Source organism: Pseudomonas sp. 9Ag (genome assembly GCF_902506445.1).
Taxonomy (GTDB): Bacteria; Pseudomonadota; Gammaproteobacteria; order Pseudomonadales; family Pseudomonadaceae; genus Stutzerimonas; species Stutzerimonas stutzeri_AB.
Genome location: NZ_LR733836.1, coordinates 3910236 through 4023138 on the forward strand (window position 1 = coordinate 3910236; position 112903 = coordinate 4023138).

The 112903-nt window shown below is 61.2% G+C and carries 105 protein-coding genes and 5 pseudogenes (2 of these 110 only partly in view); 49 read left to right on the forward strand and 61 right to left on the reverse strand.

The features are described from left to right. The 3 genes in view from ALTERO38_RS17810 to ALTERO38_RS17820 are tightly spaced (at most 5 nt apart) and all read right to left on the reverse strand, a layout consistent with a single transcriptional unit that may run on beyond the window. On the reverse strand, positions 1-312 hold the 5' end (the start) of the coding sequence (locus tag ALTERO38_RS17810) for a TerC family protein (RefSeq protein ID WP_159969188.1). It extends 450 nt beyond the left edge of the window; the window shows 312 of its 762 coding nt (coding positions 1-312); the start codon lies at positions 310-312; its stop codon lies beyond the left edge, outside the window. A gap of 5 nt (positions 313-317) precedes the next feature. Then, positions 318-890, reverse strand: a complete 573-nt coding sequence (locus ALTERO38_RS17815) for a mechanosensitive ion channel family protein (RefSeq protein ID WP_159969189.1) — start codon at positions 888-890, stop codon at positions 318-320. Next, positions 887-2797 carry an ATP-binding cassette domain-containing protein gene (locus ALTERO38_RS17820; protein ID WP_159969190.1) on the reverse strand — a complete coding sequence of 637 codons (1911 nt, stop codon included), beginning with the start codon at positions 2795-2797 and terminating at the stop codon, positions 887-889. The genes ALTERO38_RS17815 and ALTERO38_RS17820 overlap by 4 nt, the downstream gene beginning before the upstream one ends. Positions 2798-2863: 66 nt before the next feature. Here ALTERO38_RS17820 and ALTERO38_RS17825 point away from each other — a divergent pair, with 66 nt between their 5' ends. Further along, positions 2864-3343, forward strand: a complete 480-nt coding sequence (locus ALTERO38_RS17825) for a TIGR02444 family protein (protein WP_159969191.1) — start codon at positions 2864-2866, stop codon at positions 3341-3343. On the opposite strand, the gene ALTERO38_RS17830 is transcribed toward ALTERO38_RS17825, so the two are convergent. The 9 genes from ALTERO38_RS17830 to ALTERO38_RS17870 all read right to left on the reverse strand — a co-directional run bounded on the left by ALTERO38_RS17830 (position 3316) and on the right by ALTERO38_RS17870 (position 11747). Next, positions 3316-4083: an AlgP family protein gene (locus ALTERO38_RS17830; RefSeq protein ID WP_159969192.1), complete on the reverse strand. Its 768-nt coding sequence runs from the start codon at positions 4081-4083 to the stop codon at positions 3316-3318. The two genes, ALTERO38_RS17825 and ALTERO38_RS17830, sit on opposite strands and share 28 nt — an antisense overlap. Before the next feature lie 119 nt (positions 4084-4202). After that, on the reverse strand, positions 4203-4667 hold the full coding sequence (gene rsd, locus ALTERO38_RS17835) for a sigma D regulator (RefSeq protein ID WP_159969193.1): 465 nt from the start codon (positions 4665-4667) through the stop codon (positions 4203-4205). 252 nt (positions 4668-4919) lie between these two features. Continuing rightward, the gene (locus ALTERO38_RS17840; RefSeq protein WP_148923883.1) at positions 4920-5411 is read right to left on the reverse strand and encodes a disulfide bond formation protein B; all 492 of its coding nucleotides are present in this window, start codon (positions 5409-5411) and stop codon (positions 4920-4922) included. 129 nt (positions 5412-5540) lie between these two features. Then, complete coding sequence (locus tag ALTERO38_RS17845) at positions 5541-6779, reverse strand: heme biosynthesis HemY N-terminal domain-containing protein (protein ID WP_159969194.1); 1239 nt, start codon at positions 6777-6779, stop codon at positions 5541-5543. Continuing rightward, the gene (locus tag ALTERO38_RS17850; RefSeq protein WP_159969195.1) at positions 6776-8062 is read right to left on the reverse strand and encodes a uroporphyrinogen-III C-methyltransferase; all 1287 of its coding nucleotides are present in this window, start codon (positions 8060-8062) and stop codon (positions 6776-6778) included. The genes ALTERO38_RS17845 and ALTERO38_RS17850 overlap by 4 nt, the downstream gene beginning before the upstream one ends. Positions 8063-8078: 16 nt before the next feature. Continuing rightward, on the reverse strand, positions 8079-8849 hold the full coding sequence (locus ALTERO38_RS17855; RefSeq protein ID WP_159969196.1) for a uroporphyrinogen-III synthase: 771 nt from the start codon (positions 8847-8849) through the stop codon (positions 8079-8081). After that, positions 8846-9784 (reverse strand): hydroxymethylbilane synthase, encoded by a 939-nt coding sequence (gene hemC, locus ALTERO38_RS17860; RefSeq protein WP_159969197.1) that lies wholly within the window; start codon positions 9782-9784, stop codon positions 8846-8848. Before hemC ends, ALTERO38_RS17855 begins: the two co-directional genes overlap by 4 nt. Before the next feature lie 137 nt (positions 9785-9921). Beyond that, positions 9922-10668, reverse strand: a complete 747-nt coding sequence (locus ALTERO38_RS17865; protein WP_148923888.1) for a LytTR family DNA-binding domain-containing protein — start codon at positions 10666-10668, stop codon at positions 9922-9924. Continuing rightward, the gene (locus ALTERO38_RS17870; protein ID WP_102837286.1) at positions 10665-11747 is read right to left on the reverse strand and encodes a sensor histidine kinase; all 1083 of its coding nucleotides are present in this window, start codon (positions 11745-11747) and stop codon (positions 10665-10667) included. Before ALTERO38_RS17870 ends, ALTERO38_RS17865 begins: the two co-directional genes overlap by 4 nt. A gap of 1042 nt (positions 11748-12789) precedes the next feature. Here ALTERO38_RS17870 and ALTERO38_RS21865 point away from each other — a divergent pair. The 5 genes and pseudogenes from ALTERO38_RS21865 to ALTERO38_RS17890 form a co-directional block, all read left to right on the forward strand. After that, positions 12790-13092: pseudogene (locus ALTERO38_RS21865) on the forward strand (HAMP domain-containing protein); the annotation flags it as partial. Then, positions 13066-13950: a methyl-accepting chemotaxis protein gene (locus ALTERO38_RS21870; protein WP_372239428.1), complete on the forward strand. Its 885-nt coding sequence runs from the start codon at positions 13066-13068 to the stop codon at positions 13948-13950. The pseudogene ALTERO38_RS21865 and the gene ALTERO38_RS21870, both read left to right, overlap by 27 nt. A gap of 98 nt (positions 13951-14048) precedes the next feature. Then, complete coding sequence (gene argH / locus ALTERO38_RS17880) at positions 14049-15443, forward strand: argininosuccinate lyase (RefSeq protein ID WP_159969199.1); 1395 nt, start codon at positions 14049-14051, stop codon at positions 15441-15443. Between the two features lie 55 nt (positions 15444-15498). Then, positions 15499-15981: a GNAT family N-acetyltransferase gene (locus tag ALTERO38_RS17885; RefSeq protein WP_159969200.1), complete on the forward strand. Its 483-nt coding sequence runs from the start codon at positions 15499-15501 to the stop codon at positions 15979-15981. 71 nt (positions 15982-16052) lie between these two features. After that, the gene (locus tag ALTERO38_RS17890) at positions 16053-16580 is read left to right on the forward strand and encodes a hypothetical protein (protein ID WP_159969201.1); all 528 of its coding nucleotides are present in this window, start codon (positions 16053-16055) and stop codon (positions 16578-16580) included. On the opposite strand, the gene ALTERO38_RS17895 is transcribed toward ALTERO38_RS17890, so the two are convergent. Further along, complete coding sequence (locus ALTERO38_RS17895) at positions 16581-17546, reverse strand: magnesium transporter CorA family protein (protein ID WP_102837281.1); 966 nt, start codon at positions 17544-17546, stop codon at positions 16581-16583. It lies immediately after the preceding gene. A 154-nt stretch (positions 17547-17700) separates the two neighbouring features. Here ALTERO38_RS17895 and ALTERO38_RS17900 point away from each other — a divergent pair. The 3 genes and pseudogenes from ALTERO38_RS17900 to ALTERO38_RS17910 form a co-directional block, all read left to right on the forward strand. After that, positions 17701-17958, forward strand: a pseudogene (locus ALTERO38_RS17900) (hypothetical protein); the annotation flags it as partial. A gap of 77 nt (positions 17959-18035) precedes the next feature. Further along, positions 18036-18281, forward strand: a complete 246-nt coding sequence (locus ALTERO38_RS17905) for a TIGR02647 family protein (protein WP_102837279.1) — start codon at positions 18036-18038, stop codon at positions 18279-18281. 172 nt (positions 18282-18453) lie between these two features. After that, complete coding sequence (locus ALTERO38_RS17910) at positions 18454-21285, forward strand: class I adenylate cyclase (protein ID WP_159969202.1); 2832 nt, start codon at positions 18454-18456, stop codon at positions 21283-21285. 33 nt (positions 21286-21318) lie between these two features. On the opposite strand, the gene rnk is transcribed toward ALTERO38_RS17910, so the two are convergent. Continuing rightward, positions 21319-21726: a nucleoside diphosphate kinase regulator gene (rnk, locus tag ALTERO38_RS17915; RefSeq protein ID WP_102837277.1), complete on the reverse strand. Its 408-nt coding sequence runs from the start codon at positions 21724-21726 to the stop codon at positions 21319-21321. Between the two features lie 151 nt (positions 21727-21877). Further along, positions 21878-22210 carry an iron donor protein CyaY gene (gene cyaY / locus ALTERO38_RS17920; RefSeq protein ID WP_159969203.1) on the reverse strand — a complete coding sequence of 111 codons (333 nt, stop codon included), beginning with the start codon at positions 22208-22210 and terminating at the stop codon, positions 21878-21880. A 201-nt stretch (positions 22211-22411) separates the two neighbouring features. On the opposite strand from cyaY, the gene ALTERO38_RS17925 reads away from it, so the two are divergent. The 6 genes from ALTERO38_RS17925 (at position 22412) to ALTERO38_RS17950 (ending at position 27018) form a co-directional block, all read left to right on the forward strand. Further along, complete coding sequence (locus ALTERO38_RS17925) at positions 22412-22552, forward strand: lipoprotein (protein ID WP_019341253.1); 141 nt, start codon at positions 22412-22414, stop codon at positions 22550-22552. 10 nt (positions 22553-22562) lie between these two features. Beyond that, the gene (gene lysA / locus ALTERO38_RS17930; RefSeq protein WP_148923896.1) at positions 22563-23810 is read left to right on the forward strand and encodes a diaminopimelate decarboxylase; all 1248 of its coding nucleotides are present in this window, start codon (positions 22563-22565) and stop codon (positions 23808-23810) included. A gap of 10 nt (positions 23811-23820) precedes the next feature. Continuing rightward, positions 23821-24651: a diaminopimelate epimerase gene (gene dapF / locus ALTERO38_RS17935; protein WP_159969204.1), complete on the forward strand. Its 831-nt coding sequence runs from the start codon at positions 23821-23823 to the stop codon at positions 24649-24651. Further along, complete coding sequence (locus ALTERO38_RS17940) at positions 24648-25343, forward strand: DUF484 family protein (protein ID WP_148923898.1); 696 nt, start codon at positions 24648-24650, stop codon at positions 25341-25343. The genes dapF and ALTERO38_RS17940 overlap by 4 nt, the downstream gene beginning before the upstream one ends. Positions 25344-25426: 83 nt before the next feature. Further along, entirely contained in the window at positions 25427-26326 is a 900-nt protein-coding gene (gene xerC / locus ALTERO38_RS17945; RefSeq protein ID WP_159969205.1) for a tyrosine recombinase XerC, read from the forward strand. Continuing rightward, positions 26323-27018 carry an HAD family hydrolase gene (locus ALTERO38_RS17950; RefSeq protein ID WP_102837271.1) on the forward strand — a complete coding sequence of 232 codons (696 nt, stop codon included), beginning with the start codon at positions 26323-26325 and terminating at the stop codon, positions 27016-27018. The genes xerC and ALTERO38_RS17950 overlap by 4 nt, the downstream gene beginning before the upstream one ends. Before the next feature lie 104 nt (positions 27019-27122). Here ALTERO38_RS17950 and sutA read toward each other — a convergent pair whose 3' ends face one another. From sutA to glnK, 5 genes are all read right to left on the reverse strand, one after another. Beyond that, the gene (sutA, locus tag ALTERO38_RS17955; RefSeq protein WP_159969206.1) at positions 27123-27458 is read right to left on the reverse strand and encodes a transcriptional regulator SutA; all 336 of its coding nucleotides are present in this window, start codon (positions 27456-27458) and stop codon (positions 27123-27125) included. 73 nt (positions 27459-27531) lie between these two features. Next, positions 27532-27957 carry a secondary thiamine-phosphate synthase enzyme YjbQ gene (locus ALTERO38_RS17960; RefSeq protein WP_102837269.1) on the reverse strand — a complete coding sequence of 142 codons (426 nt, stop codon included), beginning with the start codon at positions 27955-27957 and terminating at the stop codon, positions 27532-27534. Between the two features lie 97 nt (positions 27958-28054). Next, positions 28055-29308: an ammonium transporter gene (locus ALTERO38_RS17965; protein WP_102837268.1), complete on the reverse strand. Its 1254-nt coding sequence runs from the start codon at positions 29306-29308 to the stop codon at positions 28055-28057. Between the two features lie 81 nt (positions 29309-29389). Further along, positions 29390-30706 (reverse strand): ammonium transporter, encoded by a 1317-nt coding sequence (locus ALTERO38_RS17970; RefSeq protein WP_159969207.1) that lies wholly within the window; start codon positions 30704-30706, stop codon positions 29390-29392. 123 nt (positions 30707-30829) lie between these two features. Next, positions 30830-31168: a P-II family nitrogen regulator gene (gene glnK / locus ALTERO38_RS17975; protein WP_003096476.1), complete on the reverse strand. Its 339-nt coding sequence runs from the start codon at positions 31166-31168 to the stop codon at positions 30830-30832. 394 nt (positions 31169-31562) lie between these two features. Between glnK and ALTERO38_RS17980 the strand changes: the two genes are divergently transcribed. The 5 genes and pseudogenes from ALTERO38_RS17980 (at position 31563) to ALTERO38_RS18000 (ending at position 35922) form a co-directional block, all read left to right on the forward strand. Further along, the gene (locus tag ALTERO38_RS17980; protein WP_102837406.1) at positions 31563-31826 is read left to right on the forward strand and encodes an accessory factor UbiK family protein; all 264 of its coding nucleotides are present in this window, start codon (positions 31563-31565) and stop codon (positions 31824-31826) included. Between the two features lie 33 nt (positions 31827-31859). Continuing rightward, positions 31860-32504, forward strand: a pseudogene (locus tag ALTERO38_RS17985) (magnesium chelatase domain-containing protein); the annotation flags it as partial. A 144-nt stretch (positions 32505-32648) separates the two neighbouring features. Next, positions 32649-33701, forward strand: coding sequence for a DNA-processing protein DprA (locus ALTERO38_RS17990; protein WP_159969208.1), 1053 nt, complete (start codon positions 32649-32651; stop codon positions 33699-33701). A gap of 22 nt (positions 33702-33723) precedes the next feature. Continuing rightward, positions 33724-34857: a hypothetical protein gene (locus ALTERO38_RS17995; protein ID WP_159969209.1), complete on the forward strand. Its 1134-nt coding sequence runs from the start codon at positions 33724-33726 to the stop codon at positions 34855-34857. A 432-nt stretch (positions 34858-35289) separates the two neighbouring features. Next, positions 35290-35922 (forward strand): inovirus-type Gp2 protein, encoded by a 633-nt coding sequence (locus ALTERO38_RS18000; protein ID WP_159969210.1) that lies wholly within the window; start codon positions 35290-35292, stop codon positions 35920-35922. Between the two features lie 59 nt (positions 35923-35981). Here the strand turns inward: ALTERO38_RS18000 and ALTERO38_RS18005 are convergent, their stop codons facing one another. Both ALTERO38_RS18005 and ALTERO38_RS18010 read right to left on the reverse strand, forming a co-directional pair. After that, the gene (locus tag ALTERO38_RS18005) at positions 35982-36440 is read right to left on the reverse strand and encodes a hypothetical protein (RefSeq protein ID WP_159969211.1); all 459 of its coding nucleotides are present in this window, start codon (positions 36438-36440) and stop codon (positions 35982-35984) included. Positions 36441-36528: 88 nt separating this feature from the next. Further along, positions 36529-37335 (reverse strand): HNH endonuclease, encoded by an 807-nt coding sequence (locus ALTERO38_RS18010; RefSeq protein ID WP_159969212.1) that lies wholly within the window; start codon positions 37333-37335, stop codon positions 36529-36531. 225 nt (positions 37336-37560) lie between these two features. Between ALTERO38_RS18010 and ALTERO38_RS18015 the strand changes: the two genes are divergently transcribed. Continuing rightward, positions 37561-38214 (forward strand): recombinase family protein, encoded by a 654-nt coding sequence (locus tag ALTERO38_RS18015; protein WP_159969213.1) that lies wholly within the window; start codon positions 37561-37563, stop codon positions 38212-38214. Here ALTERO38_RS18015 and ALTERO38_RS18020 read toward each other — a convergent pair. Beyond that, positions 38159-39922: a recombinase family protein gene (locus ALTERO38_RS18020; RefSeq protein ID WP_159969214.1), complete on the reverse strand. Its 1764-nt coding sequence runs from the start codon at positions 39920-39922 to the stop codon at positions 38159-38161. The two genes, ALTERO38_RS18015 and ALTERO38_RS18020, sit on opposite strands and share 56 nt — an antisense overlap. A 35-nt stretch (positions 39923-39957) precedes the next feature. On the opposite strand from ALTERO38_RS18020, the pseudogene ALTERO38_RS18025 reads away from it, so the two are divergent. Next, positions 39958-40824, forward strand: a pseudogene (locus ALTERO38_RS18025) (YifB family Mg chelatase-like AAA ATPase); the annotation flags it as partial. Between the two features lie 225 nt (positions 40825-41049). Continuing rightward, complete coding sequence (locus tag ALTERO38_RS18030; RefSeq protein WP_102837265.1) at positions 41050-43020, forward strand: choline BCCT transporter BetT; 1971 nt, start codon at positions 41050-41052, stop codon at positions 43018-43020. Positions 43021-43054: 34 nt separating this feature from the next. Here the strand turns inward: ALTERO38_RS18030 and ALTERO38_RS18035 are convergent, their stop codons facing one another. Then, positions 43055-44695 carry a bifunctional diguanylate cyclase/phosphodiesterase gene (locus tag ALTERO38_RS18035; protein ID WP_159969730.1) on the reverse strand — a complete coding sequence of 547 codons (1641 nt, stop codon included), beginning with the start codon at positions 44693-44695 and terminating at the stop codon, positions 43055-43057. A gap of 263 nt (positions 44696-44958) precedes the next feature. Here ALTERO38_RS18035 and rep point away from each other — a divergent pair, with 263 nt between their 5' ends. Further along, positions 44959-46968, forward strand: coding sequence for a DNA helicase Rep (gene rep, locus ALTERO38_RS18040; protein WP_159969215.1), 2010 nt, complete (start codon positions 44959-44961; stop codon positions 46966-46968). Positions 46969-47083: 115 nt separating this feature from the next. On the opposite strand, the gene ALTERO38_RS18045 is transcribed toward rep, so the two are convergent. The 5 genes from ALTERO38_RS18045 to gap all read right to left on the reverse strand — a co-directional run bounded on the left by ALTERO38_RS18045 (position 47084) and on the right by gap (position 52793). Beyond that, entirely contained in the window at positions 47084-47848 is a 765-nt protein-coding gene (locus ALTERO38_RS18045; RefSeq protein WP_159969216.1) for an IclR family transcriptional regulator, read from the reverse strand. 265 nt (positions 47849-48113) lie between these two features. Further along, a complete protein-coding gene (locus ALTERO38_RS18050; protein ID WP_159969217.1) occupies positions 48114-49616 on the reverse strand; it encodes a CoA-acylating methylmalonate-semialdehyde dehydrogenase in 1503 nt (500 codons plus the stop codon). 3 nt (positions 49617-49619) lie between these two features. Then, entirely contained in the window at positions 49620-50786 is a 1167-nt protein-coding gene (locus ALTERO38_RS18055; protein ID WP_159969218.1) for an iron-containing alcohol dehydrogenase, read from the reverse strand. A 389-nt stretch (positions 50787-51175) separates the two neighbouring features. Further along, positions 51176-51766 (reverse strand): cyclodeaminase/cyclohydrolase family protein, encoded by a 591-nt coding sequence (locus tag ALTERO38_RS18060; RefSeq protein ID WP_159969219.1) that lies wholly within the window; start codon positions 51764-51766, stop codon positions 51176-51178. Between the two features lie 10 nt (positions 51767-51776). Next, on the reverse strand, positions 51777-52793 hold the full coding sequence (gene gap / locus ALTERO38_RS18065; protein WP_159969220.1) for a type I glyceraldehyde-3-phosphate dehydrogenase: 1017 nt from the start codon (positions 52791-52793) through the stop codon (positions 51777-51779). 176 nt (positions 52794-52969) lie between these two features. On the opposite strand from gap, the gene ALTERO38_RS18070 reads away from it, so the two are divergent. The 4 genes and pseudogenes from ALTERO38_RS18070 to ALTERO38_RS18085 all read left to right on the forward strand — a co-directional run bounded on the left by ALTERO38_RS18070 (position 52970) and on the right by ALTERO38_RS18085 (position 57485). After that, entirely contained in the window at positions 52970-54505 is a 1536-nt protein-coding gene (locus tag ALTERO38_RS18070) for an alpha-amylase family glycosyl hydrolase (protein ID WP_159969221.1), read from the forward strand. 2 nt (positions 54506-54507) lie between these two features. Further along, entirely contained in the window at positions 54508-56127 is a 1620-nt protein-coding gene (locus ALTERO38_RS18075; protein WP_159969222.1) for an alpha-amylase family protein, read from the forward strand. A 4-nt stretch (positions 56128-56131) separates the two neighbouring features. After that, a pseudogene (locus ALTERO38_RS18080) lies at positions 56132-56722 on the forward strand (DUF1080 domain-containing protein). Positions 56723-56912: 190 nt separating this feature from the next. Further along, positions 56913-57485, forward strand: a complete 573-nt coding sequence (locus ALTERO38_RS18085; RefSeq protein WP_159969223.1) for a xanthine phosphoribosyltransferase — start codon at positions 56913-56915, stop codon at positions 57483-57485. A gap of 24 nt (positions 57486-57509) precedes the next feature. On the opposite strand, the gene ALTERO38_RS18090 is transcribed toward ALTERO38_RS18085, so the two are convergent. The 5 genes from ALTERO38_RS18090 to dadA all read right to left on the reverse strand — a co-directional run bounded on the left by ALTERO38_RS18090 (position 57510) and on the right by dadA (position 61047). Next, positions 57510-58028, reverse strand: coding sequence for a cupin domain-containing protein (locus tag ALTERO38_RS18090; protein WP_159969224.1), 519 nt, complete (start codon positions 58026-58028; stop codon positions 57510-57512). Positions 58029-58171: 143 nt separating this feature from the next. Continuing rightward, positions 58172-58594: a cytochrome c5 family protein gene (locus ALTERO38_RS18095; RefSeq protein ID WP_045431069.1), complete on the reverse strand. Its 423-nt coding sequence runs from the start codon at positions 58592-58594 to the stop codon at positions 58172-58174. Between the two features lie 164 nt (positions 58595-58758). Continuing rightward, on the reverse strand, positions 58759-59307 hold the full coding sequence (locus tag ALTERO38_RS18100; RefSeq protein WP_102837724.1) for a cupin domain-containing protein: 549 nt from the start codon (positions 59305-59307) through the stop codon (positions 58759-58761). A gap of 110 nt (positions 59308-59417) precedes the next feature. Then, positions 59418-59774, reverse strand: a complete 357-nt coding sequence (locus ALTERO38_RS18105) for a RidA family protein (RefSeq protein ID WP_148923914.1) — start codon at positions 59772-59774, stop codon at positions 59418-59420. Beyond that, positions 59749-61047 carry a D-amino acid dehydrogenase gene (gene dadA, locus ALTERO38_RS18110; protein WP_159969225.1) on the reverse strand — a complete coding sequence of 433 codons (1299 nt, stop codon included), beginning with the start codon at positions 61045-61047 and terminating at the stop codon, positions 59749-59751. Before dadA ends, ALTERO38_RS18105 begins: the two co-directional genes overlap by 26 nt. 147 nt (positions 61048-61194) lie before the next feature. On the opposite strand from dadA, the gene ALTERO38_RS18115 reads away from it, so the two are divergent. The 4 genes from ALTERO38_RS18115 to ALTERO38_RS18130 all read left to right on the forward strand — a co-directional run bounded on the left by ALTERO38_RS18115 (position 61195) and on the right by ALTERO38_RS18130 (position 65616). Beyond that, complete coding sequence (locus tag ALTERO38_RS18115; protein ID WP_021207170.1) at positions 61195-61683, forward strand: Lrp/AsnC ligand binding domain-containing protein; 489 nt, start codon at positions 61195-61197, stop codon at positions 61681-61683. A 77-nt stretch (positions 61684-61760) separates the two neighbouring features. Beyond that, on the forward strand, positions 61761-63071 hold the full coding sequence (locus ALTERO38_RS18120) for an FAD-binding oxidoreductase (RefSeq protein WP_159969226.1): 1311 nt from the start codon (positions 61761-61763) through the stop codon (positions 63069-63071). A gap of 61 nt (positions 63072-63132) precedes the next feature. Further along, positions 63133-64680: a phospholipase D family protein gene (locus tag ALTERO38_RS18125; RefSeq protein ID WP_159969227.1), complete on the forward strand. Its 1548-nt coding sequence runs from the start codon at positions 63133-63135 to the stop codon at positions 64678-64680. Positions 64681-64866: 186 nt separating this feature from the next. Continuing rightward, positions 64867-65616: a hypothetical protein gene (locus ALTERO38_RS18130; RefSeq protein WP_159969228.1), complete on the forward strand. Its 750-nt coding sequence runs from the start codon at positions 64867-64869 to the stop codon at positions 65614-65616. 11 nt (positions 65617-65627) lie between these two features. On the opposite strand, the gene ALTERO38_RS18135 is transcribed toward ALTERO38_RS18130, so the two are convergent. The 3 genes from ALTERO38_RS18135 to ALTERO38_RS18145 all read right to left on the reverse strand — a co-directional run bounded on the left by ALTERO38_RS18135 (position 65628) and on the right by ALTERO38_RS18145 (position 69566). Continuing rightward, the gene (locus ALTERO38_RS18135; protein WP_159969229.1) at positions 65628-66152 is read right to left on the reverse strand and encodes a DUF962 domain-containing protein; all 525 of its coding nucleotides are present in this window, start codon (positions 66150-66152) and stop codon (positions 65628-65630) included. 117 nt (positions 66153-66269) lie between these two features. Then, the gene (locus ALTERO38_RS18140) at positions 66270-67838 is read right to left on the reverse strand and encodes a methyl-accepting chemotaxis protein (protein ID WP_159969230.1); all 1569 of its coding nucleotides are present in this window, start codon (positions 67836-67838) and stop codon (positions 66270-66272) included. Between the two features lie 210 nt (positions 67839-68048). Further along, a complete protein-coding gene (locus tag ALTERO38_RS18145; RefSeq protein ID WP_159969231.1) occupies positions 68049-69566 on the reverse strand; it encodes a 3-hydroxyacyl-CoA dehydrogenase in 1518 nt (505 codons plus the stop codon). A gap of 143 nt (positions 69567-69709) precedes the next feature. On the opposite strand from ALTERO38_RS18145, the gene ALTERO38_RS18150 reads away from it, so the two are divergent. Together ALTERO38_RS18150 and ALTERO38_RS18155 are read left to right on the forward strand one after the other, a co-directional pair. Continuing rightward, entirely contained in the window at positions 69710-70156 is a 447-nt protein-coding gene (locus ALTERO38_RS18150) for a PaaI family thioesterase (RefSeq protein WP_159969232.1), read from the forward strand. Next, a complete protein-coding gene (locus tag ALTERO38_RS18155; protein WP_159969233.1) occupies positions 70157-71500 on the forward strand; it encodes a hypothetical protein in 1344 nt (447 codons plus the stop codon). A gap of 11 nt (positions 71501-71511) precedes the next feature. Here ALTERO38_RS18155 and radC read toward each other — a convergent pair whose 3' ends face one another. Then, positions 71512-72186 carry a DNA repair protein RadC gene (radC, locus tag ALTERO38_RS18160; protein ID WP_148923922.1) on the reverse strand — a complete coding sequence of 225 codons (675 nt, stop codon included), beginning with the start codon at positions 72184-72186 and terminating at the stop codon, positions 71512-71514. A 121-nt stretch (positions 72187-72307) separates the two neighbouring features. Between radC and coaBC the strand changes: the two genes are divergently transcribed. The 4 genes from coaBC (at position 72308) to argB (ending at position 77530) form a co-directional block, all read left to right on the forward strand. Then, positions 72308-73516, forward strand: a complete 1209-nt coding sequence (coaBC, locus tag ALTERO38_RS18165) for a bifunctional phosphopantothenoylcysteine decarboxylase/phosphopantothenate--cysteine ligase CoaBC (protein ID WP_159969234.1) — start codon at positions 72308-72310, stop codon at positions 73514-73516. A 2-nt stretch (positions 73517-73518) separates the two neighbouring features. Beyond that, positions 73519-73974 carry a dUTP diphosphatase gene (dut, locus tag ALTERO38_RS18170; RefSeq protein ID WP_102837737.1) on the forward strand — a complete coding sequence of 152 codons (456 nt, stop codon included), beginning with the start codon at positions 73519-73521 and terminating at the stop codon, positions 73972-73974. A 1234-nt stretch (positions 73975-75208) separates the two neighbouring features. Beyond that, a complete protein-coding gene (gene algC, locus ALTERO38_RS18175; RefSeq protein WP_218581741.1) occupies positions 75209-76600 on the forward strand; it encodes a phosphomannomutase/phosphoglucomutase in 1392 nt (463 codons plus the stop codon). 15 nt (positions 76601-76615) lie between these two features. Continuing rightward, positions 76616-77530: an acetylglutamate kinase gene (gene argB, locus ALTERO38_RS18180; protein ID WP_159969236.1), complete on the forward strand. Its 915-nt coding sequence runs from the start codon at positions 76616-76618 to the stop codon at positions 77528-77530. A gap of 66 nt (positions 77531-77596) precedes the next feature. Here the strand turns inward: argB and ALTERO38_RS18185 are convergent, their stop codons facing one another. Both ALTERO38_RS18185 and pyrE read right to left on the reverse strand, forming a co-directional pair. Further along, complete coding sequence (locus ALTERO38_RS18185; protein ID WP_178114605.1) at positions 77597-78181, reverse strand: DUF4124 domain-containing protein; 585 nt, start codon at positions 78179-78181, stop codon at positions 77597-77599. Positions 78182-78551: 370 nt separating this feature from the next. Beyond that, on the reverse strand, positions 78552-79193 hold the full coding sequence (gene pyrE / locus ALTERO38_RS18190; protein ID WP_159969237.1) for an orotate phosphoribosyltransferase: 642 nt from the start codon (positions 79191-79193) through the stop codon (positions 78552-78554). An 84-nt stretch (positions 79194-79277) separates the two neighbouring features. Between pyrE and ALTERO38_RS18195 the strand changes: the two genes are divergently transcribed. Then, positions 79278-80057 carry an exodeoxyribonuclease III gene (locus tag ALTERO38_RS18195; protein ID WP_102837741.1) on the forward strand — a complete coding sequence of 260 codons (780 nt, stop codon included), beginning with the start codon at positions 79278-79280 and terminating at the stop codon, positions 80055-80057. 61 nt (positions 80058-80118) lie between these two features. Here the strand turns inward: ALTERO38_RS18195 and ALTERO38_RS18200 are convergent, their stop codons facing one another. Both ALTERO38_RS18200 and rph read right to left on the reverse strand, forming a co-directional pair. Continuing rightward, positions 80119-80487, reverse strand: a complete 369-nt coding sequence (locus ALTERO38_RS18200; RefSeq protein WP_102837742.1) for a DUF4870 domain-containing protein — start codon at positions 80485-80487, stop codon at positions 80119-80121. A 16-nt stretch (positions 80488-80503) separates the two neighbouring features. Further along, positions 80504-81226, reverse strand: a complete 723-nt coding sequence (rph, locus tag ALTERO38_RS18205; protein ID WP_102837743.1) for a ribonuclease PH — start codon at positions 81224-81226, stop codon at positions 80504-80506. 214 nt (positions 81227-81440) lie between these two features. Between rph and ALTERO38_RS18210 the strand changes: the two genes are divergently transcribed. The 6 genes from ALTERO38_RS18210 (at position 81441) to ALTERO38_RS18235 (ending at position 88242) form a co-directional block, all read left to right on the forward strand. Next, positions 81441-82304 carry a YicC/YloC family endoribonuclease gene (locus ALTERO38_RS18210; RefSeq protein WP_159969238.1) on the forward strand — a complete coding sequence of 288 codons (864 nt, stop codon included), beginning with the start codon at positions 81441-81443 and terminating at the stop codon, positions 82302-82304. A gap of 70 nt (positions 82305-82374) precedes the next feature. Next, entirely contained in the window at positions 82375-82995 is a 621-nt protein-coding gene (gmk, locus tag ALTERO38_RS18215) for a guanylate kinase (protein WP_159969239.1), read from the forward strand. 199 nt (positions 82996-83194) lie between these two features. Next, positions 83195-83458 (forward strand): DNA-directed RNA polymerase subunit omega, encoded by a 264-nt coding sequence (gene rpoZ / locus ALTERO38_RS18220; RefSeq protein ID WP_021207191.1) that lies wholly within the window; start codon positions 83195-83197, stop codon positions 83456-83458. A 60-nt stretch (positions 83459-83518) separates the two neighbouring features. Beyond that, entirely contained in the window at positions 83519-85627 is a 2109-nt protein-coding gene (gene spoT / locus ALTERO38_RS18225) for a bifunctional GTP diphosphokinase/guanosine-3',5'-bis pyrophosphate 3'-pyrophosphohydrolase (protein WP_159969240.1), read from the forward strand. Positions 85628-85719: 92 nt separating this feature from the next. After that, positions 85720-86100 carry a RidA family protein gene (locus ALTERO38_RS18230; protein ID WP_102837747.1) on the forward strand — a complete coding sequence of 127 codons (381 nt, stop codon included), beginning with the start codon at positions 85720-85722 and terminating at the stop codon, positions 86098-86100. A gap of 39 nt (positions 86101-86139) precedes the next feature. Then, a complete protein-coding gene (locus ALTERO38_RS18235; RefSeq protein WP_159969241.1) occupies positions 86140-88242 on the forward strand; it encodes a CHASE2 domain-containing protein in 2103 nt (700 codons plus the stop codon). Positions 88243-88247: 5 nt separating this feature from the next. Here the strand turns inward: ALTERO38_RS18235 and ALTERO38_RS18240 are convergent, their stop codons facing one another. Then, entirely contained in the window at positions 88248-88841 is a 594-nt protein-coding gene (locus ALTERO38_RS18240) for an OmpA family protein (protein WP_102837749.1), read from the reverse strand. 5 nt (positions 88842-88846) lie between these two features. Next, the gene (locus ALTERO38_RS18245) at positions 88847-89320 is read right to left on the reverse strand and encodes a FecR domain-containing protein (protein ID WP_234484317.1); all 474 of its coding nucleotides are present in this window, start codon (positions 89318-89320) and stop codon (positions 88847-88849) included. A 116-nt stretch (positions 89321-89436) separates the two neighbouring features. Here ALTERO38_RS18245 and ALTERO38_RS18250 point away from each other — a divergent pair, with 116 nt between their 5' ends. Then, positions 89437-91530 carry an HD family phosphohydrolase gene (locus ALTERO38_RS18250; protein WP_159969242.1) on the forward strand — a complete coding sequence of 698 codons (2094 nt, stop codon included), beginning with the start codon at positions 89437-89439 and terminating at the stop codon, positions 91528-91530. A 17-nt stretch (positions 91531-91547) separates the two neighbouring features. On the opposite strand, the gene ALTERO38_RS18255 is transcribed toward ALTERO38_RS18250, so the two are convergent. Continuing rightward, a complete protein-coding gene (locus tag ALTERO38_RS18255; RefSeq protein ID WP_102837752.1) occupies positions 91548-91745 on the reverse strand; it encodes a hypothetical protein in 198 nt (65 codons plus the stop codon). 558 nt (positions 91746-92303) lie between these two features. Between ALTERO38_RS18255 and ALTERO38_RS18260 the strand changes: the two genes are divergently transcribed. Next, positions 92304-94271: an AAA family ATPase gene (locus tag ALTERO38_RS18260; RefSeq protein WP_159969243.1), complete on the forward strand. Its 1968-nt coding sequence runs from the start codon at positions 92304-92306 to the stop codon at positions 94269-94271. A gap of 66 nt (positions 94272-94337) precedes the next feature. Here ALTERO38_RS18260 and ALTERO38_RS18265 read toward each other — a convergent pair whose 3' ends face one another. Then, positions 94338-95381 (reverse strand): GlxA family transcriptional regulator, encoded by a 1044-nt coding sequence (locus ALTERO38_RS18265; RefSeq protein ID WP_234484316.1) that lies wholly within the window; start codon positions 95379-95381, stop codon positions 94338-94340. 148 nt (positions 95382-95529) lie between these two features. On the opposite strand from ALTERO38_RS18265, the gene ALTERO38_RS18270 reads away from it, so the two are divergent. Continuing rightward, a complete protein-coding gene (locus ALTERO38_RS18270) occupies positions 95530-96807 on the forward strand; it encodes a tetratricopeptide repeat protein (RefSeq protein WP_159969245.1) in 1278 nt (425 codons plus the stop codon). A gap of 37 nt (positions 96808-96844) precedes the next feature. On the opposite strand, the gene ALTERO38_RS18275 is transcribed toward ALTERO38_RS18270, so the two are convergent. The 5 genes from ALTERO38_RS18275 to ALTERO38_RS18295 form a co-directional block, all read right to left on the reverse strand. Next, the gene (locus ALTERO38_RS18275) at positions 96845-97462 is read right to left on the reverse strand and encodes a TPM domain-containing protein (protein WP_159969246.1); all 618 of its coding nucleotides are present in this window, start codon (positions 97460-97462) and stop codon (positions 96845-96847) included. Positions 97463-97548: 86 nt separating this feature from the next. Then, positions 97549-98307, reverse strand: coding sequence for a YgcG family protein (locus tag ALTERO38_RS18280; protein ID WP_178114606.1), 759 nt, complete (start codon positions 98305-98307; stop codon positions 97549-97551). Further along, the gene (locus ALTERO38_RS18285; protein WP_102837756.1) at positions 98304-98912 is read right to left on the reverse strand and encodes a LemA family protein; all 609 of its coding nucleotides are present in this window, start codon (positions 98910-98912) and stop codon (positions 98304-98306) included. Before ALTERO38_RS18285 ends, ALTERO38_RS18280 begins: the two co-directional genes overlap by 4 nt. 78 nt (positions 98913-98990) lie before the next feature. Next, positions 98991-100214 (reverse strand): CaiB/BaiF CoA-transferase family protein, encoded by a 1224-nt coding sequence (locus ALTERO38_RS18290; protein ID WP_159969247.1) that lies wholly within the window; start codon positions 100212-100214, stop codon positions 98991-98993. Between the two features lie 161 nt (positions 100215-100375). Continuing rightward, positions 100376-101557, reverse strand: coding sequence for an acyl-CoA dehydrogenase (locus tag ALTERO38_RS18295; protein ID WP_102837758.1), 1182 nt, complete (start codon positions 101555-101557; stop codon positions 100376-100378). A 183-nt stretch (positions 101558-101740) separates the two neighbouring features. Between ALTERO38_RS18295 and ALTERO38_RS18300 the strand changes: the two genes are divergently transcribed. Beyond that, entirely contained in the window at positions 101741-102652 is a 912-nt protein-coding gene (locus ALTERO38_RS18300) for a LysR family transcriptional regulator (RefSeq protein ID WP_159969248.1), read from the forward strand. A 78-nt stretch (positions 102653-102730) separates the two neighbouring features. On the opposite strand, the gene ALTERO38_RS18305 is transcribed toward ALTERO38_RS18300, so the two are convergent. From ALTERO38_RS18305 to glcD, 10 genes are all read right to left on the reverse strand, one after another. After that, a complete protein-coding gene (locus ALTERO38_RS18305) occupies positions 102731-103117 on the reverse strand; it encodes a helicase (RefSeq protein ID WP_102837760.1) in 387 nt (128 codons plus the stop codon). Between the two features lie 137 nt (positions 103118-103254). After that, entirely contained in the window at positions 103255-103527 is a 273-nt protein-coding gene (locus ALTERO38_RS18310; RefSeq protein ID WP_045431184.1) for an HU family DNA-binding protein, read from the reverse strand. A 152-nt stretch (positions 103528-103679) separates the two neighbouring features. After that, positions 103680-104882: an NAD(P)/FAD-dependent oxidoreductase gene (locus ALTERO38_RS18315; RefSeq protein ID WP_159969249.1), complete on the reverse strand. Its 1203-nt coding sequence runs from the start codon at positions 104880-104882 to the stop codon at positions 103680-103682. Between the two features lies 1 nt (position 104883). Further along, positions 104884-105051 (reverse strand): rubredoxin, encoded by a 168-nt coding sequence (locus ALTERO38_RS18320; protein WP_102837762.1) that lies wholly within the window; start codon positions 105049-105051, stop codon positions 104884-104886. Between the two features lie 156 nt (positions 105052-105207). Further along, positions 105208-106917, reverse strand: coding sequence for an L-lactate permease (locus ALTERO38_RS18325; RefSeq protein WP_102837763.1), 1710 nt, complete (start codon positions 106915-106917; stop codon positions 105208-105210). A 221-nt stretch (positions 106918-107138) separates the two neighbouring features. Continuing rightward, the gene (locus ALTERO38_RS18330; RefSeq protein WP_159969250.1) at positions 107139-109319 is read right to left on the reverse strand and encodes a malate synthase G; all 2181 of its coding nucleotides are present in this window, start codon (positions 109317-109319) and stop codon (positions 107139-107141) included. Between the two features lie 19 nt (positions 109320-109338). Then, on the reverse strand, positions 109339-109743 hold the full coding sequence (locus ALTERO38_RS18335) for a heme-binding protein (protein WP_159969251.1): 405 nt from the start codon (positions 109741-109743) through the stop codon (positions 109339-109341). 53 nt (positions 109744-109796) lie between these two features. Further along, positions 109797-111014 carry a glycolate oxidase subunit GlcF gene (gene glcF, locus ALTERO38_RS18340; RefSeq protein ID WP_159969252.1) on the reverse strand — a complete coding sequence of 406 codons (1218 nt, stop codon included), beginning with the start codon at positions 111012-111014 and terminating at the stop codon, positions 109797-109799. An 8-nt stretch (positions 111015-111022) separates the two neighbouring features. Continuing rightward, complete coding sequence (gene glcE / locus ALTERO38_RS18345; protein WP_148923943.1) at positions 111023-112081, reverse strand: glycolate oxidase subunit GlcE; 1059 nt, start codon at positions 112079-112081, stop codon at positions 111023-111025. Then, a protein-coding gene (glcD, locus tag ALTERO38_RS18350) for a glycolate oxidase subunit GlcD (protein ID WP_148923944.1) crosses the window boundary here: on the reverse strand, positions 112081-112903 show its 3' portion. 677 nt of this gene lie beyond the right edge of the window; only the last 823 of its 1500 coding nucleotides appear in the window; the start codon falls outside the window, past its right edge; its stop codon occupies positions 112081-112083. The genes glcE and glcD overlap by 1 nt, the downstream gene beginning before the upstream one ends.

Sequence of the window (112903 nt, forward strand, 5' to 3'; positions counted from 1 at the left end):
TTCCATCGTGCTCTTGAACAGCAGAAACAGGCCGCCGAAAAACAGGATCAGGTCACGCCCGGACACACCATGCTCGAATACGGTGAACAAGTCATTGGTCAGGCGCATGACCCAGGCGATCGATAGCAACAAGAGAATCCGCGTGCCCATTGCCAGTGCCAGGCCGAAGAAACGCGCCTTGGGTTGCTGCTCTTTTGGCAAGCGTCCAACAAGGATGGAGATGAAGATGATGTTGTCGATACCCAGGACGATTTCCAGGGCGGTCAGGGTCAAGAATGCGACCCATATTTCAGGGCTGCTCAGCCATTCCATGCGTACTACTCGTGTGCGTTGTGATGAGGGGGCTGGATCTCGGTCCCGCGCCAGCGGCGCAATACTTTCTGGAAGAACAAGCTATTGGGCACCTGAACGATGGCACCCGTTCCGCTATCGGCGGACTCCTCCAGCGTGGTGTACAGCAGGTTTATATCGATCACGCGCCCTTTGACGATCGGCTTGTCGAAGCTTTCCACCAGCTCCACCATGTCGCCCAACCGGAACGGGCCAACGGTCATGATCAGCACGGCGCAAAGCAGGTTGGAGAGCACACTCCAGATTGCAAAGAAGGCCACCGCCGCCACGGCCACGAATCCGGAGAAGGCGGTCCAGATAACCGTTGCGGATACACCGAAGCGCTCGAGCACCATGATCAGCGCGCCACCGATGATCATCCAGCGGATGCCACCGCGCAGCGGCAGAAGCAATTCAGGCGGCAGCGGATAGCGACTGCCAAGCCGCCCGAGCCCGCGCACCACCAATCGCTGCAGGAGGTAGGCCGCCAGCAGAATCACCAGCACCTGCAACCCGAGCAACAAGGGATCGCGCCATTCCATCAGAAGTCGCTCGTTCATGCACTGCCCTCGAGCTCACCCTGCAAGGTTTCCAGCGCCTCGAGCGCGCCCAGCCAGGCCTCTTCCAGCTCGCTCTCGCGCACCTTCAGCTCCGCCTGTTTGGCCAGCAGCTCGCGCAGTTCGTCCTTGCGAGCGACCTCGTAGAGGGCTGCATCACCGAGGCGCTGCTCCAGGTCGGCCAGCTTTTCATGCACTCCGATGAGATCCTTTTCGAGCTTGTCAGCCTGACGTTTGAGCGGCGCGAGCTGCTGTCGCAGCGCAGCCGCCGCCTGACGCAAGGCGCGCTTGTCGGTTTTGTCGCCGGCCTGCTCGTTCGTGGTCACCGGCTGTTGCCGCGTGCGGTAGTCCGCTAGCCAGCGGGCATAATCTTCGAGGTCTCCGTCGAAAACCGCGACCCGTCCCTCGGCGACCAGCAAGAACTCGTCGGTCGTGCTCTTGAGCAGGTGGCGATCGTGCGACACGACCAAGACGGCGCCTTCGAAATCCTGCAGCGCAAGCGTCAGCGCCAGGCGCATTTCCAGATCAAGGTGGTTGGTCGGCTCGTCGAGCAGCAACAGATTGGGCTTACCCCAGGCGATCAGCGCCAGCGCCAGCCTGGCCTTTTCACCGCCCGAGAAATTGAGAACCGGCTCATCGCAGCGATTACCGCGAAAGTCGAAACCACCGAGAAAATCACGCAGTACCTGTTCACGTTCGCCAGGAGCGATGCGTTGCAGATGCAACAGCGGACTGGCCTTGGCATCCAGAGCATCGAGTTGATGCTGGGCAAAATAGCCGATAACCAGGTTTTCACCACGCTGCAGACGCCCCGCTAGCGGCTGCAGCTCGTTGGCAAGTGTCTTGATCAGCGTCGACTTGCCCGCGCCGTTGGGCCCGAGCAGGCCAATCCGGGCGCCGGGCACCAGCTGCAGCTTGACCTTGTCCAGCACCTGCTTGTCGCCGTAGCCAAGACGCCCCTCGGCTAGATCCAGCAGCGGGCTTGAGACTCGGTCCGCCTCGCGGAAAGCAAAGTCGAACGGCGAATCGATATGTGCCGGCGCCAATTCCTCGAGCTTTTCCAGCGCCTTGATCCGGCTCTGCGCCTGGCGCGCCTTGCTGGCCTTGGCTTTGAAACGCCGAATGAAGTCTTCCATGTGCTCGCGCTGTGCCTGTTGCTTTTCGAACGCCTGCTGCTGCTGCGCCAGGCGCTCGGCACGGGCCCGCTCGAAGGCCGAGTAGCCCCCGCGATAGAGCGTCAGCTTGCGCTGCTCGACGTGCACAACATGACCGACCACCTCGTCGAGGAAGTCTCGATCATGGGAAATCAGCATCAACGTGCCCGGATAGCTCTTGAGCCAGGCTTCCAGCCAGAGGATGGCGTCAAGGTCGAGGTGGTTGGTGGGCTCGTCGAGCAGCAGCAGATCAGACGGGCACATCAGCGCCTGCGCGAGGTTCAGGCGCATCCGCCAACCGCCGGAGAAGCTGCTGACCGGAAGATCCATCTGCTCGTTGGCAAAGCCCAGGCCGGCCAACAACTTGCGCGCTCGAGCGTCAGCGGTATAGCCGTCAGCATTGTCGAGCTCGGTGTGCAAGCGAGCCAGCGCGCCGCCGTCGTGGACGGTTTCAGCCTCGATCAATGCCGCCTGAACGCGGCGCAACTCGGTATCGCCGTCCAAGACGTAATCGACCGCCAACCGATCGAGCGTGTCGACCTCCTGGCGCATGTGTGCAATGCGCCAGTCCGGTGGCAGCTGACAGTCGCCCCCGTCGGGGGTGAATTCGCCACGCAGCAAGGCAAACAGGCTGGATTTGCCGGCACCATTGGCGCCAACCAGCCCGACCTTCTGGCCAGGATGCAGGGTCAGCTCGGCGCCTTCCAGCAAACGCTGGGGGCCGCGCTGTAGAGTCAGGTTCTGAAGTCGGATCATAATGGCGGCGGAGTCTATCAGGTCGCCCGGAAATCCATCCGGCTGCGCACGAAAAAAACCTTACAGATGAACAACGACGACCTCTGGAATTTTGCCCTCGCCTGCTATGCAGAGCCCGACGTGGAAAAGGCGTGCCTTGAGCTGCAAGCACTAGGGCTGGACGTCTGCCTGTTGCTCACCTGCAGCTGGTTGGAAATCCGGGGCGTCCGTCAAAATGCGCAGCGATTGGAGCAGCTGAAACAGCTCAGCCTGGACTGGCAGCGCGCAGTTGTAGTGCCCCTACGAAATCTGCGCCTGGCGTGGCGTGAGCAGGCACCCACCGACACCGAGCTCGAAGGCCTGCGAAAGCGCGTCAAGCGATTGGAGCTGGATGCCGAACGGGTTCAACTTGATCGCCTTCAACAGGCCACACAGCACTGGCGCACGGAGGACGGATCGGATGACTGGCTGAATCAGCTAAGCACGGGCGTCGACGGCGACGCCAGTGCATTACTGAACGTGCTGCGCCGTGCAGCTACTCAGCTGGACGCTGGCGGGGCGGATTGATCGGCACTACCAGCCTTGGCTGAGGCCGGCTTGCGCGCGGCGGCGGGTTTGGCAGCGCCCGAAGGTTTGGCTGTAGATGCTTTTGGCTTTGCGCGGCTACTGGCGGGCCGAGCAGGACGTTTCGCCGCGCTGGTTGCGGCGGCCTGGCCGCTGGAAGTGTTAGCAGCAGCGGATTTGCCACTCGCAACCTTGGAGGCTGCCGGTCGAGCGCGGGTTGTGGCTGCGGGCTTGCGCGCTGCCGTGCTCGAACTGCTGGAAGATTGTTTGGCTGGCGCTTGCTTGGTTGTCGCTGGCGCGGCCTTGCGTTGCGCGGTAGCCGAACGTGCCGGCGAGGCTTTGCTTCGCGATGCCAGTGCTTGCGCTGCGGCCTCTTCTACCTGAGTGACGCCTCTCGCCAGGCTCAAGCTCTGCTCAGCGTCGCGCTTGAGGTCGGCCAGGTAACTCAAGGTTTCGCTCTGCCGCGCCTGCAGCAAGGCGAGCATGTCATCTAGTTCGGCCAGCCTGGCGCGAGCCTTGCTTTGGGCTTTCGACTTGCCCGCATTGCCGGCCTCATCGAGCTTGGCTCTCGCTTTGATCAGTTTTTCCTGCGTCTTGCCCCGCTGCTTTTCGAGCTTGGCCAGGAGAATCTCTGCGTCCTTCTGTGCATCGGTGCAGGCTTTTTCCAGATGCACGACCAAACTCTTCGATAACTGCTGAAGCAAGTGCAGCGGAGTCGTGACCGCGTTTTTCTTTGCTGGCATGAAAGCGCCTCCTGGCGGGATTGGTGCAGCCATACTAGACGGGCTGCAGTGATCCGCCAACCGACCAGCGAAGCGTGCCGCAAGCAATCCTTCGCTCGCAGCTGACCGGCAGGTGCCGGTCAGGCGGTAGCTGCGGGCTCTTTGTGCGCGGTGTGCAGCACTTCGATCAGGCAATCTTCCAGCTCGAAGCGCTCATGCAGCAACTGACCCAGATGCTTCAGCTCTTCTGAGAGGCCAGGGCTTTCCAGGCAATCGCCCTTGTCGCACCGATCATTAAACGCCACTGCCACTTGGGTTATCGACTCGATACGAGGGTAAATCTGACGTGCCAGATCCAGCCCGCGCTTGTCACCAAAGGCTTCAGCTTCGTTGAGCAATTGCTCGTAGATCTCGAAATGACCCGCCGACACGTAGTCCAGCAGTATTTCGCAGAATTTTTGCAAGGCCGGGCGGGTAGCCGCTTCGGCACCCCCATGCAGCCCATCGAATGCGTTGATCAATGCGTGGCGTTCTTGCAGCCAGCGGTCGATCAGCAGGTGCACACCTCCCCAGCGTTCCTGGGCGTTCCGACAGCTCTCGAGCATGATGACCTCACTTTCCCTAATCGATGATGCCTGTTGCGCCTTCCGAGACGGTTTTTTGTCTTGGGATATCGGCCTTGGGTGAGTGACAGCGAAATTGGCAGAAAACCGACGCCGCCTGGGCAGACTAAGCTGCGCGGAACGAAGCATCAAGCAGCAGGGATGAATTTCATCTGGCCAGACTTGAGCATCAGCGCTTCGTCCTGCTCATTGACCATCAGGCGAGACGATCATTCGCTCGCCTCGTCAAAAAGCCTAGTCGCGACGCAGCAACTGCCAGAAACAGAACACAGCCATTGCAATGAATGCGAGCAATGTCCACTCCGGAATGCTCATACCGAGCAGTGTCCAGCTGACTTCAGCGCATTCGGCCGTGCCATGAAGCACCAGCCGGGCGATCTCCTGGAACGGCAGCGCATCCATCATGTATTCGAGACTGGGCAAGCAGCTCGGCAACTGATCGGCAGGCATGTTCTGCAGCCAGATCTGGCGTATCGCCGTACCCCCACCTGCCACGGCGAACAGGAGTGCCAAAGCTGAATAAACCCGGCGACCGGCCCTGCCCGGGCCGTGCAAGGCAGCGACCAGGCAGACCAGGCCAAAACCGATGACGCAGATGCGTTGAACGATGCACAACGGGCATGGCGCCAGCCCGACAACATGCTCGAGATAGAGGGCAGCGATCATCATCAACGCGCAGCCAATGAAGGCCAGAAGAAACAGCGAACGTGGGCTGGCCAGGTTCATGGCGACTCCGCAGACAGGAAAAGTTCGCTACGGTAGTGCGGCACGCAGCGGGCTGCAAGCCATACGCAAATCGCCGCAGCGGCGCGGGACGGATGTCACGACCCGAGCTGCCACGGCGACTGCTTTTGACTAGCTGCTGCTGGTTGTTTGTATCTGGTTGACGCCGGGGTGAGCAAGGAGCCCCAGGCCTTCCTGAAACAGCCGGTTGCTGCGCTCGTTGTCGCCCAGCTGGGCCAGCAACCGCGCCAGCTCGGCGCAGGTTTCCGGACGGTGCTCGAAACGCAGACTGGCCTCGAGGTAATCGCGCGCCTTGCCCCACAGCGCGTTGCGCATGCTCAGCCGACCAAGCGCGAGCAGCAGCTCCGCGTTCTCCGGATGAGCCTTGAGCCAGCCCTCTGCGTTCGCCAGCTGACGCGCCGCGTCCTGACCGCGGACGCGCCCATAGCGCTCGACCAGACGATCATCGAACTGGCGCTTGAGCGCTGCATAGAGCACTTCTTCGGCCTTGGCGTCCGCACCCAAACGGGACAGTCCGTCAGCGTAGGCACGAACCAGCAGCGACTCACTGCGCAACCCGGAAGGAACGGCCTGCCATTTCTGATTGAGGGCCTGCAGAGCGTCCTCATTGCTGGTCGTTGCGGACTGGCCCGATTGCTCAAGTGCTGCAGTCCAGGCCAGCAGCTCCAGCTCACTCAGGCGAGCCGGCGGCAAAACACGGTGCTTTCGCAGCTCAGGCAGCAAACGGCACAGCGCGGACCAGTCTTGCAGCTGAACGTAGAGCTGCTGGAGCAGGGTCAGCACATAGGCATGACGAGGATGTTCGCTGTGCAGGGCATTGAGCGTTTCCCGCGCCTCGCGGTATTGGCCCCTGGCAATTAGCAGCTGAGCCTGGGTCAAGCCAACCGCAAGCCCTGACTCGGGTTCACGCTCCCTCGCCTTGCGCAGCAACTCGTCGCTCTGCTCGTGCTCGCCCAACTCATTGGCGGCACGCGCCGCGCCGAGATAATGCACAAGCGGTTGGTGATCGTGCTCGGCCGCGGAGCGCAAATGGCCCAACGCGTGACTCCACTGTCCCTCCGCCAGTTCTCGCAAACCGCTTCGTGATGCCTTGCTGACACGCCGTTCGCGGTGGCGACGCGACCACGGATTAACCAGAGCCCCGGATGTATGCAAAAGGCCGAGCACCCAGTGCACCACCATTGCCAGCAACCAGAGGCAAGCGATCAGGCCCAGAAAAATCCAGAAACTCGATTCGTAGCGGAAGCGGTCGTAGCTGATCAGGACATAACCCGGATCCTGTGCGATGGCCCAGCCGAGAAACCCGACGATCGCTATAAGCAGGATCAGGACAAAGGCGAATCGCTTCATGCGCGCTGCCCCTCTTCGGTCGCGGCGCCGTCAGTAGCCGGCTGCTCCGGTTGTGGGCTCGCCTCTTCTGCCGGCTGTTCTGCTGGTTGTTCTGCTGGCTGTTCAGGACTGCTGTCAGCGGACGACTCGGCACCTTCGGACGATTCACGCTTCTGCACATAGATCTGCAACGCGCGGAGCGCCGGCGCCAGATCCGGCAGACTGACCGAGACCTGGCGCTTTTTCAGCTCTTCGATGCGGTCGCGCAGCCCTCGACTCTGACCGTTTTCTTCGCTGAAGAGGTCCTTGATCAACTGCGCCGCCTGATCGAGCGATTGCTGATAGACCTCTTCGTTGCCATTGAGCACGGCCCACTGTGCCTGCTCGATAGCCAGCGACAAGGCCAAGCGCACCTGCGCCAGGCTTTGTCCGGCAAGCAGCGGTTTGACGCTATTGCCGGAATCGAAGTCGATACGTACGTAGCGCGTCAGCTCATTCAACCAACGCTGCCAGCGACTATCAGCCTGTCCGCTATCAGCACCGGGTCCCGCCTCGAATTCCGGAGCCAGGCCGTTGAGCTGGTTGGCCTGACCACGCAACGCGCCAAGCTGGAGAAACAACCCGGTGCGGTCCAGCTCCGGCAGACTGCGCAACGCTTCAAGCCCTTCGAGCAACTTCTGCCGCGCTGCGTAAGCGCCGGGATCGTCCTGCTTGCGCAGGATCAGGTCCGCCTCGGCGAGCAGCGATTCGGCGCTGTTCACGTCCTGCATCGCCGACAGACGCAACATCGCCATGCGCAGCAGATGCTCGGCCTCGGCAAGCCGCCATTGCTCACGGCTAGCCCCGAGAACCTGTTCGACACGCCCCGCCAGCCGCTGCTGATCACTTTGCAGCTCGGAAAGCAAACGGCGACGATCCTCCAGCTGTTCGGCTGAGGGCAGTTGTTCCAGCTTGCCGAGACGGCTGGCCAGTTGCTGGCTGCGCTCACCCAACTGGCGGGTCTGTTCGCTCGTAGCCTGTGCCGACTGCTGCTGTTCCTGCTCCTGATCGGCGAGCTGCTGAGTCTGCCAGACGCTATAGCCCCCCGCAGCCAGACCGGCCAGGCCGACCAGCAGGGCCAGACCGGCCAGCCCCTTGCCGCCGCTACGCGCATCGGGCTTGGCAGCGGACGGCGTGTTTGGTGGCGGTGCCTTGGGCGCTTCTTTCGAATCCTTCTGCGGATCTTTCTTGACCGAATTCTGAGCTGCGACAGAGTCGTTGCCCTTGGGTTGCTGCGGTGCCTTGTCGGAGTCTACTTCGCTCACGTTTCCATCCTTTGCATCAGGAAGCGGGCCCGGGAGTGTCCCGGAGCGCCGCCAGCAAAGCCGCGGTTCCAGCACCGCGGCAGTCCACAATTCTTTTAGCACCCAACGCCGCGGCCATCTCGGCCACACGCGGGCTGGGTACAAACAAGGGTAGTTCACGCAGCGCTGACCAATCGAATCCTGCCAACTCGCGTAACGACTGCAAACCCTGTCCACTGCTGACCACCATGGCATTCAGCCGTTCCGAACGAACCAACTTCATAAGTCGGTCGCAGGGATAGTCAGGCAGGTATCTTCGGTACAGTTCGAGGCTGTCGACGTGCGCGCCGCGGGCGCGTAGCGTGTCGGCGATAAGCTCACGCCCGCCTTCGCCTCGAAGGATCAACACGTTTGGATGAGGCGCGCTTATCGCGTCGGCGAGCCGTGGCAAGGCAAGCAGGGCTTCGCTGTCATCGCCTAGGGCCGGCCAGCTAACCTCTAGTCCGTAATCGGCCAGTATCGCGCCGGTCGCGGCACCAACACTGAACCACGCCTGCCCTGCGGGCTGCTGCGGCCAGTAGCGACGGAGCAGCTCCAAGGCCAACCTGGCAGCCGGCTTGCTGACAACCACCACTGCAGCGTAACGGTCCAGCTCCAGCATGGTCGTGCGCTGCTGAGGTGTTTCGGCGAGCGCCTCGATGGCCAGGAGAGGCAGGCTTGCACTGTGAATTCGCTGCGCCTCCAGCGTGGCGGCCAGCGCCGCACACTCCTCAGCCGGTCGCGTCAGCAATAGACGCCAGCCGCTCACGCCTTGCCGGCCTCGCCATAAATATCCTGGAGGATCTTTCCAGCGCCTTGCTGCAACAACTCTTCAGCGATGCGCACGCCGAGCGCTTCGGCTTCAGCGTTGGGTGCGCGGCCTTCAGCGCGCAGGAGCAAAGCACCGTCGGGCTGTCCGACGAGCCCACGCAACCACAGCTGCTCGCCTTCGAGGACCGCATAACAGGCGATCGGAACCTGACAGCCCCCGTTGAGGTGGCGATTCAGCGCACGCTCGGCCGTGACGCGAAGCGCGGTATGCGGATCGTTCATGCATTGAAGCAGCTCATGCAGCTCGGTGTCGCCGGTTCGGCACTCGATCCCGACCGCGCCCTGCCCGCCCGCGGGCAGGCTGTCTTCGACACTGATGCTGGCGCGGATGCGCTCGCCGAAACCTAGCCGGATCAGGCCGGCCGCCGCGAGGATGATCGCGTCGTACTCGCCTGCATCAAGCTTGGCCAGACGGGTGTTCACATTGCCACGCAGAAACTGAATCTTGAGATCGGGCCGACGCGCCAGCAGTTGAGCCTGGCGCCGCAGGCTGGAAGTGCCTACGACCGCACCGGGGGGCAGCGCATCGAAATTCTCGTAGTGATTGGAGACGAACGCATCGCGCGGATCCTCCCGCTCACAGATGCAGTACAGGCCGAGCCCCTCGGGAAACTCCATCGGCACATCCTTCATGGAGTGCACGGCGATGTCCGCCTCGTTCTCCATCAGGGCCGTTTCCAATTCCTTGACGAAAAGGCCTTTGCCGCCAATTTTCGCCAACGGAGCATCAAGCAATTTGTCGCCCCGACTGACCATCGGCACCAGGCTCACCGTTATGTGCGGATGTGCGGCTTCCAGGCGCGCCTTGACGTATTCGGCCTGCCACAGGGCCAGGGCACTCTTGCGGGTAGCGATGCGAATTTCGCGGGACATGAGCAATTCCAGACAGATTGAACTGCCGGCGATGATAACAGGCCAGGAATGGCGATCGGGTTGGCAGGGATCAAGGAAAGCCGTCCGGTGGACGGTTGAGCTGGAACGCGGCGCCTGTCCCTAGCGCCGATACCGAATCAGATGCTTTGCATCAACTTGCGCACACCAGCGACATGCCGACGACTGACCGTCAGCGGCTCGCCTTCGAGCCCCTTGAGGAAAAGCTGAAAATGTCCAAGGGGCGTGCGCTGCAAGCGCTCGATACGGTCACGGTAGACCAGCGCATTGCGGTGGATGCGGACGAAACGCTCGCCGAACTCATCCTCGAGCGCCTTGAGCGGCTCATCCAGCAGCACCTCGCCACCTTCATGACGGAGAGTGACGTATTTGTGGTCGGCGATGAAGTAGATCACCTGTGGCAACGGGATCAGCTCGATGCCCTTGCGGGTCCGCGCACTGATATGGCTGCGCGGGCCGGTACCGCTCACTGCAGCGGGGCGCGTCAACGCCGCGAGCTGAACCCGGTTGGGCCGCTCGGCTTTCTTCAACGCTTCAGCGAGATGCTCGGGCCGTACCGGCTTGACCAGATAACCGACCGCACTCACCTGGAAAGCATCCAGCGCGAACTCGTCGTGGGCGGTGCAGAAGATCACCGCGGGCGGAGCGTCACGCTCGCACAGTTTGGCTGCGACCTGGAGGCCATCAAGCCCCGGCATACGGATATCCAGCAACACAACATCGGGGCGCAGTTCCTCGATCAGGGACAGCGCCTCTTCGCCATTGGAGGCGGAAGGTTCCAGGACACGATAGCCGTCAAGGTCACCTACCAGTCGGCTGAGGCGCTCGCGGGCTAGAGGTTCGTCATCGACAATCAGCACATTCATACAGTTCTGGCTTCCTGCTTTTGTGTCGCACACGGATAGCGTAGACAGGTGTAGTAACGGGCATTACGCCGCTCCACGCTGAGACTCGCCGCGGGACCGAAAAGTGCCGTTAGTCGTGCGTCTATATTGTGCAGCGCTTGCTGAGTCCCTCTAGATGGGAGCTTTGAAGCCGCTTCGTCAAAGGGGTTACTGACCTGCAAATGGAACACGCCGTCAGCATAATACGCCGCCACGCTGACCACCCCGCCCTCGATTCTTGGCTGGATTCCATGTATCAGCGCGTTCTCCAGCAGCGGCTGCAGCGTGAGCTGGGGAATCGGTAGATCATCCGGCACGGCGTCGACTTGCCATTCGACGCTCAGACGCTCGCCGAGCCGGTACTGTTCGATGGAAAGATACCGGCGTGACAATTCCAGTTCTTCGCGCCAGGGCACCAGAGTGCCGGGGCGGGCCAGGCTGGCGCGGAACAGATCGGACAGATCGAGCACGGCTTGCTCGGCTTTGGCCGGATCGGTGACCACCAGGCTGGCGATGCTGTTCAGGCTGTTGAACAGAAAGTGCGGCCGGATACGCGCCTGCAACGACTCGATGCGCGCGCGCAGCTCGGCCTGTTCCTGCCGCCGCCATTGGCTCTGCAGATAGAAATAGCGCAGCAGCAGGCCCGACATGATCAAACTGATCAGTGCATGACGCAGATAAAGATTCACCTCGCCGACGCGGGTCAGCGGGCCGCCAAGCTGGTAGATATCGGCGACCGCCGTGCACGCCAGCGTCAGCCCGACCACCATGGCACAGCAGGCAAGCCCAGCCAGCCAGGCCGGCAACCTCGCCAGCAGCGGTCGCAACTGACAGGTCAGACCGGCCGACAGCAACATCACCCATTGCACGAACAGGGACGACAACGCCAGGCGCATCCAGTTGAAGCCAGGCTGCATCGGCTCGGCGAGCACCAGCACCAACACCAGCAACTCAGCGAGCAACACCAGGCCAAGCAGGGCATCGGGCTGGCACAGCTCGGGCACGAAGAAGTCATCGACAGGGGCCGCGGGCCGCGTTCGATCGGTTTTTTTTGTTCGCATGCATCGAGTTTCCGCGCGGCGTGAGCGCAAAGCAAGGTGAGCCCGGCAATGCGGCGCCAGCCGTTGCGCAGAGGCAGCCTAGTCTATCGGCTCGGTTTAATCCGAAGGTGACGAGCGGTCGCCACTTCAAAGCTTCGGCAGTCATGAATGTGGCGCTTTCGGCCGATAAAAGGAGTTCTACGAACGCCTCGCTATAGCGCATGATGGCTTAATGATTGCATCACAGCATCAACTTCGCCCTTCGCTATCGCTGCCTCAGGAGTATTGACCCGTGCTGCTGTTTTCCTCTTTGCGTAGCCGCTTGCTACGACCAGTATTCCTGACACTGTGCGGCGCCGTGCTGGTGCAAGTCGTAGTTGCGCTCGCATTGACCCGGAGCACCATCGACGGGCTCGAGCACGACATCGAACGAAGCCTGAGTGAGGACTCCATGCGCCTGCTGCAAGCGCTGCGCACTGCTGATGCCGAGGTTGGCAGCGGGCTTTCCGGCCTGGCCAAACGCATGACGAATGACCTGTCCCAGGGCCTGACGCAGCGCTTGACCGAAGAGCAGGAGCAGCTAAAAGAAGTGCTTGAGCGACACCTCAAGCAGTCCGGCGACGACCTCGCCACGCTGCTCGCCGGCGTTGCGCCAGCAGCGATCTGGGACAACGACGTACCGGCGCTGACTGAATTCGTCAGGATGGCTCACCGCAACCCAGCCGTTGTTTTCGTCGTCTATTTCGATGCCAATGGCAACCAGCTTACCCGCCACCTGAATCGCCAGGATCCCCGAGTCAAGGCACTGCTGGACAAGGGCACGGGACGTACCGCGTTCGACAAGGTGCTGTCGGCCGCCGAGAACGACCCCACGCTCTATCTCGCCAAAACATCGATCAACCCCAAGGGCGCGGACATCGGCCAGGTCATGCTCGGCTTTTCCACCTCTGCGGTGAGCACCGAGCTGGCCGCCTTCGACAACCGCTTCCAGACACTGGTCGCCAGCGGAGCGGAACTGGTGGAAGCTGGACTTGCCACCACCGCCAGCGACAGTTCGAAGATCATGGCGTCAGGTCTGGCCGCTGCGACGGAGGTAGCACAAAGCATCGAGTCCAATAGCCAGAAGGCCGTCGAGCGCTCAGCTTCGGCGCTGTTATGGAAAATTAGCGTCGGCCTTGTTGTCACCGGGGCATTGCTGCTGCTCGCCGTCACGCTGGTCCTTGGGCGCCAGGTGCTGCGCCGGCTGGGCCTGCTCAACACCGCGCTGCGCGGGCTGTCGGCGGGCCACGGCGATCTCACCCAGCGCGTGAAAATCCACAGCGCAGACGAAGTGGGCGAAATGGCTGACGCGGTCAATCTGTTTCTGGCCAAACTTCAGCCAATCGTTCAGGAAGCGCGCGCTATCGCCGTGCAGACCGGAGCGGAAATCGACACCCTGGGCAACCGCAGCCGCTCTGCTGCAGCCGCTGCCGAGCGGCAACGTGACGAAGTCGCCGGAAGCCTCCAGGCACTGGCCGACATGACCCAGCGCGCGCAGGACGAAAGCAGAGCCATGCAAACCGCACTCGATCAGGTCGCCTCGATTCGCAAGGCTGCGGTAGACAACGAGGCGATTTCCGAGCAGGTTGGCCGCACGATCGAGGCGCTTGGCAGTGGCGTACAGACAAGCGCCTCAGTCATCGAGGAACTGGCCAATCAGAGCGAGCAGATCGAGGTGGTACTGACCGTCATCCGGGGCATCGCCGAACAGACGAATCTGCTTGCCTTGAATGCTGCCATCGAAGCCGCACGCGCCGGAGAGAGCGGTCGAGGATTCGCCGTGGTGGCTGACGAAGTACGAGCACTCGCCAGCAAGACTCAGCAATCCACCGGCGATATCCAGGCGCATATCGAAAGCCTGCAACGCGGTGCTCGCGATGCCGTATCGGCAATCAACACTGTCGGCAAGCAAGCTGAAAGCGGCCTGGCTTCCCTCGGCAGCAGCCGCGACCTACAGCGCGCGCTACAGACTGCCGTCGAGCAGGTGCATCAGGTGGTAAGGGAGACAACCAAAGGCGCAGAGCAGCAAGCCAGCGCGGCAACGGCCGTCCGTCAACGGGTCGAGGTCATTCTGACCGAAGCCGAACGCTCCGCCGATGCGGTGACTGCGACCGCAGCCAGCGGCAAGGAACTGGGTGTGCTCGCGCAAAGGCTCGAAGCCAGCCTCGGGCAGTTCAGGGCTTGATAAAGCCGCTCGCTGGGTAGGGCCATCGCAGAAGCCATGGCTAACCCTGTTATCATTCGGGCCCTTCAACTTGCCCATCTGATTCAGCGAGCGCATTCATGAGCACCGACAAGACCAACCAGTCCTGGGGCGGCCGTTTCAGCGAGCCCGTCGACGCCTTCGTCGCCCGATTCACCGCCTCCGTCGAGTTCGACAAGCGTCTCTATCGGCACGACATCATGGGTTCAATCGCCCACGCCACCATGCTGGAAAAGGCCGGGGTACTGACTGCAGACGAGCGCGACCAGATCATCGCCAACCTGAAGGATATTAAGGGCGAGATCGAGGCCGGCAGCTTCGACTGGCGCGTCGATCTGGAAGACGTGCACATGAACATCGAAGCACGGCTGACCGACCGCATCGGCGTCACCGGCAAGAAGCTGCACACCGGCCGCTCGCGCAACGACCAAGTAGCGACCGACATTCGCCTGTGGCTGCGCGATGAGATCGACCTCATCCTCGGCGAAATCACCCGCCTTCAGCAGGGCCTGCTGGGTCTCGCCGAAGCCGAGGCGGACACCATCATGCCCGGCTTCACCCACCTGCAGACCGCGCAGCCGGTGACTTTCGGTCATCACTTGCTGGCCTGGTTCGAAATGCTTTCACGCGACTACGAGCGCCTGGTCGACTGCCGCAAGCGCACCAACCGTATGCCGCTGGGCTCGGCCGCGTTGGCCGGCACTACCTACCCGATCCAGCGCGAAATCACCTGCGAGCTGCTCGGCTTCGAGGCCATCTCCGGCAACTCGCTGGATGGCGTCTCGGATCGCGACTTCGCCATCGAATTCTGCGCTGCTGCCTCGGTAGCCATGATGCATCTGTCGCGTTTCTCCGAAGAGCTGGTGCTCTGGACCAGCGCGCAATTTCAGTTCATCGACCTGCCCGACCGCTTCTGCACTGGCTCCTCGATCATGCCGCAGAAGAAGAACCCGGACGTACCGGAACTGGTACGCGGCAAGACCGGCCGTGTATTCGGCGCCCTGAGCGGCCTGCTGGTGCTGATGAAGGGCCAGCCGCTGGCCTACAACAAGGACAACCAGGAAGACAAGGAGCCGTTGTTCGACGCCGCCGACACGCTGCGCGACTCGCTGCGCGCTTTTGCCGACATGGTCCCGGCCATCAAGCCCAAGCGCGAAATCATGCGCGAAGCGGCGCTGCGTGGTTTCTCCACCGCGACGGATCTTGCCGACTACCTGGTACGCAAGGGCCTGCCGTTCCGCGACTGCCACGAAATCGTCGGCCACGCGGTGAAATACGGCGTGCAGACCGGAAAGGACCTGGCCGAAATGAGCCTGGACGAGCTGCGTCAGTTTAGTGACCAGATCACCGATGACGTATTTGCGGTGCTGACCCTGGAAGGCTCGGTGAATGCTCGCGATCATATTGGCGGCACGGCACCCGCACAGGTCCGCGCCGCCGTTCAGCGCGGCCGCGACTTGCTGACCAGTCGCTAAACCTTGTCACTTGGCAGGCGCGAGGCGGCTCGTGCTTGTCAGACCGGAGAGTTGCATGTCCCTGAACATCCGCCCCGCCAGTCGAGATGATGCCGCGCTGATCCTGCGCTTCGTCACCGAGCTGGCGATCTATGAACGCGCCGAGCATGAAGTAAAAACCGACGCCGCAGGAATTGAAGCCAGCCTGTTCGCCAAAGATGCCAGCGCCAGTGCGCTGATCTGCGAGCGCGACGGCCAACCAATCGGCTATGCGGTGTATTTCTTCAATTACTCGACCTGGCTTGGCCGCAACGGCCTCTATCTCGAAGACCTGTACGTCACCCCCGAGGCCCGCGGAACTGGCGCAGGCAAGGCGCTGCTGAAACACCTCGCACGCCTTGCGGTGTCACGAGGTTGCGGGCGCTTCGAGTGGTCCGTGCTGGACTGGAACGAGCCGGCGATCAGGTTTTACGAGGCGCTGGGAGCACGGCCTCAGGAGGAGTGGACCACTTACCGCCTGGCCGGCGACGCATTGAGGGCGCTGGCGGAGCAAGCCTGAGACAGGAGTGAGCGGGAACTCGACCGGACGGATCGCGCCAAACGCAATGTCGCCCAAGATTGCTCCCGCTTATGACCGACCTCAAAACGATTTTGCTAAATCAGGACACCCAAGGTGCTGAAGTATTCGACTCACCCAAGGAGCGCCTGAACTTCTATCGCTCGGAAATACACTTCGAGTCGACGCTGCTGGCCAGCCGCACCAGTGGCTACCTGTCCTCGCAGTCGTTTCTGATGATCGCCTTCGCCTCTTCCATGGCTAACACCAACCCCGACTGGGGCAGCCTGTTCCGGCTGGTTGTACCGAGCATTCTGGCACTGCTTGGACTGCTCACCTCGCTGCATGCGATTCCCGGTATCCGCGCAAGCTTCGACGTCATAGAGCGCTGGCACCACAAGCAGGCCGACCTGCTGCAAACCGAAGGCAATGTCGGACTGCTACCCAACCATGACTCGGCCTTGTTTGGCGAAGGGAACAGTCCCCCAGGTGGCCAACGCTACAAGCGCACCCTGCTGTTTTCCCTGCGGACGCCGATCATCTTCGGCAGCGTCTGGGCATTGCTGGGCGCGTTCTGCATCGTGCTGTACTTCTTCGGCTGATCAGAGCCAGTCACGAAACTTGAACCAGGCATAGGGAATGATCGCCGACACGATCATCATCGCGAGCGCCATCGGGTAGCCGAACGGCCAGTCAAGCTCAGGCATGTGATCGAAGTTCATGCCGTACACCGTGCCGACCAGCGTTGGCGGCAGGAACAATACCGCCGCGATGGAGAACACTTTGATGATCGCGTTCTGCTCGATATTGATCAGCCCCAGCGTGGCGTCGAGCAGGAATGCGATATCTCCCAACAGCCGCGCCTGATGCTCCCCCAGCGAACGCACGTCGCGCTCCAGCGCCTTCAGCAGCCCCTTGGCCACGCCCTGTCTGGGCTCATTGGCATGCAGTCGATAAAACGCCAACAGGCGGGTTGAGCTGAACAGGCTTTCGCCCAATTGCGACAGGAGCGAGCGATTCTGCCCAAGCTGCTGGATGATCTGCTGCAGGTCCGTTCGCTGTTCTTTACGTTCATCGAAAATGCACTTCGACAAGGTCTGAAGCTCGACCTGAACGCTTTCCAGAACGTCGGCAATCCGATCGACCACGGCATCCGCCAGGGCAAGGAAAATCTGGTGACTGGAGGAAAAGGTCGAAGGCTGCCGGGAACTCTTTGCCTCGAATTGCCGGAATGCACTGAGCTCGGTATAGCGAACGGTCACCAGACAACGCTTGGTCAGGACAAAGGTCACCTGAGCATTTTCCGGTCGCCGGTCCGCAATCCCCATCACCACTGTCGTGGTCATGAAGATGGCTTCATCCTCATCGTAAAAGCGTGAAGAATCCTCAATCTCAGCCAGTTCTTCCCGAGTCGGGATATCCAGCCCCAGGGCCGTTTCGATGAAGCGCTCTTCCTCCGAGTCGGGCGATAGCAGATCGGCCCACAGTACATTCGCTGGAAGCGTCTGCAGATTATCGGCAACACGCCTCACCAGCGCGCCGTTTTCAAGACAGTGAAAAATGATCATTGCTGTAGTCGCGTTCTCGATAAGTCATAGTAAGAATAGAAACCGACCCAAGCGAAGCGTTCAGCCGACCTTTCCGTAAAGGCAAGCTTGCCGGTACTCGCCTCGACACGCCATCCAGATTTCCCTCTACGAGAGTTGCGACATGAACAATGCCACGTCCGATGATGATGAAACCTTTGCCGAGGAAACCCTGATCCAGGCGATCGAAAATCAGCTTGAGGCCGGCGAACCCGCCGCCACCCAGGCTACGCTGAACAAACTGACCCTTGTCGGCTACGAGCGCGACGAGATCCTCAAGCTGATGGCACTCGTGCTGGCTCGGGAGATCCGGCTGATGCTTGAGCAAGACCGTCCCTTCGACATCGATGGATACGAAACGCAGCTGCGCAATCTACCCGACCTAGCCGAATAGTCTTAGACGGAGGCAGGCGCGCGCGCAGCATCTACACTTCGCAAACAGGGCCAAAGCCCATCACCCGAGGAGCAGACATGTCTTACACCCCAGAAGTGGTAGCCGAGCTGGAAATTCTTTGCCTGTTCAATCTCGACAACTCGCTCGAAGGCCTCAAAGTTCATCACGACGCCGGCCACACAGCCATCGCCGCCGCCGAACGCCTGCACAGTAAAGGTCTGACAACCTTGCCCGACGGCGGCTACCTGACGAGCCTTGGCCGCGATGCCGCGGAGCACGCCCAAGTGTTGCTGACAATCCTCTCGGAGACCGTTCCGGCTTAAGCTGAAGGCGCCTAAATCCTAGCCGAGCACGCCATTTGCCGGTTTGAGCACCGCACAGGCGCTCGGCTATACCAGCCGCTTACAGCTGCGCCTTTCGCTGTCCCGTGCTAGTTTTCGCCTTTCGCCTCGATCAACATGTCGGACAACATCGTTTGCCTGAACGAATCACTTCATGACGCGCCGCCAGGAAATCCGTCCAATCCTTGAAGAGGGAATCGATCGCAAGGTGCTTACCGCGCTTCGTGCTCGCTTTCTTTCATTGAATACCGCGCGCCTGGAACGTACACGCCTGGCCATGTCGTCCCGCCAACAAGCCGTGCTCACGCTGTTGCCGCTGCTATTCCATGTAAACCATCCGATGCTGCCCGGATACGTTTCCAGTCTCACGCCAGCGGGACTGGCGGGCTTCGAGCCTGACGCCGAGACGTTGGCCGAAGCCCAGCGCTTGAGCCGGTCGTTCAGCTACAAGCCTCTGCGCGGTAAGCCGCCGCAACCCATTCTCGGCCTGTTTCTGATGGGCAGTCTTGGCACTGTGGCGCAGGACGACCAAAGCGATCTGGACGTCTGGGTTTGCCATGATCCCCATCTCTCGGCAGGGCAACTCAGCGAACTGCAGCGCAAGTGCGAGCTCCTTCAGGGATGGGCAGCAACGCAAGGCAGTGAGGCACATTTTTTTCTGGTCGACCCGCTCCGCTTCACTCAGGGCGAGCGCGAAGCCAAGCTGACCTCCGATGATTGCGGAACCACCCAGCATTACCTGCTGCTCGACGAGTTCTACCGGACGGCGATCTGGCTGGGTGGGCGCACCCCCCTCTGGTGGCTCGTGCCTGATTATGAAGAGCACCGCTACCAGGACTACGTGCGCACCCTGCTGGACAAGCGCTTCGTGCGCAGCGACGAGGTATTGGATCTCGGCAGTCTCGCCAGTATCCCGCCCGGCGAGTATCTCGGCGCGGGCCTCTGGCAGCTGTACAAGGCCATCGAGTCGCCCTACAAGTCGCTGTTCAAGCTACTGCTGGTTGAGGTGTACGCCAGCGAACACCCGCAGGTGCGCTGTCTGAGCCTCGATTTCAAACAGGCGGTATATGCCAATCGACTCGACCTGGACGACCTCGATCCTTACATAGTCGCCTACCGCAGAATCGAGCATTACCTCGCCAGCCGAGGCGATCAGGAACGCCTGGCGTTGCTGCGTCGATGTCTTTACCTGAAGGTCAACAAGCCCCTCAGTCAGCCGCCCAGCGGCCGCAGCAAAAGCTGGAAAAGGCGTTTGATCGAGCGACTGACGGCGGAGTGGCAATGGGATCATCGCCGATTTGCTCAACTCGACGCGCGCAGCCAATGGAAAGTGCGGCGGGTTGTGGAGGAACGTCGAGCACTGGTCAACGAACTGACCTACGGCTACCGATTCCTCAGTGAGTTCGCGCGACGCCTGCAGATCACCAGCAGCATCAACGGGCGGGATTTCGGCGTGCTTGGCAGGCGCCTGCATGCCGCGATCGAACGCAAGGCGGGCAAGGTCGAGGCCATTAACCTGGGCATCGCGCCCGACCTTGCCGAGCATAGCCTGACCCTCATCCAGGGCTATGACGCTGCAGATGACGTCTACTGGGCGCTCTACGAGGGCAACCTGAATGCTCAGCAGCTCAGTAACTTTTCCCCGCTGAAGCGCTCCCGCGAGCTGGTTCCGCTGCTGGCCTGGTGCCATAGAAACGGCATTATCGATACGGCCACGCATGTCGCCTTGCACCCCGGCGACAGCGGCCTGACTGAAGCCGAGCTGTTCGCGCTGCTAACCGATATCCGCCAGGCATTCCCGATGCCGCCCACGGCGCTCGCAGACGAAGCGCTGCTGATCGCGGCCAGTCCCGTGAAGGTCCTGCTGCTGATAAACGTCGGGCTTGATCCATTGAATCCTCAGCAACCATTGTCGTTCGACGAGCTAACCGAATCGCTGCGACATGCCGTTACGCGAGACAACCTGGTGCTCAGCATCGATCAACTGACGCTGAACAGCTGGAGCGAACTGATCGCGACGCGCTATGAAGGCACATCCCCGTTGCCGGACTGCCTGCGTGACTTCTTGCAGGAACTACCCGTTCGTGGCGAGCGGCCGGACCTGCAGATACGCTGCTTCAGTCGAAACGCCGGCATGGCTCTCGCGCGACGTATCAACACTGTCTTTACCGATGCCCAGACGCTGTTGGACGAGCCGGGAGAAAGCCGTTATCTGCTGCAGGTCCGCCAGCACTACCACTTGCTCGATCTGGTGAGTGGGAATGTCCGGCATACCACGTTGAGTGACATGCCGGCCCTGCTGGAACATCTTGGCGAGGCTCACCACAGCGTCCGACCCATTCGCGTGGAGCGACACGCACTCGAAGGAACCGACCTGCCCCTGATCCTTGGTCAGGCCAGAGCGCACTGCATCCAAGTTTTCTACCGTGTTCAAGGAAGCCAGGCGGAGATCACCGTTCTCGATGAATTCAACGCGCTCTGGCGGCAGCAGCAACCCTATCGAGACGAGCAGCGGCTGCTAACGCCCTTGCTGCGCTTTTTGCAATCAGTGAGTTACCGCCGCAACACCCAGCTGCCGTTCGAGGAAAACCGGCTGGCAGCGATGGACATCCTGTTCTACCGACTCATGGCACCGGCAGCCGGCCAGGCACTGGACATCGAGCGCAGACCTTCCCCCCGGGAAAATGTCGGCGATCCTTTCTATGACGTGCAGGCCATTGTCGAACACAGCGAGCGAGGCCGCTCACGGGTGACCCTGTACTGTAACCATCAGGAGTTTTCGAGCCTGGAATACGGCGCCGAGCTGTTCGCCGCCGTCGCGCATTTCATTCTTGCGCAGCGGCGCGGTGCCGAGCGCTACCCCTGTTACATAACCGATCTAGACATGTCGGGCCTGCACGGTACCGGTCGGGCCCAGACGGTTCAGCACCTGCGCTACAAGGCGCATCTGGAAGCAGCACTCAACCAGGCGCTGGAGTCACTCTGAACCGTTGTGCGAACGCGCTTTGTCACAAACTTCTCAGAGATTGACGTCGCCCGCGGCTTCCGGCTGGTACTCGACAGCCAGCAGGGTCAGCTTGAGTACCTTGCCGCTGGGTGTTGGCCAATCGATGTGTTGGCCCACGGTCATGCCCAACAGTGCTGTGCCTACCGGCGCCAGGACCGAAACGGTTCCTTCCTTGCCGGCATCCTGAGGAAACACCAGCGTCAGATGATAATCCTTGCCGACACCCTCATCGCGGCAATGAACGCGGGAGTTCATCGACACCACGCCGGCGGGCAACTCGCTGCGCTCGACCACCTGGGCGCGGGACAACTCCTCTTCGAGCGCCTCGGCGGCCGGACCGTAGTCAGCCAGACCGTCGAGCAAGCGCTCGAGTCGCTGGAGATCGGGTTGAGTGATGATGATGGGCGGTGCGCTGGTCATGGGTGCGGGTCAGCTCCTGAAAAAAGTAAACAGACTAAAAAACAAAACCCCGCCCAAAGGCGGGGTTATTTAACCTGTAACCGACCCTATCACAGCTCATTAAATAAGCAAGGGCACCTGATTCGTGGCTTGGATCAGCTGCGCGCCACCCTCACAGGTCTTCGAACTCAAGCGCCTCGCCACCCTGCTGCTCGGTAACTCGGGACAAGAGTTCGCCGAGACGCTCATCGTTGGCATCAGAGATCCACAGCGAGCTGGACTCGTCGTAGTCGAAATGGAATCCACCGGAACGCGCGGCCACCCACAGCTGGCGCAGCGGGGGCTGACGACTGAAGATCAACTGGGTGCCGTTCTCGAAACGCACGGTCAGCACGCCACCGGAATTCTCCAGATCGACGTCCATACCGCTGTGGTCGAACACGTCCTCGATTTCTTCCTGCGCAGCGTCGACAAGATCGTGAAAGCGGGCTTCGCTCAGGCTCATGAATCCATTTCCTCGGTACGGGTTGCACGGTGGCACCGGGGGCCACCGACGATGCGGGCGAGCTTAGCAGGCCACCGCCGCGTCTAGCGAGCGGCGGTCCGGGCAGGCTTCCGATGTGGGACCGGCGAGCGCGGCCACATAGGCAATCCGACAGGTGCTGGGTATACTCCGGCCCATCGATTTTTCTAGGATTACCCCCCAATGAAGCGTCTGCTGCTTCCACTCATCGCATTGGCGGTTCTCGCTTCCGCGCTTACCGGCTGCGGCCAGAAAGGCCCGCTTTACCTACCGGACGACGAGGCAACTGCCAAAGAACGTTCCAAAGACCGATTCGAACTGTAAGGAGGCATTCATGGAGGCCTTCTCGTACCGCGACGGTCAGCTCTTCGCGGAGGGTGTGGCGTTGCCCGCTCTCGCGCAACGCTTCGGCACCCCCACCTACGTCTACTCTCGAGCACATATCGAGGCACAGTACCGCGCCTATGCCGACGCACTGCAAGGCATGCCGCATCTGGTCTGTTTTGCCGTCAAGGCGAACTCGAACCTTGGCGTACTCAACGTACTGGCCCGCCTTGGCGCCGGCTTCGACATCGTTTCGCGTGGCGAACTCGAGCGCGTCCTGGCGGCCGGCGGGCAGCCTGACCGCATCGTGTTCTCCGGCGTTGGCAAGACGCGCGACGACATGCGCCGCGCGCTGGAAGTCGGCGTGCACTGCTTCAACGTCGAATCGACCGACGAGCTCGAGCGCCTGCAGCAGGTTGCAGCCGAGCTGGGCGCCGTGGCACCGGTTTCGCTGCGGGTCAATCCGGATGTCGATGCCGGAACCCATCCCTACATTTCCACCGGCCTCAAGGAAAACAAGTTCGGCATCGCCATCGCCGACGCCGAAGAGGTCTATGCCCGCGCGCACGAGCTGGGCAACCTGGAAGTTGTCGGCGTCGATTGCCACATCGGCTCGCAACTCACCACGCTGCCACCGTTCCTCGATGCGCTCGACCGGCTGCTGGCCTTGATCGACCGGCTCGCCGTGCGTGGCATCCGCATCAAACATCTGGATCTTGGTGGCGGCCTGGGCGTGCGCTATCGCGAGGAGCAGCCACCGCTTGCCGGCGACTACATCCAGGCCGTGCGTAAGCGCATCGACGGTCGCGCCCTGGCGCTGGTGTTCGAGCCCGGGCGGTCGATCGTGGCCAATGCTGGGCTGCTGCTGACCCGTGTTGAATACCTCAAGCACACCGAGCACAAGGATTTCGCCATCGTCGACGCAGCGATGAATGACCTCATCCGTCCTGCCCTTTATCAGGCCTGGATGGACGTCGTACCGGTGCAGCCGCGTGAAGGCGAGGCGCGCCACTACGACATCGTCGGCCCGATCTGCGAGACCGGTGACTTCCTTGCCAAGGAGCGTCCGCTGGTACTCGCCGAGGGCGATCTGCTGGCCGTTCGTTCCGCGGGTGCCTATGGTTTCGTCATGAGTTCGAACTACAACACCCGCGGCCGTGCTGCCGAGGTGCTGGTGGATGGCGACGAAGCCTACGAAGTGCGCCGCCGCGAAAGCGTGCAGGAGCTATACGCTGGCGAAAGCCTGCTGCCTGCCTGAGGCCACAACGATGCTTTTGCGTTTTACCAAGATGCACGGCCTGGGCAACGATTTTATGGTCATCGACCTGATCAGCCAGCACGCGCACATCCAGCCCAAGCACGCCAAGCAATGGGGTGATCGGCATACCGGCGTGGGTTTCGATCAGCTGCTGCTGGTCGAGCCGCCGCATAATCCCGACGTGGATTTCCGCTATCGCATCTTCAACTCCGATGGTTCGGAGGTGGAGCAATGCGGTAACGGTGCGCGCTGCTTTGCCCGCTTCGTACTGGACAAGCGCCTGACCATGAAGCGGCAGATCCGCGTCGAGACCAAAGGCGGCATTATCGAGCTGAACATCCGTCCTGACGGGCAGATCAGTGTCGACATGGGCCCGCCTCGCCTGACTCCGGCCGAGATCCCTTTCCTGGCTGATATACAGGCCTTGAGTTATCCGCTAGACGTCGATGGCCAGCAGCTGAATATCGCCGCTGTATCCATGGGCAACCCCCACGCCGTGCTCCGTGTGGAGGACGTCGACAACGCTCCGGTGCACGGCCTCGGGCCGAAGATCGAGCATCATTCGCGCTTTCCCCAGCGGGTCAACGCCGGCTTCATCCAAGTGATCGACCGTCAGCACGCCAAGCTGCGAGTCTGGGAGCGCGGCGCAGGCGAAACCCAAGCCTGCGGTACCGGCGCCTGCGCGGCGGCAGTCGCCGCGATTCAGCAAGGCTGGATGGATTCTCCGGTGCAGCTCGATCTGCCGGGCGGCCGTCTGTCCATTGAATGGGCAGGCGCTGGACAGCCCGTTATGATGACCGGCCCCGCCGTTCGCGTATTCGAAGGACAGGTTCGCCTATGACCGAGCAAAACCAGGACAAGCCACAGCTGCCGGACGCAGAAGCCGTCGCGGCTTATCTGCGGGCTCATCCGGAGTTCTTTGTCGATCACGACGAACTGATTTTGGAGCTGCGCATTCCCCATCAGCCCGGCACTGCCGTGTCGCTGGTCGAGCGGCAGGTCAAACTGCTGCGTGAGCGAAACATCGAGGTACGCCATCGTTTGTCGCACCTGATGGATGTAGCGCGCGATAACGACCGGCTGTTCGACAAAACGCGTCGACTGGTGCTGGATCTGCTGGATGCGAACAGCCTGGAAGAGGTCATCGGCGCGGTGGACGAAAGCCTGCGTCACGAGTTCCAGGTGCCATTCGTGAGCCTGATCCTGTTCAGCGAAACGCCGCTGCCAGTGGGGCGCAGCGTCACCAGCGCTGAAGCCCAGCAAGCGATCGGCGGGCTGCTCGGCAGCGGCAAGACTGTCTGCGGCGTGCTTCGTCCGCACGAACTGGCTTACCTCTTCGGCGAACAGGAAAGCCGCAGCATCGGCTCGGCGGCGGTGGTCGCACTGAACCAGCAGCAGGGCATTCTCGCGATTGGCAGCGAAGACCCGCAGCACTACAAGAGCTCACTGGGCACCTTGTTCCTCGGCTACATTGCCGAAGTGCTGACCCGCGTCCTGCCGTCCTACTCCACACCGCTGCGCTCGGTGCGCTGAGCGACCAGCCTCCCGATACGACGGGCTACAGCCTGAGCGTCAGGCGCAGCCCGTAGCTAGCCGGCACTCCCAGGAAGCCGCTCATGCAAACCGACCTCGACGCCTACTTCGAACACTTGCGCAGCGAGCGGCAGATGTCGCCGCATACACTCGACGGCTATCGTCGCGACCTGGCCAAGGTGGTCAGCTTCTGTGACAAGCAGCGGCTGGCCGACTGGCAGCAGCTAAAAAGTCCGCATGTACGCCAGCTCATTGCCGAGCAGCATCGCCAGGGCCAATCCGGACGCAGCCTCGCTCGGTTGCTGTCGTCGATGCGTGGGCTGTATCGCTATCTCAATCAGGAGGGCCGCTGCGCCCACGATCCGGCTGCCGGCATCTCCGCACCCAAAGGTGAACGGCGCCTGCCGCGACTGCTCGACACCGACCGCGCCATGCAATTGCTCGATGGCGGTATCGAGGACGACTTCATCGGCCATCGTGACCAGGCGATGCTGGAGCTGTTCTATTCATCAGGATTACGCTTGGCCGAGCTGGTCGGGCTCAACCTCGACCAGCTGGACCTGCCCGACGGGCTGATTCAGGTTCAAGGCAAGGGCAACAAGGCGCGGGTGCTACCCGTCGGCCGCAAAGCGCGCGAAGCCCTTGAGGCCTGGCTGCCGCTGCGTGCGTTGAGCAACCCGTCGGATGGCGCCGTGTTCGTCAGCCAGCAGGGGCGGCGCCTGGGACCACGGGCAGTGCAGCTACGGGTGCGCCAGGCGGGCGTGCGTGAGCTGGGTCAGCACCTGCACCCGCATATGCTCAGGCACAGCTTTGCCAGCCACATGCTGGAATCCTCCCAGGATTTGCGCTCCGTGCAGGAGCTGCTCGGCCATGCAGACATCGGCACCACTCAGATTTATACCCACCTGGACTTCCAGCATCTGGCCAAGGTCTATGACCAGGCGCACCCACGCGCCAAACGCAAGCAAGGCAGTGAACCATGAGTATTCAACTGATCACCTTTGACCTTGACGACACACTGTGGGACGTCGGCCCGGTCATTCACAGCGCGGAGAACAGCCTGCGCGACTGGCTGGGTCAGCATGCACCGCGGCTTGGCGGGTTTCCGGTGGAATCGCTCGCCGCGATCCGCCGCATGTTGGTCGAGGCCGAACCTGGTCTCAAGCACCGTATCAGCGAGCTGCGCCGCCGCATCCTGTTCCACGCCTTGCATGACGCCGGCTACTTGGAAGGCGAGGCAGGCACCCTCGCCGATCAGGCATTTGAAGTCTTTCTCGAGGCGCGCCACGCCATCGACCTCTTTCCTGATGTACACCCTACGCTTGAGCATCTGGCCAATCACTACACGCTTGGCGTGCTGACCAACGGCAACGCGGACATCCGGCGGCTGGGCTTGGCCGACTATTTCCAGTTTGCCTTGTGCGCGGAGGAGCTGGGGATTGGCAAGCCGGACCCTCGACCGTTCCAGGAAGCGCTCGCGCGAGCGGGCGTAGCCGCCGAGCACGCCGTCCATATCGGCGACCATCCCGACGATGACATCGGTGGAGCGCAGCGCGCTGGCGTTCGTGCCATCTGGTTCAACCCGGGCGGAAAAGCGTGGCAGCACGAAGGCCAGCCCGACGCCGAGGTTCGCAGCCTGGCAGAGTTGCCTGCGCTGCTCGCCCGGTGGCGATAGCCTGACGCTCCCGCAGATACGACAAAGCCCAACACAACCGTGCTGGGCTTCTTAGCGGTCCCGCCTGGCGACGTGACCTATTGTCCAATCAGAACCTCTCGACGTTAGATAGGGCGGCTGCCGTATTTACTGTCGGGCTTCTTCGGCGGATCAGCGACGACGTTGGGTTCGACTTCCTGTACGCGCCCCCCGCGTGCCAGAAACTCTTCCATCGCACGAGCCAGCTCGTCCCGTTCCTTCTGCTTGGCCTCCAGACTTGGCAGCTCTTCGACAACAACCGCCTTGGCCTTCTTTTTACTGGCGGGCGTCGCACGGTCACTGTCAGTGCTTTCGTCGTCGGCGCTGTTTTCGGCTTCGCCGTCATCGGCAGCAGCCAACTCCTCGCCCTCGTCCTCGTCGTTTGTGTCCAGATCGTCTTGTTCTAATTCTTCGTCGCTCATGTTCAACCTCGTACTTGCCAAAGCGGAAGTTATAGCCCAGCGATGTGCTTTGTTCGCCATCGCCAAAAAAAATTCAACTTGCCATTCCGTGCAACGTGGCCAGTACTTGCCTGGCGCCACCTTGATCCCGGTGTTCCCCCAGATAGACGCCCTGCCAGGTCCCCAGCGCCAAGCGCCCCTCGCGTACGGGCAAACTCACCTGGCAACCCAGCAGGCTCGCCTTGAAATGTGCCGGCAGATCGTCCGGCCCTTCGTAATCGTGTTCGTAGCCAGCTTCGCCCTGCGGCACAAGACGGTTGAAAAACCGCTCGAAATCGCGCCGGACTGCACCATCGGCATTCTCATTGATGGTCAATGAAGCCGAGGTATGCCGCAGCCACAGGTGTAACAGACCGGCCTCGCATTGTTGCAGTTCCGGCAGCTGTGCAAGCAGCTCGTCGGTTATCAGATGGAAGCCTCGCGGCCTCGGGCGCAGCGTGATCAGTGTCTGTCGCCACATTCGCAAAGCCCCCTTCGGCTCTTGAACGCGCGCATTCTAGCGCGGCGCCAGAAAAAACAAAGGGCGCCCTGAGGCGCCCTTATCAACAGCGGTGAACTCAGCGCTTGTTGGTGAACTCCGGATAAGCCTCGAGGCCGCACTCGACAACGTCGACGCCCTCGTATTCTTCCTCTTCGCTCACCCGCAGCCCCATGACCGCTTTGAGGATGCCCCAGACGATCAAGCTGGCAATGAACACCCAAGCGAAGATCGACACCAAGCCCAACAACTGCGCGCCGAATGTCGCGTCCGCATTGGTCAGCGGCACCGCCAGCAGTCCCCACATGCCCACTACGCCATGCACCGAAATGGCACCGACCGGGTCATCGAGCTTGAGTTTGTCCAGGGCCAGGATGCTGAAGACCACCAGCACGCCACCCACGCCACCAATGAGCACTGACTGCAGCGCGCTTGGCGTCAGTGGCTCAGCGGTAATGGCAACCAGACCCGCCAGTGCACCGTTAAGGACCATGGTCAGATCCGACTTGCCGAACAGAAGACGTGCCGTGATCAGCGCCGCAACCAGGCCACCGGCGGCCGCCATGTTGGTATTGGTAAACACCTGAGCTACCGCGTTGGCGTCTTCGATGGTGCTCATCTTCAGCTGCGAACCGCCGTTGAAGCCGAACCAGCCCATCCACAGGATAAAGGCACCCAGGGTCGCCAACGGCAGGTTGGCGCCGGGGATCGCGTTGATCTGTCCGTTAGGGCCGTACTTACCCTTGCGCGGACCCAGCAGCAGCACGCCGGCCAGGGCAGCGGATGCGCCCGCCATGTGCACCAGACCAGAGCCCGCGAAGTCGAGGAAACCGGCCGCATCGAGGAAACCGCCGCCCCACTTCCAGAAGCCCTGTACGGGATAGATCACGCCAGTCATCACCACCGCGAAGGCGATGAATGCCCAGAGCTTCATCCGCTCGGCCACTGCACCCGACACCACTGACATGCAGGTTGCGGCGAAGACGACCTGGAAGAAGAAGTCGGCACGGGTCGAGTAATAAGGCGCGTCCTCGCCCCCTGCGGCGACTACGTCGACGGCGTTCTCGTCACCGATCAGGAAGCCCAGGCTCGGCAGGATCCCGCCGTCCGGGCTGGAATACATGATGTAGTAGCCGATCAGCAGATACATGATCGAAGCCACCGCGTAGAGCACGATGTTCTTGGTGAGGATTTCAGCGGTGTTTTTCGCCCGAACCAAACCGGCTTCGAGCATGGAAAAACCGGCCGCCATCCACATCACCAGCGCACCGCAGATGAGGAAGTAGAAGGTATCGAGTCCGTACTGGACGGGTATCAAAGCTGTGCTATCCATTTTTTTATCACCTTTTGCCGAGCGCCTTACAGCGCTGTTCGGTTAAGGCGCCCGGGTTGGCTCCGGGCGCACTCCGTGTGCTTACAGGTTGTAGCCGCGCTCGTTGTGCAGGCTGAGGTCCAGGCCGATGGTTTCTTCTTCTTCGGTGACACGCAGCCCCATCACCACATCGATCACCTTGAGGATCAGGAAGGTGACGATGGCGGTGTAGACGACGGTGAAGAGCACGCCCTTGAACTGGATCCACAGCTGCAGTGCGATGTTTTCCACCTCACCGAAGCCGCCCAGTGCCGGGGCCGCGAACACACCCGTCAACAGCGCGCCGACGATGCCGCCGACCCCGTGCACACCAAAGGCGTCCAGGGAATCGTCGTAAGCGAGCTTGCGTTTAAGGCTGGTGGCACAGAAGAAGCAGATGACGCCCGAGGCGAGACCGATAATCAGCGCGCCCATCGGGCCGACCGTGCCGGCTGCCGGGGTAATGGCAACCAGGCCGGCCACCACACCTGAAGCGATGCCCAGCGCGCTGGGTTTGCCGTGGGTCAGCCACTCAGCAAACATCCAGCTCAGCGCAGCCGCAGCGGTTGCAACCTGGGTAACCAGCATGGCCATGCCCGCGGTGCCGTTAGCAGCGAGCGAGGAGCCGGCATTGAAGCCAAACCAGCCGATCCAGAGCATCGCCGCGCCGACCAGGGTCAGGCCGAGGTTGTGCGGCGCCATCGGGGTGGTCGGAAAGCCCTTGCGCTTGCCGAGCACGATGCACGCCACGAGGCCAGCAATACCCGCGTTGATGTGGACCACGGTGCCGCCCGCAAAATCAAGCACGCCCCAGTCCCACATCAGGCCGCCGTCGCCGCCCCAGACCATATGGGCGATTGGCGCATATACCAGCGTGAACCAGACGCCCATGAATACCAGCATCGCGGAGAACTTCATGCGCTCGGCGAAGGCACCGACGATCAGCGCCGGGGTAATGATGGCGAAGGTCATCTGGAAGGTGATGAACACGCTTTCCGGCACGGTGCCGGTGAGGCTGTCGGGCGTCAGGCCGCTCAGGAATGCACGCCCGAGTCCGCCGACGAAAGAATTGAGGTTGGTGACGCCTGCTTCCATGCCCGCCGTGTCGAACGCCAGGCTGTAGCCGTAGACCATCCACAGGATGCTCATCAGGCCAGTGATGGCGAAGCACTGCATCATGACCGAGAGGATGTTCTTGGAACGGACCATGCCGCCGTAGAACAGCGCCAGGCCTGGAATCGTCATGAACAGCACCAGCGCAGCGGCTGTGAGCATCCATGCCGTATCGCCGGAATCAAGCGTTGCCTCCTGCGCCATGGCGATGCCTGGGCTTATCAGAGACAAAAGGGCTCCTAGCCCTGCGAATTTTCGCAGAGTCATGGTTTTACTCCTGGGGCGTGGGGTTCGTAGGCCTGCTAGGCAGGCAATCGCAAATGCTCGGGCGGTGCGTGGCGACGTGTCGGGCGTTACCGCCCGGTCAAACGTGCGCTACGCGCCGGAACGTCAGATTGCGTCGGTATCGGTTTCGCCAGTGCGGATGCGAATGGCTTGCTCCAGATTCACGACGAAGATCTTGCCGTCGCCAATCTTCCCGGTGTTGGCCGCCTTGGTGATGGCCTCGATCACGCGATCGAGCTGGTCATCGGCGATTGCTACGTCGATCTTCACCTTCGGCAGAAAATCGACCACGTATTCAGCCCCGCGATAAAGCTCGGTATGACCTTTCTGGCGACCGAAACCCTTGACCTCGGTGACCGTGATGCCTTGTACGCCAATCTCGGACAGCGACTCGCGTACGTCGTCCAGCTTGAACGGCTTGATGATGGCAGTGACTAGTTTCATGAAACTTCTCCCGTTTAGGTGGACTTGCCCCAGAAGTACGAACCCGGCTCAAGTCTAAGCGCAGTGTCTGGCTCTTGTAACGCGCCGGCGTTGCCGAGCGACCATCCGACACCATCAACCGATCCGACGAAACGTCCCGAATCGCCTATGCACCGCAACCTGCTGGTGCATACGTCACATGGACCTAAGCAGAATCAATGCCAGCTTTTTGCAATGCCCGGCCTCAGGCGCTCCGCAAAGGCCGCGCGAGCCCACGGCACAACCCGCCTGCCGGATCACGCACCATGCCGGTGCATGGCAGCGCAACGGCGTGCCCGCAATCGTGCACTGGCGCCGGCCGGACGGCTGAACAGCCCGTGCTACACTGCGCGTCGCTCAGAAACAGGTGATGCTCATGTTCCCACCCAAAGCTTTTCTCGACGCCGTCGGCGCCCAGGCCTCACGGCTTTTCAGCGGTGAAAACCCCTTGCCTCGCGCGGAAGTGGAAGCCCAGCTCAAAGGCATCGTGCAAGGTGCGCTGAGCAAGCTCGATGTGGTCAGCCGCGAAGAATTCGACAGTCAGATGGTGGTGCTTGCGCGCACCCGCGCGAGGCTCGAAGCCCTCGAAGCCAAGGTCGCCGAGCTGGAAGAGAAACTCGCGCCACCCGCCTCCGAATAGGCCGGCTGGCGTCACGATCAAAGGAGTGATCGGATGTCCCTCGCAATTGTCCACAGCCGCGCCCAGGTCGGTGTGGAAGCGCCCACTGTGACGGTGGAGGCGCACCTCGCCAACGGGCTGCCTTCGCTGGCTCTGGTTGGCTTGCCGGAGACGGCTGTCAAGGAAAGCAAGGATCGCGTGCGCAGCGCGATCCAGACGTCCGGCTTCGACTTCCCGGCTCGACGAATCACCCTCAATCTCGCTCCAGCCGATCTACCGAAGGATGGTGGCCGTTTCGATCTGGCCATTGCGCTGGGCATATTGGCGGCGAGCGGTCAGATTCCCGCCGACCGCCTCGACACGCTCGAATGCCTGGGCGAGCTGGCGCTTTCCGGCTCACTGCGACCGGTTCAGGGCGTGCTGCCTGCAGCGCTCGCGGCCCGCCAGGCCGGGCGTGCCCTACTGGTACCGCGAGCCAATGCCGAGGAAGCCAGCCTGGCCTCGGGATTGGTGGTCTACGCGGCCGACCATTTGCTGGAAGTCGCTGCACATTTCAACGGTGTGGCTCCGATCGACCCCTTCCAAGCCCAAGGGCTGTTGCGTCAGGTGCTGCCCTACCCTGATCTCGCTGATGTGCAAGGCCAGGCGGCAGCCAAGCGTGGGTTGTTGGTGGCCGCAGCAGGTGGCCACAACCTGCTACCTTTGTAGCCCTATACACCCGTCTTTTTACACCCGCGGAATGGCCTGGACACGGCTCCTAGGCACAGGCAACCTTGGAATAATCAATCACGCATCCACTGACACAATCATAAATCCACCATCAATAATTGAGTTCGCCGAGGGATGGCTAAAGGCCGCATGATGGATGACAGAGAATTTTGGAGAAATGAGCGAGTAGCTTTTTTAGCTTTGTCCGCTTTGAAAGGGCTCGGATTCTGGACGCTTCATAAACTAGCAGAGAGTGGCGTTGGCTTTAAGAAGGCGCTCAAGGACCCATCGGGGCATGGCATCTCGAAGCATTTTGTGGACGATGGCAAGGATGATGCTCAACAAGAAGCGTTATGGGCAAAGGGCTTAGAAACTGCTCGGGAACTAGCAAATATGGGGATTCGCCTATGCTTCAAAGGCGAACCGGAATTCCCAAACAAACTTCGATTAATCCCCGATTCACCACACTGGCTTTTCATTCAAGGAAACCTTGAAAATCTCGAGCGGCGCGCCGTAGCTATAGTCGGAACACGCAAGCCTTCAGAAGACGGTTTATTTCTCACCCGCTGCGCCGTTGCAAGCTTAGCTGGAGCAGATTGCATTACAGTCAGCGGGCTAGCAACTGGCATCGACCAAGCATGTCATCTCGAATCCATAAGGTATCGAATTCCGACAGTAGCAGTTCTAGGGACTGGCATCCTAAACAATTATCCGAAGGGTTCAGAGAGCATCCGGGAACAAATTATTGCTCATAACGGAACAATATTAAGCGAGTATCTACCAAACCAGTCATACAGCGCAGAGAACTTCGTCAGGAGAAACAGAATACAAGCCGGGCTTTGCGATATTTTGATACCCGCAGAATGGCAGATTAAAAGCGGCACAGCGCACACCGTAAAATTTGCACACAAATACAACAAAAAGATACTTAACATATTACTGCCAACTACAGACTACGAAAGGCCCGAACTTTCTTTCTCGGCAAAGGAATATGGCGCGGAATCGATTGAACTACCGATTCAGTCACTTGACCTATTGCATACCGTCGTCGGCTTTCCTGGAAGCAGCTCAGCTTCAGATGAACTAAACGAAGCCAGCGAGAGCCACATCACCGACTGCGACACTCGGTCAGAAGCCTCAGGTGAACTAGACAACGAACTAACCGACCCTCAGTTAAGCTTGATCTGATGTAGACGTCTAAGGAGTAAGGATGCTAATACTTATCACATCGCAAGCGGCCATTCATCACAACGGCCATCTGAACACTAACGTCATACAAGCATTAATTGGAGAGCAGCAGCGAGGCAACTATGTTTTCGTTGTATCGAACCATAACAAGCCCGACTGGTTTGACGAGTGCTTTAGGGGAACAGGAGTCGGATACGTACAAAACGAAGGGCGTCAGAATGGCAACATAGTTCGGGAAATTGCTGGCGCTTTGAAAAAGCCAACGTATGACGTTTTGGTCCTTGCAGCAAAGGCCGAAGATATTCAAATGGCGAAGAATGGTGAAGCCGTTCTAATTGCCGCAGGCTGGTCAAACGATAACCAAGTTAGGGCTCTTGGGGTGAGAATCGACACTCCACAAGAAGTTCGCAATGTGATTGATTTGACGGAAGGGTGGGACGGACATTGGTGGTTTGAAGGACAAGGCCAAAAATATTCAGTTAAAGCATTAACCGATCTATCCGGTTATGGCCGGGATGATGCTCAAGTTGTCTTTTCGCAGAAACTCACCAACACTGTCAAAAATGGTGGTCACCGGTTGACCGCACTTCTCATCGTTTGCGCCCGGTCTCTATTGATCGATGGAGTGGGCGGTACTGGTGCCCTCTTTTGGGCCGTATACCCGTCCTCAAAAAGCCGAAATGATGATACGGAAGTACTTTCATCGTTCACGCACAGACTGCGCACAATAGTGTCCCGGGTTCAGTTTGCGCGTTTATCTACCCCATTGTTTATTCGGCACACCCCGTCCGATAAGCGCTCTGCTGGGCGGGGCGGTAATCGTTGCGATCCTACCGGCCAGATAACGACCATGCACCTCAATCCCGCTTATGCAAAAAGCATTCGCGGGCGAAATGTGATCGTAGTAGACGACTGCACAACCTATGGCCTTTCGTTCGGGGTAGCGTCCGCCCTCCTTAGAAGGGCTGGAGCAAATACTGTGACAGGCGTAGCACTAGGTAAATTCGGCAACACCATCCAGCATTTTGATATTGAAATACTCGCGAACCCCTTCCAGCCGTTAGGCCCAGATGACTTTAGGCTTATTAACACATCAGCGATGGTCGGAAAGACCGACAGCTCCGCTCAGGCAGCGCTTCGCCAGCTGATTCGCTAGTAACTAACCCAAGAGCCCTATGCCGCGTCAAGTACAATGCCGCGGTTATGGGCCTTTTACATCAAAAGATATTCCCCACAACAGCCCCCCATCCGTTTTCACTGAAATGGCGTTCTATCATTTTCTCCGAGCCTTTTAGTGGCCTAGCAACTTTCTTTTTAAAAGCTGTTTAGAAAACGATTTTTTCGTGAGAGCATGAATTTGCAAGCGACGCCAATCCGCGCTCTGCACTCATTCTGCGATAACAAAATTACAGCCAAAGCTAGAGCATGCCAGGCATCCCGGGCGGAACCTTGTTGTATATTAGTAATATCTTATTAGATATCTATTACCAGTCACCAAGACCATCACCAACAAGAACATATAAAGCTATTGGAAAATAATTTTATAAAATATCAGCAGAGGATATTTAATCAAACAATAGAATTTCGTATGCGAATGCACATCACTTATAAAAATAGCTTCAAGAATCTTCCGGTCAATGCCAGCAAGGCCCTAAACCTCGGGCTGTACACTGAAATCCTCGAGTCAATACATTCGCAGCTCATGGCGATAATGAGTATGCATAGTCGTGTTTCCGTGCTGCGTTTTGATCTTCATTTCCCGCGAAAATCTTATTCAGACGCTAAGTTAGAAAACTCAGTCGTCAGCAGCTTCCTTAAACGGGTCAAGGACCATTTACGGTCAAGCAAGTGGGGAAAGCACAAGCACATAGTCACGGGCGCAGTCAGGGAAGTCGGCACCAGCAAGTCCGGACACTACCATGTTTTCATAGCGTTTAAAGCGATTTACAGGCGCCTGGGCGCGTTTTCAGGCGAAGGCCATAGCGGACTATGGGGCTTACTCGAAACAAGCTGGAAAAGCGCGTCTGGAGGCTCCATACACTTCTCGTTGCCGCACTTATTGAACAGGGGCGACCATACAGCTTTCGCACGTTGCTTTAGGCATTTAAGCTATTTGGCAAAAGTGCGAGACAAGCACTTTGGGACTGGAGAGCACCACAAAAGATTTTTCTTCACGCGCCTAAAAATTAAGAAGGCAGAGGCTACCGCAATTGCAGTGTGAACACTTCGGACATATCAATATTGGTATAGGGTGCTTAAGCGCACCCTATACACCTCTGCTTATTGAACCAGCGGCATGCCGTTACGCTTATTCAGCTGCTGTGACTGCTTGATAATATCAAAACCTGCTTCGCCCACCAGATTATTGGGTAGCACGAAAAGCTCTTTCCCATCAGCGCGAATTTTCGCCACAGTGTAAACTGATGGTTCTTTCCGTGCAGACCCACTTATCTGTGCCATCCGCAAAGCATTTACGTAGACTGTTTGGGGAGGAAGTAGCGTACATGCCCCGCGCTTAACCAGCGCCTCCCACGCGGCCCCCACTGCTGCCTGATCTTCAGTATTAGCCGCTACCTGGAACATTTCGAAAAAGTCCGTAGCCGATGAGCAAACTGGGGCTTTGTTTACCATATCCCTGGCAGGCCCGTATTCAATATCGCCGGTTAAGCTGGTAATTTCCGCATGGACTGCAGTTGACGCCAGCACGACAGACAAGGCGAAATATTTCCCTATGCTCATAACTACTCCATTAAAGGCTTTGGATGCTCAGTGATGATGCCGTATTGACATCAACGCATCAACTGCCTGTCAATATCTCCATACCTACCTATTCATCAGCCTTAGCACAAACCCATTTCCCACGAACAATCCCTTTCAACTCATCGACACTAAGCGTCCGATCACGCCTGCGATGAACCACTGCATGGCAATTTGCACAGAGGGTCACCAGGTCAGTTTCAGGATTCACGACTCTGGGCGCCTCGAATTCAGAAATGGGCTGCGTGTGATGGACGTGGATATAGCCCTTAGCGTACTCGCCGTACGCCTTCCCGAAGTCAAAGCCGCACGCCTTGCAAGCTAAACCGTGAATCGCAATTGCCTGGAGACGCAGCTTGGGGTCACGTTCGTAGCGAATTCCGTAGTAGGTCGATGGATTGCCCTCGGTGCGGGACTCGAAGCCCCATGTGGCTTCATTGCCACCGCTTTCGGTGGCCTGCGATGGCTTAATCTCGGCCTTAGCCATGATGCTATCGAAGGTGTGCTGTCCAATCTCACGAACCCCGCTACGCCAGTAGTTACTAGACCTCGATGGCGGTATGGATTCGAGGTAGCCAGACCCTTCCTTTGCCAGAACTGCCTGCTCAAATTGCTGGAAACTCTCGATCAACGCAAAAAGATCACCTTTCGAGCTTTTCGGGTCGGGGTAAACCTTGCCAATACGTGCAGCACCAAAGTAGTGCGGTTGAGCGCTGAGCCGCTGATCAGCGAAGGACTTATCTGTCATCCTGCCTTTGTAGTAGATCACCTGCACCCCAGGCTTAAGGATGGAGCTGTATCGCTTGGGATAGTGATAAACAGCTCCGGTTTCGTCGTCCCAAATTGACACATCGTTCTCAGCGATAACGGCGGGCATATCTCCAGAGTCCTTTCATGATGATTCCCGACAGCCTATCAGGCACCAACCCGAAATCGAACCAAGCAAGAGCTGTGGGAGGGCGAAATACTCCTATCAAACCTCTATACCCTTCCGAAAGCATGCCGCACGCATATCAGTCTCTATCAGAAGAGTACATTGACCAGGCAATGTGATAGAATTATCATCTTACTATCTGCCACATAGTTATCTGATAGGACAGCCATGCACAATGCCCGCATTTACCTTCGCGCCTCAACGAAAGAACAAGACTGTCGCCGAGCCGAAAGCAAGCTTGTCAGACTTGCTGAGGAGCTTGGCTTAAATATCGTCGGTGTTTATGCCGAGAACGCTAGCGGTACGAAGCTTGACCGCCCGCATTTGGTGCGATTGCTGAACGACGCTCATCAAGGTGATGTGCTTCTTTGCGAAAGCGTAGATCGGCTGTCGCGCCTCTCCACAGAAGAATGGAAGCAGTTGAGAACAACAATCGAGCAGCGCGATATTAAGCTGGTCGTGGCAGACTTGCCGACAACTCACATGCTAGCTTCAACAACAGATATCACATCTCAAGTTATGTCAGTTGTGAATTCGATGCTGCTTGACTTAATGGCCACCATGTCTCGCCTTGACCAAGACAAACGTGTAGAGCGCATAAAAGAAGGGATTGAACGCCGAAAAGCACGCGGAGAAGCAATTCCTAAACGGGGGAAGAATCAAGCGATTTGGCAAGCTGTCGAAACTGCGCAGCGTAAATTCCCTCGCGCATCGGCTGCGGAAATTGCTCGTCTAGCTGGCTGCGGAGTGGCTACGGTGTATCGCGTTAGGTCCGCTCTTTCTGAGAACCAAGACCAAAAGACTCTAGCAACTTCTCTTTAATTTCGGCATCTAACGGAATCTTCGCTAGACGATCAACTCCCTGGGCTTCCACTTTCAGCGCAGCTTCAGGGCTCACCTTATTCAATACCTCGAAAAGCCGCTCTTTACTATACGGGACAGCTAACGATGTAACATCCTCTTGATTGATCACCGCCTTCAGAGATTCAATACCCAAAGGAATATAAATCGGAGCATTCGCCATAACCTTCAATATGCCAAATTGCGGCATCTCCTTGCGGATAGCAACAAACATAATCTCCTTAGAGTCATTTTTAATAGCCACCTTAATATCGAGCCGCTGAAGATACAAGTTAGCCGCATAACGCCCCTCATACGACATTACGTCGAGCCTATCAAAAAACTCGCCCTTATCAATAACCTCTTGCATAGAGCTACTAATTTTTTCCTCTTCCAGCAACGATTTTAAATCATCTAACTCGGATTCCTTTTTTTGAATCAAAGTAGCAAGCATTACAGAAGGCGCTTCTTCCACTAAAGAAACTAGCTCGGCTAATTTTTTCTCTGCGGCCACTATACGCCCTTTCGTTTCTGCTAGTTTCTGGTCTTTTTGTTTTCTAGTATCTTCAACCAATGAGCTACTATTGAGCTTAGCAAGTATCTCTTTAAACATTTCTTCCGCATAATCCAGTCGCACACTTCTGTTATCGCACTTCCCCTTCACCCCTGCTGAACACCTGAGATAACGACCCCCTTTAGGGCTAGGTCCTTTGTTTACCAGGTGCATTGGCGACCGGCACTTAGTACAAATGGCAACCTTAGACCAAACATTGAAATTCGCCGCTTGCTTTGTTGACTGTGTCACCGCCCGCTGTTGCCTCGCGGCACTTGCCGCATAAAAAACGTTTTCATCAACTATGGCCGGATAGTAATCTTTAACTGGCTCACCTAAAGTTACTCTGATCCCGTCGATCAAACCGGTCGGCTGATATTCCCCTATAACACTTCGATTGCTAAGTATCTTCGCAATGGAACTCTTACCCCACAAACGGGATTTGTTTCGGCTAGCCGAGCCGAATACAGGAACCTCCTCCCAATTAAACAACTTCATTATTTGAATCTGGCCATAGCCTTGAGTTGTCAACTCAAACACCCTTCGTACCACATTAGCTCGATCTTCTATTACGCAGTATCGCCCTTCCTTATATTCAAGCCAGTACGGGCAGGCTCTCCCAAGAGGTCTTTTCTCTTCCCTTGCAAGAACTTGTTTATTGCGCCAAACCTTCGCTATTCGATCGCCTTTCTGAACTGACTCAGCATTCGCCCTACCCATCTGCACGATAGAATAAACCAAACTTCCAAGATCGGGATTTTTTCGATAAACCATGGAATCACTAAGCGTCACAACCACGATATCCGCGTTGAGCAAATCTAGAAACCGTGGCAACGCAGCCGCCACATCTTCGCGGCTTATTCTATCTAGCGACTCAATTAATAAATAAGAACCTTTTTCGATTTTCCCTGAAGCTACATAATCAAGAAATAACTTTAAGTTACTAGCATCGCTGCGATTCTTTCCTTTATATGCACTTACACCTTCGTCTAGAAAGATATGACCGGCCTCTTCGACAAGATCGAGATTTTCCTTTATGGCATATTCTCGGGCCGCAGCTAATTGACGTCGCTTACTGTCTCCTCTCGCTTGCTCGGGCGTTGAGAAGCGAATGTAGCTATAGGCTTTTGGGCGCATGTCTCGAATCCGGTATGTCTTTGGGTGTATTATGGCATAACCTGCTGTTGTCAGGGCCTCCTGGTACCGGCAAGACCTTGCTGGCCAGCCGGCTACCCGGCCTGCTTCCGCCTCTGGATGAACAGGAAGCGCTGGAGGTCGCCGCGATTCAGTCTGTCGCCAGTCAGTCACCGCTGGCGCATTGGCCGCAGCGCCCTTTTCGGCAGCCCCATCACAGTGCATCAGGGCCAGCACTGGTAGGCGGCGGCAGTCGGCCCAGGCCGGGCGAAATCACCCTGGCGCATCAGGGCGTGCTATTTCTCGATGAGCTCCCCGAGTTCGACCGCAAGGTCCTTGAGGTTCTACGCGAGCCGCTGGAATCCGGCTGCATCGTCATCGCACGGGCACGCGACAAGGTGCGCTTCCCGGCACGTTTCCAGTTGGTCGCGGCGATGAACCCCTGCCCGTGCGGCTACCTGGGCGACCCGAGCGGTCGCTGCCGCTGTTCGCCGGACCAGATTCAACGCTACCGCGGCAAGCTCTCCGGGCCGCTGCTTGATCGCATTGACCTGCATCTGACGGTCGCTCGCGAAGCGACAGCGTTGAACGCACCGCTGGCAGGCAACGAAACCACCCAGCGGGTCGCCGCCCAAGTGGCCGAAGCGCGGCGCATTCAGCTCAAGCGACAGGGCTGCGCCAATGCCTTCCTCGATCTTGCCGGTCTGCGCCGTTATTGCGCATTGCAGCCCGAAGACCAGCAGTGGCTCGAGCGCGCCTGCGAGCGCCTCGGACTGTCACTACGCGCTGCACACCGAGTCCTCAAGGTCGCACGCACACTGGCAGATATTCAGCAGGCCGAATCCATCGGTCGCGCGCACCTGGCCGAGGCCTTGCAGTACCGGCCCGGCAGCCAAGCGGGTTGAACTCAGGGACCGAACCCATAGCAGGCTCAACGGTGATGAACCTGGCTCACGCAGCCGCCTGAAAAGACCAAAAAAACGCTGCACATGGCTGCATCGTGCGGTCACATCCAGGCGCCCCACCCCCAACGCCAGGGTGCGGGCCCGGTCTAAAGCTGACCGATATGTTAGATTGCGTCCTCTTCGCCACAGGCGGCCACTCCCCAATCTGTAATCAAGGAGCGCAGCATGGAGGCCAACAAGTCTTCCTCTCCCACCCTCAATCCCCCGGTGTTCTACGGTTCTGCCGTGCTCATCCTGTTGCTGGTGATCTACAGCGTCGCTACCCCGGAACACGCTCAAGGCGTGTTCAGCGACGTCCAGGCCTGGATCATCGCCAACGTCAGCTGGCTCTACATTCTTGCTGTCGCGGTCATCCTGCTGATGGTCGTGCTGCTGGCGCTCAGCCGTTATGGCGAGATCAAGCTGGGCCCTGATCACAGCGAGCCGGACTACAGCTATCTGACCTGGTTTTCGATGCTGTTCTCGGCAGGTATGGGCATCGGCCTGATGTTCTTCGGCGTGGCCGAGCCGGTCATGCATTTTCTCTCGCCTCCGGTCGGCGAAGGCGGCACCGTCGCCGCCGCACGCGAAGCCATGAAGATCACCTTCTTCCACTGGGGCCTGCATGCCTGGGCCATCTACGCCATCGTCGCGATGATCCTGGCCTACTTCAGTTTTCGCCAGGGACTGCCACTGACCCTGCGCTCAGCCCTGTATCCACTGATTGGCGAGCGCATTCATGGGCCGATTGGGCATGCGGTGGACATCTTCGCCATCATCGGTACCGTGCTGGGGGTTGCCACCTCGCTGGGGCTCGGTGTCACCCAGATCAACACTGGGTTGAATCACCTCTATGGCCTACCCATCTCCGTACCGGTGCAGATCATGCTGATCGCCGGAACGACCGTCCTGGCCACCATCTCGGTGGTCACCGGCCTGGACAAGGGCGTACGGCGACTGTCCGAGCTGAACCTGACGCTGGCCGTCCTGCTGCTGATACTGGTGCTGGTCGCCGGCCCGACCGTGTTCATCCTGCAGACCTTCGTGCAGAACACCGGTAACTACTTCTCCCAGATCGTCACCGCGACGTTCAACCTCTATGCCTACGAACCGAACGACTGGATCGGCGGCTGGACCCTGTTCTACTGGGGCTGGTGGCTGGCCTGGTCGCCCTTTGTTGGCCTGTTCATCGCGCGCATTTCGCGCGGCCGTACTATCCGTGAATTCGTCACCGGCGTGCTGCTGGTGCCGACGGCCTTCACCCTGCTGTGGATGACGGTATTCGGTGACACGGCAATTCACATGATTCTCTGGGACCATGTCACCAGTCTGGGCGAAGCCATCGAGCGCGACAGTTCACTGGCATTGTTCGCCTTCCTCGAATACTTCCCCTTCGCCTCGCTGCTGTCGCTGATCGCCATCATCATGGTGGTGGTGTTCTTCGTCACCTCGGCAGACTCCGGCGCCCTGGTGGTGGACATGCTCGCCTCCGGCGGCATGGACAAGACGCCGACCTGGCAGAGGGTGTTCTGGGCCGCTTCCATGGGCATCGTCGCAATCGCACTGCTGCTCGCCGATGGGCTGACCGCTCTGCAGACAGCGACCATTGCCAGTGCCTTGCCCTTCACCGTGGTGCTGCTCTGCGCCATGTGGGGATTGCTCAAGGCGCTGCGCGTGGATGCCACCAAGCAGGGCCTGCGCTACCAGGCAGTCAGCACTACCCCGACCGCTCCGCAGTCAGAGGGTGGCTGGCGCAGCCGGGTACAGAACATGACCCGCTATCCGCGCCGTCGCGATGTAGAACGCTTCCTCAACGAAATCGCAGCGCCCGCCTGCGCCGCTGTCGCCGAGGAGTTGCGCAAGCAGGGTTATGGGGTCGAGCTGACTACCGGCGAGGACAACCGAACCGGACTGCATATCACCCACGAAGGCGCCCCCGATTTCTTCTATCAGGTGCGTCCACGCGGCTATCCGATGCCGAGCTTCGTCGCGACCGAGGAGGAGGATGGCGATGAGCCCACCTACTTCCGCGCCGAGGTCCATCTCAAGGAAGGCGGGCAGAACTACGATGTGATGGGCTGGAGCCGAGACGGCGTGATTGGCGACATCCTCGACCAGTACGAGAAGCACATGCACTTCCTGCACATGGTTCGCTGATGCACTGCGCCGGGCTCATGCCCGGCGCTTCGTTTCAACCGCTGGCTTCGGCCGCGTATCCGCCATTGAGAAAAGAGCCGAGCTCGGCCAGGGGCAGCGGCTTGCTGATTAGATAGCCTTGCACCTGGTCTGCACCGAAGCGCCGTAATTGGCCGAGCTGCGCCGCCCCCTCCACGCCTTCAGCCACCACTTCCAATCCCAGGTTGTGCGCCAGGTCGATCATTGCGCGAACCAGCCGGCCGTTCTGGGGCCGCGCGGCCATCTGGTCAACGAAACTCTTGTCGATCTTCAGCAGGCTGATCGGCAGTCGGCTGAGGTGTACAAACGACGAGAATCCGGTTCCGAAATCATCCAGCGAGAAACGCACACCTAGCGCGGCCAAGGCGTTCATGGTGCCGCGCACCTGATCGCTGCGCCGCATCACTGCGGTTTCGGTAAGTTCGAACTCCAGCCAGTGCGGATCGACACCGCGCTCCGCGATGAGCCGCTGAAGGGTTGTCAGCAACTGGCTGTCCTGAAACTGGCGGAACGACAGGTTGACGGCCATGTGCAGCTCGCCTGCACCGCTTTCGCGCAGGCTTTGCATGTCACGCAACGCCCGTGCGATCACCCAGTAGCCGAGCGGTACGATCAAGCCGCTTTCTTCGGCCATGGGGATGAATTCGTCCGGCCCGAGCAGACCACGCTCGGCATGCGGCCAGCGCACCAGTGCCTCCATGCCTACGATGCGACCTGTATCGATGCAGAGCCGCGGCTGATAGTGCAGCTCTAGGTCATCGCGCCGCAGCGCTCGCCGCAACTCGCCTTCAAGGTCGGCAAGGTGACAGGCGCTACGGTTGACCCGCTCGTTGTAGAGATACCAGGTACAGCCTTGATTCGCTTTCGCTTGGCGCATGGCCACCTGCGCCAGCCAAAGCAGCTGATCGGGGTCTGTATCGGCCTTGGCGTGCGCCAGCCCGAGACTGCAGCCAAGCATCAGGGTATCGCCGTCAATCCAGTAGGGCTCAGCCATAGCCTCGACGATTCGGTCTGCGATCTGCTCCGCACGATGCGGCTGACGCTCTGTGTCGAGTAACAACGCAAACTCGTCGCCGCCCAGACGCGCCAGGGTGTCACCCACTTCCAGCTGCGCCTTCAAGCGCGCCACGACCTGCAGAATCAGGCGATCCCCCGCCTGATGCCCAAGGGCATCGTTGACCCGGCGAAAGTTGTCCAAATCCAGGCAACCGAACGTCAGACCTTGCCCCTCATGCTCGGCCAGGCGCGATGCGAGCAACGCCTGAAAACCCTGGCGATTGGCGATGCCGGTCAGCGGGTCCTGTACGGCCAGCCTCTGCAGCGCGCCCTCCAGGTTGCACCGTTCGCGCGCATAACGCACACAGCGCCCCACCATGTCCGTGCTCAAACGAGGGCCGGGTAGCCAGTCGATGACACCTTCCGGCAGATCCGCAGGTTCATCTTCGAGCAACAGCACGGTAGGCCAGGGAAAGTGCGCCGACGCGGGACGACAGCCCGGCGTGGCAATTAACAGGGCGTGGCTGGACTCGGCAAGCAGAGCGGTGGCGGCCGACCAGTCTTCGGCCACACTCAGCCAATGACGGCCGTGCACAGACGAAAGGGCAACCTGAAGCTCTTCGGTCCACCTGGGCACATCGGCCAGCAGAACCAGACGCATGGGTTGTGTAGACGATCTCACGGTGTTTCCCCGGTTCGAACGGAGCTGGAGGTGGCTCGCCACCTCAACGGTTACACCTCCCTGTGTGAAGCGGGGCGGCAAGCTGAGCAGCCTAAAACGGGCGCCGCGCGCATAGACTAGTGCATCGTGACGAATAACCCAGCCCTGTCGGCGACGACCGGTAGCGCCAGTGCCCGGACGTTACCAATTAGCGGGGCCAGCCCTGCTAAACTCTCGCCCCCGCTTCAACAGACCAAACGAGAATGTCCCGACTCAATCCCCGGCAGCAGGAAGCCGTGAACTACGTCGGCGGCCCCATGCTGGTGCTCGCCGGTGCCGGTTCCGGCAAAACCAGCGTGATCACTCGCAAGATCGCCTATCTGGTGCAGCAGTGCGGCATCCAGGCCCGCCACATCGTCGCCATGACCTTCACCAACAAGGCCGCACGCGAGATGAGGGAACGCGTCGGCACGCTGCTCAATGGTGCCGAGGCGCGCGGGCTGACCGTGTCCACCTTCCATAACCTGGGCATGAACATCATCCGCAAGGAATACGCGCGTCTGGGCTACAAGCCCGGCTTCTCGATCTTCGATGACGGCGACATCAAGGCGCTACTCACCGACATCATGCAGAAGGAGTATTCCGGCGATGATGGCGCCGATGAGATCAAGAACTACATCGACAGCTGGAAGAACGACCTGATCCTGCCTGACGAGGCCCTGGCCAGCGCGCGCAACCCCAAGGAGCAGACTGCCGCCATCGTCTACCTGCACTACCAGCGCACGCTCAAGGCGTACAACGCAGTGGACTTCAACGACCTGATCCTGCTGCCGGTCAAGCTCTTCCAGGAGCACGCCGACATCCTGGAGAAGTGGCAGAACCGCATCCGCTACCTGCTGGTCGACGAATACCAGGACACCAACGCCAGCCAGTATCTGCTGGTGAAACTGCTGGTCGGCATGCGCAACCAGTTCACCGTGGTCGGTGACGACGACCAGTCGATCTACGCCTGGCGCGGCGCGCGCCCGGAAAACCTGATGCTGCTCAAAGAGGACTACCCGTCCTTGAAAGTGGTGATGCTGGAGCAGAACTACCGCTCTACCAGCCGCATCCTCAAATGCGCCAACATCCTCATCGCCAACAACCCGCACGTGTTCGAGAAACAGCTTTGGTCGGACATGGGCCACGGCGACGAGATCCGCGTGATCCGCACGCGCAACGAGGACGCCGAGTGCGAGCGCGTGGCGCTGGAGATCCTTACCGAGCACCTGCGTACCCAGCGCCCCTACAGCGATTTTGCCATTCTTTATCGTGGTAACTACCAGGCCAAGCTGATGGAGCTGAAGCTTCAGCACCACCAGATTCCCTATCGCCTGTCCGGCGGCACCAGCTTCTTCGCCCGCCAGGAGGTGAAGGACCTGATGAGTTACTTCCGCCTGCTGGTGAACCCGGACGACGACAACGCCTTCCTGCGCGTGATCAACGTGCCGCGCCGCGAGATCGGCTCCACCACCCTGGAAAAGCTCGGCAACTACGCCAACGAGCGCAAGATCAGCATGTACGCCGCCGCCGACGAGATCGGCCTGGGCGAACACCTCGACGCTCGCTTCACCGAACGCCTGGCGCGCTTCAAACGTTGGATGGACCGCGTGCGCCAGGAGTGCGCGCAGAACGATCCGATCGCCGCCATTCGCAGCATGGTGATGGACATCGACTACGAGAACTGGCTACGGCAGAACGCCTCCAGCGACAAGGTGGCCGATGCACGCATGGGCAACGTCTGGTTCCTCGTCGATGCGCTGAAAAGCACGCTGGAAAAAGACGAAGACGGCGACATGACCATCGAGGACGCCATCGGCAAGCTGGTGCTGCGCGACATGCTCGAGCGCCAGCAGGAAGAGGAGGAAGGTGCCGAAGGCGTGCAGATGATGACCATGCACGCCTCCAAGGGCCTGGAATTCCCCTCGGTGTACATCATCGGCTTCGAGGAGGAGATCCTGCCGCACCGCTCCAGCATCGAGTCCGACACCATCGAAGAAGAGCGGCGCCTGGCCTACGTCGGCATCACCCGCGCCAAACGCAACCTGGCGCTGACCTTTGCCGCCAAGCGCAAGCAGTACGGCGAGGTGATCGACTGCACGCCGAGCCGCTTCCTCGACGAGCTGCCACCCGAGGATTTGGTCTGGGAAGGCCAGGAAGACGCACCGGTCGAAGTCAAAGCGGCCCGCGGCAACGATGCGCTGGCGGCGATGCGAGCGATGTTGAAGAAGTAGCGGAGCCTTCGCAGCTCAACAGACGTATGGCGGATCACGCTACATCGATCCACCGGGTGGTGCTCCACCGGCACTTCACGGTGGATGTAAGAAGCGACATCCACCCTCCGGCACCTCAACCGCTGACAATCGCCTCGAGCTCCCCGGCCGCCACACGCAGGCGCGGCACGAACGCCAGCAGCGACTCCATCGAGCAGCGAATCACCGGCGCATGGGTGAACAGGCAGGCGCTTAGTTCGCCACGGCCATCGCGCACCGGCACGGCGCAGGCGACCATGCCGTCGATGAACTCCTCCGAATCGGTGGCCAGCTCCTCTTCGCGAATCCGCACCAGATCGTCACGCAAGGCACTGAGGTCAGTCAGCGTATTGCGCGCCAGCTGCCGAATCGGCAGGCGCGGCAGAATGCGTTCGAGCTGATCATCCGGCAACGAAGCGAGATAGAGCTTGCCGCTGGCGGTGCACCAGAGCGGCGTGTGGCTGCCGATGGGCAGGTTGATTTGCAGGGGCCAGTTGGTCTGCACCCGGTCGAAATAGAGCATGTCCAAACCATCGGGCACGGACAGGCCGCAGGTTTCGCCAATCTCGTCGGACAGCTGGCGCAGGATTGCCTGACGCAAGGCCTTATGCCGACCACTGCCGAGGATATTCACCGCCGTGGCGTGCAGCCGATCGCCCGGCAGCAGGCCGCCACGCAGGCCGAACTGCAGAAAACCCTCTTTCTCCAGTGTCTGCACCAGGCGATGAGCGCTGGCCTTGGGGATGTCTAGCTTTTCGGCCAAAGCACTGGGCGTCAGCGGCTCCGTTGCGCCAGCCACGGCTTCGATGATTTCCAGCACACGGGTGATGGAAGAGCCTTTTTCGCGGGAAGTGCTGCGCATCGTCTGCCTTGTTGTTCAGAAAGTGGACCGCCATAGCGCGGAATGAGCGTATCGACGCATGTGGGCTGAACACGCTGGTGGGCTGAAGCCCACCCTACGCGCGTCTATTCATGATCCGCATCGAGAAATTCGCACCCAGGGCGGATTACCTCTGCCCGCACCATGACGATCTTCACCGCGGAAGAGGGGCGCACCTCCGCCACCCGTGCATGCCCGGTTCGGTAGGGTGGGCTTCAGCCCACCAAGACGCCCCCCCTGCAAATGCCTACTTCATCGTCGGCATCGAGAAATCCGCCCCGGCTCGGATGCCGGTCGGCCAGCGCCGGGTCACGGTCTTCATCCGGGTGAAGAAACGCACGCCGTCCGGACCGTGCATGTTCAGCGGGCCGAAGATCGAACGCTTCCAGCCACCAAAGCAGTGGAATGCCATGGGCACCGGGATCGGTACGTTGACGCCGACCATGCCAACCTTCACCTCCTCCTCGTACTGCCGTGCGGTGTCGCCATCCCGGGTGAAGATCGAAGTGCCATTGCCGAACTCGTGGTCGTTGACCAGCTTCAGCGCTTCGTCGAAGGACTTGACGCGTACGACCGCCAAGACCGGGCCGAAGATTTCCTCCTTATAGATGCGCATCTGCGGGGTGACTCGGTCGAACAGGGTCGGACCGACGTAGAAGCCGTTCTCGTAGCCCTCGACCTTCAAGCCGCGCCCGTCGCAGACCAGGGTCGCGCCCTCTTCCACGCCCAGGTCGATGTAGCCGGACACCTTCTGCTGATGCTCGCGGGTGACCAGCGGCCCCATGTGCGGTTCGGGCTCGACACCCGTGCCCGGGCCGGTGCGCATCTGGCCAATTTCGCCCTTGAGCATTTCGACCAGGTTGTCGGCCACTTCGTCGCCGACGCAGACCGCCACCGAGATGGCCATGCACCGCTCACCGGCCGAACCGTAGGCGGCGCCCATCAACGAGCTGACCACCTGCTGCGGATCAGCGTCGGGCATGATCACCATGTGGTTTTTTGCGCCGCCCAGGGCCTGGCAGCGCTTACCGTGCGCCGAGGCGGTGCTGTAGATGTACTCGGCAATCGGCGTCGAGCCGACGAAGCTGACCGACTGCACACGCTCATCGGTCAGCAGCACGTCCACCGCTTCCTTGTCGCCGTTGACGATGTTCAGCACGCCCACCGGCAGTCCGGCTTCGGCCAGCAGCTCCCCAAGCAGCATGGTCGCGCTCGGGTCTTTTTCCGACGGTTTGAGGACGAAGGTATTCCCGCAGGCGATGGCCACCGGCAGCATCCACAGAGGCACCATGGCCGGGAAGTTGAACGGGGTGATGCCGACGCAAACGCCCAGCGGCTGCATCAGCGAGTTGGAATCGATGTCGCGCCCGACGTTGGGCGAGAACTCGCCCTTGAGCAGATGTGGGATGCCGCAGGCGAACTCCACCACTTCTAGACCGCGCGTGACTTCGCCCTGAGCGTCTGAAAAAACCTTGCCGTGCTCCAGAGAGATCAGCCGGGCAACATCATCGCGACGCGCTTCAAGCAGCGCCTTGAAGCGGAACATGACGCGGGCACGCACCAGCGGCGGCGTCTTCGACCAGCCTTCAAAAGCAGCCTGGGCCGCGCCGATGGCCTCGCGGGTTTCATCCGCCGAGGACAACGACACGTACAGGCGCGGCTCGCCGGTCGCCGGGTTGTAGACGGTCGCGTGGCGTTCGGAGCGGCCAGCGACGGCCTCGTTGTTGATCAGGTTGCCGAGGGTCTGCATGGGTCACTCCTGGTTCCAGACGGTTTCGTAGAGGTCGATGATTTCCGCTTCGGTTGGCACACGCGGGTTGTTGCCGGGCGAGCCCGAAGCCAGCGCCTGCTTGGCCATGGTTTCGCGCAGTTCGAAAAAGCGCTCGCGGGTAATGCCGAACTGCTCGGGGCTGGGCACCTGCAGCTCCTTGTTGATTGCGCGCAGCTCGGTCAGCAGCTTTTCATTGGCCGCTTCGACGCTGTCGGTCTGCGCCGCCACGCCCATGGCGCGGGCACAGTCGGCATAGCGTTCAGGCGCGGCGGGAATGGAAAACGCGGTGATCGCCGGCAGCAGCATGGCGTTGGACAGTCCGTGTGGCACATGGAAAAACGCACCGATGGGTCGGCTCATGCCATGCACCAGCGCCACCGAAGCGTTGGAGAATGCGATGCCCGCCAGTGTCGCGCCGAGCATCATCGCCTCACGGGCCTGGCGGTTGCCGGGCTCGTAGAACGCCGGTCGCAAGTTCGGCGCCAGCAGACGCATGGCCTCAAGCGCCTGGGAATCGCTGTAGAGACTGGCCTTGCGGCTGACGTAGGCCTCGATGGCATGGGTCAGCGCATCGATGCCGGTATCAGCGGTCACCCGTGGCGGTAGCGAGAGGGTCAGCTCAAAGTCGATCAGCGCGGCCACCGGCATGAAGCCAAGGCCGGCGCAGAGCATTTTCTCATCGCTGGTTTCGTCGGTGATGATGGTGAAGCGCGTGGCTTCCGAGCCAGTGCCCGCCGTAGTGGGAATGGCAATCAGCGGCAGGCCCGCTTCACTGACATCGCGTGGGAATCGGTAATCACGCATCTCGCCGCCGAACTTGCCAAGGATGCCGATGGCCTTGGCCGAGTCGATCGGGCTGCCGCCACCGAGGGCGATGATCGAGTCGTAGCTGCCCGCACGCACCATCTCGACGCCAGCTCGGATTGACGCGGCGGTCGGCTCAGGCAGGGTGTCGGCGAAGCAGTCGCTGGGGATATCGGCCTTGGCCAGGGTTTCGCTGATCCGCGCGACATAGCCCAACTCGACCATCATCCGGTCGGTGACGATCAGCGGCCGCTTGCAGCCGAGGTTCTGGAGTACGGAAACAATCTGCTGACTGGCGCCGGCGCCGACTTCCATCAGGCGCGGCAGGACGATGCGATGGCTCATGGTGTTCTCCGGGGGGCGGTCACGGGACGTACTACACCGGCGATAGCGCCGAACGAAGCCCGAGATGACGCGGGTCTCGATTGTTATGTTGAGACAGTTCGTCTCACTTGGCTCTGAGACTAGAAACAACCCACGCAGCCGTCAACCTAAAACGAGACGTTTTTTCTCGTTTTAGATCACCATGCGTTTTGTCGAAGCAGGCTATGGGCTTTGGGTTGGTTAGCCAGCAAGCTGGCTCCCTGCCCAAGCGAGCCGGCAGCGGTCTTGATAACCAAAACGGCCATCGGCTCGTAGGAGCGAGCTTGCTCGCGAATATTAGGCAAACTCCAAACACCAAGCGCGACGGACGAGCAGAAGCCGCTGAGCTTCCAAGACGGCTTGGGGAACCGCTACCTGCCGGGATCGGCCAGCCGCCGCAGCAAATCGTCGCCTTCGCTCTGCAGGCGTCGGCGTGTCTGCCCGGCCTGTTCACGTGTCGCTCCGCTGTCGAGGCTCGGCATATCAGCATCGACGTTGATCAGCGCCGCGCTGAGCCCCGCATGAATCAGCACGGCCCCTGCCTGAACATCGCTTTGCACGTTCGGGTCGGTAAGCGGCCAGGCATCGACGGCAAGTTCGAGCGCCTCCAGGCAGCAATGCGCCAGGGCCAGCGGCACTGCACAGGCCTGACGCGCCGCCGCCTGCTTGTCCTCGACTTCGCCTTCACGGGCAGCGCTCAGGTAGTCACTGAACGCCTGCATGTCGTCGTCGGCAAAGGCTCCCGGTCGGCCCAGCAGCGCTTCAGCGGCCTGTAGCGCTTGCAGGCGCGCCGGGTTGGCACCGTGCGCCTCACTGATGCGCAGCCCCTTCACCACCAGCGCCAAGCCGATATCGGCGGTGACAGCGGCGGCCGCACCGCAACCGGGCGTCGGCCTGTCAGCCGCCGCCGCGGCGCGAAAGTCTGCCAATGGTTGCGCCCAGATGCCCTCGCCTCTGCTCATGCGTCTACCTTCAGCTAGCCTGCGCCTTGCCGTCGCCCCAGTGCAGCAGCACATCGAGCATGCGGTTGGAGAATGCCCATTCGTTGTCGTACCAGGCCAGCACCTTGACCAGATCACCCTGCACGCGGGTATGGCTGAGGTCGGCCACGCACGAGGTCGGATGGCCAAAGAAGTCGCGGGATACCAGCGGCAGGTCGTTGCACTCCATAACCCCGAGCGGCATCTTCTGCGCACCGTCGCGCAAGATCTGGTTGATCGCCTCGACGCTGCCCGGTGCACGTTCGGCAGTGAAGGTCAGGTCGACCAGCGACACATTGGGCGTTGGCACCCGCACCGCCAGGCCGTCCAGCCGTCCGGCCAGTTCGGGCAGCACCAGACCGATGGCCTTCGCCGCGCCGGTGGTCGAGGGAATCATCGACTCCGCGGCCGCACGGGCGCGGTAGAGATCCTTGTGCGCCTTGTCCAGCAGGCTCTGGTCGTTGGTGTAGGAGTGCACCGTGTTGAGCAGGCCCTGGCGGATGCCCACCGCTTCGTGCAGCACCTTCGCCATCGGTGCCAGGCAGTTGGTGGTGCAGGAGGCATTGGAGATCACCTTTTGGTCGCCCAACAGCTCGTGATTGACGCCGTAGACCACCGTGAGGTCTGCGCCATCGAGCGGGTGCGAGGCAAACACCCGCTGCGCACCCGCCTGCAAATGCTGGTCGATCAGGTCTCGCTTCTTGAACTTGCCGGAGCATTCCAGCACAACGTCAACGCCCAGCTGCTTCCAAGGTAGCTGCGTAGGGTCCCGCTCCTGCAGTAGGCGGATCGACTGGCCGCGGATCTGCATCACGTCATCGCGCAGATCGACCTGGCCGTGGAACCTTCCAAAGGTGGTATCGAAGCGCGTCAGGTGGGCCATGGCCGACCGCTCGCTGAGGTCATTGATCGCTTCGATGTGGATCTGATTTTCCAGATTTCGCTCGAACAGGGCTCGCAGTACAGCTCGGCCGATACGGCCATAACCGTTGATAGCAATACGCAACATGGCGGTCTCCTGGTGTCGTTGAGGCTGGTGAAGGTTAGTCGGAGTATCCTGGGTCGCGTTCAGTACCGTCCGACGGAGATCAACGAATAGGGGAAACCGGAGCACCGCTCGTCAGTCGTAACTCTCACAGGTCCGTTGCGCCGGGCTTGCCGCACACCGGAAAAGGGCTACGAGCAATGAGCGAGTCACCCCAGGCACCCTGGTGGAAAGGCGCCACCATCTACCAGATCTACCCGCGTTCCTTCGCCGACAGCAACGGCGACGGCATCGGTGACCTCAACGGCGTGCTGCGCCATCTCGATCACCTGCAACAGCTGGGCGTCGACGCCCTGTGGCTGTCACCGATCTTCCGTTCGCCGATGGCCGATGCCGGCTACGACATCAGTGACTACTGCGATATCGACCCGCTGTTTGGCTCGCTGGCCGACATCGACCGGCTGATCGCCGAAGCACATGCCCGCGGCATTCGCGTGCTGCTGGACTTTGTGCCCAATCACACCTCAGATGAGCACCCCTGGTTCGTCGAGTCGCGCAGCTCGCGGGACAACCCCAAGCGCGACTGGTACATCTGGCGCGATCAGCCAAACAACTGGCGTGCCGCGCTGGGTGCCGGCAGCGCCTGGACCTGGGACGAGCACACCCAGCAGTACTACCTGCACCTGTTTCTGGCCAAGCAACCGGACCTCAACTGGCGCAACCCGGAGGTGGTCGAGGCCATGCACAACGTGCTGCGCTTCTGGCTCGATCGCGGCGTCGATGGCTTTCGCATCGATGTCATTCACTGCACGGGCAAGGATCCGAGCTTCGCCGATGACCCGCGCTGCCAGGCCGGTCAGCCACTGTCGGATTTCAACGACCAGCCCTACAGCCATGAAGTCCTGCGTGGCCTGCGCCGGCTGGTCGACAGCTATGCCGGCGACCGCATGCTTGTGGGCGAGGTGAATATCCGCTCGACCGAGCGCGTGCTGCAGTACTACGGCGCCGGTGACGAGCTGCACCTGGCCTTCAACTTCAACCCGCTCGACGCGCCTTGGGACCCGGTGCTGTTTCGCACCTGCATCCGTGAGGTCGAACACTGGCTGCAACCGTCCGGGGCCTGGCCGACCTGGGTCCTGTCCAACCACGACAACGTGCGCCAGCGCAGCCGCTACAGGGGTTCCGAGCAGGCCGCCCGCGCCGCGGCGGTGCTGCTGCTGACGCTGCGCGGCACACCGTTCATTTATCAGGGCGAGGAATTGGGGCTGGAGGATGCGCTGATCACCGCCGACACCCGCGTCGATCCGGGCGGCCGGGATGGCTGCCGTGCGCCCATTCCCTGGCAAGCGGAGCCACCGCACGGCTGGAGCGGCGCCGAGCCATGGCTACCTTTCTCACCCGAAGCTGACGAGCTCGCTGCAGAACGCCAGACCGGTGCTGCCAATTCAGTGTTCGCGCTCTACCAACGCCTGCTGGCGGCACGCAAGGCCAGCCCGGCGCTGCATCACGGCAGTTTCGAAGAGCTACCGTCACATCCTGAAGTGCTGGTCTATCGCAGACAGCTCGGCAATGACTGTCGGCTGGTCTGCATCAATTTCGCCGAACACTCCCACGCTTACCCGCATGCCGGTGCCTGGCAAGTAGAAGTTGCCAGCGATGGGGTCGGCGAAGGCGAGCCCAATAGCGGAACCTTGAACTCGCTGCAGGCGGTCATCCTGCGCCCTACGGAGGGTTGAGCATGCGTCCACTCTGGTATCGCAACGCGGTGATCTATCAGGTCGATCCCGCTCTGTTCCGCGACAGCAACGGCGATGGCTGCGGTGATCTGAAAGGCATCACCGAACGCCTGGACTACATCCGCGGCCTGGGTGCCACCGCGGTCTGGATCATGCCCTGCTATGCCTCGCCGTTTCTCGACGCCGGCTACGACGTCACCGACCACCTGCAGATTGCGCCCCAATTCGGGGATCTCGCCGACATGGTCGCGCTGCTGGAAAAAGCCGAGGAGCTGGGCCTGCACGTGATTGTCGAATTGCTGGTGCAACACACCTCCAGCGAGCACAAATGGTTCCAGGAGGCGCGCCGAGATCGCGACTCACCCTACCGCGACTACTACATCTGGGCGGACGAGCCCGACGACTCAATGGCGCCGATCTTTCCGACCGTCGAGGACAGTATCTGGACCTGGGACGAGGAAGCCGGTCAGTACTATCGACATCTGTTCTACAAGCACGAGCCGGACCTGGACCTGGCCAACCCGCGGGTGATCCACGAGATCGAACGGATCATGTCGTTCTGGCTGCGCCTGGGCGTCTCCGGCTTCCGTATCGACGCCGCGGTGCACATGGTGCGCCAGGCCGGCGGCGGCGATCTCAAAAAGGGTTACTGGCTGCTCGAACACATGCGCGATTTCGTCACCATGCGCCGGCCGGAGACGGTACTGCTCGGTGAGATCGACACCGACCCGGAAAAGTACGTGGAGTACTTTGGCGACGAGGCCGACCGCGTCACCCTGTTGCTGGATTTCTGGACCAACAACCACCTGTTCCTGGCCCTCGCGCGGCAGCAAGCCGAACCGCTGACCCGCGCGCTGAATAGCCAACCGCTGCCGCCCAGCCATTCACAATACGCGTTGTGGATTCGCAACCACGACGAGCTGAGCCTGGATCGCCTGGAAGAAAACGAGCGCAATGAAGTGATGGACACCTTCGCGCCCGACCCGAAGATGCGCGCCTACAATCGCGGCATCCGCCGGCGCCTTGCGCCCATGCTCGACGGCGACGAGCGTCGCATCGCGGCCACCCACGCGCTGCTGTTCTCGCTGCCCGGCACGCCGATCATCCGCTACGGAGAAGAGATCGGCATGGGCGACGACATGGAGCGTCCCGAACGCCAGGCCGTAAGAACCCCCATGCAATGGTCCAACGAGCCCAACGCCGGTTTTTCCTGCACCACGGGTGAACTGGCGGCGCCGCTGATTGATGAAGGTCCGTTCAGCTTCGAGAAGGTCAACGTCTTCGCCCAAACCCTGCGCAGTGACTCATTGATGGCCCGCACCGGCAACATGATCCGCACGCGCATTGGCCTGCGCGAGATCGGCATCGGCAAACGCTCTACCGTCGAGGTCGACGACCCGGCGGTGTTTGCCATTCGCCATGACAACGGCTCGACGGTGCTTATGCTGGTCAACCTGGCGGATCAGGAAACGACGGTGACTATCGAAGCCGATGACCTGCAAGACATGGTCGACGTGCTCGCCGATTACGACTATGACCAGCCCGAAGGCTCGCCGCTAAAGATTCAACTCGGCCCGTATGGCTACCGTTGGCTGCGGCGTAAACAGCAACTGTTCGGATAAGCACATGATCGAGCGACTCGACGCGTCTCAGTGGCGCGCCTGGCACGGCGACGAATTTCCCATTGATTGCTGGCGCGCAGCGGGCGACGAACTTCAGGCCATCGCAGGCACGCGCCGGGTCGACCTGATTTCACGAGAGCGCTACCGCGACTTTGTGCTACGTCTGGAGTTTGCCTTGCCAGTAGCCGGCAATTCCGGGCTGTTCTGTCGCGTCGAAGAAGAGGCGCAACTGAGCTGGCACAGCGGTCCGGAGATGCAATTGCTCGACGACCGAGGCCATCCCGATGGCCGCGAGCCGAGGACACGCAACGGTGCGCTGTACGGGTTACTGCGGCCTGAGCTGGAGACGCCGATCGAACCCGAGCAGTTCATCGAGGCCGCCTTGAGTGTGCGCGACGGCGAGGTTTAGCACTGGCTGGACGGGCGACGCGTATTGCGCTATCGCCTCGATGATCCGACCTTGCATAAGCACATCGCCAACAGCAAATTCAGCGGCTATCCGCGCTTTGCCCAGGCTGCCGAAGGACACCTGGCGCTGCAACACCACGGCGAAGCGGCGCGCTTTCGCCGCCTGTCGATCGAAATAGCGGACTGAACGGTCCACTTGGACCCGCGCACCGAAATGAGCGAGAATGCGCGGCTTTCCAGGCCGCGGTAAGCCGTGATGAACGGACGCTGGATCGAAACGAGCTGGGCGCTCGCCTCCATGGCGCAGCGCCCAACTGGTTTTCAGCGCCCCGATTCATCAGGCAAACCCGGCCGCTCACGCTTGAGGTAGCGCGTTCGTGGAACAGCTGAAACAGAAGATCCGCAATGAAGGCATCGTACTTTCCGACCGTGTACTCAAGGTCGATGCTTTCCTGAACCATCAGATCGACCCCGTGCTGATGCAGCAGATCGGCCAGGAATTCGCGCGCCGGTTCCGCGACGAGAAGATCACCAAGATCGTCACCATCGAAGCCTCGGGCATCGCGCCGGCGATCATGGCAGGCCTGGAGCTGGGCGTACCGGTCATCTTTGCCCGCAAGCATCAGTCCCTGACTCTGACCGATCACCTGCTGACCGCCTCGGTGTACTCCTTTACCAAGCAGGTCAAGAGCACCATCGCAATCTCCACCAATCACCTGTCGCCCAACGACCGGGTGCTGGTCATCGACGACTTTCTCGCCAACGGCAAAGCGGCCAAGGGTCTGATTTCGATCATTCAGCAGGCGGGCGCGAGCATCGCCGGGCTTGGCATCGTCATCGAGAAGTCGTTTCAGGCGGGCCGTCAGGAACTCGAAGAAGCGGGCTTCCGCGTCGAGTCCCTGGCTCGCGTGGCGGCCCTCAGCGACGGTCAGGTGGTATTCGTCGAGTAAGCGCCGAGCGCTGCTGCCTGCGGCTTACTCTTTGCGCCACAGATCAACCAGCGCGCCCTGCGTGCCAGCCACCGGATCGCTTACCGGTACGCTGACCCGCTGAGCGCGCGCTTGCGCCTCGTCATGACTGCCTTCATCCGGCCGCAGCAGGTCGTATTGCTGCTCTAGCGGGTAACCGCCGACCACTTCGAAATCATCACTGGCGCTGAGCTGGCAATGGCCGGTCCCGGCTGGCAGCACCAGCGCATCGCCCGCACGCACCTCGACTTCCTGCCCCTGTTCGCCGCCGAGCTTCAACCGCGCCGAACCACAGGAAACGCCAAGCACCTCGTGCGCGGTGGAATGGTAGTGATGGTAGTCATACACGCCGGCACGCCATTGGGCGGGCCACAGATGACTGTTGAACAGATTTTCGAACGCGCCGGCGTAGTCATTTCCGGCTAGCGGCAACTGCCGGTACACCAGCACCGGATGCGAGCTGTTTGGCGTACGACCGTCACTGGAAAAGTGCAGTTGTTCGGGTTGCGGGGCGGAGCTGGGCATGGGCACCTCATCTGCTTGCCTAGACCAGCAATCGCCTTGGCCCAGGGAACGGGTTTCAAGTTTCGACCCGCTGCGGCGCCGCTTTTCTCCCCTCCAGACACGACAAAGCCGCCCGGAGGCGGCTCGATCTGACCGGCTGAAGCTTAGAGGCCGGACATCTGCTTGATTGCAGCCATCAGCTCGTCATCCGAGCAGCTGGCGCAAGTGCCTTTCGGCGGCATGGCGTTGATACCGGTGATGGCGTTGGCCAACAGCGCATCCAGACCGCCCTTCTCATCAGCACGCGCTTGCCAGGCCGCCGTATCGCCGACCTTTGGCGAGTTCAGCAGACCGGTGCCGTGGCAGGCGTTGCAGAACTTGCCGACCACTTCTTCACCGCTCAGCGCGCCGCCACCAGCGGCAGCAGCTGCCGGACCGGCCGCTGCGCACTCTTCACCTTGAATACAAACCTCGCCCACCGGCTTGAGGCGCTCGGCGATGTCGTCGTTGGTCGCAGCCTGAGCGCTCACTGCCCACAAGGCCAGTACGGCAGTCTGTGCTACCAGGATCTTCTTAATCAGGTTCACCTTATACCCTCATGTGGCTAGACACGCCCGCGGCCACGGTATCGCGAGCGGCGGTCAGTATAACGGCAAGCCATGCCCGCCGAAACAATACGAAAGGCCCTGTCATCCCCAGCGACGCTTTGTCGCACAGATCGACTGAACGAGGAATGGACCAGCGGTACCGGCTAGAAGTTGGCCGGCGTGGTGGCACTGATCAGCTTTGCCGGCGCGTCAAACGGGTTATGGAAGCGATGCGGCTTGCTGCTCTCGAAGTAATAGCTGTCGCCTGTTTCCAGCAAATAGGTCTGGCCGCTCACCGTCAGCTCCAGGCGACCCTCGACCAACATGCCTGCTTCTTCGCCCTGGTGCGCCAGCATGTCGGTGCCAGTATCGGCGCCAGGCGGATAGGTTTCGGCAAGAAAGGCGATCGCGCGCCCCGGATGTGCCTTGCCCACAAGCCTCATGCTGATAGCGCCGTCGGAAATATCGATCAGCTCCCCAGCCTTGTAGACCACCTGGGTATCACTGTCCTGCTCAAAATCAGGGGAGAAAAACTCGACCAGCGACATCGGGATGCCGCTCAGCACCTTCTTCAGCGAACTGATCGACGGGCTGACGCTGTTTTTCTCGATCATGGAAATCGTGCTGTTGGTAACGCCCGCACGTTTGGCGAGCTCACGCTGGGACAAACCCTTGAGCTTGCGGATGGTTTGCAGTCGAACACCGACGTCCAATACGGGAGCCCCCAATAAGAGCGAATGCTGAGGGCGCTATGATGGCGAGGGCGTTCAGTATTTTCAACACAACGGGACGAAATGACAGATCCTGCCATGCAGCGATCCGGTTATGCCGGCAACGCAGCCACCACTGATAGTTCGACCAGGATCTCCGGCTCGCACAACTTGGCTTCGACCGTGGCCCTGGCCGGGGCGACTCCCTCTGGCAACCACTGGTCCCAGACGGCGTTCATCCCGGCAAAATCGGCATCGATGTCCTTCAGGTAAATGGTCACCGAAAGGATGTGCTGCTTATCAGTACCCGCCTGCCGCAAAAGGCGTTCGATGTTGTCGAGGGTCTCGCGGGTCTGCTGCTCGATTCCCGCGCTCATGTCCTCACCCACCTGACCGGCCAGATAGACCGTGTTGCCGTGAATGACGATCTGACTCATGCGAGCGTTAGTGTGCAGGCGCTGTATGGGCATGCTTGTGCGATTCCTTGTTGGTGCCGTAGCGGGAAATATCGAGGCCGTCGGTACTGATCTGCGTGCGCTTTCTCGCCAGCATATCGGCCAGCAAGCGGCCAGAACCACAGGCCATGGTCCAGCCAAGCGTACCGTGCCCAGTGTTCAGATACAGGTTGCGATAGCTTGTACCACCGATGATTGGCGTGCCGTCCGGCGTGGCCGGGCGCAGGCCTGTCCAGAGTTCGGCAGTGGCGGGATCGCCACCCTGTGGAAACAGATCGCCGACAACCATTTCCAGGGTCTCGCGACGCCGCGGATTGAGCGAAAGATCGTGGCCAGCAATTTCGGCCATACCGCCAACCCGTATGCGTTGATCGAAGCGGGTGATGGCGACTTTGTAGGTCTCGTCGAGCACGGTTGAAACTGGCGCCATCGCAGGGTCACTGATCGGCACGGTCAACGAATAACCCTTGAGCGGGTATACCGGCGCGCGAATGCCGAGCGGCTTGAGCATCTGCGGGCTGTAGCTGCCCAGCGCCAGCACGTAGCGATCGGCCGTTTCCAGCTTGCCATCGATCCAGACGCCTTCGAGCCGGTCACCCCCGAACTGCAGTCGCTGAATGTCTTGATTGAAGCGGAACTCGACGCCCAACTCGCGAGCCATTTCGGCAAGTTTGGTGGTGAACATCTGACAATCGCCGGTCTGATCGTTAGGCAGGCGAAGCGCGCCACTGAGCTTGTCCGAAACCCTGGCAAGCGCCGGTTCGGCCCGCGCAATGCCGGCGCGATCGAGCAGCTCATAGGGCACACCGGACGCCTGCAGCACGGCGATGTCCTTGGCCGCGTTATCCAGCTGGGCCTGGGTCCGGAACAGCTGGGTCGTGCCGCATTGCCGGCCTTCGTAATCGATACCGGTTTCTGCACGCAGCTCGTCGAGGCAATCGCGACTGTATTCTGACAGCCGAACCATGCGCTCCTTGTTCACCGCATAGCGCGCCGCCGTGCAATTGCGCAGCATCTGCGCCATCCACAGGTATTGCTGGGTATCGCCGGTGAGCTTGATGGCGAGCGGCGCATGGCGTTGCATCAGCCACTTCATGGCTTTCAGGGGCACACCGGGCGCGGCCCAGGGTGATGCGTAGCCAGGGGAGACCTGGCCGGCATTGGCAAAGCTCGTTTCCATCGCCACGGCTGGCTGACGATCGACTACCACGACCTCGAAGCCCGCTCGCGCCAGATAGTAGGCACTGGTGGTGCCAATCACGCCGCTACCCATCACCAGAACACGCATCGCTGCCTCCCACCCGTGCTACCGGGCTTTTTCTAATCACTGTTACTGCGGAGTATAGAAAGCGGCGTGCAGTGTATTTCGCTATATAAACGGCTATATTTGCGATTTATTCACGCCATAAACAGCGATAACAGAGGCGATACGCCTATGCGAACCAAGCACCAGACCCGCCGCGAACTGGACAAGATCGACCGGCAAATCCTTCGCTTGCTACAAGCCGAAGGGCGCATGCCGTTTACAGAACTGGGCGAGCGCATCGGTCTGTCGACCACGCCATGCACCGAGCGCGTCAGGCGCCTGGAGCGGGAAGGCATCATCATGGGCTACACCGCGAGGCTGAATCCTCAGCATCTGAAGGGCGGGCTGCTGGTATTCGTGGAGATCAGCCTGGCCTACAAGTCAGGCGACATTTTCGAGGAGTTCCGCCGTGCCGTGCTGAAACTGCCGCATGTGCTGGAGTGCCACCTGGTGTCAGGCGATTTCGACTACCTGATCAAGGCCCGGATCTCGGAAATGGCGTCGTATCGCAAACTGCTAGGTGACATCCTGCTTAAACTGCCGCATGTGCGCGAATCCAAGAGTTACATCGTCATGGAAGAGGTAAAGGAGTCCCTGGAACTGCCCGTTCCAGATTGACCCGAAACGCTGCGCTTTTGCCCAGCGGCACCAGTCCGGTCTACCCTTCGGCCAGGCAAACCGTCCAAGGCTCAACCATGACTAACCGCCACCCGGCCTCCAATTCCCACGATCACGCCGCGTCCTACTACGCCGCCACTGCCAATCAGCCGCTTGAGTTCGCGCCCTTGCAAGGCGAACAGAGCGCCGACGTCTGTATCGTCGGCGGTGGCTTCAGCGGACTCAACACGGCCATCGAACTGGCCGAACGCGGGTTTTCCGTGGTGGTGCTGGAAGCCCACCGCATCGGTTGGGGCGCCAGCGGCCGCAACGGCGGGCAGCTGATTCGGGGCGTCGGGCACGACGTCGAGCAGTTTCAGCCGGTGCTGGGTGACAGGGGCGTGGACGATCTCAAGCGCATGGGTTTTGAAGCGGTAGACATCGTGCGCGAGCGTATCGAGCGTTACACCATTCAATGCGACCTGACCTGGGGTTACTGCGATCTTGCAACGAAACAGCGTCACCTTGACGGCTTCGAAGCGGATTACACCGATCTTCAGCGCCTGGGCTACCCGCATCCGTTAAGACGGGTACCGAAGGAGGCCATGCGCGAGGTCATCGGCTCCGATCGCTATGTGGGCGGCCTGATCGACATGGGGTCGGGCCATCTTCATCCACTCAACCTGGCACTGGGCGAAGCGGCTGCGGCACAGTCGCTCGGGGTCCGGCTCTACGAGCGATCCGCGGTCGAACGGATCGACTATGGCCCGCAGGTCCGCGTGCACACAGCGCAGGGCAGCGTGCGCGCTGACCAGCTCGTGCTGGCCGGCAATGCCTACCTGGGTTCGCTGAACAAATCGCTGGCCGGCAAGGTGCTACCCGCCGGCAGTTACATCATCGCCACCGAGCCGCTGCCTGAAGCGGTCAGACAGGAATTGCTGCCGCAGAACATGGCGGTCTGCGATCAACGCGTAGCGCTGGACTACTTTCGCCTGTCGGCCGACGGCCGACTACTATTTGGCGGCGCCTGCCACTACTCCGGACGCGACCCAAAGGACATCGCCGCCTACATGCAGCCAAAAATGCTTGAGGTGTTCCCCCGCCTGCGTAATACCCGCATCGATTTCCAGTGGGGCGGCATGATCGGGATTGGCGCCAACCGCCTTCCTCAGATCGGGCGATTGCCAGACCAACCAAACGTGTACTACGCCCAGGCCTATGCCGGGCACGGTCTGAACGCCACGCATCTGGCCGGGCGCCTGCTGGCCGAAGCCATCAGCGGACAACTCGAGGGGCGCTTCGACCTGTTCTCCCGCGTGCCACACCCGACCTTCCCTGGTGGTCAGCGGCTGCGTTCACCGCTCCTTGCCTTGGGCATGCTCTGGCACCGGCTTAAAGACGAGTTCTGAATTTCGCCGTTGCGCTGGCGTCCAATCCGTCGAGGAAACATAACAATCGACAGGAGTGAAATTGCGCATGCGCCTGCTACTTGTGGCAGTGCTGTTACTGGCTGGCTGTGCCGGCCAGGTTACGCCCACCCCTACGTCTTACGCGCTGCCCGCTCAGGATTCGGTTCTGACCCAACGAGTCGAGGCGCTGGCAGCAGCGCAGCCTGCGGGGACCTCCGGATTTCGCTTGCTGTCCGACAGCGCCGAAGCCTTTGCAGCGCGCATGCAGATGATTCGTCAGGCCAGGACGAGCCTCGATGTGCAGTATTACATCGTCCACGATGGCCTCAGCACACGTGCGCTTATAGAGGAAGTCCTGCGTGCGGCCGACCGTGGCGTCAGGGTACGTCTGCTGCTCGATGACACCACCAGCGATGGCAGCGATTACCAGATCGCCACGCTGGCAGCACACCCGAATATCCTGATCCGCGTGTTCAATCCGCTGCATATCGGCCGCAGCACCTCGATTACCCGTTCGCTGGGTCGGCTGCTCAACCTCGCCCAGCAACATCGACGCATGCATAACAAACTGATGCTTGCTGACGGCAGCCTGGCCATTGTCGGCGGGCGCAACCTGGGCGACGAATACTTCGATGCCGACCAGAGTTTCAACTTCACCGATATCGACCTGCTCGCCGCCGGCCCGGTCGCCGAGCAGCTGGTGGTCAGCTTCGACCAGTACTGGAACCATTCGCTGAGCGTGCCGATCCAGCAGTTCTTGCGCGATCCCCCCAGCAAAGCGGACCTGGAGCTTGCCCGCCGCGATATCACTGATTATCTGCAGGCTGAACGACGCAAGAACGAGCGCCGCTATCAGCACCTGATGAGTGAGCTGCAGACCGCGCCTAGTCACTGGCTGAGCGATCTCATCTGGGCACCTGGCGAAGCGCTCTGGGATCACCCTGACAAGATCGAAGCGCCCGGCATCCCGGATGAAAGCCTGCTGCTGACCACCCAGCTTCAGCCCAGCATGGATGGGGTAAGAAGATCCCTGACGTTGATCTCAGCCTACTTCGTACCCACCGAGCAAGGCGCCGACTACCTGGCAGAACACGCCAGCCACGGCGTTGCAGTACGAATTCTGACGAATTCCCTGGAAGCCACCGACGTGCCCGCCGTGCATGGTGGTTATGCGCCCTACCGCGCCGAGCTGCTGAAAGCAGGAGTGAGATTATTCGAGTTGCGCCGACAACCAGATCAGGAAACGGCTTACAGCCTCACCGGCGATTCCGAGTCCAGCTTGCACAGCAAAGCCGCCGTGTTCGATCAGGAAAAGGTCTTCCTCGGCTCGCTGAACTTTGATCCTCGCTCAGTCCTTTGGAACACCGAGGTGGGCATCCTTATCGACAGTCCCCAATTGGCCAGCGAAGTACACGAGCTCACGCAGGAAGGTACTTCGCCCGCCGTCAGCTATGAAGTGCGACTGATCGAGCGCAACGACAAGGCGCGGTTGATCTGGATCGCTGAAGATGACGGGCAACGAAAGGTATTGCTGCACGAACCGGGCGGTGCGTGGCGACGGTTCAATGCTTGGTTCAGCCGAGTGATCGGACTGGAGCGAATGCTCTGATACTGCAATAAGCGCAAGGGGTTTCGTGTCACTTCCGCCAATCTTGCCGCGCAAACGGCCTTCCCAGCAGAATTAATTCCTTTGTGTGATACCAGAGCGCCACCCCTTAGCTAGGCTACCGAGCCTATGCCGTGCTGGTTCTACAGCCTGGCACCTGCTTCTATAAAAATAAAAAGGGAGCGCAACATGACTCATCGCAAGTGGCTATGGATGGTGGTTTTGCTGGGGTGCTGGTTTCCAGCGCTGCTCAATCCTGCCCACGCTCAGACCTTCACCGCGCTGGAAAGCATGCAGATCCATGCCAACCGCGCCACCAGCAGCCTGTTGCTCTATCGGGGCGAAGGCTTTCAGAAAGCGCACCTGGCCCGAATGGAGAGCGATCTCAGTTCGCTCGCTGAGACCGTCGACAGCTTTCCCGGCGCTCGCAATGACCTGCACCAATTGCATCAGGTCCTGCAGACAACGCTGCGTGAAGGCGCGAGCTTCGGCCGTGAAGAGGACGACATGCCCTGGGGCTGGCCGTTGCAGATGAGCAAGGCGCTACGCGATTTCCTGACGGCGGTGCGTAGCCAGCAAGGCGCCGACGTGCGTGCCGAGCTTCCGGCCAAGGTGGAATACCTTACCGTTCAGTACCTGAGCCGCGCCTATGTCGGCTCTTTCGAAACCGCGCGCGAACAGCCGGACACCTATCTCGGTCAGGATGAACGCCGCCTCGTACCGTCGATCGACGAGCAACTGGCGGCGCTGGACGGGAAGTCGAATGCGGCCATCGCCAAGTTGAAGACGCGTTGGGAATTTCTCAAGGTTGCGCTCGAAGACATGAACAGCGGCAATAACAGCTTCAATACCGCCTCAGGCCGCGCTTTCGCCCCGATCATGGTTGATCGCCACGCTCGCAGCCTCAGCAACCAATGGATGGCGCTCGCACCCGACTGAGCACTCACCATTCATGCATCAGCCGCCTGCTGTCGCAGCTGCACAGGGCCAACCCGCGCCTCGATAGCGTGGCGCAGTGGCTCGCGCAGACCCAGCATGAAGCCCAGTTCAGCCGCCACGAACAGCGGCCCGATGATCAGTCCGGTCAGGTCGTCGACAAATGCGGGCTTGCGCCCTTCGAAGTAATGACCGATGAACTGAATGACCCAGCCGACCACGAACAAACCGGCCCCGGCGGTCAGCCATAGCGTTGTCGACTGCTGGGCAAGCGCTGCGCCGACCCAGACGCAGAGCAGCAGCACCGCCCCCATCAGCACGCCGAAGCGCAGGTCCAACCGCAGATAGAACAGTGTCGAGGCTAATGCAACCAGCACAACCGGGCTTATCCACAGTCCAAACGCGTCCAGACCTGGTCGCGATAGCAGCACGGCGACAGCCAGGACGATCATCGGAATGCCGATAAAATGACTGAGCAGGTTGCGCGGGTCTCGGTGATAAGCCGCGTATTGGGCGAGGTGATCGGCGAGTGTTTTCACGGGACGAACTCCGAATAGCCTGACCTGCAAGCTTAGCCAGCTCGGCAAGCCGCCGCGCGGTTTCGTGCGGTGGTTGAGCGCCAAAGGTCATGGCGCTTGCGCCATTCAGCGGCTCGGCTATGGCTCCGGGCGGTAGCCCAATCGCAGACCACCCCAATGGCGCCCGCCAACCATGATCGGCACCGAAAGGTCATGCATCAGCTCGCCGGTATCACGGCTGTAGGTCTGCAACAGCACCTTGCGCTCGTGGCTGCCGCAGCGCGCGCCGGTGCGGTCATTGAACAGGCGTTTGCTGCGGCTCTTGACCTTGTCGATCTCAGGATCTCCCACCGGCGGCTGGCTAAAAGCACGGTTGTGGGTCGGAACGTAGCCGTCGGGTGTGGTGGCGATGGCGTAAACCAACGCCTCGCTGCGCGCGAGCAAGGGCTCCTGAATCGCAGGTAGTACGTCGTCGGCATAGCGATCGAAGCGGGTGTTGTAACGAATCGGGTTGGTGCCCGGCTGCGCCCGGTAATTACGGTCGAACAGATCTTCGAGAGTCAAGCGCCCGGCTTGCAGGTCCGCCTCGAAACGCGCACCGATGGCCGCCGCGCCTTCGCGCGCCAGGTCGAAAACGTCCTGATGGTAGGCATCCAGCTGGACCTCGGCGAGCTGTTCGCTGACCGTTTCCGCCTGCTCGACCAGCTTCTCTGCCGCCTGTTCGAGCTGGCGCGTCTGGGTCTCGCTCTCCAGTGCGTCGCCACGCAACTGCTCTAGCGCGACGAACAACTGCGCCAGTCGCTCATGATTGCTTGCCGTGCCGGCCGCAATCTCCGCCACCTGGGTTTCGACATTGCCAGCCAGATCAGCAATTCCGCTCAGCTGCGTACCCGTCCCTGCGATCTGAGCGGCGGCCTCGTCCAGTTCACTGGCCTGCTTCTGAATATGGCTGACCACCGCGCCACTTTGCTCGCGGATATCGCTGACCATCCGACCGACCTCTTCGGTGGCGCTACTGGTGCGTCCGGCCAGGTTGCGCACCTCATCAGCGACCACGGCAAAGCCACGCCCGGCTTCACCGGCGCGCGCGGCTTCGATCGCGGCATTGAGCGCAAGCAGATTGGTCTGGCTGGCGATGGATTGAATCACCTCGGTGATCTGACGGATCTCTTCGGTACGGGCCGAGAGCCCATCAAGCAGTTCGCGGCTGGCCTCGGTCTGTGCGCTGAGCTGCTGCATGCGTTCGATAGCATGTTGGAGCTCAACGCGGCCGGTATCACTGCTGCGCCGCACGGCCTCGGCCGCCTCCAAAGCCTGCCGCGCTCGGACAGCGCTGTCCTGCTCCGTCGCGGTCATCGCCTCGGCGCCATTGGCAATCTCGCTGACCGCGACCAGCTGCGACTGTAGCCGTGCCGCCAGTTGTTCAGCACTGAACGACACCTGAGCGGCCGACAGCGCGTTATGGCAGGTATGCCGGGAGAGGCTCTTGCTCAGCGCAGCGGAGCTCAGCTCGCTGGCGTCTTCAGCAACCGGGGCTTTCGCCGCTGTGCGCCACGGCCCCAGCCAGGGCCAAAGGGCCAGTAGCAGAACGGAAATCGCCGTCAGATAGAACGGCAGCTCCATCCAGCCATGAAACAGCAGCAATCCCAACAACGCCGTCGCGTGCAACAGACAGGCCTTGGGGTGTAGGCGGAAGGTTGGGCGCATCGGTGGCCTCTTGTTTTCATCCGGTAAAAAGGCGTTGTACCACCTCTGCCAACAAAGAACATTGTCCCTTGGTGGCACATGGCCTTGCCGAGCACGGTACGATTGCTCAAAACGCTGCAATCGTCCGGCGCGGCAGACTTACCGGTTTAGCGGCTGGATGCAGCCAACCTTAAGCGGCGCTTAGTCTGAACTTGCGCTCAGGCGTTCGCCTTAGCGCGCCTGATCCGGCGCCGTCAACGACAGACCGAGCTGCACCCGGCGCCGCAACCAAGGGCTTGGGCGATAGCGCGGTTCCTGCCCGTAGCAGCGCTGCATGCCCTCGAGAATGGTCAGGATGCGGGCCGGGTTGTAGTGCGCAGCAAACCCCAGCGGACCCTTTGGATAGCCGAGGGCCACCGTTACAGCGCGGTCGAGTGTTTCCGGAGAGGCAATGCCCTTCTGGGCGATCTCGCACCCCAGATTGACGATACTGGCCACGATGCGCTGACTGACGAAGCCCGGCGAGTCGTTGATGACTTCTACGGGCACACCGTCGGCCCCTAACGCCTGACGTGCCTGCGCCTCCAGCCCCGGATCGAGCGCGGGCTGACGCATCAGCACGCGGCGTTTGTCGAGATCGCTGAACGGGTCCAGGGCAATGGTGCGCACCGCGGGCAGCGCCAGCCGCTCGATGCAATGGCTGGCATCCTCACCCAGCGGCGTGATCAGGCAGATCGCCTGGCCCGAAGGCTCGGCACCCTCCTCCAATACCGCGCCGGCCTGCTGCAGGACTGAGCCAACCTGGCTGCGCAGCTCGGGCTCGATACTGTCGAGCCAGAACGGTCGATCAATGATCACCGGCTCGTAGCGGGGCTCCGGCGTGCGGATCTGCTGCCCTTCTTCGTAGCGATAGAAGCCCTGGCCGGTCTTGCGTCCGAGCAACCCGGCCGCCACCCGCTGAGCAGCGAGATAGGACGGGGTGTAGCGCGGGTCGTAGTAGAACTGGTCATGCACCGACTCCATCACCGCATGGGATATATCCAGCCCGGTCAGATCGAACAACTCGAACGGGCCCATTCGAAACCCTGGGCCGTCACGCAGGATGCGGTCGATCTGTTCCGGCGTGGCGATACCCTCGCTGAGAATCCGCTGCGCCTCAGTGCCATAAGCGCGACCGGCGTGGTTGACCAGAAAACCGGGGGTGTCCGGGGTGATGGCGGGAAAGTGCCCGGCGTGCTCGGCCAGTTGCACCAGCCGCTCGATCACCGACGGATCAGTCCGCTCGCCGCGAACCACCTCGACCAGCTTCATCAGCGTCACCGGGTTGAAGAAGTGGTAACCCGCCACTCGCTCGGGCCGCTTGCAGGCACTGGCGATGCGGGTGACTGACAGCGACGAGGTGTTGGTCGCGAGGACGGCATCGGCTGCGATCAAGCCTTCCAGCTCGACGAACAGACTCTGCTTGGCTTCCAGGTTTTCCACGATGGCTTCGATCAGGAGGTCGCAGCCGGACAGTTCGGCCAGCTGATGCGCCGGCTGCATGCGCTCAAGGACTGCTGTCAGCTCATCGGCACTGATGCGCCCCTTGGCTACGCTGCGCTCGAGCAGCTCGCGATTGAACTGCAAGGCCTGATCGATGGTTTCGGGGCGACTGTCGTAGAGCCAAACCTGCTGGCCAGCGCTGGCGAAAAGCTGCGCGATGCCGCGCCCCATAGCGCCAGCGCCGATGATGCCGATACGGGAAAACATGGAAACCTCCTTAATAGAGATGGCGTTGCAAGCGACCGCTTATACTCAATCTTTATTTCGCACTGCGAAACGTTATTCCATCTAATTGACCACGAGCCTAAAGACTGCCAGTCTCCTTAGCAAGCCATCCGTGATCGAACGCCATGTCCGCAACCGACTACTCATCTGACCAACTGCTGCAGGTCCACGCCTCCGTTACCGGCTTCTTCCAGGACATCGGCTGCGAGCTGCTGGCTTATGGCCCTGAGCACGCCACCCTCGCCCTGGATCTGCTGCCACGCCATCTGAACAATGCCAGCAACATGCACGGCGGCGTCATGGCGACCTTGATGGATGTCGCCATGGGCTTGTGCGGCACCTGGGAAGCCGACCCGGCCGACTGCCGGGTGGCGCTGACGCTGTCGATGAACATCAATTTCAGCAGAGCGGCCGCTGCGGGCAGTCGCGTCAGAGCCCAAGCCAGGTGTCGTTCGTCCGGGCATAAGGTGTTCATGGCCAGCTGCGACTTGCTGGATGAACAGGATCGGCTGATCGCGTTCGGCGAAGGCGTGTTCAAGCGTGGCGCTCTTCGCCGGGAGCTGCCCGCCTAGATGACCGCACTATTGCCACTGGCTCTATTGTTCGAGCTGTTGGCGCTGATAACGCGAATCCAACCGCTGAGCGTGATCAGCGGCGCCCTGCTGGGCCTGTTCTTCGTCTGGCACTGGCGCTCGCTGATGCCCTATCCGCGGCGCCTCGGAATAGTCACCGCGGCGCTACTCGGGTACTGGCTGCTGTCAGGCGATGCAAGCTGGCAGCAGGGCGCGCGCATACTGTCGTCGGCCGCCTACTACGCGGCCTTTATCGGCGCGCTGGGCCTGATGCATTGCCTGGTCAAGCGTCTGCACCAACTCAGCGAGCTGCATCGCCTGCTGCTGGCAGGCCCGCGGGCGTGGCTCTACCCAGGCTATCTGCTGAGCACCTTCGCGATCAGCTCGGTGCTCAGTTTCGGCATGCTTAACCTGATATGCGGCTCGCTGGAAAATCACCTTGAGCGCCGCCCCTACAACGACACTCAACGACGCGAAGGCCGCCGTGGGGTAATGGTTACCGCCTTGCGCGGATTCGCGCTGGTGCCCTTGCTCGCGCCGACCAGCGTTGCGGTGGCGATCCTGACCCGCGAACTCCCAGGCCTCAGCTGGAGCACGCTGCTTCCCTTCGGGCTGCTTGGCGGGCTGCTCCTGCTGCTGTTCGGATGGCCAGCCGAGAACCGACGCTTGCAACAGCTGGCCGAGGCCCCTGACGCCGACCTCGGCGCACAAACACAGCAGCCCGGCGGTCGCCTGGGTGGATTGCTGATCGGCAGCCTGATCGGTATCAGCCTGATCGCCCTGCTGGCAGCGCTGACTTGGCTGTCCGCCACCCAGGCAGCCATGTTGCTGGTCCCAAGCGCCGTCATCTTTATCCTGCTCTGGCAGCGAATCGCGCCGCGCCAGGTGTTCCGCGAGGTAAGCGAAACACTCATCGGCATGCGCAACGAGACGTTTATTTTTGCCAGCTCAGCATTGCTCGCCGGCCTGGTAGCCGCCGTGTTACCGGTGCATCACCTGGCGGATCAGCTGGGAAACACGCCGCTGATACTGTTCGGGCTGGGTGCGGTCGGTGCCCTGTCAGTCATGGCGATGGCGCTGCTCGGCGTCGCACCATTGATATCGCTGAACGTGTGCGCAGCCTTGTTGGCACAGCTGGCTAGCCAGGGCTTGGCGGTAACGCAGCCGGCCGTGGCGCTGCTGTTCGGGTTTTCGCTGGCGATGCTACTCTCGCCCTACGGCCCCTCTGCGGTATTACTGGCGCGCCACGCGCAGCTCTCGCCCTGGCGCATCGCCGTCGGCTGGAACGGCCGCTTCGTCCTTAGCGTGTTGGTCCCGTTGCTGCTGATACCGCTGCTGGCCTGAACATGGCTGGCTCACATCCAGCCATATTCGGCCATGGACAGCGGCTCGCCATCGCCGACGATGAAATGATCGAGCACCCGCACATCGATCAGCCCCAGCGCATCGCTGAGCCTGCGCGTCAGTTGCCGATCAGCCTGGCTCGGCTCGGCCACGCCCGAGGGATGATTGTGGGCCAGAATGACCGCTGCGGCATTGTGCGCCAGCGCGCGCTTGACCACTTGACGGGGATACACACTGGCCCCGTCGATGGTGCCGTGAAAAAGCACCTCGAAAGCCAGCACCCTGTGTTTGGAGTCAAGAAACAGACAGCCGAAGAGTTCGTGCGGCTCATGCCGCAGGCGTGCCTTGAGGTAATCGCGCACGGCCTGCGGGCTTTCCAGCGCCGAATCCCGCCGGATGCGCTCCGCCAGGTGTCGCCTCGCCATTTCCAGCACGGCTTGCAGCTGAGCAAATTTGGCCGGCCCCAAGCCCAGGTGTTCACTGAACTGGACGAGATCACTTTCCAGTAAAGCCCGCAGACTGCCGAACTCATTGAGTAGATGCCGCGCCAGATCCACCGCGCTTTTCCCGGCCACGCCGGTGCGTAGGAATATGGCTAACAGCTCCGCATCGGACAGGGCCGCTGCGCCCTGCTCCAACAGCTTTTCCCGCGGCCGTTCCGCCGCTGGCCAGTCACGAATGCTCATGTCACCTCCATGTCGAGCGAGCCCCTCGTCCTCTGAGGGCGCTGTGCTATCTTAGCGGCCTTTTATCCACGGCAACCGGCCTTCGCCGGAACCAGTTCTCACCCCGTTACAAGGCAGGCCTATGCAGCGGCTTTATCGTAAACGCATCGTCCTGGGCGTCGGCGGCGGCATCGCCGCTTACAAGAGCGCGGAGCTGGTACGCCGGCTACGCGACCAGGGCGCCGAAGTGCGCGTCGTGATGACCAGCGGCGGTCGTGAATTCATTACGCCGCTAACCCTCCAGGCCCTGTCCGGCCATCCTGTGCACATGGATCTGCTCGACCCTGCTGCAGAAGCAGCCATGGGGCATATCGAACTGGCGCGCTGGGCCGATCTGGTACTGGTGGCGCCCGCAACTGCCGACTTGATGGCACGTCTGGCGCAGGGCGTCGCCAACGACCTGTTGACCACCCTCGTGCTCGCGACCAACGCACCGGTCGCCCTGGCGCCCGCGATGAATCAGGCCATGTGGGCTGATCCTGCCACCCAAGCCAACCGCGCACTGCTGGAGCAGCGAGAGATCCGCCTGTTCGGCCCCGCATCCGGCAGCCAGGCCTGCGGCGATGTGGGCCTCGGCCGTATGCTCGAAGCGGATGATCTGGCTCAGGCGGCTGCTGATTGTTTCGAACGCAGTCTGCTGACCGGAAAGCATCTTTTGATTACTGCCGGCCCGACTCAGGAAAACATCGATCCGGTGCGCTACATCACCAATCACAGCTCTGGGAAGATGGGGTTCGCCCTGGCCGAGGCCGCCGCCGAGGCTGGTGCACGCGTGACCCTCGTTGCCGGACCGGTGTTTCTGCCAACCCCCGACCGCGTTCAACGCATCGATGTGGTCAGCGCCCGGGACATGCTTGCCGCGTGCGAAGCAGCGATGCCGTGCGATCTGTTCATTGCCGCCGCAGCGGTTGCCGACTATCGGCCAGAAGTGGTCGCACCGCACAAATTGAAAAAAGACCCAACCAAGGGCGACGGCTTGCTTCTGCAGATGGTCCGCAACCCCGACATCCTTGCCACGCTGGCCGGGCGGACAGATCGACCGTTCAGCGTCGGCTTCGCGGCCGAGACAGAGAACTTGCTGGAGTACGCCACGCGCAAACTGCGTGACAAGAACCTCGACCTCATCGTGGCCAACGACGTCGCCAACCCGAGCATTGGCTTCAACAGCGAAGAAAACGCCGTCACGGTGATTGACCGCCAGCAACACGAAACCCGCTTCAGCCAAGCCAGCAAGGGACATATCGCTCGCCAGCTGATCGCTTTTATCGCCGACCGTTACCATCAGGCCTGACCATGCACAAACTTCAAGCGAAGATTCTCGACCCCCGTCTTGGCAAGGATTTCCCGCTGCCTGAGTACGCCACCAGCGGCTCTGCCGGACTTGATCTGCGCGCCATGCTGCAAGCCGATACGACACTGGAGCCTGGGCAGACCTTGCTGATCCCTACCGGCCTGTCCATTCACATTGCCGACCCAAACCTCGCGGCGCTGGTCCTGCCGCGCTCTGGCCTCGGCCACAAGCATGGCATCGTGCTGGGCAATCTCGTCGGCCTGATCGACTCCGACTACCAGGGCGAGCTGATGGTCTCCTGCTGGAACCGCGGCCAGACCAGCTTCAACATCGCCATAGGAGAACGCATCGCCCAACTGATGCTGGTCCCGGTGATCCAAGCGCAGTTCGAACTGGTAAATGAGTTCGACAACAGTGAGCGTGGCGCCGGCGGCTTCGGCCACTCGGGCAGCCACTGAGATAGTTCTCGCCTTTTTTCAGGACGAACCGAGGGGCTCCATGAAACTCTTCAAGCGCACCGCCAAGGACGACACCGTTCTCAATCCTGCCGATGCCGCCGCACCCCGCCCGCGCCGAAGCGTCGGTCTTAAGACCCTCGCACCCGGCCTGATCCCAGGACTGCTGGGCCTTGTGGTGGCGGGTGCGTTGCTTTGGACTGCCCAACAGAACAGTCAACAGCAGCAAGCCAGCACGCTTGCCGAGGCATGGGGCCAAAGTCAGGCTTCGGCGATCAATCAGGCCCTGCGCCAACTGGCCGAAGACACGCGCGCCGCCGCCAGCGATCCGCAACTGCTCGAGGCGCTGCGCAGCGAACAGCCGCAGCAGATACGCGCCGTCGAACGTGAGCTGAACTATCGAGACGGCGTCATCGATGCCCACCTCAGCCTTCGCGGCCAGGCGCGAACGGATGCCGGCCGGCCCGGGCCCCTGAATTTTGCCGCGCTGGATATGCTGCAGCGCGCCGAAAATGGGCAAACGCCTGCTACCGAAGCCTTCAAGGTTGGGTCACGCTGGCTGCTTTACAGCGCCGCCGCATTGCGCCCGAGCCCTGAGCAGCCGGTTCAGGGCACACTGCTGCTGGTCACCAGCCTGGAACGCTTCCTGGCGACCCTGCCGCATCTGCCAAGCGAAGCCGGGCAGCTGCGGCTGGCTCAAGAATTCAGCGGCGCCCCGACACAGTTGCTGGTGCAGCGTGGCGGAGCGGGACTGGACGGTTCCGCGATAGACCTGCCGAGCAACAACCCGAACTGGAAGATCAGTTTCCTGCCGGCACCGGCGCTTGGCGCAGCGGGCCTTTCGCCAGTACTCGTCCTAGTGGCGGCGCTGGCGGCATTGTTCGGCTTGCTGCTCGGCCTCCAGGCAGTGCTTAGCGCACAGCAACGGAGGCTTCGCGAAGATGTCTTGCATCTGGGCCAGATGGTTCAGGAACTCTCCAACGGCAAGACCATCAAAACACCGACTTTGAGCCTGCCAGTGCTTGATGCACTGGCGAAAAGCTTGGTCCGATTGCCGCTTCGCACCGCCGGAATGGCGTCGACCAAAGCACCGACCAGAGAGCAGGCCGCGGTCAGGCAACCCCCATCTACCGAATATGTCGACCCTCTTTTCCAGGACACCGACATTCTCGATATCGACATTCTCGACGAGGACCAGGACTGGCTTGGCCTCGATACCAAGGAGCGAGAAACTGCAATGAGCGCCGCTAAAGCCCCGCAACTGCCTGCAAGCATCTTCCGCGCCTACGACATCCGTGGCGTGGTCGGCGACAGCCTGACCACCGAAACCGCGTATTGGATAGGCCGGGCAGTAGGGTCCGAAAGCCTGGCTCAGGGCGAGCCAAATGTATCAGTCGGCCGCGACGGACGCCTGTCCGGCCCTGAGTTGGTCCAGCACCTGATCCAAGGGTTGGTGGACAGCGGCTGCAGCGTCAGCGACGTCGGCATGGTCCCGACCCCTGTGCTCTACTACGCCGCCAATGTTCTGGCCGGAAAATCCGGCGTGATGCTCACCGGCAGCCACAACCCGCCTGACTACAACGGCTTCAAGATCGTCATCGCGGGCGACACCCTCGCCAACGAGCAGATCCAGGCGCTACGCCAGCGCATCGAAACCGGCAACCTCAGCGAAGGTGTCGGCCAGGCCGAACAGGTCGACGTGCTGGAGAGCTACTTCAAACGAATCCGCGACGATATCGCCTTGGCCAAGCCGATGAAGGTGGTGGTGGACTGCGGCAACGGCGTCGCGGGTGTCATCGCGCCGCAACTTATTGAAGCGCTGGGCTGCAAGGTCACTCCGCTGTTCTGCGAGGTCGATGGCAATTTCCCCAACCATCACCCGGACCCAGGCAAGCTGGAGAACCTCGAGGATCTGATCGCCAAGGTGAAATCAGAGAATGCAGACCTCGGTCTGGCCTTCGACGGCGACGGTGATCGCGTCGGCGTGGTGACCAATGCGGGCAGCGTAGTATTCCCCGACCGCCTGCTGATGCTGTTCGCCAAGGATGTCGTGTCGCGCAACCCCGGCGCCGACATCATCTTCGACGTCAAATGCACACGCCGCCTGACACCGCTGATCAGTGGCTACGGCGGTCGTCCGGTCATGTGGAAGACCGGGCATTCACTCATCAAGAAGAAAATGAAGGAAACCGGTGCGCTGCTCGCTGGCGAGATGAGCGGACACATCTTTTTCAAGGAGCGCTGGTACGGATTCGATGACGGCATCTACAGTGCCGTGCGCCTGCTTGAGATCCTCAGCCAGGACAAGCGCAACGCAGAGCAAGTCTTCTCGGCTTTCCCGAACGATATCTCGACACCCGAGATCAATATTCAGGTCACCGAAGAAAGCAAGTTCACCATCATCGAGTCGCTGCATCGCGACGCCCATTGGGGCGACGCCAACATCACCACCCTCGACGGTGTGCGGGTCGATTACCCGAAAGGCTGGGGCCTGGTGCGCGCCTCGAACACTACTCCGGTACTGGTGCTGCGTTTTGAAGCCGAAACCGAGGAAGAACTCAAGCGCATACAGGACGTCTTCCGCGCCCAGCTCTATACTGTCGCGCCTGATCTCACCCTGCTGTTCTGACTTGCGGAGCCCTGCATGACCCTCAGCCGTGAAGCCGCCACCCAATTCGCCCAGGTCCTTTCCGAAGCGCTGCCCTACATCCGCCGATTCGTCGGCAAGACGCTGGTCATCAAGTACGGCGGCAATGCGATGGAAAGCGAGGAGCTGAAGACCGGCTTTGCGCGCGACATAGTGTTGATGAAAGCGGTAGGTATTAACCCGGTGGTGGTGCACGGCGGCGGCCCGCAGATCGGCGATCTGCTCAAGCGTCTGAACATCGAAAGCCGCTTCATCGATGGCATGCGGGTCACCGACAGCCAGACCATGGACGTGGTGGAGATGGTGCTCGGCGGACAGGTCAACAAGAGCATCGTGAGCCTGATTAACCAGCACGGTGGCGCAGCCATCGGACTGACAGGTAAAGACGCCAAGCTGATCCGCGCGAAGAAGCTTAAGGCCACGCGTCAGACACCTGAAATGACCTCACCGGAAATCATCGACATCGGTCAGGTTGGCGAAGTCACCGGGGTCAATACCGAGCTGCTGGAAATGCTCGTCCGCGGCAACTTCATTCCGGTCATTGCGCCCATCGGCGTTGGTCCGGACGGCGAGTCCTACAACATCAATGCCGACCTTGTCGCCGGCAAGGTCGCTGAGGCGTTGCAGTCCGAAAAGCTGATGTTGCTGACCAACATTGCCGGCCTGATGGACAAGCAGGGCCATGTCCTGACCGGGCTGACCACCGCGCAAGTCGACGACTTGATTGCCGACGGCACGATCTACGGCGGAATGCTGCCAAAGATTCGCTGTGCACTGGAAGCGGTCCAAGGCGGCGTGCACAGTGCACACATTATCGATGGCCGCGTTCCCAATGCGGTGTTGCTGGAAATCTTCACCGACATCGGCGTGGGCACGCTGATCACCAATCGAAAGGCTTCAGCCCCTCACTGAAAAAGTCATGAAAGAGCCCGGCTTCTCGGATGAAAAGCCGGGCTTTTTTTCGTCCGGGTTTACCTGCTACTCCGACTGCCCGAGCAACTCTGCCACTCGCTCACGCTCCCGACCGTAGCTCACTTCGGCCTGCTTTCGGGTTTGCTTGTAGCGTTCGACATCCCGTCTCAGACTGGCCTGTTCTTTGGCGAGATTGTCGATCTGTACGAGTAGTTGCTCGGGCACTTTCCGACCAGCACGCTCATGGTTGGCCGCCTGACTCTGCAGGTTCGCCTGCTGCGTCCGCAGCGACTGGAGGTTGCCGCGGGTGATGCCAATAATGCTGTCGAGTTCTGACAGCCTGCGCGCCTTGGCACGCTCCACATCAGCGACACTGGCATACAGTCTCAGCAACTGTGCATCAGTCTCAGCTCGGGCTTTGGCTTCCAGCAGCAGTTTGCGTTCCTGCGCTGTCGGCGCTGGTGGCACTACCTGCGTCACGCGGCCCTGGTCGTTGAGGACTTCATAACCGCGACCGATGAACTGCGGCGGCACACCATGTCGATCAAGGACCACAACGCCCTTGTCATCGACATATCGGTACAGCTCAGCCTGCGCTGCCGTCGAGGCCAGTAAGCCCAACAGCAACAGTGCGCTGCTCCCTATTCGCATACTTCAGCCTCTTCCGTATCGGTGCATGCGGCACTGCGAGTCCCAAATGCCTGTTTCTTCTTAATGCCGAAGGGTCTCAGCTTATACAAACCCCGTCACAGTTGCGCAGCAATAAGCACACCAACTGCGCGGACCTGTCCGTTGGTTTTTAAAGCAACGGTCAAGCGTGAGTCGCAAGGTGCTTGGCTGGACCACGCCAGACCGAAGCGGCCCGGCTAATTACACTAGGGAGCCGGCCGGCTACCACAGCGCCGCACTGACGACCGCTTCCGGACGCCGGGGCAGCCACAGTTGGTCAATAACTGACAAAAATCAGGACACAGCGGAAACCCGTTGATCAGCTCAACTTAACAGGCCTGACGGGCCGCTCTCAGATGCCATATTGATCGCGGTACGCTTGGACGGCAGGTAAGTGCCGCTTGAGCTGCTCATCCTGCCCCAGGAACTCCAGCACCTGAGCGAGAGAAACAATGCTCACGACGGGCATGCCGTAGTCCTGCTCTACTTCTTGAATGGCAGACAGCTGGCCCTGGCCCCGCTCCTGTCGGTTCAGCGCAATCAGCACGCCAGCGGCTTGCGCACCCTGGGTCTGAATGATCTGCATGACTTCGCGAATAGCGGTCCCTGCGGTAATCACGTCATCGACGATCAGCACGCGACCATTAAGAGGCGCGCCGACCAACGTACCTCCTTCGCCATGGTCCTTGGCTTCCTTGCGGTTAAAGCACCAAGGCAGGTCACGCTGGTGATGCTCAGCCAGGGAGATAGCCGTTGCCGCCGCCAGAGGAATACCTTTGTAGGCTGGCCCGAATATCACATCGAAATCGATGCCGCTGTCGGCAACGGCTGCGGCGTAGAAGCGGCCCAATTGTGCCAGCGCCGCGCCAGTGTCGAACAATCCGGCGTTGAAGAAGTAGGGGCTGGTGCGCCCGGACTTCAAGGTGAACTCACCGAAGCGCAAAACCCCGCGCTCGATGGCGAAGCGAATGAAATCGCGCTGGTACGCCTGCATGAAGAATATTCCCGGAAGACACTGATTTAGCTAATTGCAAAGAGCTTGGGTTATCATACACGCACGTGTTTTTAGGGGCCATTTATGCGGATCATCAGCGTCAACGTGAATGGCATTCAAGCGGCGGCGCAGCGGGGTTTGCTCAGCTGGCTGCAAGCGCAGAATGCCGATGTCATCTGCCTGCAGGATACCCGCGCCTCCGTAGTAGAACTCGACGATCCGGCCTACCAGCTTGACGGCTATTTTCTCTATACCGTCGATGCTGAAATCCCCGAACAGGGCGGTGTCGCGCTGTACTCCAGGCTGCAGCCGAAGGCTGTCATCATGGGCCTCGGATTCGAGACTGCCGACCGTTACGGCCGTTATCTGCAGGCCGACTTCGATAAGGTCAGCATCGCCACGCTGCTATTGCCAACCGGCCGTGGCGGGGATGAAGACCTGAATCAGAAATTCAAGTTCATGGACGATTTCGCCCATTACCTCGACAAGCAGCGCCGCAAGCGTCGCGAATATATCTATTGCGGCTCACTATACGTCGCGCATCAGAAGCTGGATGTGAAGAACTGGCGCGACTGCCAGCAGGCGACTGGCTTTCTAGCTCCCGAGCGTGCGTGGCTGGATGAGATTTTTGGCAACATGGGTTACATCGATGCGCTGCGCGAAGTCACCCGAGAGGGCGATCTCTACAGCTGGTGGCCCGATACCGAGCAGGCTCAGATGCTCAACCTCGGCTGGCGATTCGATTATCAAATCCTGACATCCGGCATGCGCCGTTTCGTCCGTAACGCCCGCCTGCCACGCCAGCCGCGCTTCTCCCAGCACGCCCCATTGGTCGTGGATTACGACTGGACGCTGAGCCTCTAACTACTTAACAAGCACGCGCCCGACCTAGGCGCGCGCTGTCTGGGACAATCTGAGCTAAACCCTATTTAACGATCCGCCAACAGAACGGATAACGATAGGGTTTGCCCTCGTTGGCACGGATGCCAGCAATCACAACCAGTACCAGAGCTACCACGCTGATCAGCGCCATTAACGGAAAACCGATCAGTATCCAGGCCAACACGCCACAGATCATCAGCAAAATACTGAAGGTGATCTGAAAGTTCAGTGCCTCCTTGCCCTGCTCATCGACGAACGGATCCATATCCTTCTTCAGCTGCCAGACGATCAACGGCCCCAGGACGTTGCCGATCATCGGCACCAGAAACCAGAAGAACGCCGAGTAATGACAGAACATGGCCCATTGCCGCGCTTGGGCAGACGGTACCGGAATCAATTCTTGGTCAGACATGGCGTTCTCCTTCTGATTAGTCGGCCAGCGCGGCCTGCTGCAGAGCGAACAGCTCCTGCATACCGGCCTGAGCCAAACCAAGCATGGCATTGAGCTCATCTGGCTGGAACGGCGCGCCCTCTGCGGTGCCCTGCACCTCGATAAAACCGCCGCCGCTGGTCATCACCACATTCAGGTCCGTCTCGGCGGCCGAATCCTCCAGGTAATCAAGGTCCAAGACCGGCTCACCTTGATACATCCCTACCGAGACAGCCGCGACCATCTGCTTGAGAGGATCACCGCCCTTCAACCCGCCGCGCTTCTTCAGCAACTTCAGCGCATCGACCAGCGCCACCATCGCTCCGGTAATTGATGCAGTACGCGTACCGCCGTCCGCCTGAATCACGTCGCAGTCGATATAGATGGTGTTCTCGCCCAGCTTGCTCATGTCCAGCGATGCCCGCAGCGAACGGCCGATCAATCGCTGGATTTCTAGGGTGCGCCCGCCCTGCTTTCCGCGACTGGCTTCACGCTGGTTACGCTCGCCAGTAGCTCGCGGCAACATGCCGTATTCCGCAGTTAGCCAGCCCTGCCCCTGCCCCTTGAGGAATCGCGGCACGCCATTCTCAATACTGGCGGTGCAAATCACCTTGGTGTCGCCGAACTCCACCAGAACCGAACCCTCGGCGTGCTTGGTGTAGTTGCGAGTAATGCGGATCGATCGCAGCTGATCGGCAGCGCGGCCACTGGGACGCTTCATGAGGCTTTCCTGATTCTGAGTGAATTGATCTGCATTATAGAGGCCTGACCTACGGTAAGGGCCACCGTCGAGCCACTCGACTCACGAGCCAGCGACTGAATCGAGCATCCTATACGCCAAACGGCCTTGACGGCAGTTAACTATGCACCGGCGTCACTGACCGCGTTTTCCTTTACAATCCTCCGCCTTTCGCCACCGCATCGAGAGGTTCACCATGATCTACAGCATGACCGCTTTCGCCCGTGCCGAGCAGGCCGGCGAGCACGGCACCCTGAGCTGGGAGATCCGCTCGGTCAATCACCGTTACCTTGAACCGCACCTGCGCCTGCCCGAGTCCTTCCGCGACCTCGAAGGCGCCATTCGCGAAGCACTGCGCAAGGGGCTATCCCGCGGCAAGATCGAATGCACCCTGCGCTTTGCCGAAGATGCAGCAGGTCGCTCCATGCAGGTCGATCACCAACGGGCAGGCCAGCTGATCGCTGCCGCTGAAAGCGTCGCGGCAATGATCAAACAGCCCGCGCCGCTGAACCCGCTGGAGATTCTCTCCTGGCCAGGCGTGCTGGTCGGCGACGCTGCGGACCCGCAAGCACTCAACAACACCGCTCTGCAATTGTTTCATCAGGCGCTGGAGCAGATGAAAGCCGGCCGCCTGCGCGAAGGCGAAGAACTTGCCCGCCTGATCAACGAACGCCTTGATGCCATCGGCACGGAAACCGCCACACTCCGCAGCCAGGTTCCACAGATGCTCGCGGCGCAGCGTCAGAAACTGCTGGACCGCTGCGTGGAAATGCGCGTCGAACTGGACCCACAGCGCCTCGAGCAGGAGCTTGTGATGCTGGCGCAGAAAAGCGACGTGGCCGAAGAGCTTGATCGTCTTGGCACCCACGTCACTGAAGTACGCCGCGTTTTGAAGTCCGGCGGAGCGGCCGGTCGCCGTCTGGATTTTCTCATGCAGGAACTCAACCGCGAAGCCAACACACTGGGCTCCAAGGCATTCGACACGCGCAGCACCCAGGCAGCGGTCAATCTCAAGGTACTGATCGAGCAGATGCGCGAGCAGGTCCAGAACATCGAATAGCAACTAAGCTTGGCCTACTCGACGGGCCAAGACCGCCAGATCCTAGTCAGCAATCCGCAAAGAGAATTACATGTCAGCCTCCACCGGTACGCTCTACATCGTTTCCGCGCCTTCCGGGGCCGGCAAGACCAGCCTGGTCAAGGCCCTGCTCGATGCGCAACCGCAGGTTCGGGTTTCGGTTTCACATACGACTCGGCCTATGCGTCCCGGAGAAGTGGATGGCGTCAACTACCACTTCGTCAGCCGTGAGGAGTTTCTGGAACGCCTGGAGCACGACGAATTCCTCGAACACGCCGAAGTATTCGGGAACCTGTACGGCACCTCGCAGCGCTGGCTTGAGCAGACGCTGAGCGAAGGTTTCGATCTGATCCTTGAGATCGACTGGCAGGGCGCGCAGCAGGTTCGCTGTCTGATGCCCCAAGCCAAATCGATCTTCATCCTGCCGCCCACCCAGGAGGCCCTGCGCCAGCGGCTGACCAACCGCGGCCAGGACAGCGATGACGTAATCGAAAAACGCATGCGTGAAGCCGTGAGCGAAATGACTCACTACGTGGAATACGATTATCTGGTGATCAACGACGACTTCGCCCACGCACTGATTGACCTGCAGGCCATCTTCCGCGCCAACCAGCTTCTACAGACCGCACAGCAGCAGCGCTTCGAAGCGCTGCTCGGGCAACTGCTCGCCTGAAAGCGGCGACTGCAAAACTTTAAACAATGTGAGGGGCGGCTGGCGCCGAGGAGCAGTAGAAGCCTCTCGCTTCTGCTTGAGCCTGGATGTCCGGAGTGGCTTTGCGCTTTTACCGCTTCCCTATTGGCTGGTGATTTTTTAGACTATCCCGTCCGCTCGCCCATTCGGGCACGCTTTACCGTTATTGATGAGGAACACCATGGCCCGCGTTACCGTTGAAGATTGCCTGGACAACGTAGATAACCGCTTCGAGCTGGTCATGCTCGCGACCAAGCGCTCGCGCCAACTGGCCACCGGTGGCAAAGAGCCCAAGGTAGCCTGGGAAAATGACAAGCCGACCGTCGTGGCACTGCGTGAAATCGCTTCTGGCCTGGTGGACTATGACGTCATCGCTCAGGACGACATCGTCGACGACGAACCGCTGTTCGTTCAGTACGAGGAAGAGCCCAACGAGGCCCTCTGATTAAATGCCAGGTCGAAGTCGAACCGCAGTCACAGTGCAGCGCCGGCGAGGAGCAATTCCTTGCCAGCCATAGACGCTCTCGCTGATCGCCTGTCGACCTATCTCGGCGACGACCAAGTCAACTTGGTCCGCCGTGCCTATTTCTACGCCGAGCAGGCCCATGATGGTCAGCGTCGGCGCAGCGGTGAAGCCTACGTCACCCATCCCCTCGCGGTAGCCAACATCCTTGCTGACATGCACATGGACCATCAGAGCCTGATGGCCGCGATGCTGCATGACGTCATCGAAGACACCGGCATTGCCAAGGAAGCGCTCACCGCACAATTTGGTGAAACCGTCGCCGAGTTGGTGGACGGCGTCAGCAAGCTCACCCAGATGAAGTTCGAAACCAAGGCCGAAGCTCAGGCCGAGAACTTCCAGAAAATGGCCATGGCCATGGCACGCGACATTCGCGTGATTCTGGTCAAGCTCGCTGACCGCCTGCACAACATGCGCACCCTTGAGGTGCTGGCAGGCGAGAAGCGTCGACGCATCGCCAAGGAAACCCTGGAAATCTACGCGCCCATCGCCAACCGGCTGGGTATGCACGCCATGCGCGTGGAATTCGAGGATCTGGGTTTCAAGGCCATGCACCCGATGCGCTCGGAGCGGATCCGCGCCGCGGTGCGTCGCGCGCGCGGCAATCGCAACGAAATCGTCGAAAAGATCGAGCAGTCGCTGACTCACTGCCTTGAACGCGACGGCCTGGCAGGCGAAGTCGTCGGCCGCGAGAAGCACCTCTACAGCATCTACAAGAAGATGCGCGGCAAGCGAAAGGCGTTCAACGAGATCATGGACGTCTACGCCTTCCGCATAGTGGTCGACAAGGTCGATACCTGTTATCGGGTACTCGGCGCGGTACACAGTCTCTACAAGCCCCTCCCGGGCCGCTTCAAGGATTACATCGCGATCCCCAAGGCCAACGGCTACCAGTCTCTGCATACCACGCTGTTCGGTATGCACGGGGTGCCCATCGAAATCCAGATCCGCACTCGTGAGATGGAAGAGATGGCGAACAATGGCATCGCCGCACACTGGCTGTACAAATCCAACGGGGAAGAGGCTCCCAAGGGCACGCACGCACGCGCACGCCAATGGCTCAAAGGCGTGCTGGAGTTGCAGGAACGCGCCGGCAATTCGCTGGAATTCATCGAGAGCGTCAAGATCGACCTCTTTCCCGACGAGGTCTACGTCTTCACTCCCAAGGGCAGCATCATGGAGCTGCCGAAGGGATCCACCGCAGTGGACTTCGCCTATGCGGTGCACACCGACGTCGGCAACACCTGCATCGCCTGCCGCGTCAATCGACGCCTGGCGCCGCTTTCGCAGGCCCTTGAAAGTGGCTGCACCGTTGAGATCGTGACCGCGCCGGGCGCTCGCCCCAATCCGGCCTGGCTGAACTTTGTCGTCACAGGCAAGGCGAGGACGCATATCCGCCATGCACTGAAGCTGCAACGCCGCTCGGAATCGATCAATCTCGGGGAGCGCCTGCTGAACAAGGCCCTGACCGGTTTCGAAACCAGCCTTGAAAGCATTTCCCAGGAGCGCATCCGCACGGTACTCAACGAGTACCACATGGAGGTCATCGAGGACCTGCTCGAAGACATCGGGCTGGGCAATCGCATGGCCTACGTGATTGCCCGGCGTCTGCTCGCCAGTGACGGCGAACAGGCACCGAGCGATGAAGGCCCGCTGGCTATCCGTGGCACTGAGGGCCTGGTGCTGAACTATGCCAAGTGCTGCACGCCGATTCCTGGCGATCCCATCGTCGGTCATCTGTCGGCCGGCAAAGGCATGGTGGTGCACCTCGACACCTGCCGGAACATTGCCGATGTACGGCACAACCCGGACAAATGCATCCAGTTGTCCTGGTCGAAGGACGTCACCGGCGAGTTCAATGTCGAGCTGAGGGTCGAGCTGGAGCACCAGCGCGGCCTGATCGCGTTGCTGGCGGGAAGCGTCAATGCTGCCGACGGCAACATCGAGAAGATCGGCATGGACGAGCGCGACGGCCGCATCAGCGTGGTCCAGCTGGTGGTCAGCGTTCACGACCGGGTACACCTCGCCCGCGTCATCAAGAAGCTTCGCGCCATCAAGGGCGTCATGCGCATCACCCGGATGAAGGCCTAGCGACTCCGCCCGTTCCACGCTCGTCACGGGGCTTTTGCCCGCTCGCTTCAGCCCGTATCCTCTGGGGCCGCACTCTTCTATCGGAGCACCCCATGAGCAAGACCGTGATCCACAGCGACAACGCACCCGCCGCCATTGGCACCTACTCCCAGGCGATCAAAGCCGGCAATACCGTTTACATGTCCGGTCAGATCCCGCTGGATCCCAAGACGATGGAGCTGGTTGAAGGCTTCGAGGCCCAGACCGTGCAGGTCTTCGAGAATCTCAAGGCCGTCGCCGAGGCCGCTGGCGGATCGCTGAAAGATATCGTCAAGCTGAACATCTTCCTCACCGATCTCGGCAACTTTGCCACCGTCAACGAGGTCATGAGCCGTTACTTCCAGCAGCCCTACCCCGCCCGCGCTGCCATCGGCATCGCTGCACTGCCCAAGGGCGCGCAAGTCGAAATGGACGCCGTTCTGGTACTCGAGTAATCGGGCCAGCCTGTCGGCCGGTTGCAGGGAGCGCGACTGATGACTCTACCCGGCCGCTTGGCACCACGCCTGCTGCTTGCCAGCGCTGGCTTGCTGGCAGCATGCGTGCTCTACCTCACCGAACCGATGCTGCTGCAAACACTGCGCAACAGCCTGTTCGACCAGTATCAGCGCTGGCAGCCTCGGCCGGCGCCGGCACAAACCAACGTGCTGGTCCTGGACATCGACGAAGACAGCCTCGCGCGTCTCGGTCAGTGGCCATGGCCCAGGGACCAGATGGCGCAGGTGCTGGACCGGCTGCGTGAGGCTGGCGCTGCCGTTGTGGTATTCGACGTGCTGTTCGCCGAACCGGACCGCAGCTCCCCGACGCAACTCCACGAACGGCTCCCTCGCGATCTCGCTGCGCAACTGAAGCAACTGCCGGATCATGACCGGCTGTTCGCCGAAGCACTCGAGCGCCAGCCCAGTGTTCTCGGCTTTGCAGCGACGCGCGCGCCGACCCGGTCCACGCCCATCAACCGCTTCGCCGTGCGGCTGCAGGCTGATGGGCGTAGCCCCGCCTTTCCGATCTACGCCGGCACCGCCACGGCATTGCCAGAACTGGAATCGGCAGCAGCAGGAAGCGGCGCCATGACGTTCCAGCCGGACGGCGACGGCGTGGTAAGGCGCGTGCCGCTGATGATCAAGGTTGACGATCATCTGCTGCCATCGCTTTCGGCCGAAGCGATACGCGTCTTTCTAAAGCAGAACCTCTACCGGGTCGACGCCGATTCACGCGGTGACGTCGCTCAGGTCAGCATCGGCCGTATCGCTCTGTCGACCAATCGTCGCGGCGAACTCTGGGTGCACTATCGCGCCGACATGAGCGCACAGAACTTGCCGGCATGGCAGCTGTTCGAAGGACGTCCCGACCCCAGACTGCAGGGCGCTGTCGTGCTGGTAGGCAGCTCGGCGCAAGGGCTGCAGGACCTACGCTTCAGCCCGCTTGGCGGCATGCTTCCCGGCGTACAGGTGCATGCGCAGGCGATCGAGCAAGCTCTGTTTGGAGCACCGCTGCAACGTCCTTACTGGGCCAACCCGATCGAGGCTGTGACTCTCCTTCTCGCCGCCCTTGTGCTCTGCGGCATTACGCTTACCACCGGAGCTCTGACCGGCGCCTTGGTATCGGCTGGGCTGCTGGCGACGCTGAATGTCATTGCCTGGTGGGCCTACTCACGCCATGGCTTGCTGTTCGATGCGCTCAGCCCAAGCCTGGGTCTGGCCATCACCTACCTTGGCGCCAGCATTGCTCGCCATCGTGCCAGCGAACAGCAGCAGCGCTGGGTACGCGCAGCCTTCTCCCGCTATATCTCACCGAACCTCGTCGAGCATCTGTTACGCCACCCGGAACAGTTGCGCCTGGGTGGCGAGCGGCGCTGCTGCAGCTTCGTCTTCACTGACCTGACAGATTCGACCCGGCTGATGGAGGGACAACCGCCAGAGCGAGTGGTAAGCATGCTCAATGAATATCTGGAGGGCATCATCCAGATCGCCTTCCGCCATCACGGAACGCTGGAACGCATCATGGGCGACGGTATGGCTATTCTTTTCTCCGCACCGTTGGCGCAGCCCGACCATCAGCAACGCGCACTCGCCTGCGCTTTGGAGATTCGCCGGTTCACTCGAGAGCATGCCGCCGCCCAGCACACCGCCGGAATTGCGCTTGGCCCCACTCGCATTGGCGTGCACAGCGGCGACGTAGTGGTAGGCAATTTCGGTGGCTCGACGCTGTTCGACTACCGTGCGCTCGGCGACGCGGTCAATGTCGCAGCGCGGATCGAAGGTGTGAATCGTTATTTCGGCACAGAGCTGTGCGTGTCGCAGGCGATTCGCGATGCCAACCCCGACACGCCGATGCGACCGGTCGGTAATGTATTGCTCAAGGGTAAGGAGCAGCCGCTCCGCCTTTACGAGCCTTGCGAAACGCAACCGGACGCTCTGTACGAGGCGGCACACAAACTACTGTCAGAGGACGAGGGCGACGCCCTCGAAGCATTCGAACGGCTGGATATTCAGCGGCAGGATGATGCGCTGGTGCGCTACCAGCTCGAGCGGTTGCGCAGCGGGCAACACGGTGAGCTCATCGTGATGACAGATAAGTAGATCTCTTAACGGACGCTGACTTCCACGCGACGATTGCGCGGCTCGGACACGCCATCACGGGTTTTGATCAGCAGGTTGCGCTCACCATGCGACGAAACCCTGAGATCGATCACATCGATATGACGCTTACGCAACATCTCGGCGACTGCCTGGGCCCTGCTCAGCCCCAGTTGCTCGTTCCAGCGTGGGCCGCTGAGCGTGTCGGTATGACCTATCACCGAGACCGCAGACGGACCGCGCTGACGGATCGTCTCGAATACCTGGTCGATGGCCTGCTCAGACTCTTCGGTGAGTTCAACGCTACCGATCTTGAAGTACAGCTGGAACCGCTGAGGCAACGCTGGCTGTGCAGCCAGCGCGGCGGAAAAATCGCGAGCGATGCGCATGTCGCCAACCTCGAAAGGCCCAGAGCCGAAGCCCCGTGAACCGATCACGGCACCCTGATGCTTGCGATCAAGACGCGTCTGACCCTGTGCATCTTCGATGACCACGGCACCGGTGGTGCCATCGGGACTCTCCAGCAACACCACATAGTCGCCCGTCGCGCAGCCTGTCATCAGCAGCGCTAGACACAACAGCGCAAACGTTCTCTGTAGCATTCGCCTCACTCGCTGACCTTCACCAGAAAATGCGTACCCCGTACTCCGATGGTCCCGGTCGGCGTTTTCAGCTCGACCGCCTCGGGTTTCAGCTTTGCGATCACACCGGAGATGAAGTTCAGCGTACCTCGGCTGATTTGCGCGCTCAGCTTCAGCTCTTCGTGAGCTGGCTCAAACTGGTACTCATCCAGCGTGAACTCGCTGTTGGGGCCGAACGACATCACCGTGTTGTCGCTCAACGTGACGCCCATCGACCCCTGGGCACCGGTGCGCAGTGTCGCCCCGATGATGACCGCCTGCCCTACCCGCGCCTCGATGGTCTGCCCACGGCTGGTCATGGTCGCCTCGCCCTGGACTTTCATGATGTAACCAACGGGCTCGCTGATGTCATCCGCCACTGCCAGCCCAGAGGCCGCCATAAAGCCAAGGACAAGCACAGTTCGGGCAATTTTTACCACTGGGGCGCTTCTAGTGGCCATGATCAATGTAACCTCCGTGGTCGGCCAATGGCCTGCGAATCGGTGCACAGCGTTTCTATCTGCGCTCACCGATGTTTTCCTGGCATTTCCGTCAAGTAATCGCCGCAGGATGCAGTATGACCTCTAGCAAATACAAGCTCAGCTACGAGACCTGGGCCTCAGCGCTGGTGACGATGTTCATTCTCGTACCCACCGTGCCGGTGCTTCTGCTGGCCGGCTTCGAGTGGCTCGACTTGCGCGGGGTGCTGCTTGTCGAGCTGCTGTTGATGTTTCTCAGCCTGCCACTGCTGTTCGTGTGCCTGGCGAGCATCCGCCGCTCGCTGGGCGCACTGGCAGAAGACACACGGCGCATCCGCGAGCTCGATTTCAGCCCCCACAGCAGTCCTCACTCGCCGATTCGCGAGCTCGACGAGCTGCACCGCCAGCACGACAGCATGCGGCGCTCGATCCACACACAGAACCAGGCGCTGGAAGAGGCTCAAGAGAAACTGGCGAGCCTGGTCGAAAACGGCATGCTGATGTCTTCCGAGCGCGACAAACACCGTTTGCTCCAGCACATCCTGATGCAAGGCAAGCGGATCTGTAACGCCGATGCCGCCACGCTCTATCTGATGACCGACCACGACAGCTTGCGCTTTACCCTGCGCTCGAAGGCTGACCAATTACCTGCATTCGAACTGCCGTTGCACGATCCGGACACCGGCACGCCCAACGAGCGGCACGTGTCGACCTATGTGGCCCTGCGCAGGGAAACCGTGATCATCGACGACGTGTACAGCGAGACGCGCTTCGATCTCTCCGGCACCCGCCGCTTCGATATGGAATCGGGCTACCGTACGGTTTCGATGCTCTGCGTACCATTGGTTGCGCACGGCGGCGAAGTGCTCGGTGTTCTGCAATTCATGAACGCGACCGATCCCAACAGTGGCGACGTCACCCGCTTCAGCAGGCAGAACCTCCGATTCGTCGAAGCACTGGCCTCCCAGTCGGCCGTCGCACTGGAGAACCACAACCTCATCGACTCTCAAACTGCGCTGATCGACGCGATGATCGAGATCCTCGCAGGCGCAATCGACGCCAAAAGCGCCTATACCGGCGGCCATTGCGCCCGCGTACCTGAGCTCGCGCTGATGCTGGCGGAACAGGCCAGTGCGACGGCGGAAGGTCCGCTGGCGGACTTCCGCTTCGAAACCGACGAGCAGTGGCGGGAGTTCCGCATCGGCGCCTGGCTGCACGACTGCGGCAAGGTCACCACTCCCGAGCACATCGTCGACAAGGCAACCAAGCTGGAAACGGTCTACAACCGCATCCATGAGATCCGCATGCGCTTCGAAGTCCTGCTACGCGACGCCATGATCGAGCGTCTCGCCGCCTTGGCGGCCGGCGAACCAGCAGAAGCTGTCGAGACCCGACACGCCGCCGAGATGGCGCGTTTGCAGGAGGAGTTCTCCTTCGTGGCCGAGTGCAACATCGGCGGCGAGCTGATGGCGCCGGAGCGGATCGAGCGCTTGCAGCGCATCGCCGAACAGCGCTGGACACGTCACTTCGATGACCGGCTGGGCCTTTCCCATGAGGAGGAGACGCGCCTGGAAGGCTTCCCGGCCACGCCGCTTCCGGCATCCGAAAGGCTATTGTCGGACAAGCCAGAACACCTGATGCCACGCGCCGAAACCAAGGCGCTGGACCCCAAATACGGCTTCAAGATGAGCGTACCCGAACATCAGTTCAATTTTGGCGAGCTTTACAATCTGAGCGTCAGCCGCGGCACCCTGACCGCCGAGGAGCGGTTCAAGGTCAACGAGCACATCGTGCAGACCATCGTCATGCTAGAGAATTTGCCGTTTCCCAAGAACCTCCAGCGCGTGCCGGAATATGCCGGCACCCACCATGAAACCTTGCTTGGTACCGGCTATCCGCGGCAACTGGGGCCCGATCAGCTATCGATACCCGCACGAATCATGGCCATTGCCGACATCTTCGAGGCGCTGACCGCCTGCGACCGCCCCTACAAGAAGGCTAAACCGCTGAGTGAGTCGATCCGCATCCTGGCGCGGCTGCGAGATCGCGGCCATATCGATGCGGACCTCTTTGCCCTGTTCCTCTCATCGGGACTGCACCTCAGCTATGGCCATCGCCATCTCAAGCCCGAGCAACTCGATCAGGTAGATATCAGCGAGTTTCTGCAGCGTCCCACTGCAGCCGCCAGCTGACGGTCACTTACCTTTGATCAGCTGGCGACGCGACCATCCCATAGTTCCTTGTCGTCGAGTTGGCAGGTGTCGACGTAGCGCGGCATGCCGCCGATCTCCTCCAACTCCGTCATGCCGGCGAGCTGGCTGACGATGCGGTAACGCTTGCCTGCGGTCTTGTCTTGCAATGGATAGAGCGCGGCAATCTGCTGCGCCAACTCGGTCAGGGTGGACATGGTGCGGGTAATGCTCTGGGTGCGAAAAACCAGGCTATTTACTACGAATCCTCTCTGATTGCGCGGGGTAGCCGACGTCCAGCAGGCCGCTCATCGGAACGGCGTGTTTTTACAGATAAATCTCGCTCTTCAGAGCTGCGTGGGCGCTTTTCAACTACAGCGTGCGCGCGGCCGGGCCAGCCGAATGGACAAGCGAAGATCATGCGCGAGTGACCACACCTCACGGTGTCGTTCAAGAATACGGCGCTTGATCTGGTCGGGTGGCGGGCTACGGCTTGCGTCCCCGCCCCAGCCGTTTCGTTCCACAACCAAGCGGTCATTCGTCGAAAACTGGCCTGCCATTCGTCGTGCAGCCGCTTGTATGGTGGCACTTGCCGTATTCTCGCCGGCTATCGGCGTTCAGCAACCCGATTCGCAGTCCGGCATATAAATCGCATCCAACAAGCCCGAACTGTACTGCGCCACCCAATTGGCGCCGCGGGACTTTCCCGTGAACAACTGTGGTCCGCCCTCCGGCGGTTGTTTGTCGAACATCGGGCCCTCCCGATTGGATGTGAAATGAAAACACCACGTCTGCTACAAGGTCGCCGCGGCCCTGTGCTCTCTGTTTTCCTATTACTGCTGATCGCCGCGTGCGTGGCCTTCTGGCAGTTGCGGCCAGCTGCTCCCTCCACCCCTGCGACTGGCGCTGCCGCCAGCATGCTCGAGGCCCTGCAGCAATCTACCGATCCCTGGGAAGCCAATCGCCGCGATCTTTCGGTGTTGATGGCCGACCTGCGTGGCGCCAGCATCAGCAGCGCCGCGCTGGGCAAGGATGCGGTCTTTATCAGCCTGCACGATGGGCTTCGTTATTGGGTACCGGACCAGTCCGGGCGTGTCGCTCAGCTGCTGCTCGACCAATACGCCAGCAGCAGAGGCGAGCTGTTCCCGCTGTCCATGTTTGAAACCGACGGCGAAGCGCCCTGGTACAAGCCGGTCGTGCCCTACGCACCCTTTATTCTGTTGCTGATCGGCGCCCTCACCTACCTTGCGATCAAGAGCCAGGCCTTCCCGATCCAACGCAAAGGCAGCGGCATCAGCTTTGCCGATGTGATTGGCGCCAGCGAAGCCAAGCAGGCGCTTAGCGATGTCACCGCCTATCTGCGCGATCCGGCTGCCTACACCGCGCTGGGCGCGCGCCCGCCAAAAGGCGTGTTACTCACAGGCGAGCCGGGCACCGGCAAGACTCAGCTGGCCAAGGCACTGGCCACCGAGTCCAATGCCAGTTTCATTCAGGTGACCGGCAGCGATTTCTCCTCGATGTATTTCGGCGTGGGCATCCAGAAGGTCAAGGCGCTGTTCCGTACCGCGCGCAAGCAGGCGCCGTGCATCATCTTCATCGACGAGATCGACGGCATCGGCAAGCGCGCTGAACAGCAGCGCTCTAGCGATGCCGAGAGCAACCGCATCATCAACCAGTTCCTTGCCGAGATGGACGGTTTCGACGGCGCCAACGGTGTACTGGTGCTGGGTGCGACCAACTTTCCGAACTCGCTGGACCCGGCGCTGGTGCGCGAAGGCCGCTTCGACCGCTCCATTGCCGTGGGTCTGCCAGGGCTGAACGACCGCGAGGCACTGTTCCGCCTGTACGCCGCCAAGATCCGCGCCGAACAGGATCTGGACTACGCACAATTGGCGCGCAACACCGTGGGCCTGACCCCCGCCGCCATCGCCTACATCGCTAATCATGCGGCCCTGCTCGCCGCACGAGGCGCCGCGAAGTCCGTGAGCATGGCGCATTTCGTCGACGCGGTGGAAACCTGCCGCATCGGTGAGCAGCCTTCCGGCGTGACGCCCATGTCGCCTACCGACCGCAAACGCATCGCGGTGCACGAAGCCGGTCATGCGCTGGTCGCTGCCGCGCTGAAAACCGGTCGGGTGGAAAAGGTCACCATTCTGCCGCGCGGCCAGGCGCTGGGGGTGACGCTGGTAACGCCCGTCGAGGACAAGCGTCTGCACATGGAATCCGAACTGCGCAACCGCATCCAGATGCTGCTGGCTGGCCGTGGGGCCGAGCAGCTGTATTTCCACGAAGTGTCCTCGGGCGCCGGCCAGGATCTGCAGGAAGCCTCCAAGATCGCTCTGTCGATGGTTGGCGCGTTGGGCATGGGCCCAAACGGTTCGCTACTCAGTCTGCAGGCGGTACGCGACGCGCATATCGAGTTCGACTCCGGCGAATCCATCCGCGCGGCCGACAATCTGCTCAAGCAGCTCGACCGTGAATGCATGGCCCTGCTGCAACAGCTCAAGCCGGCGCTGGATGAGATCGCTGACAAACTCTTGGCCGAGGAAACCGTGCCGGGTGAAGAGGTCCTCGCCGCCATCGCGCGCTTACCCGAGCATCATCATGAGGCCCGCGTCAGCTCGATCATCGGCCATGCCATGAGCAGCATCGACCGGGTGGCCGCCAGCGCCATGGAGAACGACGGCTTTATTGATCTGGCACCGGTCGAGCAACCCGAGGACGACGGCCCCGGAATGCTCTGAACCAGACGCCCGCGATTACTCACGCGGGTTTCTTGGCGACCGCTACTGCGTCGTATGCCAAGCGGCTCAGTGCGGTTCTGCTGCCGTGGCCTGCATGGTCGCCACCCCGGCCAGACGGCGCGCCAGCACACCGAAACGTCGCCGGTACTGCGCCGGCGTCATGCCCACCTTGCGCCGGAACAGCCGACCGAAAAAGCCGGCATCCTGATAGCCGACCTCCCAGGCGACCGCTTCAACCGGGAGATCTCCGCTTTCAAGTAATTGCTTGGCTTCCTCCAGTCGCAGCGTATGCACGTAGTCCAGCGGCGACAGCCCGGTCGCCTGGGCGAAACGGCGCTGGAACGTCCGCTCCGGCAGTCCACTGATCCGCACCATCTCCGCCACCGGCGCGTCGGCTTCGTAATGTTGAGCAGCCCATTCCTGACAATGGGCAATGACCGGATCGGCCAGTTGACTGGTGCGCATCATCGCGGCGTAGGCCAGCGGACTGGTCGCATCCCAGTCGAGCAGATTCATCCGCGCGACCTCCATGGCTTCCGTGGCGCCAACGAAGCGGGCAATGAGGAACAATCCCAGCGCATGCCAGCTGCTGCCGCTGCCCGACATCACCAGCCGCTGGCCGACGCCAGCGGTAACCAACGCTTTGTCCGGCTGCCAGTGAACCTCAGGGTATTCCCGCCTCAGGCAATCGTAATAACCCCAGTGCGAGGCACCTTCGCAGCCTTTCAGCAGGCCGGTACGCGCCAGCAGCAGGGCTCCGGAGCAGGCCGAAGCCAGCGTCGCACCGGCCTCGTAACGCTCGCGCATCCATTGCGCTTCGCGGTCATAGCGATCATCCAGCGGCGCCCAGGGGCTGATGGCCAGATCACTGACAATCACCACATCGGCCGAGACCATGCTGTCCAGACTGGCGTGGGCGTGCACGAGGACATCGTTGTACACACGCAACGGCTGCCCGTCGCGGCTGACGATCCGCGGCAACAAAGGCGCATCGACACTGGTCTGATTGATCAGATGCTGCCAGTCGCGGCGGGCACCCGACAGCAGATCGTAGAGACCGAACAGCGTCGAAGCCGTGCTATCCGGTGTCGCCAGGAGAGCGACAGTCAAGGGAGGCAGTCTTTCAGCATGATCTGAGCGTGTCATGGCGGAAATGGCCGTTTTGTTTCCAGGATGGCTTTAGTCCGACCGGCCCCATACCCCGACTATGGGCTCCGTTGGCACCTGCCAACGAACTGGACTCATGGAGCATAGAACAATGAAAGACGCACATGGCTACCAACTGACCGGCTGCAACGGCCAAGCGCAGGCGTTGCTTGACCAGGCGCTGGAGCAGTTCCGCTGCCTGCGCACCGCCTCGCTGGCGAGCACCGAAGCCGCACTCGAAGCTTCTCCTGAACTGGTGATGGGCCACGTCCTAAATGCCTGGCTCTATTTACTAGGCACCGAAGCGGCTGGAATCCCCGTTGCCCAAGCCTCGCTGGGCCAAGCCCGGGCTCTGCCGCAAAACGACCGGGAGGCGCGCCATATTCAGGCGCTGCAACTACTGATCGACGGCCGCTGGCACGCGTCCGGGCGCATGCTGGAAGACCTCAGCCTCGAGTATCCGCATGACCTGCTGGCATTGCAGGCAGGCCATCAGCTGGACTTCTTCACCGGGGATGCGCGCATGCTGCGCGACCGCATCGCGCGGGTATTGCCGGACTGGTCATCCGCAGTGCCGGGCTATCACGCCGTGCTCGGCATGTACGCCTTTGGGCTGGAAGAGTCTGGCGACTACCTGCACGGCGAGCGCGTTGGCCGCGAAGCGGTGTCACTGCAACCCGATGATGCCTGGGCGCAGCACGCCGTCGCACACGTGCTCGAGATGCAGGGCCGGCGTGAGGAAGGCATCGCCTGGATGCGAGGCAATCCGGCCTGGCAGCAGGACAGCATGCTCGCGGTGCACAACTGGTGGCACCTCGCTTTGCACTATCTTGAGCACGAGGATTTTGAAACCGTGCTGGCCCTCTACGACGGCCCGATCGATGGCCATCAGGGCAGCCTCGCAATGGAATTGATCGACGCCAGTTCCCTGCTCTGGCGCCTGCAATTGCGCGGTGTGGATGTCGGCATTCGCTGGACGGGCCTTGCCGAACGCTGGGCCGCGATGGCCAATGACGGTCGTTACGCCTTCAATGATTTTCACGCGGCGATGGCGTTTGCCTGCAGCGGTCGTACCGACCTGCTCAACGGGCTAAGCGAAGCGCAGCGGCGCGCCTGTCAGCAGGACGACGACAATGCACGCTTCACAGCGATGATCGGTGCTCCAGGGGTCGAAGCAGTGACGGCGTTTGTCGATGGGCAATATGCGCGTTGCGTAGATTTGCTCAGGCCAGTCTGCAGTCAGGCTCATGTCTTTGGCGGCAGCCACGCCCAGCGCGACCTGATCGACCAGACCTTGCTCACCGCCGCACGCCGCAGCGATCAGCACAGTCTGGCGAGAGGTCTGCAGCGCGAACGCGAGCTGCTTGCTCGTCAGCGCAGCGCGGCTTGAGGCAGGAGGGATGTCGGCAGTGCCGGCATCCCCGGCTTCAGGGCAGCACCACCAGGTGGTTCGGCAGCTCGTTGCGCTCGTGCGTTGCCGGGACGTGCTGCTGGAGCAGCGTGCCGCAGGCGTCGATGCAGCCGACAAAACCCTCCAGCACCCGTCCGTTGCGTACATGGGCGGTAAAGGTCTCGACGATCGACTCCCAGGCGCTGTTGTCGATGCGGCTGGAAATGCCTCGATCCACCAGAATTTCCACATAACGCTCGGCTTCGGAGACAAAGATCAGCATCCCGGTGCCATCGTCGGTGTGATGCAGGTTCAGTTCGATGAACTGCCGCCGCGCCAGGTTGCAGGCACGCCAGTGCCGTACCGAGCGAGGAATCGATCGACTGGTCACTTTGGGGATTCGAAACAGTACCGCCAGCACCAGGAAGGTCAGCCATTGCACCAGCAACAACTGCCAGCCTGCCAGCCAACCGGTAAAGAACAGCAGCGCACCGGGCAGCACCAGCGCAATCAAGCTCGCCCAGAGTAGCGGGATATAGCGATAGTCATCGGACTGGCCGGCCAGTACGGTCACCAGCTCGGCATCCGTTGTGCGCTCCACTCGGGCGATGGCCTCGGCCACCTGCTGCAGTTCGCTTTCGCTCAAAAGGGTCATTGCATGTCCATCATTGATGAGGCTCTTGTCGTTCTGATCTGAAGGGGCGAGCCTGCATGGCAGGCCCCATCGAGTTCACGTGCCGGCTACCAGCCACCGGAAGCGCCGCCGCCGCCAAAGCCGCCGCCACCGCCGCCGAATCCGCCGCCACCGCCAAAGCCGCCGCCGCCGCCACGGCCCATGCCACCGAGCAGCGCACCGAGTAATACCGCGCGACCCGCACCTCGTCCGCCTCCGCGACCACCACGGCCGCCACCGATGACGAAGATCGCCACCAGCATCAGAAAGAAGCCAAGAATGCCGAGCCCGCCCGGCTGCTGCGCCCCCATCGGCATGGCCGGCGGCAGCGCAGCGGATCGCAGCGGATCGCCACCCAGCACCTGAATAATGGCCGCTGCACCTTCGGTAATCCCACGGGTGAAGTCGCCCTCGCGAAAGGCGGGTGTGATGATGCGATTGATGATTACCGACGACTGCGCATCGGTCAGCCGGCCTTCCAGGCCATATCCGACTTCAATACGGACTCGGCGATCATCACGCGCAACGATCAACAGCGCACCGGTGTCCTCGTCTTTCTGCCCGATACCCCACTCACGCCCCAGCTCGACACCAAACTCTTCGATGCTGCGGCCTTGAAGATTCGGCACGGTGACGACCACCACCTGCTCGCCGCTGGCCTGTTCATGCGCGGCGAGCATGCTGGTCAGCCGCGCCTCGGCCTGCGTATCGAGCAGTTCGGCCTGATCTACCACTCGGCCGGTCAGCGCAGGCAGCTCGACGCCCTGGGCGGCGATGCCACTCGCCCAGAACAACAGCGCGAGGATCAGGGGGAGCGTACGCATCATTGGAATTGCACTTGCGGCGCCCGTTCAGCGTTCTCGGTTGTGGCCTCGAAGTTCTCGCGGATGGGCATGTCGCCGTACATCAGGGTATGCCAGATGCGACCGGGAAAGGTCCGGATCTCAGTGTTGTAACGCTGGACGGCGGCGATGAAATCGCGACGTGCGACCGCGATACGGTTCTCGGTGCCTTCGAGCTGCGACTGCAGCGCAAGGAAGTTCTGGTTGGATTTCAGATCCGGGTAGCGCTCGGACACCGCCATCAGCCGGCTCAATGCTCCAGTCAGCTGGCTCTGCGCCTGCTGGAACTGCTGCATCTTCTGCGGATCGTCGAGGTCATCAGCGCTGATCTGGATCGAGGTTGCCTTGGCGCGCGCCTCGGTCACTGCAGTGAGGGTGTCCTGTTCCTGACGGGCGAAGCCCTTGACCGTCTCGACGAGGTTGGGAATGAGGTCGGCGCGGCGCTGGTACTGGTTCTCGACCTGAGCCCAGGCCGATTTCACCTGCTCGTCATACTGCGGAATGTTGTTGATGCCACAACCGGCCAGCAGCCAGGACATGAACAGGACAACCGTCAGTTGCCAGGTGAATCGATAACGCTGCATCTGCATGATCCGCTCGTCCTTCCAAAAATCCAGGGTACAGGATAAGGATAGCCGAGCGGTCCGAGAGTTCAGGTTGTAACGACCTCAGATCACGCCGGCACGACGCAGCGTGTCGATCTGCTCGGGCGCACAGCCCAGCAGCTGCTGCAGCAAGGCTTCGCTGTGTTCGCCGAGCAGCGGCGGGGCCTTGCGGTATTCCACCGGCGACTCGGACAGTCGAATCGGGCTGGCCACCTGGGGCACGCTGCCCGCCAAAGGATGCGGCATCTCGACACGCAGTCCGCGCGCCTGCACCTGCGGATCAGCAAACACCTGAGCCAGGTCGTTGATCGGTCCGCAAGGCACGCCAGCCTGCTCCAGTATCGCGACCCATTCCGCCGTGGTGCGGAACACCGTGACCTGGCGGATCATCGGCACCAGCTCCTTGCGATGCGCCACGCGCGCCTTGTTACTGGCGAAGCGCGGATCATCAGCCCATTCGGGGTGCCCGGCCACTTCGGCGAACTTGCGGAACTGACCGTCATTGCCCACGGTGAGAATGATGTCGCCATCGGCCGTCGGGAAATCCTGATAAGGCACGATGTTGGGATGGGCATTGCCCATGCGCTTGGGCGGCACGCCGGTGGTCAGGTAGTTCATCGCCTGGTTGGCCAGGCAGGCGACCTGCACGTCCAGCAGGGCCAGTTCAACGTGCTGGCCAAAGCCGCTGTGCTCCCGGCGATTGAGCGCCGCCAGCACGCCAACGGTAGCGTAAAGCCCGGTGAGGATGTCGGTCAGCGCCACACCGACCTTGACCGGCCCGGCGCCCTCTTCGTCTTCGGCGCGCCCGGTCAGGCTCATCAGGCCGCCCAGGCCCTGAATCATGAAGTCGTAGCCCGCACGCTGGGCGTAAGGACCATCACTGCCAAAGCCGGTGATCGAGCAATAGACCAGTTTGGGATTGATTGCTTTCAGGCTCTCGTAATCCAGCCCGTAGGCCGCCAGCCCGCCGACCTTGAAGTTCTCCAGCAGCACGTCGCATTGGGCCACCAGCTCACGAATGATCCGCTGGCCCTCGGGCTGGGTGAAATCCAGCGTGAGCGACTGCTTGTTGCGATTGGCCGACAGGTAATAAGCGGCTTCCGACGTGTTTTCGCCCTGCTGGTCTTTCAGGTATGGAGGCCCCCAGTGGCGGGTGTCGTCGCCCGTGCGCGGGCGCTCTACCTTGATCACCTCGGCGCCGAGATCACCGAGGATCTGCCCACACCAGGGGCCTGCGAGCACACGTGACAGGTCGAGGACGCGGATATGAGAAAGGGCGCCGGGCATGAATGAAGCCTCAAGGTGTTGTCGCCGCCGCGGGAAACGAGCCTGCAGCTGTGCGAGGAAAACGTAGGGTGGATGACGCGTTACCCATCCACCAAGCGGAGCTGAAGTTGTCGGCGTAGCCGAAGGTGGATGAAGTAGCGCCATCCACCCTACGGCACCGCTTAGAAGAACGCCTGAATGCCGGTCTGCGCACGGCCCAGAATCAAGGCATGCACGTCATGAGTGCCCTCGTAGGTGTTGACCACCTCGAGATTGACCAGATGCCGAGCCACGCCGAACTCGTCGCTGATGCCATTGCCGCCGAGCATGTCGCGGGCGAGGCGCGCCACGTCCAGCGCCTTGCCGCAGCTGTTGCGCTTCATGATCGAGGTGATTTCCACCGCCGCGGTGCCCTCATCCTTCATCCGGCCGAGGCGCAGGCAGCCTTGCAGCGCCAGGGTGATCTCGGTCTGCATGTCAGCCAGTTTCTTCTGGATCAGCTGGTTCGCCGCCAGTGGGCGACCGAACTGCTGGCGATCCAGGGTGTACTGGCGGGCGGTGTGCCAGCAGAACTCGGCGGCACCCAGGGCACCCCAGCTGATGCCGTATCGGGCGGAGTCCAGGCAGGTGAACGGGCCACGCAGGCCGCGCACGTCGGGGAAGGCGTTCTCTTCCGGGCAGAACACGTTATCCATGACGATCTCACCGGTGATCGACGCGCGCAGGCCAACCTTGCCGTGGATCGCCGGAGCAGACAGCCCTTCCCAACCCTTCTCCAGCACGAAACCGCGAATCGCGCCCTCGTCATCCTTTGCCCATACGACGAAGACATCGGCAATCGGGCTGTTGGTGATCCACATCTTGGCGCCGGACAGGCGATAGCCGCCATCAACCTTCTTGGCCCGCGTGACCATCGAGCCCGGGTCGGAACCGTGGTTCGGTTCGGTCAGGCCGAAGCAGCCGATGAACTCGCCGCTGGCCAGCTTGGGCAGGTACTTCTGCTTGGTTTCTTCATTGCCGAACTCGTTGATCGGCACCATCACCAGCGAGGACTGCACGCTCATCATCGAGCGATAACCCGAATCGATGCGCTCGACTTCGCGAGCGATCAGGCCGTAGCACACATAGTTCAGGCCACTGCCGCCGTAGGCTTCAGGAATCGTCGCGCCAAGCAGACCGGTATCGCCCATCTCCCGGAAGATCGCTGCATCGGTGCGCTCGTGACGAAAGGCTTCGAGGACCCGGGGCGCCAGCTTGTCGGCGGCGAACTGCTGCGCGCTGTCACGCACCATGCGCTCTTCATCGGTGAGCTGCTGATCGAGCAGCAGCGGGTCGATCCAGTTGAAGCTTGCTTTGCCGGCCATGGGTGGTCCTCTTGTCGTAGACGATCAACCGGGCGCAGGGCCCGGTGCAGCATTGGATGGATTGATAGTAGAAGCTGCCGGCGCACCCAGCAAACGAGTAATTCGCATCAATCTGTGCGATTTACTCACTCCAGCGTATGCTGATCGGCCTGAATATCCAGCTATTAGTGAGGTAGCCGCATAATGCGCCGCAAGATTCCCAGCACCGCCGCGCTGGTCGCCTTCGAAGCGGCAGCACGTCATCAGAGTTTCACCCGTGCCGCCGAGGAGCTGGCGCTGACCCAGAGCGCCATCTGCCGACAGATCGGCGGGCTGGAGGAATTTCTTGGGCTGGAGCTGTTTCGCCGCTCACGCCGAGGCGTGAAGCTGACCGAGGCAGGCCAGTCTTATGCGCGCCGCGTCGCCACTCAGCTCGATGCGGTGGAGCGCGACACCCTGTCGGTCATGGGGCAGCAAGGCGCTCAGAATATTGAGCTGGCGCTGGTGCCGACCTTCGGAACCCAGTGGCTACTACCGCGCCTACGTCAGTTCCAGGCCTTGCACCCGGAAATCACCGTCAACCTGACCAATCGCACCCGCCCCTTCCTCTTCGCCGATACCGAGTTCGATGCGGCCATCTACTTCGGCGACGGAGACTGGTCCGGTACTGTGGCCCATCGCCTCATGCCGGAACATTCACTGCCGGTGTGCAGTCCCGCCTTGCTCGGCGATGCGGGCCAACTAACTGTCCAGACGATCGCCGAGATGCCGCTGCTGCAGCAGACCACTCGACCCTATGCCTGGCGTCAGTGGTTCGATTCGTTGGGATTGAAAGTCGCACGGGACATGACCGGTCCCCGCCTCGAACTGTTCTCGATGCTGGCCCAGGCTGCCGAGCATCAGATGGGCATCGCGCTGATTCCGCCGTTTCTGATTCAGCGCGAACTTGCCGAGGGGCACCTGGTGATTGCACACCCCCACTCGTTCCGGCGCGAGGATCAGGCCTATCACCTGATAATCCCCGAGCGACGCGTGGAATCGGCCGCCCTGAATGCCTTCCGCGACTGGCTGCTCGACGAGGTGCATGCCTGGATGGCTCAGCAGACTAGCCGCTGACGTGCTTGCCGACCGACTGGTGTGCTCCCCGGTCAGCCTGGAGTAATAGCACATCGCCGGACAGGCACAGCCGGCGAATCAGGCCGCTTCCGGCTTCTTCTTTCGCGGCTTCAGATACTTCGTCAGGCCCTGAAACCACATCACCAGCGCGGGGTTGCCCTGGATCTGGATGTCTTTGTTCTGAATGCCCTGCATAAAGGCGAGCTGCTTGTTCTTCGCGTTCATGGTGTCGAAACCGTAGGCGCTGTCCTTGAACCCTATGGCGAAGGCAGGTTCAACGGCAGGGCCGCCGTGGCTGGTGACGCGCTGATCCTTGACCCGGTAGTGGCGAGCCACTTTGCCGTCGAGGGTATGCAATTGGAAGGTCAGGTCTTTGTCGCCGAGTTGTTTCTGAAAATCTGGGTTGTTGCGGCTGGCCTTGGCCATCAGGCGACCAAGCATCCAGAGAAGAAAGCGAAATTTCATGATTGACCGACCGTTGGCGGGAAAAGCGGCATTGTAGCGGCTGGTCGGAGCGGCGGAAGCAGGAGAACAGAGGGGTCTGGAGAGGACTGCTCGGTCAGGTTGACCCGGAGCCTGGGTGGCCCCGGGCGGCGCGACGTTTAGTTGATCGCGTCTTTGAGCATCTTTCCCGGCTTGAAAGCCACTGTGTTGCTGGCCTTGATAGTGACGGGTTCGCCCGTTTGCGGGTTCTTGCCTGTACGGGCCCCGCGATGTCGTTGTACGAAGGTGCCGAAGCCAACCAGGGTGACACTGTCCTTGCGGTTCAGTGCGCTGGTGATTTCATCCAGTACGGCGTTGAGTACACGGTTGGCCTGATCTTTGGTGAGATCGGCCTTATCAGCGATAGCGGCTGCGAGTTCCGGTTTGCGCATAGATAGCCTCTACATATTTATTGTTTTTTTTGTTTCGCTGCTCTCCGAACAGCGTTCCATACCGCCGCAGCAGCTCTAGGCTGCACCAGCGGGTCAACGGAGCATGGCACGCTGCTAGCACTCGCGCCAGTCCTCGCCAGCGCTTTGCCGAATCATTGCGGAGACTTTAAGGACAGAATTTGGGGCAGTTCAGCCAACACCGGCGGTAGCTGCTTGTTGAGCGCCAAACGCTGCTGCACGGCCGTTCCGGTCAGGGCGTAGCCCAGCAGGCGGCCTTCGCGATCCTGAAACAGCGCCGTCAGATCATTGCCTTCACCCTCGACGCTCCAACGGCCTTCGCTTCCGGCGGCCGGCGGTGAGACGACCAAGGGGCAAACCGGCGTCTTGACCGTGATTGGCATGGGCCCGTAGGTAACGGGTGTCGGCTGACCGGTGAGGGTTCTGGCCAGCGCACGAACGCCGCTCATCAGCGGCATCACATAAAGGAGGTTGAGCCCTTCAACCTCGGCACAATCACCCAGGGCGTAGACGTGCTCCGCCGAGGTCTGCAGCAGCCGATCGACTTCAATGCCACGGCTGACCTGCATGCCCGCAGCTTCGGCCAGCTCGGTGCGCGGCCGCAGTCCCACGGCACTGACCACCAGATCGCACGGGACTTTCTGGCCGTCTGAAAGCTGCGCCACCAGCCCGTCATTGTCGCGCTCCAGCCGCTCTAGCACCGGCCCCAGATGGAAACGAGCCCCCAGAGATTCCAGCCCGCGCTGTACTGCAGCTGCCGGCTCGACCGGTAGCAGTGACGGCATGATCTGCTTGCACGGCGCGACCAGCTCCACCTCATAACCACCGTGCAGCAGGTCATTGGCAAATTCGCAGCCGATCAGCCCGGCGCCGAGGATCAGCACGCGGCGCTTGCCTTGTGCAGCCTCGCGGAAACGGCCGTAGTCGAGCAGATCGTTGATGGGGAAGATGGCGTCCTGCGCATCACCGGCAACCGGCACGTTGATGGTTTGCGCGCCCCAGGCAATGACCAGATCACGGTAGGGCACGGGCTCGCTGCCGATCCAGACGCGACGGTTGGCCGGGTCAAGGCGCGTCACCTTGGTGTGGGTGCGAATCTCGGCGTTGAGCTGGATGGCCATCGGCCCGGCCACCGTCATGCCGAGCGCGTCGGCATCCTTTTTCATGGCGAAGCCGGTGGAGAGCATCGGCTTGGAATAGGAGCGACCGTCGTCAGCAGTAATCAGCAGCAGCGGTGTCTCGGTGTCGAGCTTGCGAAATTCGCGGGCGAGGTTATAGCCCGCCAGCCCGGTGCCGATGATCACCAGAGGCAAGTCTTTATCGTTCGAGTCGTTCATATCAGCCGATCGCGATCATTTCGAAGTCAATCTTGCCAACACCGCAGTCGGGGCACAGCCAGTCTTCCGGCACATCTTCCCAGGCGGTGCCAGGAGCGATACCTTCGTCCGGCCAACCTTCGGCCTCGTCGTAGATGAAGCCGCACACCACGCATTGCCACTTTTTCATCGTTCACCTCGATCAGTCTCGGTTGCGCTGCACGCTATACCAGAACACCGCGTACCGCCAAACACCGGCGGCCTGGTGATAGACCGCGAACCTGTAAAGATTTTCCGGACAAACAAAAACGGGCGGCCTGAGCCGCCCGTCCGGGTTCACGCCGCGTTAGCGAGCGGTCGCGATACCTACCAGCGGATCACTGATACCCATCACATAAAAGCCAATCAGACCGATGCTACCGGCCATCACAAGGTAGTACAGCGTTGGTAGCATGGTCTTGCGCAGCGTGATGCCTTCACGCCCCAGCAGGCCAACCGTGGCCGAAGCCGCCACCACGTTGTGAATGGCGATCATGTTGCCCGCCGCCGCACCCACCGACTGCAGCGCCACCATCAACGCGCCGGAGAGCCCCAGCAGGCTGGCGGTGTTGTACTGGAACTGCGAGAGCATCAGATTGGACACGGTGTTGGAGCCCGCAATGAAGGCCCCCAGCGCGCCGACCGCAGGCGAGAAGAACGGATAGACACCGCCCACGCTGTTGGCTACCAGCTGCGCCATGGCCACCGGCATGGACACCAGATCCGAGCCATTCACGCCCGAGTTGATCAGGATCCGCACCATGGGAATGGTGAAGATCAGCACGAAGCCAGCACCGAGCAGTGTCTTGCTCGACTCAGAGATGGCAGCGCCCAGCTGAGCGGCCTTCATCCGATGCAGGAAGAAGGTCACCAGCACCACCATGCAGAGAATCCCGCCTGGCAGATACAGCGGCTCGAGGGTACCGGACACGCCGGTTTCGCCAAGGATGTCCTTCCAGCCGAAGCTGACCGACATCAGCGCGGCTTTGAGCTCAGGAAAGATACGAGACATTACCAGGAAGATCGCCAGCAACAGGTACGGCGCCCAGGCCATCGGTACGGAGATCGGTGTACGTCCAGCGACGTCGTCGATCTTCATCTCGATCTTGCCCATCCACTCCACCGGCCACTCGCTGGCCGGGGCGAAGTCCCAGCTAGTCTTGGGCAGCAGGAAACCCGCCTTGGCGGCCGGAACCACGATGGCCAGACCGACCAGGGCGCCGATCATCGACGGGAATTCCGGACCGAGGAACACACCCGCGGCAGCGTAAGGGATGACGAATGCCAGACCGGTGAAGATGGCAAACGGCGCCATCGCCAGCCCTTCGCCCCAAGAGCGGTTGCGACCGAAGAAGCGCGTCATGATGCAGATCATGATCAGCGGCATGAGGATGCCGCACAGCGCATGAATGATCGCCACACGCGAGTAGATCAGCTGGAAGAACACGTCCCAGCTGCTACCCAGGGTCGTCATTTGCCCGCCAAGGGTGGCCTGATCCAGACCGCCGGCGACGCCCACCAGAATCGGCGTGCCCACCGCACCAAAGGACACCGGCGTCGATTGCACCATCATGCCCAGCACAACGGCCGTCAGCGCCGGGAAGCCCAGTGCGACGAGCAGCGGCGCAGCCACCGCAGCCGGCGTACCGAAGCCCGAAGCACCTTCGATGAAGCAGCCGAACAGCCAGGCCACGATCAGCACCTGGACGCGCTTGTCCGGGCTCACGTTGGCGAAGCCGCGACGAATCGAAGCGATGCCCCCGGAGTGCTTGAGCGTATTGAGAAGAAGGATGGCGCCAAAGATGATCCAGAGGATCGCGGCGGTAAGAATCAGGCCTTGCAGCGTGGAAGCCAGGACCCGGTTGAAGGTCATGTCCCAGGCCAGCAGGCCGATCAACGCAGTGAGGACGAAAACCAGCGGCATTGCGTACTTGGCCGGCCAGCGAAAGCCGATCAGCAGTACCCCCGCCAGCACCAGCGGCACGAAGGCCAATATGGACAGCAGTGTCTGACTCATTGTTGGGTTCCTTGTTTTTTGTTGTGAACCGCTTCTATCCGGGAACATCCCGGTCCCACGCATGGCTGAAATGAACAACTCACTCCAGTCCGAGCGACTGACCAACAGGTCACATTGGCCGATCCCTCATGCTCGAAAGCCCCGGGCACTTGAAGCGCCCGGGGCTCGTCAACCTGAGTTGGCGGTCGGCCCTAGCCGACCGCCAACTGGACAGCTACCGCTCAACCGACCTGCTGCTTGAAGCGCTGACGCCAGGCGTGCAGCAGCGGCTCGGTGTAACCGCTCGGCTGCTCGCGCCCCTTGAACACCAGATCGCAAGCCGCTTGGAACGCCGCCGAGCCAGCATAGTCAGCCGCCATAGGACGGTAGGCCGGATCGCCAGCGTTCTGCTGATCGACCACCTTGGCCATGCGCTCGAGCGTCTCGCGAACCTGCGCCTCGTCGACCACGCCGTGACGCAGCCAGTTGGCCAGGTGCTGGCTGGAGATACGCAGCGTGGCGCGGTCTTCCATCAGGCCCACATCATGGATATCCGGCACCTTGGAGCAACCAACGCCCTGCTCGACCCAACGCACCACGTAGCCGAGGATTCCCTGGCAGTTGTTATCCAGCTCCTGCTGGACTTCCGCGGCCGACCAGTTGCGCTCCGGCGCGACCGGAATGGTCAGCAAGTCGTTGGTCAGCTTGTCGCGCTCGGCGGCGAGGTCGATCTTTTCCAGCTCGGCCTGAACGGCCTGCACGTCGACCTGGTGGTAGTGCAGCGCGTGTAGCGTGGCGCCGGTCGGCGACGGTACCCAGGCGGTGTTGGCGCCGGCCTTGGGATGAGCAATCTTCTGCTCGAGCATGGCGGCCATCAGGTCCGGCATGGCCCACATGCCCTTGCCGATCTGAGCCTTGCCACGCAGGCCGCAGTTCAGGCCGACCAGCACGTTGTTGCGCTCGTAGGCCTGGATCCAGGCAGTGCTCTTCATGTCGCCCTTACGCAGCACCGCGCCGGCTTCCATGATGCTGTGCATCTCATCGCCGGTGCGGTCGAGGAAACCGGTGTTGATGAAGGCCACGCGGTTCTTCGCCGCGCCGATGCAGGCCTTGAGGTTAATGCTGGTGCGGCGCTCCTCATCCATGATGCCGACCTTCAGCGTGTGACGCGGCAGGCCGATCAGGTCTTCGACGCGACCGAACAGCTCGTCGGTAAAGGCCACTTCGGCCGGGCCGTGCATCTTCGGCTTGACGATGTACATCGAGCCGGTGCGCGAGTTGCCCTTGCGCTGCTGGTCATGCTTGGCGATCAGGCTGGTGACCACGCCGTCCATGATCCCTTCGGGAATCTCGTGACCTTCGCCGTCGATAATCGCCGGGTTGGTCATCAGGTGGCCAACGTTGCGGATGAACAACAGCGAGCGGCCGTGCAGCTTCAGGCTGGAGCCGTCGGCCGCGGTGTATTCGCGATCCTCGTTGAGACGGCGGGTGATGCGCTTACCGCCCTTTTCCAGGTCTTCGACCAGATCGCCTTTCATCAGGCCCAGCCAGTTGCGGTAGACCAGCACCTTGTCGTCGGCATCGACCGCGGCGGTGGAGTCCTCGCAGTCCATGATGGTGGTGACGGCGGCTTCGACCAGCAGATCCTTGACGCCGGCGGCATCGGTCTGGCCGATGGGGCTGTTCGGGTCGATCTGGATCTCGACGTGCAGGCCGTTGTTCTTCAGCAGGATCGCGGTCGGTTCGACGGCCTCGCCCTGATAGCCGACGAACTTCTCGGGCTGCTGCAGCCCGGTGACGCTGCCGTTTTCCAGGGTGACCTTGAGCCCGCCGTCCTGCACGCGGTAGCTGACCGACTCGGCATGGCTGCCTTCAGCCAGCGGCGCGGCCTGATCGAGGAAGTTGCGCGCAAAGGCGATGACCTTGGCGCCGCGCACTTCGTTGTAGCCCGGACCCTTCTGCGCGCCGTTCTCCTCGCTGATGGCATCGGTGCCGTAGAGCGCGTCATACAGCGAGCCCCAGCGGGCGTTGGCGGCGTTTAGCGCATAACGCGCATTGCCAATGGGTACGACCAGCTGCGGCCCGGCCTGGGTGGCGATTTCGCTGTCGACATTGCTGGTGCTGATCTTCACCTCGCCCGGCTCGGGCTGCAGGTAGCCGATGGACTCGAGGAAGCTGCGGTAAGCCGGCATGTCGCTGATCGGGCCGGGGTTACTGCGGTGCCAGTTGTCCAGCTCGACCTGCAGGCGGTCGCGCTCGGCCAGCAGGGCGCGGTTCTTCGGTGCCAGGTCATGAACCAGCTCATCAAAGCCTTTCCAGAAGGCGGCTGCTTCGACACCGGTGCCCGGTAGAACTTCGTCTTCGATGAAGCGTTGCAGGTTGGCCGCCACTTGCAGGCGGCCCAGGGTTACGCGCTCGGTCATGTTGTTCTCCTATCCCGAATCAGTTGGCGACAGCGGCAACGCCGGCCTTCGCGACCTGTGCATCCTGAGCGGCGGTCACGCCAGAGACGCCGACCGAACCGATCACCTGGCCCTCGACGATCACCGGCACGCCGCCTTCCAGCGAGCAAACCACCGGAGCGGACAGGAACGCATTGCGCCCGCCGTTGACCATGTCTTCATAGCCCTTGGTTTCGCGACGGCCTACCGCAGCGCTGCGCGCCTTTTCGGTGGCGATGTAGGAGGCGATCGGCGCGCAGCCGTCCAGACGTTCCAGTGCCAGCGGATGGCCGCCGTCGTCAGCGACCACGATGGTCACGGCCCAGCCGTTGTTCTGCGCTTCGCTGCGCGCTGCGGCCAGGATGGCGGTCACTTCGGTCTGGGTCAGCATGGCTTTGGTTTTCATGTTCTCTCCTGTCGATCGATTCGATGTGCGTCACGGCGCGTTTGGGTTTGGGGTTAGTGCATCGCCTCTTCGACGATCTCGATCCAATGCCGCACCGGGGTCCGCCCGGCGCCGTCGAGGTGCGTCTGGCAACCGATGTTGGCGGTGACGATGACTTCCGGTTTGCCGCTTTCCAGCGCGTTGAGCTTGTTGTCGCGCAGCTGGTGAGAAATCTCCGGCTGGGTGATCGAGTAGCTGCCCGCCGAGCCGCAGCACAGATGCGCGTCGGGCACCGCGGTGAGGTGGAAGCCGAGGCGGGTGAGCACGTCTTCGACTGCGCCGCCGAGCTTCTGTGCGTGCTGCAGCGTGCAGGGGCAATGAAAGGCCATGCGCTTGTCGGTCTCGACCTTCAGCCGCTCCAGTTCGGCGCTGCGCATCACTTCCACCAGATCCTTGGTCAAGGCACTGACCCGGGCGGCCTTGGTCGCATAGGTCGGGTCGTTTCGCAGCAGATGGCCGTAGTCCTTGATGAAGGCCCCGCAACCGCTGGCGGTCTGCACGATGGCTTCGGCGCCGCCTTCGATGGCTGGCCACCAGGCGTCGATGTTGCGACGGGCGCGGTCGAGACCGGCTTCCTGGGCATTGAGGTGATAGTCCACCGCGCCGCAGCAGCCCGCTTCACGCGCGGTTATCACGCTGATGCCCAGGCGATCGAGTACCCGCGCCGTGGCGGCGTTGGTGTTGGGCGACAGGCTTGGCTGCACGCAGCCCTCGAGAATCAGCACGCGACGCGCATGCACGGTCTGCGGCCGCTGTTTGGCCGGGGTGACCTGGCGCGGCATGTGTGCCTTGAGTGTCGCCGGCATCAGCGGACGCAGCGTATTGCCGGCGCCTAGCAGGGCCTTGAACAGGCCCGGGCGTGGAATCACCGTGCGCAGGCCGGTGCGCAGCAGGCGCTCGCTCGTCGAGCGCGGCACCTGCTGTTCCATGAAGTCGCGGCCGATATCCAGCAGGTTGTGGTACTGCACGCCGGAGGGGCAGGTGGTTTCGCAGTTGCGGCAGGTCAGGCAGCGGTCCAGGTGGGTCTGGGTGGCCTCGGTGACTTCACCGCCCTCGAACATCTGCTTCATCAGGTAGATGCGCCCACGCGGCCCATCGAGCTCGTCGCCAAGCAGCTGATAGGTCGGACAGGTGGCGTTGCAGAAGCCGCAGTGCACGCAGGAGCGCAGGATGCTTTCGGCTTCCTCGGCACGGGGCAGTTTCTTCGCGGCTTCGCTGAGATTCGTTTGCATGGTTAGAACTAGACCTCGGAATACATGCGGCCGGGGTTGAAGATCCCCTGCGGGTCGAGCGCCGCCTTCAACTGGCGGTGATAGCGCAATAGCGGTTCGGCCAGCGGCTGGAACGGGTTCGCCGCTGCGCCAGCGGTAAAGCAGGTGGCATGACCGCCCACTTCGCTGACGACGGCGCGGATGGCCTCTGCATCGGCATCAGACTTGAGCCAGCGCTGGGCGCCGGCCCAGTCGATCAGCTGTTCGCCCGGCAGGGCCAGCTCACCGGTATTGGTTGGCAGCGACAGTCGCCACAAAGAACGCGCATCACTGAAGAAGCCCAGGTGCTGTTCGCGTAGCTGGTTCCAATAATCGGCATCCAGCGTCTCGCCACCGATCCGGTCGCAAGCAGCATTGACCGAACCTTCGCCGCCTTCGAGGCGCAGGTGCAGGGCCTGGCCGTCATGGCTCGCCGCCGTGATCGGCACCGGCTGCTGGCCCCATTCGGCCAGTTTCAGCAGCGCGCGATCGACCGGCATTTCTACCCGCAGGCTGCGCGACAGGCGCGGTTTGGGCAGCACTTTCAGCGAGACTTCGGTGAGCAGGCCAAGGCAACCAAAGCTGCCGGCCATCAGGCGCGACAGGTCGTAACCGGCCACGTTCTTCATCACCTCACCACCGAAACGCAGGTGCTTGCCGTGCCCGGTAATGACCCGCGAGCCCAGCACGAAGTCGCGCACCGAGCCGGACCATGGCCGCCGCGGGCCGGACAGACCGGTTGCGATCATCCCGCCGACGGTGGCGCCTTCGCCCAGGTGCGGCGGTTCGCACGGCAACATCTGGTTGGCCTCGTCGAGCGCGGCCTCCAGTTCGGCCAGCGGCGTGCCGGCACGAACGCTGATCACCAGTTCGGTCGGATCGTAGGTCACGATGCCGCGATGGGCGCGGGTATCAAGCGGCGTGCCCTGGACTTCGCGACCGAGAAACGCCTTGCTGCCGCCACCGTGAATACGCAGCGGGGTGTTGCTGGCCAACGCCTGGTTGACCTGATCGAGCAGCTGCCCGCTGTCGTCGAAGGAAACCGTCATCAGAAGCGCTCCAGTTCAGGGAAGGGCAACTGCCCGCCGTGGACGTGCATACCGCCAAATTCTGCGCAGCGGTGCAGCGTCGGGATGTTCTTGCCGGGGTTGAGCAGACCGCTGGGGTCGAAGGCCGCCTTTACCGCGTGGAACAGCGTCAGCTCGTCTGCGTTGAACTGCGAACACATCTGATTGATCTTTTCGCGACCGACGCCGTGCTCGCCGGTGATCGAGCCACCCACCTTCACGCACAGCTCGAGAATCTTGCCGCCCAGCGCCTCGGCGCGCTCCAGCTCACCTTCGGTGTTGGCATCGAAGAGGATCAGCGGGTGCATGTTGCCGTCCCCTGCGTGGAACACGTTGGCCACGCGCAGTCCGTATTCGTCGGACAGGTCGCTGATGCCCTTGAGCACGCCCGGCAGCTCGCGGCGCGGGATGGTGCCATCCATACAGTAGTAGTCCGGCGAGATGCGCCCAACCGCCGGGAAGGCGTTCTTGCGTCCAGCCCAGAACTTGACGCGCTCGGCCTCGTCCTTGGCCAGCCGAACTTCGGTGGCGCCAGCCAGCTTGAGCACTTCGCCCACGCGGGCACAGTCGTCGTGCACATCGGCTTCGACACCGTCCAGTTCGCAGAGCAGGATCGCCTCGGCGTCCACGGGGTAGCCGGCACGGATAAAGTCTTCGGCAGCGCGAATCGACAGGTTGTCCATCATCTCCAGCCCGCCGGGAATGATGCCCGCGGCGATGATGTCGCCCACCGCGCGACCGGCCTTCTCGACTGAGTCGAACGCCGCCAGCAGCACCTTGGCCACCTGCGGTTTGGGCAGCAGT

What these genes read in the sequence shown, in the direction of transcription:
- ALTERO38_RS17815 (WP_159969189.1), bottom strand. Translation starts at nt 890, where the DNA reads ATGAACGAGCGACTTCTGATGGAATGGCGCGATCCCTTGTTGCTCGGG.
- ALTERO38_RS17820 (WP_159969190.1), bottom strand. Translation starts at nt 2,797, where the DNA reads ATGATCCGACTTCAGAACCTGACTCTACAGCGCGGCCCCCAGCGTTTG.
- ALTERO38_RS17825 (WP_159969191.1), top strand. Translation starts at nt 2,864, where the DNA reads ATGAACAACGACGACCTCTGGAATTTTGCCCTCGCCTGCTATGCAGAG.
- ALTERO38_RS17830 (WP_159969192.1), bottom strand. Translation starts at nt 4,083, where the DNA reads ATGCCAGCAAAGAAAAACGCGGTCACGACTCCGCTGCACTTGCTTCAG.
- rsd (WP_159969193.1), bottom strand. Translation starts at nt 4,667, where the DNA reads ATGCTCGAGAGCTGTCGGAACGCCCAGGAACGCTGGGGAGGTGTGCAC.
- ALTERO38_RS17840 (WP_148923883.1), bottom strand. Translation starts at nt 5,411, where the DNA reads ATGAACCTGGCCAGCCCACGTTCGCTGTTTCTTCTGGCCTTCATTGGC.
- ALTERO38_RS17845 (WP_159969194.1), bottom strand. Translation starts at nt 6,779, where the DNA reads ATGAAGCGATTCGCCTTTGTCCTGATCCTGCTTATAGCGATCGTCGGG.
- hemC (WP_159969197.1), bottom strand. Translation starts at nt 9,784, where the DNA reads ATGTCCCGCGAAATTCGCATCGCTACCCGCAAGAGTGCCCTGGCCCTG.
- ALTERO38_RS17865 (WP_148923888.1), bottom strand. Translation starts at nt 10,668, where the DNA reads ATGAATGTGCTGATTGTCGATGACGAACCTCTAGCCCGCGAGCGCCTC.
- ALTERO38_RS17870 (WP_102837286.1), bottom strand. Translation starts at nt 11,747, where the DNA reads ATGCGAACAAAAAAAACCGATCGAACGCGGCCCGCGGCCCCTGTCGAT.
- ALTERO38_RS21870 (WP_372239428.1), top strand. Translation starts at nt 13,066, where the DNA reads ATGGCTGACGCGGTCAATCTGTTTCTGGCCAAACTTCAGCCAATCGTT.
- argH (WP_159969199.1), top strand. Translation starts at nt 14,049, where the DNA reads ATGAGCACCGACAAGACCAACCAGTCCTGGGGCGGCCGTTTCAGCGAG.
- ALTERO38_RS17885 (WP_159969200.1), top strand. Translation starts at nt 15,499, where the DNA reads ATGTCCCTGAACATCCGCCCCGCCAGTCGAGATGATGCCGCGCTGATC.
- ALTERO38_RS17890 (WP_159969201.1), top strand. Translation starts at nt 16,053, where the DNA reads ATGACCGACCTCAAAACGATTTTGCTAAATCAGGACACCCAAGGTGCT.
- ALTERO38_RS17895 (WP_102837281.1), bottom strand. Translation starts at nt 17,546, where the DNA reads ATGATCATTTTTCACTGTCTTGAAAACGGCGCGCTGGTGAGGCGTGTT.
- ALTERO38_RS17905 (WP_102837279.1), top strand. Translation starts at nt 18,036, where the DNA reads ATGTCTTACACCCCAGAAGTGGTAGCCGAGCTGGAAATTCTTTGCCTG.
- ALTERO38_RS17910 (WP_159969202.1), top strand. Translation starts at nt 18,454, where the DNA reads ATGACGCGCCGCCAGGAAATCCGTCCAATCCTTGAAGAGGGAATCGAT.
- rnk (WP_102837277.1), bottom strand. Translation starts at nt 21,726, where the DNA reads ATGACCAGCGCACCGCCCATCATCATCACTCAACCCGATCTCCAGCGA.
- cyaY (WP_159969203.1), bottom strand. Translation starts at nt 22,210, where the DNA reads ATGAGCCTGAGCGAAGCCCGCTTTCACGATCTTGTCGACGCTGCGCAG.
- ALTERO38_RS17925 (WP_019341253.1), top strand. Translation starts at nt 22,412, where the DNA reads ATGAAGCGTCTGCTGCTTCCACTCATCGCATTGGCGGTTCTCGCTTCC.
- lysA (WP_148923896.1), top strand. Translation starts at nt 22,563, where the DNA reads ATGGAGGCCTTCTCGTACCGCGACGGTCAGCTCTTCGCGGAGGGTGTG.
- dapF (WP_159969204.1), top strand. Translation starts at nt 23,821, where the DNA reads ATGCTTTTGCGTTTTACCAAGATGCACGGCCTGGGCAACGATTTTATG.
- ALTERO38_RS17940 (WP_148923898.1), top strand. Translation starts at nt 24,648, where the DNA reads ATGACCGAGCAAAACCAGGACAAGCCACAGCTGCCGGACGCAGAAGCC.
- xerC (WP_159969205.1), top strand. Translation starts at nt 25,427, where the DNA reads ATGCAAACCGACCTCGACGCCTACTTCGAACACTTGCGCAGCGAGCGG.
- ALTERO38_RS17950 (WP_102837271.1), top strand. Translation starts at nt 26,323, where the DNA reads ATGAGTATTCAACTGATCACCTTTGACCTTGACGACACACTGTGGGAC.
- sutA (WP_159969206.1), bottom strand. Translation starts at nt 27,458, where the DNA reads ATGAGCGACGAAGAATTAGAACAAGACGATCTGGACACAAACGACGAG.
- ALTERO38_RS17960 (WP_102837269.1), bottom strand. Translation starts at nt 27,957, where the DNA reads ATGTGGCGACAGACACTGATCACGCTGCGCCCGAGGCCGCGAGGCTTC.
- ALTERO38_RS17965 (WP_102837268.1), bottom strand. Translation starts at nt 29,308, where the DNA reads ATGGATAGCACAGCTTTGATACCCGTCCAGTACGGACTCGATACCTTC.
- ALTERO38_RS17970 (WP_159969207.1), bottom strand. Translation starts at nt 30,706, where the DNA reads ATGACTCTGCGAAAATTCGCAGGGCTAGGAGCCCTTTTGTCTCTGATA.
- glnK (WP_003096476.1), bottom strand. Translation starts at nt 31,168, where the DNA reads ATGAAACTAGTCACTGCCATCATCAAGCCGTTCAAGCTGGACGACGTA.
- ALTERO38_RS17980 (WP_102837406.1), top strand. Translation starts at nt 31,563, where the DNA reads ATGTTCCCACCCAAAGCTTTTCTCGACGCCGTCGGCGCCCAGGCCTCA.
- ALTERO38_RS17990 (WP_159969208.1), top strand. Translation starts at nt 32,649, where the DNA reads ATGGCTAAAGGCCGCATGATGGATGACAGAGAATTTTGGAGAAATGAG.
- ALTERO38_RS17995 (WP_159969209.1), top strand. Translation starts at nt 33,724, where the DNA reads ATGCTAATACTTATCACATCGCAAGCGGCCATTCATCACAACGGCCAT.
- ALTERO38_RS18000 (WP_159969210.1), top strand. Translation starts at nt 35,290, where the DNA reads ATGCGAATGCACATCACTTATAAAAATAGCTTCAAGAATCTTCCGGTC.
- ALTERO38_RS18005 (WP_159969211.1), bottom strand. Translation starts at nt 36,440, where the DNA reads ATGAGCATAGGGAAATATTTCGCCTTGTCTGTCGTGCTGGCGTCAACT.
- ALTERO38_RS18010 (WP_159969212.1), bottom strand. Translation starts at nt 37,335, where the DNA reads ATGCCCGCCGTTATCGCTGAGAACGATGTGTCAATTTGGGACGACGAA.
- ALTERO38_RS18015 (WP_159969213.1), top strand. Translation starts at nt 37,561, where the DNA reads ATGCACAATGCCCGCATTTACCTTCGCGCCTCAACGAAAGAACAAGAC.
- ALTERO38_RS18020 (WP_159969214.1), bottom strand. Translation starts at nt 39,922, where the DNA reads ATGCGCCCAAAAGCCTATAGCTACATTCGCTTCTCAACGCCCGAGCAA.
- ALTERO38_RS18030 (WP_102837265.1), top strand. Translation starts at nt 41,050, where the DNA reads ATGGAGGCCAACAAGTCTTCCTCTCCCACCCTCAATCCCCCGGTGTTC.
- ALTERO38_RS18035 (WP_159969730.1), bottom strand. Translation starts at nt 44,695, where the DNA reads ATGCGTCTGGTTCTGCTGGCCGATGTGCCCAGGTGGACCGAAGAGCTT.
- rep (WP_159969215.1), top strand. Translation starts at nt 44,959, where the DNA reads ATGTCCCGACTCAATCCCCGGCAGCAGGAAGCCGTGAACTACGTCGGC.
- ALTERO38_RS18045 (WP_159969216.1), bottom strand. Translation starts at nt 47,848, where the DNA reads ATGCGCAGCACTTCCCGCGAAAAAGGCTCTTCCATCACCCGTGTGCTG.
- ALTERO38_RS18050 (WP_159969217.1), bottom strand. Translation starts at nt 49,616, where the DNA reads ATGCAGACCCTCGGCAACCTGATCAACAACGAGGCCGTCGCTGGCCGC.
- ALTERO38_RS18055 (WP_159969218.1), bottom strand. Translation starts at nt 50,786, where the DNA reads ATGAGCCATCGCATCGTCCTGCCGCGCCTGATGGAAGTCGGCGCCGGC.
- ALTERO38_RS18060 (WP_159969219.1), bottom strand. Translation starts at nt 51,766, where the DNA reads ATGAGCAGAGGCGAGGGCATCTGGGCGCAACCATTGGCAGACTTTCGC.
- gap (WP_159969220.1), bottom strand. Translation starts at nt 52,793, where the DNA reads ATGTTGCGTATTGCTATCAACGGTTATGGCCGTATCGGCCGAGCTGTA.
- ALTERO38_RS18070 (WP_159969221.1), top strand. Translation starts at nt 52,970, where the DNA reads ATGAGCGAGTCACCCCAGGCACCCTGGTGGAAAGGCGCCACCATCTAC.
- ALTERO38_RS18075 (WP_159969222.1), top strand. Translation starts at nt 54,508, where the DNA reads ATGCGTCCACTCTGGTATCGCAACGCGGTGATCTATCAGGTCGATCCC.
- ALTERO38_RS18090 (WP_159969224.1), bottom strand. Translation starts at nt 58,028, where the DNA reads ATGCCCAGCTCCGCCCCGCAACCCGAACAACTGCACTTTTCCAGTGAC.
- ALTERO38_RS18105 (WP_148923914.1), bottom strand. Translation starts at nt 59,774, where the DNA reads ATGCCCATACAGCGCCTGCACACTAACGCTCGCATGAGTCAGATCGTC.
- dadA (WP_159969225.1), bottom strand. Translation starts at nt 61,047, where the DNA reads ATGCGTGTTCTGGTGATGGGTAGCGGCGTGATTGGCACCACCAGTGCC.
- ALTERO38_RS18115 (WP_021207170.1), top strand. Translation starts at nt 61,195, where the DNA reads ATGCGAACCAAGCACCAGACCCGCCGCGAACTGGACAAGATCGACCGG.
- ALTERO38_RS18120 (WP_159969226.1), top strand. Translation starts at nt 61,761, where the DNA reads ATGACTAACCGCCACCCGGCCTCCAATTCCCACGATCACGCCGCGTCC.
- ALTERO38_RS18130 (WP_159969228.1), top strand. Translation starts at nt 64,867, where the DNA reads ATGACTCATCGCAAGTGGCTATGGATGGTGGTTTTGCTGGGGTGCTGG.
- ALTERO38_RS18140 (WP_159969230.1), bottom strand. Translation starts at nt 67,838, where the DNA reads ATGCGCCCAACCTTCCGCCTACACCCCAAGGCCTGTCTGTTGCACGCG.
- ALTERO38_RS18145 (WP_159969231.1), bottom strand. Translation starts at nt 69,566, where the DNA reads ATGTTTTCCCGTATCGGCATCATCGGCGCTGGCGCTATGGGGCGCGGC.
- ALTERO38_RS18150 (WP_159969232.1), top strand. Translation starts at nt 69,710, where the DNA reads ATGTCCGCAACCGACTACTCATCTGACCAACTGCTGCAGGTCCACGCC.
- ALTERO38_RS18155 (WP_159969233.1), top strand. Translation starts at nt 70,157, where the DNA reads ATGACCGCACTATTGCCACTGGCTCTATTGTTCGAGCTGTTGGCGCTG.
- radC (WP_148923922.1), bottom strand. Translation starts at nt 72,186, where the DNA reads ATGAGCATTCGTGACTGGCCAGCGGCGGAACGGCCGCGGGAAAAGCTG.
- coaBC (WP_159969234.1), top strand. Translation starts at nt 72,308, where the DNA reads ATGCAGCGGCTTTATCGTAAACGCATCGTCCTGGGCGTCGGCGGCGGC.
- dut (WP_102837737.1), top strand. Translation starts at nt 73,519, where the DNA reads ATGCACAAACTTCAAGCGAAGATTCTCGACCCCCGTCTTGGCAAGGAT.
- algC (WP_218581741.1), top strand. Translation starts at nt 75,209, where the DNA reads ATGAGCGCCGCTAAAGCCCCGCAACTGCCTGCAAGCATCTTCCGCGCC.
- argB (WP_159969236.1), top strand. Translation starts at nt 76,616, where the DNA reads ATGACCCTCAGCCGTGAAGCCGCCACCCAATTCGCCCAGGTCCTTTCC.
- ALTERO38_RS18185 (WP_178114605.1), bottom strand. Translation starts at nt 78,181, where the DNA reads ATGCGAATAGGGAGCAGCGCACTGTTGCTGTTGGGCTTACTGGCCTCG.
- pyrE (WP_159969237.1), bottom strand. Translation starts at nt 79,193, where the DNA reads ATGCAGGCGTACCAGCGCGATTTCATTCGCTTCGCCATCGAGCGCGGG.
- ALTERO38_RS18195 (WP_102837741.1), top strand. Translation starts at nt 79,278, where the DNA reads ATGCGGATCATCAGCGTCAACGTGAATGGCATTCAAGCGGCGGCGCAG.
- ALTERO38_RS18200 (WP_102837742.1), bottom strand. Translation starts at nt 80,487, where the DNA reads ATGTCTGACCAAGAATTGATTCCGGTACCGTCTGCCCAAGCGCGGCAA.
- rph (WP_102837743.1), bottom strand. Translation starts at nt 81,226, where the DNA reads ATGAAGCGTCCCAGTGGCCGCGCTGCCGATCAGCTGCGATCGATCCGC.
- ALTERO38_RS18210 (WP_159969238.1), top strand. Translation starts at nt 81,441, where the DNA reads ATGATCTACAGCATGACCGCTTTCGCCCGTGCCGAGCAGGCCGGCGAG.
- gmk (WP_159969239.1), top strand. Translation starts at nt 82,375, where the DNA reads ATGTCAGCCTCCACCGGTACGCTCTACATCGTTTCCGCGCCTTCCGGG.
- rpoZ (WP_021207191.1), top strand. Translation starts at nt 83,195, where the DNA reads ATGGCCCGCGTTACCGTTGAAGATTGCCTGGACAACGTAGATAACCGC.
- ALTERO38_RS18230 (WP_102837747.1), top strand. Translation starts at nt 85,720, where the DNA reads ATGAGCAAGACCGTGATCCACAGCGACAACGCACCCGCCGCCATTGGC.
- ALTERO38_RS18235 (WP_159969241.1), top strand. Translation starts at nt 86,140, where the DNA reads ATGACTCTACCCGGCCGCTTGGCACCACGCCTGCTGCTTGCCAGCGCT.
- ALTERO38_RS18240 (WP_102837749.1), bottom strand. Translation starts at nt 88,841, where the DNA reads ATGCTACAGAGAACGTTTGCGCTGTTGTGTCTAGCGCTGCTGATGACA.
- ALTERO38_RS18245 (WP_234484317.1), bottom strand. Translation starts at nt 89,320, where the DNA reads ATGGCCACTAGAAGCGCCCCAGTGGTAAAAATTGCCCGAACTGTGCTT.
- ALTERO38_RS18250 (WP_159969242.1), top strand. Translation starts at nt 89,437, where the DNA reads ATGACCTCTAGCAAATACAAGCTCAGCTACGAGACCTGGGCCTCAGCG.
- ALTERO38_RS18255 (WP_102837752.1), bottom strand. Translation starts at nt 91,745, where the DNA reads ATGTCCACCCTGACCGAGTTGGCGCAGCAGATTGCCGCGCTCTATCCA.
- ALTERO38_RS18260 (WP_159969243.1), top strand. Translation starts at nt 92,304, where the DNA reads ATGAAAACACCACGTCTGCTACAAGGTCGCCGCGGCCCTGTGCTCTCT.
- ALTERO38_RS18270 (WP_159969245.1), top strand. Translation starts at nt 95,530, where the DNA reads ATGAAAGACGCACATGGCTACCAACTGACCGGCTGCAACGGCCAAGCG.
- ALTERO38_RS18275 (WP_159969246.1), bottom strand. Translation starts at nt 97,462, where the DNA reads ATGACCCTTTTGAGCGAAAGCGAACTGCAGCAGGTGGCCGAGGCCATC.
- ALTERO38_RS18280 (WP_178114606.1), bottom strand. Translation starts at nt 98,307, where the DNA reads ATGATGCGTACGCTCCCCCTGATCCTCGCGCTGTTGTTCTGGGCGAGT.
- ALTERO38_RS18285 (WP_102837756.1), bottom strand. Translation starts at nt 98,912, where the DNA reads ATGCAGATGCAGCGTTATCGATTCACCTGGCAACTGACGGTTGTCCTG.
- ALTERO38_RS18290 (WP_159969247.1), bottom strand. Translation starts at nt 100,214, where the DNA reads ATGCCCGGCGCCCTTTCTCATATCCGCGTCCTCGACCTGTCACGTGTG.
- ALTERO38_RS18295 (WP_102837758.1), bottom strand. Translation starts at nt 101,557, where the DNA reads ATGGCCGGCAAAGCAAGCTTCAACTGGATCGACCCGCTGCTGCTCGAT.
- ALTERO38_RS18300 (WP_159969248.1), top strand. Translation starts at nt 101,741, where the DNA reads ATGCGCCGCAAGATTCCCAGCACCGCCGCGCTGGTCGCCTTCGAAGCG.
- ALTERO38_RS18305 (WP_102837760.1), bottom strand. Translation starts at nt 103,117, where the DNA reads ATGAAATTTCGCTTTCTTCTCTGGATGCTTGGTCGCCTGATGGCCAAG.
- ALTERO38_RS18310 (WP_045431184.1), bottom strand. Translation starts at nt 103,527, where the DNA reads ATGCGCAAACCGGAACTCGCAGCCGCTATCGCTGATAAGGCCGATCTC.
- ALTERO38_RS18315 (WP_159969249.1), bottom strand. Translation starts at nt 104,882, where the DNA reads ATGAACGACTCGAACGATAAAGACTTGCCTCTGGTGATCATCGGCACC.
- ALTERO38_RS18320 (WP_102837762.1), bottom strand. Translation starts at nt 105,051, where the DNA reads ATGAAAAAGTGGCAATGCGTGGTGTGCGGCTTCATCTACGACGAGGCC.
- ALTERO38_RS18325 (WP_102837763.1), bottom strand. Translation starts at nt 106,917, where the DNA reads ATGAGTCAGACACTGCTGTCCATATTGGCCTTCGTGCCGCTGGTGCTG.
- ALTERO38_RS18330 (WP_159969250.1), bottom strand. Translation starts at nt 109,319, where the DNA reads ATGACCGAGCGCGTAACCCTGGGCCGCCTGCAAGTGGCGGCCAACCTG.
- ALTERO38_RS18335 (WP_159969251.1), bottom strand. Translation starts at nt 109,743, where the DNA reads ATGAAAACCAAAGCCATGCTGACCCAGACCGAAGTGACCGCCATCCTG.
- glcF (WP_159969252.1), bottom strand. Translation starts at nt 111,014, where the DNA reads ATGCAAACGAATCTCAGCGAAGCCGCGAAGAAACTGCCCCGTGCCGAG.
- glcE (WP_148923943.1), bottom strand. Translation starts at nt 112,081, where the DNA reads ATGACGGTTTCCTTCGACGACAGCGGGCAGCTGCTCGATCAGGTCAAC.